Raw genomic sequence first — 113,289 nt, 5'->3', positions numbered from 1 at the left:
TAAGTCTCGAACAGCCACGATCATGCGTTCGGCAATCGCCGAACACTCTTCCAAGGATGCGCTTGGCAGAATTACCGCGAATTCCTCGCCACCGTAGCGCGCCACCAGATCAAGCCCAGCGCGACATGAAGCCTGAAGCACTGCCGAAATCCGTTGCAGCGCTTTGTCGCCTGCGGGATGCCCATAGGTGTCATTGAACGTCTTGAAATGATCGACGTCAATCATCATCAGCGACAAGTTTTCAGATGACTTTTTGGCTGTGTCGAAGACGGTCTCTAAGGTGCGATCGAACACCCGTCGATTGGCAAGGTCAGTTAGGCTATCGCGGGTGGCAAGCCTCTCCAGCAGCTGCGCTGCCGCCTTTTGCTCGGATATGTCCGAGTAAAGTGTGACCCATCCTCCAGTTTCGAGCATGCTGATCGACTTGCATACCCACCGGCCATCGCTCAATTGAAGTTCAGAATCTGTTGCCGTCTCGCTGCGGTGGACTTCCTCCTCGACCCAGGCCAAGGGCGCGGCATCATCCGGGATCTGTATGTCGCCACTGAGTACACCCGCGGTCAAAAGTTCTCCGAGCGTACGCCCTCGGCAAGTGCGCTCATTCACATATGGGAAGATCGAGAGATAGTGGCGGTTCCACATGACAAGTCGGCCGTCGCCATCAAACATTGCTAATCCGTCCGCCATCTCATTGGTTGCCGTTTGCAAAAGAACCCGGGTGGATTCAAGTTCTGCCTGAAGCAACTTCTGAGCACTTACGTCTGCCGTATGACTGACAATCCCACGGAGCTGCCCATTATCATCGAAGTATGGAGCCTTGATGGTGTGAAGCCACACCGTTTGCCCGGCGCGCTCAAACTGTTGCTCCAGAGAAGTGGGCCTCGGATTGGCGATAAACTGCTGCTCGTCAGACAAAAATACAGTCGCATCTTCCCGACTGTAATAATCGAAATCTGTTTTACCGATCATTTCGGAGGTTGATCGGGCACCCATCAATTGCGCGGTCGCATTGTTGGCGATCAAGAACCGACCGCTGAGATCTTTTACGTTCAGAGCATCAGGTAGGGCGCTGACAATCTGCCTGTGGAGTTCGTTAAGGCGAGCGTTCTCCCTGCGTATGGTGTCTACCCGGACGTAGAAAGTGGATATCGCAGTGCCAAGGAAATTCAGCCCAAGCAAGAGATAATGAGCACCCTGGTCTACGAGGTGTGCACGTATGCTAGGGGGTAGAAGCGCCAAAACGATAAGGGCGACCGCTGCATTTAACAGACTGAACACGAGCACGCTCAACACGCTGCGATGCCCTCTCGTCACAAGCATTGCACCGAGCGCAGCAACGAGCGATGCGAGGATAATTCCGGTCACGCCGATAAACACGCCGGCACCTCCCAGCCAGATGCGAACGGCGCTGGTTACCAAGGCTGCGGTCAAAGCGCCGACCGGTCCAGAGATCAAGCCGACCACGGCGAGGGGTACGATGCGCAAATCAAATCGGAAGCCTTCCAGCAGTTCACCCGGCATGAACATCAAAAGTGAAGCGGTACTCCCGAATAAAATCCCATTGGCCACTCGACGAAGCAATGTGAGATCACTCGTCAGTCGATCCCTGATCAGAGAGCAAATTGTCAATGCAAGGCTGATCACTCCGAGCTGGGCGAGAAACGAAATTGCCAGACTTTGATTTTCCATGGAGCTACTCGGCGCAACGGGTTCAGGTATGTCCTGCGGCGTCGCTCAGAGCCTTGAAGGCACCGTGTATTACCACTGCCGGCGTCAAGGCGTTGCTCACGACAGCAGACACTTCGCTCATATCAGCAAAGACTCACTAAGATCGGGTTAGCGCTGTCGGGATAAAAAGATCCCGCCCAGGCCAAATAGCCGGGCGGGCGCATACTAGTCTAAAAGTTTTGCCGCCATTCTGAGCGTTAGGCTGCGTCCGCCTGATCGGAGTGTTGTTGTGGCAGCCGTGGCTCTCCATCTCTTACCTTAGACCGACGGTTCAGCACAAAGCGACCCACCAAGGCGGCAAGATGCGTCGATGCTGAAGATAGATTGTGACTGAGAGCCGTCGTCTCCTCCACCATCGCCGCGTTTTGCTGGGTCATTTGGTCAAGTTCGTTTACGGCGATGCTGATTTGCTTCAAGCCCGCCGACTGCTCGATCGCTCCTGTCGAAATCGCATCGACGTTCCGATCAATCGACACAACAAATTCGTTGATGCGCGAGAGGGCGTGGCCCGTCTCATCAACAAGCTTCACGCCCGTATTAACCTGCTGACCCGAATTGGACACCAAGGTTTTGATCTCTTTCGCGGCGACTGCCGATCGCTGGGCGAGCTCTCGTACCTCCTGAGCAACGACGGCGAAGCCTTTACCCGCCTCCCCTGCCCGCGCGGCCTCCACACCAGCATTGAGAGCAAGCAAGTTGGTCTGGAATGCAATCTCATCGATAACACCAATGATTTGTCCGATCTCAGCTGCAGACTGCTCAATGGACTTCATGGCGCTAATGGCCTTGAGCACGACCCGTCCTGACTCGTCGGTACAGATTTTAGCGTCGGCAACCAGCTTCCGCGTTTCCTGACTGCGCTCCGAGGCTTGCGCAACGGTGGTAGATACCTGCTCGAGCGCTGCTGCGGTCTCTTCCAATGCGGCTGCCTGCTGTTCGGTCCGTTTGGCGAGATTGTCGGAGGCCGAGCGCATTTCAAGGCCGTTCTCGTGAATGGCCTGGGTTGTCTCCTGCACTTGAACAAGTGTAGCCTGGAACGCTGATAGCGCCTCATTGAAGTCACGACGCAACGGTTCGAAGTCCTTGGTGAATGGATCATCAATCGTATAGCGAATGTTACATTCGGCGAGCCGGGCAAGGCCAGCGCCCAAGGTTTCGACGACATGAGCCAAGGCGTCGGCCTGTTCAGCCATAGCGGCCGCATGCCGTTTCTGCGCCTCATTCGTGCGCGCCGAGCTTTCCTCTGCTTCCAGGCGGAGACGTTGCCGCTCAAGCGCAGCCTGCCTGAAGACCTCGACCGATGTCGCCATCTCGCCGATTTCATCCGTTCTGTCGCTGAATGGCACGGTCTTCGTTAGATCACCCTGAGCCAAATGGGTCATGTAGCCAGAGATGGTACCAAGAGGGGTGATAGCGCGACGACGGAAATATAAAATTCCACCGATAAACAGAAACACGCTAATCCCACTGCCGATGATGGCCCAACGCTCAAGCTTAGCAGTGGTCGACCGCGCCATCGCCTCTTCGGACACGAGGTGAGTGTTTGCCATCTCGACAAGTTCTCGAACCGCCGCGTCATGGATCCAGAACTTGTCACCAAGCTCCGCAATAGCGGCTTTACTCTCGGCGTCGGATAGATTTGAGCCTGAGCCGAAGCTATCACCATAACTTGCCCAAAATGCGTCTCCCTTGACGAGGACGTCATTCACCAGCTTGTCTTTCAAGACATCGGGCAGTTGCGACTGCTGCCAGTATGCCCGACGATTATGATATTCGGCTTTGAGCCGATCTATCTTCTGCGCATCCATGCCCGCTTTGCTGGGGTTGAGCACCGCTTCGCTCGCAAGCATATAAGCTTCGACCACGTAAAGCGGGGGCGGCAGGATGTCTGCGATCAAGTCCTTGCCATCGATGATCCCGTTATAGACCGGGCCGCTCACCTTGAGCTGAGACAGAGTGTAGCTTTGAAGGCCGATCGCAGTCGCAAGGCCGATGATGACAACGGCGGCAAAACTGAGGAGCAAGCGGGCGATTGTTAGTTTTGGCATGGCATTTTCCTCGGGCGAGACAAACACCGACCATTACAATCAGAATTTCCTAAATTCCCGTTATCTTGAACAGCACTGTCTCTCGAAACATGTTAGCCATTCGTCGTACCTCCCTCGCTCCACTCACTTAGCGACCCTATCATTGTGGCGCCAGTTCATGTTACGTGGCAGCAGCGAAGCAAGTTCCGTCACAGTGACTTCGTTTCAGGGGAGTACAGAAGTTTGACTGCAGACAGCAGCAGCGGCAAAGCTCTACTTGCCCTCATTGATCGCACAGAAATCCAGTCCAAGCAGATCCTGGCGTTGATCAATCTCAACGCTATTCTGCTGCGAGAGATTTCGTTGGTTCAGAAAGAGCCGTTCGAGCACTTTGCCAAGCTCGAGGCGAAAATCGGTGGCCTCGGCGAAGCGATAGCTATGGGAACACGCAAGTACACAGACGTCCCATTTTCGTCGCGGGAAATTACTGAGGTCTTCGAGCAGGTACTGAGGCAAGCGCGGGCGCTCATCGAAAGCACCCACTCAGAGACTTAGACTTGATTGGTTATCCTTCACCCTGATGCCATAGCTATCAAGCTTGCCTCTTGATACGCTCGTCGGCAATCATCTGTAAACCAACACGGTCGCGTCCGGCATCTTTCGCCTGGTAATGTCGCTTTGCACTTAATCACGAGAATCGACCTCATTACAGATTGGCCTGTCGCCCCAACATAGCCTTCGAGCCGCCGTTCATCGCATGTATGCTTTAAGACATCTCTATTCATCCGTCCGATGGCACAAGTTATCGACGGGATACAGTCTCCGAGCTCTGTCACTATCATCTTTGGGGGCGCCCCCGTCGGGAGACGGAGGCGCTGATTGCCACCAGGTCAAGCCGCGCGACGGTGCGAGTGACTTGTTCTCGACTCAACCTTGAACTGCAACATCAGGTGATCCAGGGTGGTAGCTTCCTGCACCAGTTGCTGGATGGCTGCACTCGACTCCTCGACCATGGCTGCATTCTGCTGGGTATTCCTGTCGATCTGTCCGAGCGCGGCGTCGATTTCGGAAAGGCCCTCAGCCTGCGTCTTGGCTCCGTCGATGATCTTGCAGATCTCTCGGCTGATAGCCTGAACCTCAGTCGAAATCGTGCTCAGCGCTTCGCCCGCCTGATCGACCAGCGACACACCATGGCGGACTTCCTCGCCGGACGCATTGATCAGAGCCTTGATTTCCTTGGCAGCATTGGCTGAGCGCTGGGCAAGCTCGCGCACTTCCTGACGACGCCGCCGCCCGGATCTTCTTGACAACCCGGCGACACCTTTTGGGGGCGCGGGTGGAGAGCCTGATCCCACCGAGGTTGCGAGATGCGCATGCGAACTCACTTTGGAAATTTCACCAGTCATGCGAAGTCTCGCGCCCTATGACTTCGCGTGGTGGTGTTATTAAAGGCCTGCGAGCGGATGGCTCACTGGTATCCCTCAGCATTTCGGTTGCAAAGGTCCAGGATAAATCGCAAACCTTCTTCGTGGCAGTCATCCGCGATGCGACCGCTTCAGTTCAGCAGCAGGAGGAGCTGAGGCGGCTTGCGAACAATGATCACCTGACGGGGCTCCTGAACAGAAGGGCGTTCATTGACCGAGTTGCCGAGGTTGATGCGCAAGGAGGAACAGGTGGCACACTAGCGATTTTCGATATCGATCACTTCAAGCGCATCAACGATCACTACGGCCATCCGATTGGGGACCAGGTGCTCGCGGCGTTTGCTAGGCGCTTGGATGAACGAGTGGGCCAGGAAGCGTTGACCGCGCGCTGGGGAGGAGAAGAATTCATCAGCTTTCATCGCGACGCAACCGAATGGACGGTGACACGGGCCATCAAGGAATTTTCCGCCGAGTTGCAGTTCGCGCCAATAGAAGCGGGGGAGGTTACCATCCAGGTATCCATTTCTGCGGGCATTACCTATCGGCCACCGCAAGAACCTCTTGCTGCAGCTTTGGAGCGCGTCGATAAGTTGCTTTATCTGGCGAAGCATGATGGGCGTGGTCGGCTGGTGATGTCCGACCAGGTAGTGATGAGACTCGGCAAGAATGGACCGTAAAGTTCAAAACCTATCCAACAGATATCGGCCAACAGGGCGATGTTCTGCCGTAAGGTACTAAGCAGCTCGCGATCCGCTCTTGCGTCTTGGGCCAAGTCGTAGTTCGTTTCAGAATTGGTAGCCGGGTCAGAGGCCCCGCCCTCGGGTCTGTAGTGACACATCGTATTCTGCTGATGCCTGAATCGGATCAATGATAGTAGATGACGCTTCAAACGCAGACGTTGCGCGATGCAACCGGCCTTTTACCGTGCCGATCGGGCACCCGCCCGCAAAGCGCTGCTTGCCAATATCGCAGGCCAGAGCTTCACAACGATTAGGACATCATGACGAGACAGTCGCCTAAGAGCAACCATCGTTTGATTGACGTCATCAACCTCGTCCATCATGTCACAGTGAATTGTCCCGCATATAAACGCAGCTAGGACTGCTAGGTGGAGACGAACACATCGCCTGCTGCAATCCTTGGCAGACCTTGTGCCACTTCCCGTGCCAGGACTGCCGCGATTAACTCCTCGCCCTCGCTCGGGTTTGCAGACACTGCCCTGGCAATCCGAGACTTTAGATGGGTATCTCCTCTAGCCGTCGGACAAATGCGCAATAGGCGACATAATTCCGATGCTCGCCAAAGCATGTAGCGCCCGATGTCAGGTCGACTCTGCACGTCAAGCCCCATCTGCAACCGCAGCATCCAGCACGTTATAAGCGGCCTGCATAATATCGATATCGTTCGCATGGCTGATGCGAGCGAGCTCAAACATGAGAAGGCCAACCTCACTCCCGACCTGATGTTCGCGAGACGGGATACTCTGAGCTAAAGCCACTGCATCCTCATGCGAGCCACCCAGGCTGCTAAAAAGCTGGAGCGCCGCTTTCAACATCTGGCGCTTCATTTCAAGCGCTTCTAATGGAAACAACTCTTTCTGTATTCGGACAGCGCGATTCTGATACTCGCTCATGAATTTACCTTATAACATACCTGAACTGACGAACCCCGCCAGACCGGAATCGGCCCTCCAATGACGCGATTCCGTTTCACTTGTTACTGTGAGTTTCACTGGTGACGCAGCACATCAGCTCACCCAATTTCACTTCTGATAGATGAGCCAGTCCCGCCTCATCTCGTCAGACACTCTGTCGTCAAACATGACCACTTTGTTACGCCCCTCGTTCTTCGCCCGATACAACGCATTATCAGCGGCACGATAAAGCTCGTCGGCACTGGATGCCTGAGATCCCATAGCCACACCGATCGACATGGTGATACCATTCAGATCGATCCCTAGGCGCTCGACCACAAATCGCTGGCGGGCGATCGCCGATCTGAGATGTTGTGCGAAACCATGAACCTCATCACGAAGGCGCTCTCGGATTATGAGAGCAAACTCCTCACCCCCTACACGGGCAATCGATGCTGTCGAGGGAGCCGCTTTGCGAAGACTGGCCGCCAGACTCACCAGAAGCCTATCACCAACAGGATGACCAAATCGGTCATTGACCCGCTTGAAATAATCGACATCTGCAAGCACTAACGCCGTAACGCGCAGCAACTCTGGTGCTTCTGCGTAGATTGCAGCCAGTTCTTCATCGAAGGCCCGCCTGTTGCAGAGGCCGGTCAGAGAGTCGGTATTCGCGGCCGCCTTGTACCGCTCAAGCTGTTCGTAGACCTCATCAAATTCCGCCTGCGATCGTGAGTACGAACGGCGGGTTTTTTCGTTATGCGACAAAGTCGCTCCAGTCGCCGAGGAAAGTGTGCGCACCAGAGATTTCAATACGCCGACCGTCTGCTGATTGACGGAGCTCAGCTGCCCAACCGTATCGGTTAGCAGCTGGTTGTAATCGTGTAAGACATGTTGCTCGCGTTCAAGCAGTTGAGCAGCCTCGGACAAATGCTCGGTCACCTGCTCGTGGATCGCTTCATAAATTGCTGCATTGCCAGCGCCGAGGTAGACGGCCGCCAAGCTATCCAGCTCAGATTGTGTTGGGCGTGAGCCTAGCCGCGTAAGGTCCTCTGAGAGAGCCTTGTTAGTCGCAATGAATGCCTCGTAGTAAAGCTGATAGTTCCGCGGGATCGGGGCAACTCCCGAAACATACATCGCTTTGAGTACAGCCGAAGCAATCTCGAAACTGCTTTGTCGTCCGTCAATGCCTTGCTTCACGTCTCTAGCATTCCGTTATACCTTGAGAATATAAACACAAATACACGCTGCAGGTTAATCTTTGCTGAAATGCAAACTTAACGATTATCAAATGCGTGTCAAAACACCCGGCCTCACTTCGGCCTGCGGTGCCCGGCGGCTTTGCACTCGGCTTAAACTTCCCGTACCTCGAAATGCCCTGATTCTAGAATTTTTCGGGGCATAGCCGAACTATGCTTTCCGCCGTCATCGCTTTCAGCTCCTCCCTGGTGCGAAAACCAGCTTCAAAAAGAGCAACGAGTTCCTTGGCTAATGCGAGTTCGTCAGCCGCGCTAGAACGGCGATACCGGTCTCGAAGCATATCCGCTAATAACTCGCGCAACAACTTCAGCTCCAGCGGCCCGATTTCCTGCTGATCATCGAAATAGGTGTTGCTCATCAGCGCCCCCTGGCCGCCCCTTTCGCCTTGATCAGTTTCTGATGTTCCATTTGGTGAACTCTGCAATGAGCCTGAAACGTTCGAACCCTATCTGGCCCGCCTTGCCCAAGACTGTCGCCTCGGCGCGCTCACTTGCGTCTAAGAAGACTATACCTGCTGAGACAGTCTCCGTGAGACACAGACTGGTGTATCATTTGGGTTGATTTTGCAGCTATGAGACGTTACCCATTGAAGGTCTAGAACCTAATGAGACGTTTCATGGCAATTTACGGGTATGCGCGGGTCAGCACCATCGATCAGGATCTGGCGATTCAAGAGGCGGCTTTGAAGGCGGCCGGATGCACGGTCATCCGGGCGGAAAAGAAATCCGGATCGACCAAGCAGGATCGGAAGGAGCTTAACACGCTTCTGGAATTCATGCGCGACGGCGACAGCCTGGTCGTGACGCGGGTCGATCGGCTGGCGCGGTCAGTCGGGGATCTGCAGGACATCGTACGGCTGCTTAAGGAAAAAGGGGTGACGCTGAAGGCGACGGAACAGCCGATAGACACCAGTTCAGCGGCCGGCAAAGCTTTCCTTGATATGCTCGGCGTGTTTGCTGAGTTCGAGACGAACCTTCGTAAAGAACGACAGATGGAAGGCATCGCCGCAGCAAAAAGCAGAGGGGTCTACAAAGGCAGGAAGCCCCATGTTGATGTTGCTGAGATCCGCCGACTTAAATCCGACGGGATGGGACCAACAGAGATTGCCAAGACGCTGAACATAGGTCGGGCGAGCGTGTATCGCGCCCTAAAAGAAGCCGCATCATCGTAGGGCGGGATGGCGGCTTTGCGCCAACAGCGGACATTGCAGTCCAGCGCATACGGCTGCGTTGCGGCAATTTCTAAAGCGAGCCGAACGCGGCGATTCCTGCCCCAGGATCACAGGTTGACCCGCTGGTGATGTGACACGCGGGTCAACCTGAAGTTCATCCCACAAGCAGATGGCTCATCGCCGGGTCGGGAATGACGACGATGCGGCTGCCATCTCTTGCCTCGTCGTGAAGATGGATCACATCCTGATTGATGAGCCGAATGCAACCTGAGGAAACGGCCTTCCCGATGCTGAACGCCTCAGGCGTGCCGTGTATCCGATACAGCGTGTCCTTCCCGTTTTCATGGATATAGAGGGCGCGAGCACCGAGTGGATTTTTGAGTCCGGGATCCATGCCTCCATTTGCAATGCTGTAGGGCTCCAGCCCTGGCTGCCGCGCAACCATTGAATCAGGCGGTGTCCAGCGCGGCCATTCCCGCCTGTAAGCCATTATGGCCTCCCCAGCCCAGGCGAACCCCTCCCGTCCTACTCCGATTCCATAGCGGGTCGCGCGGCCACCTGCCTTAACGTGGTAGAGATATTTGGCTGGCGTATCGACGACGAGGGTGCCTGGCTTCTCGTTCGTCGGATAGTCCACCTCGGTTCGCCAGAACTGCGGCGGTAGCTGGCTGATGTCGACCTCCGGGATCGGAAACCTCTCATTGGGCATTGCATAGTACATCGGCGGCACCACCGGCGCAGGCGCTGGCGGAGGTTCGGCGATCGTCACGACGGGCGGCGGTTGGGTCGATACACAGCCAGAGACGGCGATCGCCCCTACACCAAGGATGAAGGAGCGCCTTGGCAAGCCTGCACCCACCCACCGTCCATTTGAGCTGCTCGTTCTCTCTTCAGTCTGACTATCATAGGCCATGTCGGTACTCTCTGTTAATCTCGCGGGCTGCTTCCAAGCCTGCCCGCCTTAGGGCAACCTTAAGTGACGAATGGCGGAGGCCAGTGCGCCGTGGAGCCACCCGCTCAGGCCGCGCGGGCCTCTGCGATCGCCTTCTTCAGCCCCTTCTCATCCAGCACACCTGCGAACGTGGTCCGGCCGATGACGAAGGAAGGCGTACCTGCGAAGTTGAAGGCGAGCGCCTGGCTGTAGTTGCGGTCGAGCAGCCCCGAGATCTTGGTGCTGTGCTTGTTCACGGCGGCAGCAATTTCCTTCATCGTGAGGCCGGTGCTCGTGAGCGCCTTCTCCACGGCTTCTTCAGTCAGTTTGCCCGTCGTCTTCATCAGCGCCTCCATTGCAGGCTCGTACTTGCCGATCTGGGCGGCTCCGAGAACTGCCTGGGCAGCAAAGATCGAGGCACCGCCGAAGACGGGCCAGTCCTTCAGCACCAGCCGGACATTGCCGTCCTCGCGAACGACCTTCTCGAGCATGGGATGGATCTTCTTGCAGTAGGGGCACTGGTAATCGAAGAATTCGACGACCGTGACGTCCCCTTTGGGATTGCCGAGAACTGGTGCGTCCGGATCATGGAAGACGGTCTTTTCGGTGATCTCCTGGCCGAACGCCAGGCGCGGGAGGACGGCAGCCACTGCGGCAGTGCCCGCGGTGACGGCGAGCAGGTTTCTGCGGGTAATCATTCATACTTCTCCTTTTCGCGATTCTTCAGGTCCGAGCACGACGACCTTGGAGCCCTTCGGCACGCGGCGATGCAGGTCGATGATGTCGTGGTTCAGCAGCCGGATGCAGCCGGACGAGACCGACTTGCCGATGCTCCAGGGTTCATTGGTCCCGTGGATTCGATAGAGCGTGTCCTTGCCGCCCTGGTAGAGGTACAGGGCACGTGCTCCCAGAGGGTTCTTGATGCCACCCTCCAGGCCCGATGCTAAAGGGCCGTAGCGCTCCGGATTGCGCTTGATCATGTTCTGGGTGGGCACCCAGCCCGGCCACTGCGCCTTACGGGCGATATCGGCCTCGCCCTCGAATTCCATGCCGGCCTTGGCGACGCCGACGCCGTAGCGCATCGCCTTGCCACCCTCCATGACGAGGTAAAGAAAACGGGAGTGGGGATCGACCACGATAGTGCCTGCCGGATAGCCGGTCTTGTAGTCCACAACCTGGCGGACATTCTTCGGATCCATCTTGGAGACGTCGACGCCGGGGATGGTTTCGTCTCCATCCTTGATCGGCGCATACATACTGGCCAACGACGGGTCCGCTTTCGGGGCTTCGACCTTTGCGGGCTCCGCGGCGGTCTGCGCGCAGGCCGACAACCCCATGACGAAAAGCGAGGCGGTCAACGGTCGCCACAGATCGGCCGCTCGGGCAGGGATCATTCGGATATTCCTTCTTCAGATTTGAGTTCCTGGATCTTCTGCGCGAGAACCTCGCGGGAAATCTCGCCGAGGTGAGAGCCGGCCAGCGTGCCGTCGGCTGCTAAGAAGAGTGTTGCGGGCAGACCGACCGCCGAATAGTGGCGGCTGAGCAGAAGCTGCGGATCGAGCACCGCCTGCGGCAGATCGAGGTTCGCACTCCGGAGGTAGTCAGCGATCTTGGCCGCCTGCTCGCCCTGGTTTGCAAAGACGAAGTCGACATCGGCCATGTTGGCAGCGAGTTCCGCCATCATCGGCAGTTCGCGGCGGCAAGGCGGGCACCACGTCGCCCACAGGTTCAGAACCGTAGGACGACCGTTGGCACCGATCCCTCTTTCGGCACCATCAAGTGTCCGGAAGCTGGAGGTGACGGGCGCTAGCTGCGGGTCAGAATAGGTCAACGCCAGCGTCGCCGCTGTCGCAACCATGCCAGCGGCAAGGCTAGCCACGGCCCATCCGACAAGCTTTCGGCTCTTCAGGAACAGCAGGACCAGCACCACGGCGACGCCTGCGGCCCCTCCGCTCCAGGAGAACCCGCCTTGCCACACCGCAAGGATCCGCCAAGGCTCCGAAGCGAAGCTCCCGGCATGCTGCAGAACATGCCCCAGGCGCGCCGCCGCCAGTCCGACCAGAGCCGTCCAAGACGACCAGCGTCCGAGCCTGTCGTCGACCCGGTGGGCAAGAACGGACGCTGCAGCGAGAAACACGACCATGCCCACGATGGCAGCGAAGCGCTCGGCGTCGAACGCGAAGGGACCGAAGGAGACGGCGTTCATCGAAGGGCGCTCTTGGCTGCTGATGCAGACGTCGTAACGGTGTCTGCACTGATCTCTCCCACCAGCCTGCTGTCGGCAATCTCATCGTTGTTGCCGTCGAGGAACAGCATTGTCGGGGGCCCGACGACCTGAAGGTCCTTCATCAGCGACTGGTTGGCCTCGGTGATCTCACTGAGATCCACCGAGATCAGGCGGATGCCGTCCAGCGCGTCAGCCACGGTCGGGTCGGGAAAAACGGACCGCTCAATCACTCGGCAGGTGACGCACCAGTCGGCCGTGAAGTAGACAAGCGAGGGAGCACCGGCCCCATCGGCGTCAAGGATTGAAGACAGATCGGCTGCAGAGCTAGCGGACTGGAAGGAGTCCTTGCGGATCGTTTTCGCGGGCATAGCGTCTCCAGAGCGCGCGACAGCGATCGTCGCAAGAGGCTTCAGAGGATCCGTTGCGCCCGAGAGGCCACCAATTCCCAACATGACGCCGTAGAGACCCGCCAACATGCCCGCGGATCTGGCGAGCCGCTGAGCTCCGCCGGCCTCGGGTCCCGTCTGATCGAAGGCTCCGATGAAGACGGCAAAGGTGATCGCCAAAACCGACCACAGCAGAAGACCAGTTCCGGCAGGCAGCAGACGATCCACGAGCCATACGGCGGTCGCGAGAAAAAGGAAGCCGAACACCTGCCGGACGCGCTCCATCCATTGGCCCGCGCGCGGAAGCAGGCCCGACCCGAAGGTCCCCATCAGGATCAAGGGGATGCCCTTGCCGATGCCGAGCGCGAACAAGGCCGTCGCGCCGAGGACGACGTCTCCGGTCTGCGCAATGTAGAGAAGCGCGCCGGCGAGCGGAGCCGTAACGCAAGGTCCGATCACCAGAGCGGATGAGAATCCGAGCGCTGCCGAAGACGCCAGTGAACCTCCTGAATCGCGGCGTGGGGCGAGCCGGTTCCTGAGAAAGGAGGGAAGCTGGAGTTCGAATATCCCGAAGCTTGAAAGTGCCAGAGCCACGAAGATGGCTGCAACGACGAGTGTGGCAGCGGAAGACTGGAGCGCGATCTGGAAGCTCTGACCCCACCATGCAGCGACCACGCCGAAGAGACTGAAGGCAGCCGCCAAAGAAAGGACGTAGGTTGACGACAATACAAATCCACGTCCAGCCGACAGGCTCTCGCCCTCCCTCGAAAGGGTCGCGGCGAGGATAGGGTACATGGGAAACACGCATGGCGTGAAGGCCAGCAGGACGCCGAGCCCCATGAAGCCGGCGACCAGCAACAGCACTCCACCGCGATCGAGCAGAGATCCCACGAGTCCGTTGGAGGACTGGTCAGAGATACGGATTGCAGCCGTGTCGGCGGGTTCCGGCGCGGCTTTGGACACCAGAGGAAAGGCTGCCTGTGACTGAAGCGCAGTCTGAAGACCAGCCGGTTTTTTGCTGGCTACAGGCGTCAACGCAGCAGGGTCGAGATCGACCGTGGTCGGAGGATAGCAGAGACCGCCATCCTGGCAGCCCTGGTAGGTGACCTTGACGAAACCAGTGACCGGTCCGGCGATCGTTGCCGTAGCCGTCCCATAATAAACCTCGGTGCTTCCGTATCCGGGATCCTCCTTGATGACGCCCGGCGGGGTTGTCATTTCGAGAGGTCTGCCGTCGGCGTCTTTCACACTCAGGTATTCTCGGTAGAGATAGTAGCCGTCTTCAAGCTGCCATCTTAATGCGATGTCAGGACCGTCGCGTCCTGCCTCCATGCGAAAGGCCTGATCCATTGGAAGCGGCGGTTCGATAGCTGACGCCACCGCCGAGACGGCTAAGGCCACGATGAAAGATGAAACCGACAGGAAGAAACGCAAGGTCCGCTCCGTTGCTTGGGTTGGAGCGGCGGTCTCTCCTCCCAACCTTAAGGCAGCCTTAAGGTAGCCGGCGCAGGGAGGACGCGAAGTCAGATGAGGATGTGATGCGCCTGCTGGTCGTGGAAGATGACGAGATCCTGTTGGACGGCCTGAAGGTCGGGCTGCAGATGTGCGGCTTCACGGTCGACGCCGTGACATCGGTTGCCGATGCCGACGCTGCGATCGAGGCCGACAGATTTGATGCCGTCATCCTGGACCTGATGCTCCCGGACGGAACTGGCCTCGATGTACTGGCAAGGATGCGACGGTCCGGCGACCGCACCCCTGTTCTCCTGCTGACTGCGAAGGACGAAGTTGCCGATCGAATAGCAGGGCTGGACTCGGGAGCCGACGACTATCTCGGAAAACCTTTCGATCTCGACGAGGTCGCTGCCCGGCTCCGTGCCATCGTCCGTCGTGGACACGGCAGGGCCACAGGGCTTCTCGAATGGAAGGACGTGAGCCTCGACCCGGCGCGCATGTCCGCATCGCGTGACGGCATGGCGATCTCCCTCTCGCGGCGGGAGTTCGTCATCCTGCAGGCGCTGATGGAGACGCCCGGCGTCATCCTGTCCCGGTCTAATCTCGAGGAGAAGCTTTATGGATGGCAGGAGGAGATCGAGAGCAATACGGTGGAAGTTCACGTCCACAAGCTCCGATCCAAGCTGGGCGCGAGCTTCATCGAGACCGTTCGGGGCGCAGGCTATCGATTGAGGGCGGCACAATGAACTCCATACGGATCCGGCTGTTTGCAATCCTGCTTGCAACCACCGGCGCCGTGTGGCTCTTCGCCGCTGCCTGGATCTACGCCAGCACCCAGGCCGAGGTCGAGCGCGTCCTCGACGCCCGCCTGATGGAAGCGGCACGCATGGTAAGTTCGCTGATCACCGATCACCGGATCGATCCTGCTGCTGCAGCGAGCGCGGCAACCGCGAGCGCCCCACCTGCACCATTTGAGCAAGCCGGCGGCAGCTACAGCCGCCAACTCTCCTGCCAAATCTGGTCGCTGCAGGGTAGCCTTGTCAGCCGTTCGGAGAGTGCGCCTGCAACTTCCCTCGCCAGTCACACGAATGGCTTCGAAGAGACCGAGATCGACGGCGAGCGGTGGCGTGTCTATGCAGTCGTCAATCCCTCCCTTGGCGTCCGCGTGCTGGTTGGCGACAGTCTCGAAATCCGAGAGCGGCTGATCGGCGATGTCATCAAGGGGCTCCTCCTGCCAGGCATCGCCATTCTCCCCGTGCTGGCGGCACTGATCTGGCTGAGCGTTGGTCGCGGCCTTGCTCCGCTCACCCGCATTGCCGAAGGGCTGGCTGGCCGTTCGGCATCCGAACTTCATCCGGTGGATGCCGGCTCCGCCCCGCGCGAAGTGCGTCCCGTCATTCGCGCATTGAACAGCCTTTTCGGTCGCGTGGCCGAAGCGCGGGACCGAGAGCGGAGCTTCACTGCCTATGCCGCGCATGAACTGAAGACACCACTTGCGGGGCTGAAGACACAGGCGCAGGTCGCTCTTCGAACCGACAACCCCACCATCCAGCGCGACGCACTGGCCCGCATTTCCACAAGCGTCGACCGAACCAGCCGAATGGTGCGGCAACTCATCGATCTTGCCGCCCTGGATGCGATCCAAGGAAACGCGAACGATGAGGAGGTGGATATCGCGGTCCTTGTCGGGGAAGTCGCCTCAGAGTTGGAGACGCAGCTCTCAGTAAATGAGGTTCACGTGGCGATGGAACTTGCAGATCAGGCTCAGCCGCCCACCCACATCCGAGGTCGCAAGATCCTTGTTCGTCTGGCGATCCGCAATCTGCTTGAAAATGCCATCCAGCATTCTCCGAAGGGCGGGGAAGTCAGGTGCCGCGTTACGGCAAGGTATGACGAAGTCTGCGTTGAAATCCTGGACCAGGGACCGGGAATTAAGCAGGAGGACGAAAAGCGCGTCACGGAACGCTTCTTCCGGGGATCAAAGGCGCACGGACATGGAAGTGGCCTCGGATTGTCCATCGTCCAGATGGCGCTCGCCCGTCTAGGCGGAAGCCTGACCTTCGAGAGAGGTGCTCGCTGGTTTGTTGCGAGGGCGTCGTTTCCGATCTGAGCCCTTGGCGGCTGGCCCTGTCCTGTTGCGCTTATGGACCCCGTCTGACCCCGACGGCTCGTAGCGCAGCATCGAGCCTGTTGCCGCCCTTGGCGTCGAAGTCACCTCTGAGCGCTTTCAACGCATATCGCTCCTGGTTGATTTCCTCCGCCGTCCGAAACCCCATGCGGCGCAATACCGGCAGGGGCGGACACCAGCCTTGGATGGCGTGCTGGAACAGGAAGCCGGTTACGATTGCCGGCAATGCAGCCATCGTTTGTCTACTGTCGCCGCCAAAATGGTCCCTGTGAATGCCAAAGAGGAGGCATTTGCTTCGAGCGTCCGCTCGATGTCCCACTCCCGATCAAGTTCCGCGAGCCTCGCTGCGATCTGGTCGGGGTGGGCTTCGTAGTAGGCGAGCCTCTCTTCCATCTGCCAGCGAAGGCGGTTGTTGATCTCGTCGGATGTCTGGGCGCTGACCCGGTTCGCTGTCGTGGCCATGGTTTTGATCTCCTTTGCGCGGGAACCCCAGGGGAAGCACAAAGTTCCGTGACCGGCCTTGAAGGTAACTCACTATATAATATATTAGAACGTATAACGATATTTACGCGGAGCTAGTTATGCCTGTCACCAGTGTATCCGAGAAGCTTTCGGTCTCGTCTCAGCCAAGCGTCGAAGACATCCGTTCGCTGCGCGCGAACGGGTTCAAGACACTTATCAATAATCGCCCGGATGGCGAGGAGCCCGGACAGCCGGGAACCGAAGCCGAAGCGCAGGAAGCAAAGCACTGCAACCTGTCCTATGCGTTCATTCCAGTCACCGGAGCCACCATCACCGAGGCGGACGTGCGCGCCTTCCAGCGCGCGATCGATGAATCTGAGGGCCCCGTCTTCGCCCATTGCAAGACCGGCACCCGGTCGCTGAACCTCTATGTGATCGGAGAGGTCCTCGACGGCCGCCTGCGTGCCGACCAGGTCATGGACTTCGGACGTGAACGCGGCTTCGACACAAGGGGCGCTGCAGCCTGGCTGGAGAAGCAGGCCCCCCGCCGACCGCAGGTCAAGGGCTTCTTCGACAAGCGCACCTGGAGCGTCCAGTATGTCGTCTCCGATCCGGAGACGGGCAAGTGCGCCATTGTCGACCCGGTTCTCGACTTCGATGAGAAGGCAGGTGCGACGGCGACGCTCAATGCCGACGCCATCCTCGACTACGTCCGCGCCCAAGGACTGACGGTCGAGTGGATCCTGGACACCCATCCGCATGCCGACCACTTCTCGGCCGCCCAGTACCTGAAGGAGAAGACCGGCGCGCGCACCGCCATCGGCGAGCGCGTCGTGGACGTGCAGAAGCTGTGGAAGGGTATCTACAACTGGCCCGAGCTTGCCACCGACGGATCGCAATGGGACCAACTGTTCGCCCACGGCGATACGTTCAAGGTCGGGTCTATCGATGCGAAGGTGATGTTCTCGCCCGGACATACGCTCGCCTCCATCACCTATGTGATCGGCGACGCAGCCTTCGTCCACGACACGCTGTTCATGCCCGACAGCGGCACGGCGCGTGCCGACTTCCCCGGTGGTGATGCACGGGTGCTGTGGAGGTCGATACAGGACATCCTCGCGCTCCCGGACGAGACGCGGATCTTCACGGGCCACGACTATCAGCCGGATGATCGGGCGCCTCGGTGGGAAAGCACCGTGGCCGAGCAGAAGAAATCCAACCCGCATCTTGCCGGCGTGAGCGAGGAGGAGTTCGTCGCTCTCAGAACCAAGCGTGACAAGACGCTGCCTATGCCAAAGCTCATCCTGCATGCCCTGCAGGTGAACATCCGCGGCGGGCGTCTGCCGGAGCCGGAAGCCAACGGCAAGCGCTACCTCAAGTTCCCGCTCGATGCATTGCAGGGGGCGGCATGGGAATGAGCACCGACCTGAAGGCAATGTTGAAGGCAGGGCTTTCCCCGGTCGAAATGGCGAGCCGCGCCGAAGAGGTGGCAAACCTCCTCAAGACGCTGTCCCATCCGGCGCGGCTGATGATCGTCTGCACGCTGGTGGAGGGAGAATACTCGGTCGGCGAGCTTGAAGAGAAGCTCGATCTGCATCAGCCACATTTGTCGCAGCACCTCACGGTGCTGCGTGGCTCCGGCATCGTCGAGACACGGCGGGACGGCAAGCAGATCTTCTATTCCCTGACCGAGGAGAAGGCGGCCCAGCTGGTCGCCGCCCTCTATGACATCTTCTGCGTGAAGGACCACACATGAGCCAGTATCTCCCATCATTGACCGGCGGCATGCTGATCGGCCTGTCAGCGGTCATGCTGCTGCTCCTCAACGGCCGGATCGCCGGGATCAGCGGCATCGTCGGCCGTCTTGCCCAGGGTGTCGGCCTGACCACCAACCTGGCCTTCGTGCTCGGCCTGCTGCTCGGGCCATTGGCCTACCTCGTCATGTTCGATGGTTGGCCAGAGGTCGAGATCACTGCAGGCTGGCCGCTGATCATCGTCGCCGGGTTGCTGGTAGGATTCGGCTCGCGGATGGGATCCGGCTGCACCAGCGGGCATGGCGTCCTCGGGCTGGCCCGCCTGTCGCCGCGCTCGATGGTGGCTGTCGCCACCTTCCTGACAGCCGGCGTGGTTGCCGTTACCCTTCTGCGAGGTCTTGGATCATGAACCGGAATATCTACCAGTTCGCTGCCGCGCTCGCATCAGGCATCGTCTTCGGTTTCGGCCTGTCCCTCTCCGGGATGCTGAACCCGGCACGCGTCCAAGGCTTCCTCGACATCTTCGGCACGTGGGATCCAAGTCTTGCCTTTGTTCTCGGCGGTGCCGTCGTCGTCGCCTTCATCGGTGTTCAGGTGATGAAGCGGATGCGACACCCGGCCTTCGGCGACAGCTTCCATGTCCCGACCAATCGGCAGATCGACCCGCCGCTCATCATCGGATCCGCCCTGTTCGGCCTCGGCTGGGGGATCGGTGGCTTTTGTCCCGGCCCGGCGGTCGCGTCGCTGCCCATCGGCATCCCCCAGACGGTACTGTTCGTCATCGCCATGCTGGTGGGCATGACCTTGCACGACCGAGTATGGAGCAGACGGACGTGACCACCTCAATTCTTGCGGCAGTCGGCTCCGGCGGGATCGTCGGCTTCATGCTCGGCCTGCTCGGCGGCGGTGGGTCGATCCTGGCGACGCCGCTCCTCCTCTACGTCGTCGGCGTCACGCAGCCGCATGTTGCCATTGGAACGGGCGCGCTTGCGGTTGCCGTGAACGCCTTTGCCAACTTTGTGAGCCACGCGATCAAGGGGCATGTCTGGTGGCGGTGCGCGGCCGTCTTCTCCGCGCTTGGCGTGGTTGGCGCGCTTGCCGGCTCAAGCCTCGGCAAGGCGATGGACGGAGACCGACTGATCTTCCTGTTCGGCATCCTGATGGTGGTTGTGGGCGCTCTGATGCTCAAGCCCAGGAAGGCAGTTGCGGTCGAATGCCGTCCTGTCGACCTCCGGATGTGCCTCGCCACCGCGGCCGTCGCATTGGCCGCGGGCGCGGCATCCGGCTTCTTCGGCATCGGCGGAGGCTTCCTGATCGTTCCCGGCCTGATGCTGGCGACCGGCATGCCGATGATCAACGCGATCGGTACCTCGCTCCTCTCCGTCGGCGTGTTCGGGCTGGCGACCGCCTTGAACTACGCCAGCTCCGGTCTGGTGGATTGGTGGCTTGCCGCCGAGTTCATTGGTGGTGGCATCATCGGCGGCGTGCTCGGAATGCTCCTCGCCACACGCCTCAGCGCCTACAAGAACATCCTCAACCGCCTGTTTGCCGCGCTGATCTTCGTGGTCGCAGCCTACATCCTCTATCGCAACTGGGGGACGTCGATGATTGGCTGAGGGCGGCCAATCTCAATGTGGCGACCTCCTGGCGCCTCATAGCGGTGCCGGCGCCGAGTGAACGTCTATTCAGGACGCCGTTAACAAAGCGACACTTACTCGGACAGAAGCAAGGACCGGCGCTGCCACATGCACAGGGGCCGCTCCTTAAGGCTGCCTTAAGGTGAGCAGGTCAAGCGACAGCTTTTGAAGGAACTCCAATGCGCCTCTTCATTGTCACCAATCTCAGACCCACCCTGATGCTGTTCACAGCGCTGCTGTTCGGTTCTGCACCACAGATCGCCGCAGCCGAGGATGTCCCGCAGCCCCAAGAGTATCCCCGGATCCTGAAGGCGATCGAGCAGCAGGGACTGACAATCCTTGGAGAGATGAAGGTGCCAGGCGGTCTGAGAGCATTCGCCGCAAAAGCTGGCGCTCAACCTCTGGCACTTTACCTCACCCCGGATGGCGAACATGTGGTCGTTGGCACACTTGTCAACGCAGCAGGACAGGACATGGCGGAGACCCAACTCAAGGAGATGGTAGAAGCGCCGATCTCGGAAGAGGGCTGGCAAAAGCTTGAGCGATCCACATGGGTGAAGGACGGAAGCCCAAACGCGCCAAGGATCGTCTACGTGTTTACCGATCCAAACTGTCCCTACTGCCACCAATTCTGGAAGTCTGCCAGACCATGGGTCGAAGCGGGCAAGGTGCAGTTGCGGCATGTCATGGTCGGCGTGATCAGACAGGATTCGCCTGCCAAGGCGGCTGCCATTCTTGAGGCTAAGTCTCCTGAGGAGGCATTGGCCGAAAACGAACACAAGTACGAGGACGGCGGCATCGCCCCTTTGGAAACGGTCAGCCCCGCAATGGCGGAAAAGCTTGAGCACAATGCCACCCTGATGACCGAGCTTGGCTTTTCCGGCACCCCTGCGATTGTCTTCAGGAAGGCAGATGGCAGCATCGGACAGATGGCTGGTCTGCCTCAGGATGCCGCGCTCGAGATGATCTTGGGTTCGAGATAGCTTAACCCGCTCCGCTCTTCTATGTCTGCAATGGGCCGACGGGCGTCATGGCGCAGAAGCGCCAATAGGAGACGTGAATTTCGGTTTGGAGGCTGGAATGGGCCATAAGCCGAAGATGAAGCAGCCGCACCAGAGAACAGACAGGGATTCTTCTCCGGCTTTACCGCTGGTACTAGACATAGCCCCAAAGCTATGGCAGGCCAAACGCAGATGGTGGAATAATGCCAAAGTTCGAAAGCGTGCTAGGGACAAGATGGGCCAGAGTAACAACAACGGCGTCAGCGCCCCTTCTTCCGAGGGAAAGAATGAGTCAGAAGGCCTGAGAAAGGCAGTCGAAGGCCTTCGTGAACTGCGGCAGATTGCTGGTAAAGGCCAGGCAGACATCGCCTCCGCACTCAACATCAAGCAGCCGTCCGTCTCAAAGATCGAGAAGCAATCAGATATGTATTTGTCGACGCTTCGCAGCTATGTCGAAGCGGTCGGGGGAAAACTTGAGCTGACCGTGAAGCTACCGAAGCTCCCCGCGCTTCGGATTCACCATCTGGGCGACCATACCGCCGCGAAGACGCGAGTCGGAGGAAGAGGCGCTGCGTCGACGGCAAGGCGACGCCATGGATGAATTGCAGCGGTCAATCTATGTGGACCGTTTTCGCCTCGCGTTCCACACTCAAAAGGGCACGGCCTTCCAGGACTGGTTTGTTCGGCTCGCCGGCTACGCATTCGGCGCGGATTTCGAGGAAGTTCGCCCTTACGGCCCCTATGGCGACCTGAAGTGCGACGGCCGCCGCGTCAGCAGTGGCTCCGTCTTCCAGTGCTATGCACCGGAGGCGATGAAGGAAGCTGACCTCATTGCCAAGATCGATGAGGATTTCCATGGTGCGCGCACCAATTGGGGCAGCGGCATGAAGGAATGGGTCTTCGTTCACAACGATGGCCGCGGTCTGCCGCCAAACGCCGTCCAGCATCTGGACGGCCTGCGCAACGCGCATTCCACAATCCAGATATCGACGTGGTCCGAACCCGAGCTTCATGCCCTCGCGATGGGCCTTGATATCTCCGCACTGCAGGCTCTGTTCGGCCTCGCGGCTTCCATCGCCATTGTCGATCGACTGGTCCTGTCCGACCTCATGCCGATCATCGACGCGTTGCAACGCCAGGATAGTCCGCCAAATCCGCCCCTGACTCCCCCGTCACCCAAAAAGCTCGAAAAGAACGCGCTCTCTGAAGAGACCGGCCTGTTCCTGCGGATCGGGCGGCGGAAGTCCAGCCTCGTCGACACCTTCTTTCGGAAGAGCCCGCGCCCTGACCTCGGCGAACGCATCGCCGAGGCGTTCCGCACGCGCTATGCAGAGTTGAAAGCGCTCGACCTGCCCGCCGACACGATTTTCAAGCACCTCCAAGACTATGCCGGTTTCAACGGCGAGCCGAAGCGCCAAGGCGCGGCGCTCGCCGTCCTCGCCTATTTCTTTGACAGCTGCGACATCTTCGAAGATCCGGTCGCCTCGGTGGGGGCGCTATGATCCTTCCGACCAAACATGTTCGACCGGATCGCGCGCTGATCGGCGTGGGCGCGGAAGTGCTCGATATCCTGAAAAGGCCTATGACCATGTCAAGGCTGTGGGACGAGGTGCGCGGTCGGCGAACCCTTCACGCCCCGAACGCTCCGATCGACTATCAGTGGTTCGTCCTCTCGCTGGACCTGCTCTACGCGATCGGCGCACTCGAATTCGAGCGCGGCTTGGTGCGGAGGGTTCAGCCATGATCCGCCGCTTCGGTAGTGACCTGGCGCCCTTTAAGACACTGACCTTCGGCCCGGGCCTCAACATCCTCCTGGCCGACAAGAGCGAAGGTTCAAACGATCGACAGTCGCGTAATGGTGCCGGGAAGACCAGCTTCATAGAGCTGGTCCATTTCCTGTTCGGCGCCGACGCGCGCAAGGAGAGCATCTTCCGTTCCGAAGCGCTGTCTCCGTCGACGTTCGATGTTGCCGTCGACGTCGCTGGCGAAACCATTTCGGCGGCTCGCAGTGGCGCGAAACCGAGCAAAATCTTCGTCAACGGCCCGGTCGAGAACTGGCCTGTCCCGCCGCAGTTCGACCAGCGTGCAGGGCTGTTCGAACTGTCGAATGAGAATTGGAAGGCCAATCTCGGTCATCTCTGGTTCGGCCTGCCGATATCGGCGGGGGATGAAGCCGAACGCTTCCAGCCCTCATTCCGGTCACTTTTCTCCTACTTCGCGCGGCGCCAACTTAGCGGCGGGTTTCATCAGCCAATGCAGCATTCGACCATGCAGCAGGCGTGGGACCAGCAGGTTTCCATCTGCTATTTGCTCGGCCTCGATTGGACGATTCCGGGCCGTTTTCAGGAACTTCGCGGCCAAGAAAAGGTCGCTCAGGAGCTTCGCAAGGCCGCGCGCAGTGGCGACCTCGGTCGTTTCTTCGGTAAGGCCGCCGATCTACGGACACGTCTGACCATCGCAGAAGCGCGCACCGAGCGGTTGCGGGCTCATCTCGAGAATTTCGAGGTCGTGCCGGAATACAAGGCTCTCGAGCGTGAAGCGAACGAGATCACGCGCGAGATTGACGCTCTCAACGTAGAAAACGTGGTCGATGGTGACCTGCTCCAGCAACTTCGCGCATCGCTTGGCGAAGAGGATGCGCCCGATCTCGACGACGTCACCAAACTGTACGCCGAGGCTGGTGTGGTGCTGCCGGACATGGTTCGCCGGCGCTTTGATGAAGTCGAACGCTTCCATCGAACCATCATAGAGAACCGCCGGGCGCATCTTAATGCCGAAATTGCCTCGGCCGAGACACGGATGAGCGAGCGAGACCAGCGCATCGCGGACCGGGACCGGCGCCGCCGGCAAATTATGGGTGTGCTGCGCTCGGGCGGCGCACTCGAACATTACACCACCTTGCGGGAAGAGGCTGGCAGGGCCGAAGCCGAAGTCGAGGGCCTGCGTCAGCGGCTTGAAACCGCCGAGCGCATCGAGAGCACGAAGGCCGAGCTCGATATCGAGCGGGCCAATCTGACCAAAGCGCTGCGGGACGACATCCATGAGCGCGCTGACGTGATCCGCGAGGCCATCCTCGCCTTCGAAGCCCTCTCGGAGTCGCTTTACGAAAAGGCTGGTAGCCTCACCATTTCCGAAACCGCCGGCGGCCCACAATTTGAGGTCCATATCGACGGACAGAGGAGCAAAGGGATCACCAACATGCAGATCTTCTGTTTCGATCTCATGTTGACGGAAATTAGCATCAGGAATGGGCGCGGACCACGCTTCCTCATCCACGACAGCCATCTCTTCGATGGTGTGGACGAGCGACAGGTGGCCAAGGCCCTTCAGCTTGGCGCGGAGCGCGCCCAGGCCGCCGGCTTTCAATACATCGTTACCATGAACTCGGACGCGCTGCCGCGGGAGGGATTCCAGCGGGGCTTTGACGTCCAAGCGCATGTCATCGACACCAAGCTGACCGATGCGACAGATACAGGTGGCCTGTTCGGCCTACGCTTCGAGTAGGCTTCCCATGCGATCTGCGCCGTTCACGCGACCGACCCTCCTTGCTGCAGTCGAATTGCTCGAATTGCACAGCCAAGCCAAGTTCAATCAGATGGTGCTGCGGCTCGGGCTTGAGGATGAGATTTCCTCAAGCACCGCCCTCAGTGTCGCAAAGAAATGCGATCTCCTCGCGCGCGCTGTCCTGCAGCGCGCGGACGTGATCCTCGACACGCTCGACGGCCGCATGACCTTGGGCGAAGCGGTGGTCCGGCAGGCAGCACAGCTGGCTCAGCAGGATTCTGCGCAGCCTCTCCAGACGGGGTTCGCGCGCGGACTTGCGCGCGACGGCTACGTTTTGGTGTGGGACGCTTACGGCCGGAACGCTTCAATCCGGGCTGCCCTTCCCGGCGAGATTCAGCTCCCGGAGACCGACGACGAAGTTCATCAGCTCCTCAAACACTTCAGCTTCGTCACCCCTCTAGGGCACCTCGACCAGGCAATCGAAGCGCACACGCGCGGCGATTGGGCCGCCTGCAACGGGCAGCTTCGAACGTTCATCGAGAGCCTGTTCGACGACATTGCGCGGAATGTGCGGCCCGCGGAATCGGCGACACGTCCCAGTTCAGAAAACCGACGCGCGCTCCTCGCTGAGATCGGCTTTCTTGCAACGGATCGGAACGAATGGACCCAGGACGGAAAGAACTACATCAACGGCCTCTTCAAAATGCTGCACACCGAAGGGTCGCACCCGGGCCTATCCGATGAAGACCACAGCACCTTCCGGCTCCACGTCGTCTTGGTGACCGCCAGGACGTTCTTGCGGCGCCTCGCGAACGGCCAGTGAGAAGCCGATGGCATTCTTTTCCCAAGATCAACTGGAGGCGATTGCAGGTGCGCTGGGAGCCACCAATAACGGTCTGACCGGCCCGGAGATCGAGCACCTTCTCGCCTCTTCCAAGATTGATGATCCCGGACCCGCGACGAAGCGCATTCGCATCTACAACGCCTTTGCCGCGTGCCAGAACACAAAGCGAAATCGCACCAACATCCTCGAGTTCATTCGACTGGCGATGAAGCCGGCGCGCTACAGCCGGGAGCCTCACCGCTACGAGCCAATGCGGGCTCGGCTTAACCAGGCGTTGGCGTTCGCGGGCCTTTTCGTCGATCAGTCTGGGGAGCTGAAGATGGCTGACGCCGCCCAGACCTTACCCGAAGCACAGCGGCGTGCTCGCGATTTGCGCGCGGATCTCGAAGGACGTGGCGTGCACGCAGATGTTCTGAAATTCTGTCGCGCCGAACTTCTTGCCGATAACTATTTTCATGCGGTGCAAGAGGCCGTCAAAAGCGTTGCCGACAAGATGCGGACGCGGACCGGACTGACCGACGACGGCGCTGGGCTTGTTGACCGTGTTCTCGCAGGTAGTCCGCCCCTTCTGGCGATCAACCCACTTTCCACGGCCAGCGAGCGCAGTGAGCAGAGTGGGTTTGCCAACCTTGTCCGCGGTACGTTTGGCATGTTCCGCAATCCGACGGCGCACGAAGCCCGCATTCACTGGTCAATGTCCAAGGAGGATGCCGAAGATCTGCTGTCGATCGTATCGCTGATTCATCGGCGCCTCGACGCAGCCCATATGCCGGCACGCTTATAGCTGACCAATCCATGCTGGAGGGCAATCTTTGCTATTGGCCAAACAAGCAATATCTCTGCTCCGTGAAAGACTGTTTTCATTGCTGATATGAAAGCACAAAGCGGCATCATCACATCTGGCTGCCAATTACGGGTTTGGCGCCAAAGACGACTTGAATCAACGCACTGAGAAGGGAGAAAGGCGCTCTGCCCTCTCTCCCCCACAAGCACTAAACCGGTCTCCCCATGCTTCGGCCTGCGGCCTGCAGCACCGGCCGCATTTCCATGAAATCCGTCTCGGCCCTCCCGGTGGGTGATCCCCCTCCGGTTTAGCGGGCCTGTCGCAAACATTTTCGGAGCGCGCGATTATCCCCTGAGCGTCCTCATTTTCATGCTTTGTTAATCTTTTGCAGTCCGAAGAGGCGCGCAAGAAAATCGTTCTGATCGTTGACAGTCCAACCGCCGGAAAAGCTGAAGCCTTTCCTCAACCACAGCATTGCCTCGAAACCCGCGATGGTTCGCCGCGCCGTGTTGAAGGATTGGAAGCCACCGATCTTTGGCATGTTCTTCTTTACCCGGAAATGGTCACTTTCGATGCCTTGCTGGAGGTGCTTGGTGACATAGTGGACGGGATCGGGATGGAGGAGCCCATCATCAACCGACATTTTGATCGTTGACGGGAAGGTGTTGGCCCCGTCGGTCCCGATCCTGGTCGGCGACAACAAGGGTTCGTCTTTGAGCATCTTGCGGAAAAACCGCTTGGCGGCGGCGAGATCGCGCTTAGCGGTCAACAGGAAATCTACCGGATTGCCATGCTTGTCGATGGCTCGGTACAGATAGCGCCATTTGCCGCGGATCTTGACGTACGTCTCATCGATTCTGACCGAGCCGCAATGGGGGCGCCTAAACTGCCGAAGCCGTTTTTCGATCATCGGCGCATAGGCCAATACCCAGCGGTTGATCGTGCTATGATCGACCTCAAAGCCCCGCTCGCGAAACATCTCTTCCAAGTCACGATAGCTGAGCGGGTAGCGCAAGTACCAGGCAACCGCCTGTACAATCAACCAGGCCTCGAAATGCCTGCCTTTGAAGTCATCCTTTGATTGGCGCTTCAGCTTCTCGGCAATAGCATTCAGAATCATGGGCTCGCTCCGCAACTTTCGGAGCGGCAAATTCCATGCCTATGGTCAACATACGGTTAAGCCCGAAAGTTTGCGACAAGCCCCCCAAAAGCGGGGCGCACGGAAGAGCGCTGCGTATGCGCGAAACTGCTGCGCTATGGACCCAGATCGGGTTCTGTTCGTCTCACCGAGTTGGAACCAGCACACGGTCAACATTGTGGTGCCCGCAAGGGCGAGGCCCCAGAAGATAGCCCGCCACCCCAAGGCCTCATCCACCAAACCGCCAAGCGCCGGGCCAATCATCGGAGCCAGCGCCCAGATCATCGCTGCATAGCCGATGCGGCTTGCTGTCTGCTCCTTGCCAGCGGTGTCTCTGATAATCGCCATCAAAACCGGATAGCAGGAGGTGATCGCCGCCTGGAGCGAACGGAACGCTAGGAAGGCCCAGATATTGGATGCAAGAGCGCAACCGATGGACCCGACCGTGAAGAATGCCAGGCTGATGACGACGATCGGCCGACGCCCGTACCGATCGGACATCGGCCCCATGATCAGTTCCAGTATGACGGAGACGGCTGCGTAGCCCGCCAGAGACAGGCTCACGAGAGCATAATCGGTTTGGAAATCTCTTGCGATGTGCGCCAACGACGGCAGGAAGATGTTCAATGGCAGCACCGAAAGGGCGCATAGAAGGGTCAACGTCACAAGCTTAGGCGCACGTTGTGCGCACAGTCGTGCAAGTTGGCTATATGATGTCATTGCGGCCCCTTTTACGAGGCCGGCAAAAGAGATAGGCATCTCACCCGTCCCTTCGCCGGCCTGATCCGGATCAGGTTCAAAGGGTCACTGCGCTGCTTTCGCCCAACAGTATCTCAGCCCTTTGACAGGGCACCCCTCGGTATTGGGGAGACTAACGGAAACTTTGAAAGATGCCCATGGGGTTTGGGTTTGAAATCTGTCGCAGCGAACCTGATCGCGGCGAGGTCCGATTGCTTAGGCATCCGTGACCGCTTCCGGCGCAAATCGGAAGACAACACCAAAGACTGACCAAAGCCTAAGACTCTTACCATCCGCAGTCGGAATTTAGCCTTCAAAACCCGTAAAACCCTGTATTGCAACAGGAAATCGCGGAAAAAAACGGCTGACAAGTCGCATGCCCCGAGAGAGCCCGTGCGCCGATTTCCTTCGCCCGTCTCGCCTCACTGACGTCAAGCAGTCCTTCGATTTCCCGGGTCATTCACTTTCATGAGAGCCATAAGCATCGGCCCGAGTGAAAACTCCCCACGTTCCGAGCGCCTGGTGAGATCCCGAAGATAGCCACCGGCAGATGTTATAAAGTTCGACCGTTCAAGAATGCAGGCCATAGCCACCGCGGCATTTTCCGGCCCCATCGCGCTGCACGCCTCCTCGTAGGCTGACGGACTGACGCCGAGCATGGAGCGCACCACGACGGCGGCTTTCATGAGCTCGCGCCAGTTTTCTATACGTCCGCCGGGACCATAGTCGGCAATCTGCGGGCAGGCCCGAAGTACCATCCCGAGTGGGAAGGCCTTTATTGGCTCTGGCTTGGCCTTCGCTCCCCCGTTCGCCTCGCTCTTGGCCTGACGTTCATCCTCCGGGTTTCCGCCCTGCTCTTTTCCAGAGCTAGGTTCAAGTTCATAGATAGATTCGGTATTTGAATTCTGTATGTGCCGGTCATCCTGGACGGCATTGCCATGCATATTCTCAGGTTTCAGCTGCATTTCCAGAATGTTGAGGATTTCTGCCCGGAGCAGCTGCATTTCATCGAGTGCGAGTTCGAGCTGGCTCCTCTCCGGATAGCGTGGAAGGCGCGCAAGAATGTCGACGTAGACCGCTTCTACCTGCCCCCAGTTGCCGGGCGCGCCCTCCTCCACCGCAGCTGAGATGAGCTTGCGCACGTCTCGCCGGCAGATCGTAAGAGCTTCTTTTGTCCGACGGAACCGTGTTCGCTCCGCAACGACATCCTGTGCGATTTGCGCGAGTTCATGGGCGCGAGCCAGAAGAGGGGTCAGATCGAAGCCGTAGGCCTGCTCCACTTCACCGTCACGACTGCGATGTGCGTACCGCTTCCCGTTGGGGCTATCGCGGCGCAAGATGAGCCCGGCCTCGACAAGTGCCGCGAGTTGCCGCCTGAGTGTGCTTTCCGTGATCCCATGAGCGCGAACCGATAGCTGCGCATTGGATGGGAAAACGACAAGCCCGCTGCTCGAATCGAGCTCCCCGTGGGGGTAAAACGTCAGGAGAGCATCGAGAACGGCCAAGGCCCGATCCTGAACTCCAAGGCGTTCTCGCGCCTCGCAGACATCGCGAAACACTTTCCACTTTTCAATCCGCGTGTTGTGATCCGGATCCTTGATCGCCATCTGTCTTTTGACCAGGGCAAGCGACATCGACCGCCGCCCAAAGGGCGTCGTCACATCTCCCGTTTGCATTTTTCTCTCACCTTTCTTCAGGCAAAGGAAATCCGCTCACCAAAATGGCGCCAAGACTCTTGACTGTGATTCCGGGAAATGCGATTCTCGATCCTGCTAGAGATGACGAGAGAGGCTTCCACGGTTCGCCGTTTGGGGGCCTTTTTCTTTTGCGGTTTAGTCTCCGTTGGTTTCGTTTTGCGACCCCTTGTACTCCTCGTACAAGCGATCCATGCGAGAAGACAGCCATTCGCTGAAAGGCTTGGCTTCTACATTCGTGAGCTCGATGGCAACCTTCTTCGCTTTGGCGGTCATCGCGAAATTCAGCGAGCGATCAGACGAGATCCAGTCTTTTGCTGCGGTATCGGCTTTGGGCATTTTTGCAGCCGATTTGGCCTTGTATCGCTTCACGTAGTCATGAAGTTCATCAAACCGCTCGGCTTCAGGAAGCCTTTGAAAGTCGGCCGAAGCTGCGTGCTCAACAGCGACCTTGGAGAGGGCAGGGGCGAGTAGCAACTGCCGGAGGCTGAGCCAACGGTCGCGCCCAATTTTCTTCGATGCACCCAAGGCCTGAATGACTGGCGCTGGCACCGCCTCGACGACAGCAAGCATCTTCGACAGCATCGCCTCATCGATGGCGAGCGACGAACGAACCGTTTCCTTGTTCATTCCAGACGCGATCAGGTTCTGAGCGAAGTAGGCGCGTTCAATGAAAGACAGGTTTGAACGGGCTGCGTTTTCCTGTCCCTGTACGATCGCCGCGGTGATATCGTCGAGCTTCTTTACGATCGCCTTTACCGGAACTCCGAGTTCGCGAGCCACCCTGAGACGACGGTGACCGAACACGACCATGTATCGCTTGGCATCCGTGGAACTGGGGCGGACAAGGATAGGTGTCGCCTGACCTGATTCCTTGATTGCCTTGAGCAGGTCCTGAAACTCTTCTCCGTCGTCTGAAAGGCGGTCGGCCACGAAGGACACGTCAATCAATCGCGGATCAAGATCCACGATCACCTCACCTTCCATGAGCTTCTTGGTGTTCTCGGCCATATCTTCAATGGAGCGAACAACCGTCTTGGCGGCTCCTGTCATGCCGTAACCGGGTTTTGTAGGCGTCTGGTTTGCCGAGATCGACGCCATATCCAGTTTGGCGAAAGGATTTTCACGGGACATAGGTGCTCTCCCAACCTGTTTTCAGAACCGGTAACTCGTTGACATCTATTTGCAAAACGCGGAAAAAAACGGCTGACAAGTGCCTCATTTTCTCCCCCAGACACCGTGGATGAGCTCAACGATTTCCGCGTTAGCGGCATTCAAGCTCTCCATTGCCCTGTCGTAGGTTGCCCGAACAAACTCACCGCGCTCGACCTCATACAATGTCTGCTTCTTTATCGAAGCATCGGAAATCGCAGTGGACTTCAGAACGTGGTTTCTCAGCATTTGCTGTGCGAACATCGACTGCATGAACCCGACCATCTGTGCCTGCGGAATATCCGTGGGCTCAAAGCGGGTGATAAGATACCGGAACCACTGAACACGCATTTCGGCCCCGGCCTCCGCTACCGGCCCCATGATCCCCCCGAGCATCATGAGAAACTGGCTCATCGACATGATGTCCAGCATCTGAGGATGAATGGTGATAAGGATCCCGGTAGAAGCCATGAGGGCGGTAATCGTCAAATAGCCCAACTGAGGAGGGCAATCGATGACGACTACATCGTACTTGTCATCCACCTGCTTCAGAGCGCTGGCGATCCGCATATAGAAAAGTCGGCCATCCTCCCCCTTCTTAGAGGAAATCGCCAGTGGCACGTCATATTCGTATTCCTGCAGAACCAGGTTAGCGGGCACGACATCCAGTCCAGGAATGTTGGTCGGCTGGATGACGTCAGCGATTGACTTCCGCTCGTCGTCAAATCGAAGAGCCTCATAAAGAGAGGCAGTATCATCAAGCTCCGGCTGGATCCCGAAAAGCGAAGTCAGTGATGCCTGCGGGTCAAGGTCGATCGCCAGCACACGATGGCCGGTGAGGGCGAGATATTGCGCAAGGTGCGCGGCAGTGGTCGTCTTGCCGCTTCCGCCCTTGAAGTTGACGACCGATACAACCTGCATCGGCTCTCCTTCCTTCCGCCTAGGCACGTAGTATCTCTTGTCGGACTTCTTGTTGGCCTCGAGATAATCCCGAAGCTCGAGCATCTGGTCAGCCGTATAATATCGGCGTCCACCGATGGACTCGATTTCCGGTCCTTTCCCGTCAGAATGGAGTTGCCTCAGGTGCGTCTGGGTGACACCCATGAAGTCCGCAACTTCAGCAAGCTGAAACTTGCGCAGTCCCTTGCGAGCATCAGGCGGGTACTGCTGGCTGCGCAACATATGCAACGCGCTTGAGATCTTCGCCCCTTGCTCGGCAATCTCAATATCAAATCTGTTGGGCAGCATATTGCTCATTTTGCGAACTATTTCCCGGAGGTCGTCAGTTTCGAAAAAATGGCTCGAACGCCATCATTTGCGAAACTATCCTGCGATTCCGGCATCGTCGCAAGAGATTTAAAGTTAACAAGTAGTTAACGGAACTGCAGGAGTGGCTGACAGAATATCGATTCATCCAAAGACTTCCGCATGTTAGCCCAGCTTTGTCCGCCGGCGCCACTGACAGCGAAATGCAGATCTGCACCTCTTATCAACATCCTAGAACCCGGTTCCCAACCGGCGTTTGAGACGTATAGCGCCGATTCGGTAGAATCACCGGATGCAAATCTGCACATAGTCACACGCAGCACGAGATGATTTTCCTTCGCCTGACCAGTTCATGCGGAGATCACAATGCAGATTCTGAGCGTCTCGGCCGACCACTACGCAAGCAACCACAACTACCTGAACCAGATGCACCGTCTTCGGGCCGCCGTGTTTGGCGACCGCCTGGAATGGGATGTCACGATTACGGACCAGGGAGAGCGGGATCAGTACGATGATCTCCACCCAACCTACATTCTGGCGATCTCAACCGACCAGAAAGTCGTCGGCTGCGCGCGCCTGCTGCCTGCATCTGGCCCGACGATGCTGGAGCAGACATTCGCGCAACTGCTGGAGCGCGGTTCGCTCGACCCCCATGCCGCAATGGTCGAGAGCTCACGCTTCTGCGTCGACACGTCGCTTCAAGCGGGGAGGAGAGGTAGCCTCCATCACGTCACGCTCACCATGTTCGCCGGCATCATCGAATGGTCGATGGCGAACGGTTACAGCGAGATCGTCACCGCGACCGATCTTCGTTTTGAACGGATCCTGAAGCGTGCGGGCTGGCCAATGCACCGCCTCGGCAATCCGGTTGCGATCGGGAACACCGTCGCCGTCGCGGGCAGTCTGCCGGCTGATCGCGCCAGCTTCGAACAGGTCTGCCCGCCAGGATACCGCTCGGCAATCGTGCGCAACGGTTCCGGCCTCTTCAGGAGCGCCGCGTGACCCAACTCCGCTCCCATCCCCGCCTCGTGCGCAAACTCCAGGACGCCCTCGGCGACCAGCTCTGCATCGCACTCGACGACGCGACGGTCGTCGAGATCATGCTCAATCCCGACGGAAAGCTATTCATCGAACGGTTGGGGCACGGCGTCGCCCCGGCCGGCGCCATGAGCGCTGCCACGGCCGAAATCGTCATCGGCAGCGTCGCCCATGCGCTGCAATCGGAAGCAGACGATGAACGGCCGATCATTTCAGGCGAACTACCGATCGGTGGTCACAGGTTCGAGGGGTTGCTGCCGCCCGTGGTATCGGCGCCAGCGTTTACCATCCGGCGGCGAGCATCGCGGCTCATTCCGCTGGACGACTACGTGACATCGAAGGTGATGACCGAAGCGCAGGCCTCGGTTTTGCGAAGCGCGATCGCCTCGCGCATGAACATCGTCATCTCAGGCGGAACCGGGTCGGGAAAGACGACGCTTGCCAATGCCGTTATCGCCGAGATTGTCGCAACAGCCCCCGACGATCGCATGGTCATCCTGGAAGACACCGCCGAGATCCGGTGCTCGGCAGAAAATGCCGTGTCGCTTCACACCACCGACACGGTCGATATGGCCCGGCTGCTGAAAAGCACAATGCGTCTCAGACCCGACCGCATCATCGTCGGCGAGGTCCGGGACGGCGCGGCACTGACGCTGCTCAAGGCCTGGAACACCGGCCATCCCGGAGGCGTCACCACGATCCATTCCAATACGGCGATGTCAGCACTCCGCCGGCTGGAGCAGCTGACGGCGGAAGCGAGCCAGCAGCCGATGCAGGAGGTGATCGGCGAGGCCGTCGATCTGGTCGTTTCCATCGAGCGCACGGGCAAGGGCAGACGGGTACGGGACGTGATCCATGTCGAGGGGTTCAGCAATGCCCGCTACCGGACCGAACACTACGCCCAGATTGATGAGGACAGCCATGCCGCATGAGACAAGGATAAATCTCGCCACCCTAGGCCTCGCCACCATCGCTTTAACCCTCGCAGAACCGGCACTGGCCTCCTCGGGCGGCGGCGGCCTGCCATGGGAGTCGCCGCTGCAGCAGATCCAGCAATCGATCACCGGACCCGTCGCCGGCTTTATTGCCCTGGCAGCCGTTGCCATCGCCGGCGGCATGCTGATCTTCGGTGGCGAACTGAATGATTTCGCGCGGCGGCTTTGCTTCATCGCCCTTGTCGGCGGGGTCCTGCTTGGCTCAACACAGATCGTCGCCTTGTTCGGCGCGACCGGTGCGTCGATCGGGGCGGCCGACACACCGTCAGCGACCGACATCGCTACGCGGCCGCGCGAACCTTCAAGAGAAGGGGAGGGAGCGCATGGCTGAGCCCGGCTCCAACCTTTCCCGCTCGCCTGTACACAGGGCGCTATCGCGTCCGAACCTGCTGATGGGCGCCGACCGCGAGCTGGTGCTGCTGACGGCACTTGCCGCCATCATCCTGATCTTCGTTGTGCTGACCTGGTACGCAGCGCTCTTCGGCCTCGCGATCTGGCTGATCGCTCTCGCGGCACTGCGCATGATGGCAAAGGCCGATCCTTTGATGCGGCGGGTCTATGTCCGCCATATCTCCTACAAGGCGTTCTATCGAGCAACGTCCTCGCCCTGGCGCAAGTTCTGAGGGTTCTCGATGGTTGCCGTCAAGTCATTCCGTCATTCTGGTCCGTCCTTTGCCGATCTGGTGCCCTATGCCGGCCTGGTCGACAATGGCGTGATCCTGCTCAAGGACGGCTCGCTGATGGCCGGCTGGTATTTCGCGGGGCCGGACAGCGAGAGTTCGACCGACGCCGAGCGAAACGAAGTCTCGCGGCAGATCAACGCGATCCTGTCACGGCTCGGCTCCGGCTGGATGATCCAGGTTGAGGCCATCAGGGTTCCGACCGGAGACTATCCGGCCGAGGACGATTGCCACTTCCCCGATCCGGTCACGCGGGCGATCGACGCCGAACGGCGAGCCCATTTCCAGAAGGAGAGGGGGCATTTCGAGAGCCGGCACGCAATGATCCTGACCTGGCGGCCGCCGGAGCCGCGGCGCTCGGGGCTGACGCGCTATGTCTATTCCGATGCGACCAGCCGTTCCGCGACCTATGCCGATAAGGCGCTCGATAGCTTCCTGGCCTCAATCCGCGAGGTCGAACAATATCTCGCCAATGTCGTGTCGGTCCGCCGGATGATGACGCGCGAGACCGAAGAACGCGGCGGCTTCCGGGTCGCTCGCTATGACGAGCTCTTCCAGTTCATCCGCTTTTGCATTACCGGCGAGAACCACCCGGTCCGTCTTCCGGACATCCCGATGTATCTCGACTGGCTGGTGACGGCCGAGTTGCAGCACGGGCTGACACCGCTCGTCGAGAACCGTTTTCTCGGCGTCGTGGCGATCGATGGCCTGCCGGCCGAGAGCTGGCCGGGGATCCTCAACAGCCTCGACCTGATGCCGCTCACCTATCGCTGGTCGTCGCGTTTCGTCTTCCTCGATGCCGAGGAGGCGAGGGCGAAGCTGGAACGCACCCGCAAGAAATGGCAGCAGAAAGTCAGGCCCTTCTTCGATCAGCTCTTCCAGACCCAATCCCGCTCCGTCGATCAGGACGCCATGCAGATGGTGGCGGAGACCGAGGACGCGATCGCCGAAGCGTCATCACAACTCGTTGCCTATGGCTACTACACCCCGGTCATCGTCCTCTTCGACGAGGACCAGTCTCGTTGCCAAGAGAAGTGCGAGGCGATCCGCCGGCTGATCCAGGCGGAAGGTTTCGGCGCACGGATCGAAACGCTGAATGCAACCGACGCCTTTCTCGGCAGCCTGCCGGGTGTTTCCTATGCCAACATCCGCGAGCCGCTGATTAATACCCGCAATCTCGCCGATCTCATCCCTCTCAATAGCGTCTGGTCGGGAAGCCCAACGGCGCCTTGCCCCTTCTATCCGGCTCGCTCGCCGCCGCTGATGCAGGTGGCCAGTGGCTCGACGCCGTTCCGGCTGAACCTGCATGTCGATGATGTCGGGCACACGCTGATCTTCGGGCCGACCGGTTCAGGCAAATCCACCTTGCTGGCACTGATCGCCGCGCAGTTTCGGCGCTACGCCGGCGCGCAGGTCTTTGCCTTCGACAAGGGCAGCTCGATGCTTCCGCTGACGCTGGGGCTCGATGGCGATCACTACCAGATCGGCGGCGATATCGGTCCTTCGGCAGAAGGCGAAGTGAGGGCGCTTGCCTTCTGCCCGCTCGCCGAACTTTCGACTGATGGCGACCGCGCCTGGGCGTCGGAATGGATCGAGACCCTGGTGGCGCTGCAGGGTGTGACCATCACACCAGACTATCGCAACGCCATCTCCCGGCAGATCGGGCTGATGGCGGAATCGCGCGGCCGGTCGCTCTCCGATTTTGTATCCGGCGTCCAGATGCGCGAGATCAAGGACGCGCTGCATCACTGCACCGTCGACGGCCCCATGGGTCAGCTTCTCGATGCCGAAGAGGATGGTCTGGCGCTCGGCGCGTTCCAGTGCTTCGAGATCGAGGAACTGATGAACATGGGCGAGCGCAATCTCGTGCCGGTGCTGACCTACCTGTTCCGTCGCATCGAGAAACGCCTGACCGGCGCACCCAGCCTGATCATCCTCGATGAGGCCTGGCTCATGCTCGGCCATCCCGTCTTCCGCGACAAGATCCGCGAATGGCTGAAGGTTCTGCGCAAGGCCAATTGCGCCGTGGTTCTGGCCACCCAGTCGATCTCGGATGCGGAGCGCTCCGGCCTCATCGATGTGCTGAAGGAGAGTTGCCCGACCAAGATTTGCCTGCCGAATGGAGCTGCCCGCGAGCCCGGCACGCGCGAGTTCTATGAGCGCATCGGCTTCAACGAACGGCAGATCGAGATCGTCGCGAAGGCGCTTCCAAAGCGCGAATACTACGTCGTCTCGCCCGAGGGCCGCAGGCTCTTCGACATGGCGCTCGGTCCCGTCGCGCTCTCGTTTGTCGGCGCGTCCGGCAAAGAAGATCTGAAGCGCATTCGCGCCCTGCATTCCGAATACGGGGCCGGTTGGCCTCTCCACTGGCTCCAGCAAAGGGGGATCGCCCATGCCGAAACACTCTTCCCGACCTCTTGAGACAGCCCGCACCGTGTTCGTCGCGGCGATCGCCCTCTCTGCCACATTGCCACTCCCCGTTCAGGCCGGTGGCGTGACAGGCCAAGCGACCGAATGGACGCAGCTCGCCAACAATGCCGAGCTCGTCTCGCTGGTCGGCAAGTCCGCGGAGCAGGTGAACAATCAGATCACCCAGATCTCCCAGCTTGCAGAGCAGATCCAGAACCAGCTCAACATCTACAACAATCTCCTGCAGAACACCGCCCAGCTCCCGCACCACATCTGGGGGCAGGTCGAAAGCGACCTGAAGAGCCTGCAGAACGTCGTCGCGCAAGGACAGGGCGTCGCCTTCTCGATGGGCAATATCGATGACGTGCTGAAGCAGCGCTTCCAGAGTTTTGCCGGGATGAAGAGCAATCTGCCAGATGGCGCGAGCTTTTCCACGACCTACCAGACCTGGTCCGACACGAACCGCGACACGATCGCCGGAACGCTGAAGGCAGCGAACCTGACCGCCGACCAGTTCTCGAGCGAGGAGAGCACGATGTCGTCGCTGCGCTCGATGTCGGAGTCGTCAGACGGCCAGATGAAGGCGCTGCAGGTCGGACACCAGATCGCCGCCCAACAGGTTGCGCAGATGCAGAAGTTGCGGGGCCTCGTCTCACAGCAGATGACCATGATGGGAACGTGGTTTCAGTCCGAGCAGGCACAGAAGGACTTGGCCCAGGCGCGTCGCGAGCAGTTCTTCAACGGGACCGAGCGTGACATCCGCGGGGGCCAGACCATGGAGCCACGCTGGTGAGCCCGCGTCTGATTATCATCCTCGTCTTGGCGGGGCTGGCCGCACTCGGCGCCGGCACCGTCACCTGGAACATGGTCCAACTCCGCCCGGCCCCCGTGTCCGGATCCGGCGCAGCCGCTACGCGAACCACCTCCGATGTGGAACGCCGTGAACATCGGGAAAAATTCTTCAGCAGTGATCCGGATCGCAACGTCCGTGGCGGGCAGGAGATGAAACCGCGATGGTAATCGTTCGTCCTTCCCGGAAGCTGGAGCTTTCGTTCATTTCGATCTGCATCATCCTGCTGGCGACGACACCGGCCCTTGCCCAACAGGGTTCGGTTCTGACCACACTGGAAAATTCCGTCGTCACGGCCGCGAAAGGCTGGGAGACGACTGTGATGAACGCGGCGCGTTCGCTGTTCTGGATCCTCGCCGGCATCGAGATCGGGATTGCCGCGGTATGGCTGGCGATCAACGCCGCCTCGCTCGACAGCTGGTTTACCGAGCTCGTGCGGCGGATCATGTTCATCGGACTCTTCGCCTTCATTCTCGACCAGGGACCGTCCTTCGCGAAGGCCGTTGTCGACAGCCTCTACCAGATCGGCGCCGGAGGTGGCTCGGCATCGCCCGCAAACATCTTCGACGCGGGCCTCCGGGTCGCGACCAAGATGTCCGAACAGGCGAAGTTCGGTTTGTGGGAAGATAATGCGCTGGCGATCGCCGCAGTCTTCGCGATGGTCGTGGTCGTCGTCTCCTTTTCGCTCGTCGCGGCGATCTTCGTCGCCGTGATGGTCGAGATGTATGTCGGCCTGCTCGCAGGCATGATCATGCTCGGTCTTGGCGGCTCGTCCTTCACCAAGGATTTCGCGGTCAAGTATCTGGTCTACGCCTTCTCCGTCGGCATGAAGCTGATGGCTCTGGTGATGATCGCCAAGATCGGATCCGACATCCTGCTCGGACTCGCCGAAGCGCCGACCGCAACATCCGAACAATTCATCACCACACTTGCCATCGCCGGCATCTCGGTCGTGGTCTTCGTGATCGCCATGTATGTCCCGCCGATCCTGCAGGGCGTGGTCCAAGGCGCCTCCATCGCCGGCGGCATGGAAGCAATCCGCCACGGCGGCCAGGCCGCGACCTTTGCAGCCGGCGGGGCGTTCCTCGGCGCAAGTGCTGCAACGAAAGGGGCGCAGACGGCAAGCTCGGCGCGGGCAGGGGGCTCTTCGATGGCGGGAGCGGCACTTCGCGGCATGGCGTCCGGTATTGGAAGTGCTGGATGGGCTGCCGGATCGGCAGCAAAGGAGAAGGCGATCGCCTCACCCGGCGCCTATGCCGGATCGCTGCTCGGGCTTGCCAACGCCAAGCTCGACCAGACGCGGCAATCAGGCCGACCAACGCCGCCGCCACCACCCATCAACGAGAACAAGTAGCTGGAGGATGATCACCCATGGCCGGACGCAATCCGCCAGAGAATTCCCCTATCGCCAATCCCTATCTCGCGGCGCGCAACGAGTGGAACGAGCGCTATGGCTCCTATGTGAAGGCGGTCGCGGCCTGGCGCATCGTCGGCGTCACCGGCATAGTGATGGCAGTGATCGGTTTCACTTACGCGCTCTACCAAAGCACGCAGGTGAAACTCGTTCCCTATATCGTCGAGGTCGACAAGCTCGGAACGGCCTCCAATGCCGGCTTCCCGCAGCAGATCGAATATGCCGATCCGCGCGTGGTGCGCGCCACGCTCGGCAGCTTCGTCTCGAATTTCCGGAGCGTGACGCCGGATGCGGTCGTGCAAAAGCAATATATCGACCGGACCTACGGCCTGCTCCGGACCTCGGATCCGGCGACAGAGAAGGTCAATGCCTGGTTCCGTTCCAATTCGCCCTTCGAGAAAGCGAAGACTGCGACGGTGGCGGTCGAGGTCAACAACATCGTCGCTCTGTCGAACCAGTCCTATCAGCTCGACTGGACCGAGTTCGAGCGCGACCGCCGCGGCAAGGAGACGGCCACACGCCGCTTCCGCGGCATCGCAACTGTGACCCTCACACCGCCGCAGGACGAAGGCGTCATCCGTCTCAACCCCATCGGTCTCTATGTCAGAGACTTCGACTGGACTGCACAGCTTTGAAAGGCATGGCCCGAACATGAACATCCGTCTTGAGAACTATTCGGCCATGCTGACTGCCGGCGCCATCATATCAGCGGCGCTGGCGTTCTCCGCCCTTGCACCTCTCGATGCCCTTGCGGCCGATGGCGTCACAGCCAATGAGGCGAAGGGCGTGAGCATCTCCGGCCAGTGGCGCGGATCGCGTGGTCTCGTGACCAAGGGCGCCGACGGCAAGGTGATCTTTCTTTACGGCGAGGTTCAGCCGTCGGTCGTCTGCTCACCTCTGCAAGTCTGCGACATCGAGCTTCAGGGAGGCGAGGTCGTTCGCGACGTACTCGTTGGCGACACTGTGCGCTGGAAGGTCGAACCTGCGACATCAGGTGCGGCGGGTGGCCAGGCGATCCACCTGATCGTCAAACCGTCTGAGCCCGGTCTCGTCACCTCGATGGTGGTGACGACGTCGCGGCGGACCTATCATATCCAGCTCAAGTCGCATTCGAGCCAATATATGGCCCGCGTCGGCTTCGAATATCCGGAAGACGTCTCGGCGAAACTCGATGACATCAATGCCCGTCTCGAGGCGAGTACGATCCCAGGAGCCGGCGTGCCGGCCGAGCAGTTGAACTTCTCCTATTCGGTGTCAGGCAGGGCCGGCTGGCGGCCGACACGGGTCTATTCGGACGGGCAAAAGACCTACATCCAGTTCCCGCGCTCGATCTCCGGCCAGGATGCGCCGGTGCTGTTCGTGACGTCCGGCGGACAGAACCGAATCGTCAACTACCGAATGAAGAACGACATGATGGTGGTCGATTATCACATCGATCGCGCGGTGCTGGTCTCGGGCGTCGGATGGAAACAGGAAAAGGTGACGATCAGAAGGGGAGGGCGATGATGCGACCCTTTGCCGACAATCTCCTCTTGCGCCCCATCCGCGCTATTGCCACAGCCTTCGCCCTCACCATCCTCCTTTCCGGATGCCAGTCGTTGGGGACTGACGGTCTCGTCGCCAGCAACGCGCCGGCGGAAATCTCCGGCCCGGCGGCAAGCGCCATTGCCGGCGATATGGTCAGCCGTCTTGCCGAGCAGATCGGACCCGGCAAGGCAACAGTTGCGCTGAAGGCGGACGCCTCACCCTTCGGGCAGGCGCTCGAAGCAGCACTCAAGGGATGGGGTTACGCCGTCGTCACCGACCAGAAGACGGACGACGGAATGAAGATCATCCCACTCGCCTATGTGATCGTACCCTTCGACGGACAAGTGCTGGCGCGTCTTTCGACTGACAGCGTCGAGCTCGGCCGGGCCTACACCGTAACATCAAGCGGTGCTGCGCCGGCAAGTGCACTCTCGCTGATGCGACGTGGCTGAAGGGAAGCATCATGGTCCAATCCTTGCAACTTGGCGGCGCAGCAAATGCCGAAGCGGAATCTCGCATCAAGCGGATCAACCGCCTGCCGATCATCGTGGTGATCGTTCTGGTCATCGCTTTCCTTGGCGCGATTTTCTATGGGCTCACTTCCCGCGGACTCTACTTTGGCAATGACACCGGCCCAGAGACGAGTTCTGGCAATCCGGCATCGACCTTCGCCGACCAGATCAAGCGTGGTGTGACGGATGGCATCATCGGTGAGCCACAGCAGCAAACCACGTTTCAGCCGACATCTGTCGAGACGAAGCAGGCCGAGGAAAAGTCAAGCAATCCCTTCACGCCGCAACCGGGACAAAACGAGGAACAGCAGCGCGGGCAGGATTTGGAAAACGAGGAGGTCTGGCGTGCACGGCTTGAACGCGAGCAGAGGGAGCAATATCTGCGTGAGCGGCATCGACAACGCATGGCCCGGCTGCAGGCGAATGATGCGGCCTACGACGCACCGCTCGCGATAGATCGCAGCACGCTGGCGGCGCGGACGGACGAGACCACCAGAACAACGACAAACACTTCGCCGTCGACAACCGCCGGCGCCAACTCAGATCTTTACGCCGCCGCGTTGCGGGCTGGTCTCGGGGGGCAGAATGTCGATCCGAACGGGCAGAACTCCAAAGAGGACTTTTTCAACGCCGATCTCAAAGAACTCGGATATCTCCCCAATCGGGTCGTGCCTCAGCAATCACCGTATGAACTCAAGCGCGGTTCGGTCATTCCGGCGACGCTCATATCAGGCATCAATTCGGACCTTCCCGGTCGCATCACAGCCCAGGTAAGTCAGAATGTCTACGATAGCGCTACAGGGCATCGCCTGCTGATCCCGCAAGGAGCGAAGCTCTTCGGGCGCTACGACAGCAAGGTGTCGTTCGGGCAAAGTCGCGTTCTCGTCGTCTGGACCGATATCATCTTCCCTGATGGATCCACGCTACAGATTGGCGGGATGGCGGGCACGGACACGCAAGGGTACGGTGGCTTCCACGACAAGGTGAACAACCATTATTGGAGGACGTTCGGCTCAGCGGCGCTGATCGCGCTGATTGGAACCGGGATCGATGCGTCAATACCCGAAAGTTCGACGCTTGCCACGCAGGATACGGCATCAGATGCGGCAAGGCGGAATTTCGCGGAGAGCTTCGGTCGCCTCGCGGAGCAAACAATCAGTCGCAATTTCAATGTCCAGCCAACACTGAAGATTCGGCCCGGCTACAGGTTCAACGTTCTTGTAGATCAGGACATCATATTCCCAGGGACATACCGAACCTAGACTTCGACGGTCGGCAAGCCGTGCGTGGTCCATGGCCGGAAGTGGAAGGACCGTTCCCTTATGCGAGTTCAGACATTCACGGCGACTATCAAAATGCGCCGCGCCTCGGCAAGCGGCTGGACGCTTTAGCCGACCCGCTCCACGGCCAGCGTCGCCGCTGAAAACGACCTGATTAGCGTCTTCACAAAACCGTTGGGTCGAGCAAAACGTCCCAAACGCTGCGCTCAAGGATCACCTATCGACAATCAGTAAATCAAGAGCCGAAGCGTTCGCTGATTTTAGGGGCGGGCGAACGGGTCGGTGGTTCGAATCCTGTCAAGGCGATCGATGATTTTAGAGTTCCTTACTCATCGACCAAGAGGTGCGCTCGGCGATGAATTCCGCGAACGGTTTGACGTTCATATGGACGCTCGCCTGTTCGAGGCCGGCCAAATAAGTTGACCGATCCTCAACCCTAACCACTGCCCATGGAAAACCACCCGAGGCGAACATGGCATTCATCAGGAAGCGCGCCATCCGTCCGTTGCCGTCAGGATAGGGATGAACATAGCCTATCAACCAATGGCCAAGGACTGCCCTAACCGCCGGCTCGCTTTCCTTCTCCAGTAGATCGAACAGGGTCTCCATTCCATCCGGAACTGCTTCGGAACGCGGTGGTACATGCCATGATCCGCGGAGATATACAGGGTGGTTTCGATAGCCCGCGAGGGCGCTGGGTTTCAGGATACCTGCGGCTACGGAGGGACCGAACAGTTCGCGGTACCAATCCCTATGTTGCTTACGGATAACGGCTCCAGCCGGTGCACCGCGGAGAATCTCCGCAACAGATTCTTTCACGCTCTGAAATGCCTGCCAATAACCGCGTGCTGCCAGGGCGTCCCGGTTTTGCCTATCCTGCTGATCCACATCCGGATCCCACGTACCAGCGCGCACGCGATCAATGAGTTCCGGAGTAACGCTGTACCCTTCGATCGAAAGTGAATGGTATGCGTCGTTCTTGTATATGTCCTCGACCGATTTCATGAAAGCGACGGTGTCCGAGGGAAGTCCGGGTGCAGCAGGAAAAACATCGAGGACCGCCTGACGCTGGCTTTCCCATATAGCATTGAGACGCGCCACAATGGGAGATCCACCGACAGCTAAGGTGGATACTCGCTGGTTTTGATCGAACGGGTCGGTCTCTCTAACGTCGTACATCGCGCCTTTCATCGTTTTCAAGATATCGTCGGCGAACTCGCCTTTTCCTATGCGCCGAAACGCCCCGGCCAGACGGCCTGCCACGGCCGAATGCCCTCCGTCGAGTAATCGACCGAGGACACCCGACACATCGCGCATGGAGTTCAGCACGATCTGGGCTTCGATAGGTGATCTTTTGAAAAACGCTTCAGCAACTTTTACCAGGGCGGCGTCCGCAGTATAGAACCTCAATCCGTTTTTCTCGACAAGATCCTCGCGCGGTGGCATTTGCTTGGTCTTGAGATCGTAGATGGATGTGCCAAAAAGCAGTGATAAATTGTTGCCCATTGCCTTTGGGCTGTTGACAATCACCTGGGGCGGAATCGCAGTTGCTTCTGCGTGGAGTAGCATCGATTGTTCCGGTGACAGATGCCATTCCCGTCCAAAGCGGTCGTTGCAGTAGAGGGAGCAGAACTCCCAGAATGAAGCGTACCAAAGGGTTGTGTCGCCGTCTTGGGACTGGGGTCCCGTTGACATTTGCCATCCGCGGATGACTTCTTGGAGAAATCCGCTCCGTGTAAGGCGCTCTCGGTGTAGTCGGCTGAACTCGTCGGACTTGAATATTCGACGCCCGCCATCCTGCAATGTTTTGAGGGCTTGCAGGGCGTCAGCCAACTTTTCATTTGGTGTAGCCATTTTGGTTCTCACGACCTCGGTGTTCTTGCGCGAACTCACAATGCCGCGTCTCATAAGGCAATGCCTGCATCATTGCACGTTTTTGATGTCGTTTATATGCGCGTTTTGAACGTCGATTCAATACACGTTCAAGGTGATGATTTAATAAACGTTTTTGATGATGAGTCATAACACGTCTTTGGTGTCGTGACTCATCACAGCATTTCGTGTCGAGCTAAGCAGCCTGCATCAAGATGCAAAGGTGAGTTGGTGGTGATTGGATTCTTACGGCAGGATCGAACATCGGCGAGCTATCCGCCGCCGTTGGCGGGCAGATGCTAGGCGGCTTGCCGCAACGGACCCGGTTGGTGCCTATTACGAGGCGCAGCGAAGAGCCGCCCGCAGCCGAGCGCAAGGTAATGTCGGTGAATACTGGCATTGGGCCAAGGTTGCCAGCGAAGTCGCCCGCATCGAACCGCATGCCGAGATGGACTTCGAGGTCGTCAAGGCGATTGCCGATCAGGAAAGCGCCGGTCGCCGCTAAACACCTGCACTGTGCGTGGCGGAAATAATGTCGAGTTGACGCTGTACCTGTGGTGCAGGTGAACGACCCGTGCCGGAAAACCGCCTGGCCCTCCGAAGCAAACCAATCCCGCTCTTCATCGATGGCGTCCTGGACCAGGTCCGGATCTCCGTCGATCAACCCGTTGAGGGTCCGCTAGCAAGCTGCGGCCGCTTGGCTTCGCCTTCGCGGTGATCGCGACCGTCCCCGGTCCTTCGAGGAGCCATCGAGCGGGATCGGCCCGCTCCGGACGGAGGTTTCTCACATGGCACGGGATCTTGCACTCGCTCAACGCCACGCATTCGCACTTGCCCGCACCCTCATGGTGCCGGTCACGCTCTTCAGGTCCGGAAACGAGTTCGGCGTTCTTCCGAGCGACGAACTCGATGACGGCGAGGTCGAGACCATCGCCGAATTCGATCCCTTCGAATACGGGCCGGCTCATTGAGCCGGCCTTCCCCTTTTCAGGTGCCGCTTGCGAGCGGCAGGCGGCAAGGGAAGCTTCGCCGCAGCTGGCACGGCCGCAGGTGCCGAGGTGTAGATCTGCTGGTTGCCAGCCGCGCCCTTGCCTCCTTTGCTCTTCGCGGACCGCCGGAAACGATCCCGCAAACTGCGGGAAATGAAGAATCCGGAAAGAAAGGCGGACGCGAGGGCGCCGGCAGGATAATGGAGAAAAACGAACTTGAAGAAATGCGGGACCGTGTTCCTTGCACAGTCGTGCTTGAGCAGGCCGGCTTTGCGGTCGACGTGAAAGAAAGCACGCGCAAAGCGGTCAAGTATCGACGCGGGGCCGAGATCGTCATCGTCATCCACGAGGGGCGGGGATGGTTCGATCCCCTGTCCGACGCGAAGGGCGACGTCTTCAGCCTTGTCGAGTGCCTCGACCACGTACCCTTCGTCGAGGCTCTGCACCGCATCGCATCATTGGTCGGCTTTGTCTCGAAAGAGCCGGTCTGGACCCCTCCCACTCGCGATTCCACACCGCACGGTTCCATTCCGGAACGATGGGAACAGCGCCGCAAACCGTGGCGGGGATCGATGACGTGGCGCTATCTGCGCGAGGAAAGATATCTGTCGGAGGCCATCATCCGCGGTGCCATCCGTCACAACGTCCTGCGGGAAGGTCCCTACGGCAGCATGTGGGCCGCCCATGTCGATGCCGATGGCGGTGTCACCGGCTGGGAGGAGCGCGGCCCCGAATGGCGTGGATTCTCGACCGGAGGGTCGAAGGTGCTCTTCCGTCTCGGTTCTCTCGATGCTCCGCGTCTGTGCGTCACCGAGGCGGCGATCGACGCCATGAGCCTGGCCGCGTTCGAAGGAATGCGAGAGGGAAGCCTCTATCTCAGCACAGGCGGGGGATGGTCGCCGACGACAGAAGCCGCGGTTCGCGTGCTCGCCGCGCGCCCCGGCGCGCAGCTCGTCGCCGCCACGGATGCCAACAGTCAGGGCGAGGCCTTTGCCGGCCGCCTGCGCGATATCGCAGAAGATGCCGGCTGCGACTGGTTCCGCCTGACGCCGCCGGCTGAGGACTGGAACGACGCATTGCAGGAGAGAAAAGGAGAAGAAAAGGAAAGAAGGGTGGGTAGGGGAGGCCTGCCGCATGCCCGCCGGCCGCGTCAAGGGTGAAGCTTCGCCCGGCTGAAGCCGGCCCTTGACCCGACCGGACGGAGAGGCGGCCGCGGGGGAGGGGTCAGGAAGGGCTGAAGAGAAGATGGAGTCATCGCAACGATGAGCCGCGCTTCAGCCCGACGAGGCTGAAAGGAGCCCGCTCATGAACCTCTCTCCCATCCGTAAAGTCTATCAGGGCATCGCCGATCGCCGCCAGATGTTCCGCATGTTCGACCGTCATGCGCAGCGCCCGAACCGATGGGAGTGCGACGACAGTGCGCTTTATCGCGGCGAATGGTTCGAGATCGGGGAGGCTTGCCACGATTACATGTTCGAGATCCTGCCGCCCCTCTGGATGCGGGGTGAGATGTTCGCCATGCGCGAATTCCTCACCGGCTCGATCACCAGCATCTTTTTCACGCTGTCGATCGACGGGCGAATCCGGCACTTCCACGGTTATTGCGACCTCGCCGACAAGGGCTCGCCCCAGCGCATGCGCACGGCGATCATCGAGCGTGAATCCCGTCCTGTCCGGGCGATGACGCGCGAGGAGCGTCTGGAGCACATCTGGAGCAGCACGGCTGACGACTATCGCGGCTATGCCGGCGAGCGTTGGCCAGAGGATGATCGTGGCAAGCGCACGGTGATGTTCTTCGCCAGACCAGGCGGCACCACGCTCAAGGTGCTGGAGGATCTGACCGACGCGGAGGTCGCGGCGAAGCTGCCAGTCCATCTGCGTTACCTGCCCGACGCGATCGCAGCGTGAGGGAGAGCGGCATGTTCACCTTCTCCCTCACCGACATCGGCGCTGTGCTCGCCCGCGGTCGGGCCGACGCGGCCGCAAACGGCGGATTTCGCCTTCCGTATCAGGGAATATCCCCTGAAGCCGAGGCCAGAGCCGGCCTGTGGCTGGTCGGTGACGAGAGCGTATATGTTCTCTCGAACGGGCAACTCGCCGAGGGACAGCGTCCGCTCGTCATCTATGCCGAGGAGTGCGATCCGAAGACCAATCCGGATTACTGGCATTACAAGCGACGATATTTCGGGGGCGATGACGGGGTCGAATTCATCGACGCCGTCGAACTCGAAAAGCTCGTCCCGGCTCAGCCCGACGCGACGCATCTGCGGATCGTGATGGACGACACGTCCATATCCATCAGCCTGATCCGCCGCTGACGCGGCGCTTGCCGCACCCTTCCAACAACTTTGCGACCGCCCCGCCCAGAGGCTCATCTCCAGCGGAACGATGGCGCTCGCCCCTTTTCCAAGGAGAGCATTTTCATGCCCAACGATCCTTTTTCACTTGATCCTTCTGGCACCCTCGACATGTTCGGGAACACAGCCCTGTCGTCGGGGGTCGGCCTTGGCGTCACGGCCTTCGGTGATTTTGCGCCCGAGACGGCCCCCGAACCTGCGAATGACGACGATCCCGATCCGACGCCGCCGGCGCCCGCACCGGCGCTGCCGATCGCGCTGCCCCAGAGGTCAGCACCACGCCGGCAGGGCGATCGTGCGAACTTCTACCTCGATGACGGCGAGGATCGCGGCCTTGCTGCGTCGTGGAAAGAGCGCGCGAGATTGAGTGTGGCGGCCATTTTGACCGCGAACGAGATCGAGCGGCACAACATTCCGGTCACGCGCGAGCATCAGCAGCGGTTGATCCGCTTCACCGGCTTCGGCGCCTCCGAACTGGCGAACGGCATGTTCCGCCGTCCGGGCGAGGTGGATTTTCGGGAGGGCTGGGACGATCTCGGCTCGTCGCTCGAAAGTGCGGTCTCGGAGAGCGACTATTCCAGCCTGTCGCGTTGCACGCAGTATGCGCATTTCACGCCGGAGTTCATCATCCGGGCGATCTGGTCAGGATTGCAGCGCATGGGCTGGCGCGGTGGTCGCGTGCTGGAACCCGGCATCGGCACGGGCCTGTTTCCAGCGCTGATGCCGAAGGCGTATCGCGACAGCAGCTATGTCACCGGCGTCGAGCTCGATCCGGTGACAGTGCGGATCGTCAAGCTCCTGCAGCCGAAGGCCCGGATCATCGAAGGGGATTTCGCGCGCACCGATCTCTCGCCGATCTACGATCTCGCCATTGGCAATCCACCGTTTTCCGATCGTACCGTGCGTTCGGACCGGCAATATCGGTCACTTGGTCTCAGACTGCACGACTACTTCATCGCGAGGTCCATTGATCTGCTGAAGCCCGGCGCCTTCGCGGCCTTCGTCACCAGTTCCGGCACGATGGACAAGGCGGATGCGACAGCCCGCGAGCATATCGCCAGATCGGCCGACCTGATCGCGGCCATTCGTCTGCCCGAAGGCAGCTTCCGCCGCGATGCCGGCACGGACGCCGTCGTTGACATCCTGTTCTTCCGCAAGCGCAAGGCTGGAGAAGCTGAGGGCGACCAGACCTGGCTCGACGTGGATGAAGTCCGCCCTGCAACAGAAGACGAAGGCGCTATCCGCGTCAATCGCTGGTTTGCGAAGCATCCGGATTTCGTGCTCGGTGACCACGCGCTGACGGCCGGTCCGTTCGGCGAGACCTATACGTGCCGTGGTCGCGCTGGCGTCGATCTCGAAGCGGCGCTGAATGCCGCCATTTCTCTCCTCCCGGAAGATCGTTACGACGGCGAGTCGACCGAAATCGACATCGACCTGGAGGACGAGCTTGGCGAGATCGTCGATCTCCGCCCCAGGGACGAGAAGGTCCGCGAGGGCAGCTTCTTCATCGACGCCAGGCACGGCCTGATGCAGATGGTCGACGGCTCTCCGGTCGAGATCAAGGTCCGCAAGGGCCGCTCCGCGGAAGGCATTCCGGAAAAGCATGTCCGTATCATCCGAAAGCTGATCCCGGTCCGGGATGCCGTGCGGGAGGTGCTGAAGGCCCAGGAACAGGACCACCCGTGGAAGGATCTTCAGGTGCGCCTGCGTATCGCCTGGTCCTCGTTCGTCCGTGATTTCGGCCCGATCAATCACACCACGGTTTCGATCTCGGAGGATACCGAGACTGGCGAGGTGCGGGAGACCCATCGGCAGCCGAACCTTCAGCCCTTCCGTGACGATCCCGATTGCTGGTTGGTCGCCTCCATCGAGGATTATGATCTCGAAACCGATACCGCCCGTCCCGGTCCGATCTTCTCCGAAAGGGTGATCTCACCTCCCGCGGCCCCGGTGATCACGTCCGCGGCGGATGCGCTCGCCGTGGTGCTCAACGAGTGCGGCCGCGTCGATATCGACCATATCGCCGAACTCCTGCACCGCGACTCCGAGGCGGTGATTGCCGAACTCGGTGATGCCATCTTCCGCGATCCGACCGACAGTTCGTGGCAGACCTCGGACGCCTATCTCTCCGGTCCGGTCCGCACCAAGCTTGCGGCGGCGGAGGCTGCCGCTGCGCTTGATCCCGTCTTCCAGCGTAATGTCGTGGCACTCAGGCAAGTCCAGCCCGCCGATCTGCGTCCGTCGGATATTACCGCTCGGCTCGGGGCGCCCTGGATTCCGGCCTCCGACGTTGTGACCTTCGTCAAGGAAACGATGGGTGCCGAGATCAGGATCCACCATATGCCCGAGCTTGGTTCATGGACGGTCGAGGCTCGTCAGCTTGGTTACAGCGCCGCCGGCACATCGGAATGGGGGACCAGCCGCCGCCATGCCGGCGAACTATTGGCGGATGCGCTGAACAGCCGCGTGCCGCAGATATTCGACACCTTGAAGGACGCCGATGGAGAGCGGCGGGTGCTGAATGTCGTCGACACGGAAGCCGCCCGTGACAAACTTCAGCGGATGAAGGAGGCGTTCCAGAATTGGGTCTGGTCAGACCCGGATCGCACCGACCGGTTGGCGCGGGTCTATAATGACCGCTTCAACAACATCGCGCCGCGCAAATTCGACGGCTCCCATCTGAATTTACCCGGCGCCTCTGGCGCCTTCGTTCTTTATGGGCATCAGAAACGCGGCATCTGGCGGATCATCTCCTCCGGCTCCACCTATCTCGCCCATGCCGTGGGTGCCGGCAAGACGATGACCATGGCAGCCGCCATCATGGAGCAGCGGAGGTTGGGCCTGATCGCCAAGGCGATGCTGGTCGTTCCCGGCCACTGCCTCGCACAGGCGGCACGCGAGTTCCTGGCGCTCTATCCCTCGGCGAACATCCTCGTCGCCGATGAGACCAACTTCACCAAAGACAAGCGTCAACGTTTCCTGTCGCGGGCTGCGACGGCTGTCTGGGATGCGATCATCATCACGCACTCCGCGTTCAGGTTCATCGGCGTGCCATCCGCCTTCGAACAACAGATGATCCACGACGAGCTGCAGCTCTACGAGGACCTGCTGACCAAAGTTGATGACGAGGACCGGGTCTCCCGCAAGCGGCTCGAGCGGCTGAAAGAGGCCTTGCAGGAGCGGCTGGAATCTCTCTCCACCCGCAAGGACGATCTTCTGACCATCTCTGAAATCGGCGTCGACCAGATCGTCGTCGACGAGGCGCAGGAGTTCCGAAAACTCAGCTTCGCAACCAATATGTCGACGCTGAAGGGCATCGATCCAAACGGTTCGCAGAAGGCCTGGGACCTCTATGTGAAATCCCGTTACATCGAGACGAAGAATCCGGGCCGGCCGCTCGTGCTTGCCTCCGGCACCCCGATCACCAACACGCTCGGCGAGATGTTTTCGATCCAGCGCCTGCTCGGCTACGAGGCCTTGCGTGAGCGCGGGCTTCACGAGTTCGACGCCTGGGCGAGCAATTTCGGGGATGAACGCACCGAACTGGAGCTTCAGCCATCCGGCAAATACAAGCCGGTCAGCCGCTTCGCCAGTTTCGTCAACGTCCCCGAACTGATTGCTATGTTTCGGGCCTTCGCCGACGTGGTGATGCCGGAGGATCTTAAAGCGCACGTCAGGGTGCCGGAGATCGCGACGGGCAAGCGGCAAATCCTGACCGCCGCGCCAACGCCTGCCTTCAAAGCCTACCAGCAGATCCTCGAAACCCGCATCAAGGCGATCGAGATGCGCGAGGGGCCGGCGCAACCCGGTGACGACATCCTGCTGTCCGTTATCACTGATGGCCGCCATGCCGCGATCGATCTGCGCCTGGTCATGCCGGCAATAGATGACGAGCCGGAGAACAAGCTCAATCTGCTGGTCCGTAACGCTTTCCGTATCTGGAGGGAAACTTCGGAGAACAGCTATCGCCGCCCGGACGGCAAAGTCTACGAGCTGCCCGGTGCGGCGCAGATGATCTTCTCCGATCTCGGGACGATCAATGTCGAGAAGAGCCGCGGCTTCTCAGCCTACCGCTGGATCCGCGACGAGCTCATCCGCATGGGCGTGCCGCCGTCAGAAATCGCCTTCATGCAGGATTACAAGAAGACCGAAGCGAAGCAGCGCCTGTTCGGCGACGTCCGCGCCGGCAAGGTCCGCTTCCTGATCGGCAGTTCCGAAACGATGGGCACCGGCGTCAACGCCCAGCTTCGCCTGAAGGCCCTGCACCATCTCGACGTGCCGTGGCTTCCGTCACAGATCGAGCAGCGGGAGGGCCGCATCGTGCGTCAGGGCAACCAGCACGACGAGGTCGATATCTATGCTTACGCCACGCAGGGAAGCCTCGACGCGACGATGTGGCAGCAGAACGAGCGCAAAGCGCGCTTCATAGCAGCGGCACTCTCCGGCGATACCTCGATTCGCAGGCTGGAGGACCTGAACGAAGGCCAGGCCAACCAGTTCGCCATGGCCAAGGCTATTGCCAGTGGCGATGAGCGCCTGATGCAGAAAGCGGGCCTGGAAGCCGATATTGCCCGACTTGAGCGCCTGCGCGCCGCTCATGACGACGATCTCTTTGCTGTTCGCCGGCAGCTCCGCGATGCCGAGCGCGAGATCGAGACGGCAACCCGCCGTATCGGCGAAATCGGCCAGGACATCGAACGGCTGGTTCCGACCTCCGGCGACACCTTCACCATGACCGTGATGGGCAAGCCATACACGGAGCGGAAGGATGCCGGTCGGGCGTTGATGAAGGAGATCCTCACCGTCGTCCAGTTCCAGCAGGAGGGTGAAGTCCGTCTCGCCCGCATCGGCGGCTTCGATCTCGTCTATGAAGGCGAGCGCTTCGGCCGGGGTGACAACTACCACTATCAGACCCTGCTCCAGCGCACCGGCGGGACCCAAGAGATCGATCTGCCGGTGACCGTCACGCCGCTTGGTGCCATCTCCCGCCTCGAGCATGCACTCAGCGGGTTCGAAGAGGAGCGGGAACGTTATCGCCTGAGGTTGGCTGAGTACCAGCGGCGGCTTTCCTCCTACCAGTCGCGTCAGGGTGGCACCTTTGCCTTTGCCGACGAACTGGCTGAGAAGCGCCAGAAGCTGCGTGAGGTCGAGGAGGTGCTCGCCAAATCCGCTTGCGATGATGACGAAAAGCAAGGTATCGCGGCTTAATCCGCTCACTGGCGTCCTCGACCAGGTCGCCTATGTGTCGTTTTCGAGATACAGCCGGTAGCGCGTCGCCTTGCGCTCGCCGGTGCGCAGCAATGCGCCCTTGTCGACCAAGTCGGCAAGGTCGCGGGTTACGGTCGAAGGCGGAGCGCCGGTGATCGTGGCGTAGTTGCCGGCGCTCAAGCCTCCAGCGAAACCTTCGGGACCTTCGGCCAGCATGCGAAGAAGGACTTTCTCCTGTCGTTCATTCAGTGCACCACGCAGCCTGTCCATGAACCGCGTCTTTTCGATCAGGAAGCGGACCAGTTCGTCCGCGGATTTCTGGGCTTCGAGCGCCCGGTCCGCGAACCACGAGAGCCAGTCATCGATAACAAGTGTGGAACTAGCCGCCTCCAGCATCGCGTAATAGTCCTTGCGGTGTCGCAGCAGCGATTTCGACAAGGCACTGAAGGTTGGCGTCGAAATTGCCCGTGCAAGCGCGCTTTCGGCGATCGCTCGGCCGATACGGCCATTCCCGTCCTCGAAAGGATGGATGCTCTCGAACCACAGATGGGCGATGCCGGCACGGGTGAGAGCGGCAAGCGGGTCGGGTCCTTCGGGAGAGGTCTGTTCAAGCCATTCCAGAAGCCTGCCCATCTCGGCCGCCAGGCGATTGGATGGAGGTGCTTCGAAGTGCACGCGCTGGCGGCCGAATGCGCCTGAGACGATCTGCATCGGTTCGTCATGGCCGCGATAGCTGCCGATATCGGCGATGTCGCGGCGGCCGTTCATGACCATTCGGTGCCATTCGAACAGCCGCTCCTCGGTGATGGGGTCAAGCGGGTGTCGATAGAGGTCCGCCATCATCTCGGCAATGCCAGCTTCGGCCGGCCTGCTGCGGAAAGCTGCAGCGGACATTCCGAGTTGCCGCCGAAGGGACGTTTGCACACTGTCGCGATCAAGGACTTCACCCTCGATTGCCGATGTGCTCAAAGCATCGGAGCTGAGCAGCTCGATCACGACCTCCTCACGGTCGTCTTTCCCCAGATGGCGTATGGTGCCGACGGCGATAGCCGCATTCTCGACGAATGCCTGCTCCCTGACCCGCAGCAGCTCCGGGTTCCATTCGAAATCCGGCCACTCCGCCAGTTCCCAATTCCATGCCATAAGCGATAAATCCCATATTTATCGCCCATAATGCCGCATTAAAGTGGGCGATAAAAGCGATTTGTTTAACTCATCGCCATAGGGCGGTTAAACGGGGCAGGGGCAAAGGAAAGAAGAAAAGGGAAAACCGGTCGCAGACCGGTCGACCCGTCGCCGCTTGCGCTCAACCGCCCCCTCCTCACCCCTGCCGGTCGTTCTCGCAAGGCTTTGCCCCGCTCGCCCATACCGGCAGGGCCGCTCGGGCGCAGTTGCGCCAGTCTGCCCGCCCTGCGGTCCGGGAGATGTCTTCGGAAAGAACTGAAGGCGGACAAGAGCGGGCAGCACCGCTCCGAAACCCCGGAAGGAGCAAATCCCATGCAGATCCTCAAACTCGATCCCCGTGCGCTGAAGGACAATCCCGACGATGCGCGCCGGTCCAAATCGTCGCCGCAGGCTGACGCACTGCTTCTGGCGACGGTGAAGGCGGTCGGCATCATCCAGCCCCCGGTCGTGTCACCGCAGACGGATGGCGGGAACGGCTATATCATTCAGGCCGGCCACCGCCGCGTCCGGCAGGCAATCGCCGCCGGCCTCGAGGAAATCGAGGTGATCGTCCGCGAGGCGGCCAACGATAACGGCGCCATGCGCTCGATGGTCGAGAACATCGCGAGAGAACCTCTCAACGGGGTGGACCAGTGGCGCGGCATAGAACGGCTCGTTGCGCTGGGCTGGACGGAGGAAGGGATCGGCGTTGCGCTCGCCCTGCCGGTTCGCCAGATCAGGAAACTCAGGCTACTCGCCAACGTGCTGCCGGCCATGCTCGACCACATGGCGCTCGGCGACATGCCCAACGAGCAGCAGCTCCGCACCGTCGCCGCGGCGTCGCTCGACGAACAGAAAGAGGTGTGGAAGGCGCACAAGCCGAAGAAGAACGAGCGGGCGGACTGGTACAATATCTCCCGTGCGCTCTCGAAAACCCGCATGTATGCGAAGGATGCGAGCTTCGGTGACGACCTCGCCGCGGCTTACGGCATCGGGTGGGTCGAGGACCTGTTTTCGCCGGCTGACGAAGACACGCGCTATACCACCAACGTCGAGGCTTTTCTTGGCGCCCAACAGGAATGGATGACCAGCAACCTTCCGAAGAAGGGTGCGATCGTCGAGGTCAACAACTGGGGTCAGCCGGAACTGCCGAAGAAGGCGGAACGCGTCTACGGCAAGCCGTCGAAGTCCGATCATGTAGCCATGTATCTCGACCGTGACGGCAAGGTGCAGTCGGTTGCTTTCCGGATGCCGGAGGACAGACAAGCGAAAGGCAAATCCGGCGTCTCCACGACAGGCGGGCAGGGCGATGTCCATGACGGCAGGATCATCGACACGCCGAAGCCGCGCCCCGACGTCACGCAGAAGGGCCATGACATGATCGGCGATTTCCGCACCGACGCGCTTCACGAGGCGCTCGGCCGCGCGCCGATCGAGGACGACATGCTGATGGCGTTGCTGGTTCTCTCACTTGCCGGCCAGAACGTCCGCGTCGACTCCGGCGCCAACGACACCGTGTTCGGACCGAAGCGTTTCCGGCGCCATGCCGCACGTCTGTTTTCCCAGGACGGAAAGCTCGCCTTCGATACGGAGACGGTGCGCGTCGCCGCCCGCTCCATGTTGATCGACGTCCTGTCGTGCAGGCGCGGCATGTCGAACAGCGGTGTCGTTTCCCGCATCGCCGGTGAAGCCATCGGCGCCGACGGGTATCTCACGAACATGGGCTCGGAAGATTTCCTGTTGTGCCTGTCGCGGCAGGCACTGGAAGCGGCGGCGAAGGAGGCCAATGTGCTCCCCCGCCAGAAGGTGCGGGAAACCCGTGCGGCCCTGGTCGACCACTTCAAGGAAGGTCATTTCGTTCATTCGTCGGCGCTTTTCGCGCCCGATCCGAATGATGTCGCCGATCTGATCAAGCATGCCGACACCCTCGACGACGAGGAAGCCCAGGTTGACGCCGCAGAGGATGGCCTCGACGCGCCCGTTGAGGGCGCCGCGGTCGATACGGAGACGGGTGGAGATACTGGTGAAGGCGCTCCGGGCGGTGGCCGCCCCGCCGCTGAAGGTGACGGTCTCGGTCCGTTCGAAGGCGGGGACGATCTGCCCGACACCTTCGACGATGCTCCGGCGACAACCGATCCCGACGATGAGCAGGCCGCCTATCGCGTCGCGGCGGAATAGCCGCACGCCCCACTTTCCTTCCGAATGATGTTCCGCCGCCGGTGATCTCCAGCGGCGGCGGTTTCGTTTTCGCAACCCCTCGAAACTCAGGGAGAACTTGCATGTCAGCGCATATCGCATTTATGGCACCCATCGGCTCCTTCATCGCCTGGTCGGATGGCACGCCGCAGCCACCCGAACGCCATCGCAGGAAGCTGTCTGCATGGCAGAGCAATAACAGCAGCGGCCGGTTGATCCGCAAGCAGGACGAACGAGCCGCCGGCAACATCATCCTGCCAGCTAATTTTACGCTTCATGAGGCCGACCACGGCGCTGGTGGCGTCATCGCCATCCGCGTCCACCGCAGCTTTTCGCTGGAAACAAGTCTGACGTTCACGATCGTCGAACGGCCTGCCATCGGCAGTTGCCGGGTCTTCGACCGCGCCGGCGACAATGCCGAGCTCGTCCATCTCGCAGCGAACCGCCAAGTCGCAGAGGAATGGCTGTCCCGACATGGTTATCCTCATGCCGTGCTGGAGGTCGTCACTGCGGATGAGGTCGCAGCCGCCGTCGTGGAAGGGAGGGCGGCAGCATGAACACCAGCCCTGTCATGACCGAAGCCAATGATACCTCCCGATATCCGGAGGTCTCTTTTGGGCGATCCGCCGACGGGTTTCCGGTCGCCCGCTTGCACGACACGGCGTTCGCGATGTTGCCTAGCCGTGAAGGCCGGCACTATCTTGCCACTGGCTGGAAGATCGCCCGGCCGTTCGCCGAGTGGCGGCGATCCGACTTCTACGGTCATTCCGGCGAACTCGCCGACGAGGCGGCGTTTCGTGCACGCGTGATCGAGAACGCCGAACATCAACGCGAACGGCAGGCACTTGGCCGCTGCGAGATCTTCACCCGTGTCCATACGCCCTGGGGAATGTCGCAGCGCACGATCGTCTATGCGGAGGGCGTCGAGTGCCATTCCACCGCCGGGCACGGCGGCTTCAAGCTCTCGGCTGAGCGCAACCGAAAGGTTCACCCGCTGCTGCGGTCGAAAGACGGCTTCTATGAGGAGGACTCCGCTTGGGCGATCGTCGCGATCACCTTCCCCTTCCTGTTCACCGCGTTCGAACGCCGCTGCGCGGAACGGTCGATCAAGGATTGGTGGCCCGACGCCTGGGAAACCATCTTCGGCACGACCCTGGCGCCCGGTGAATCTCATGTGAAGGACCGTCGCGCTTTCGAGGCGGCCCATGCCGGTGACTGGATCGTCATCTCCGCCCTTCGCTCTGATCATCATCCCGGCATGACCGAAGTGATCGCCACGCGCGGCGGGAAGCGGGAGCACAATACCGGGGAACGACGTTTTCTCGTGCCGTCTGCCGAATACGAACCGGGCCGTTTCGGCTTCGTCATCGATGTCGATCGTCATCGGTCCTATGACGGGCCGTCGAGCTTTGTCGTCTGGCAGGGGAGGGAGACATCATGACCCGGTCCCCGGAACGTCAGGCGTTGCTTTTCCGGATGGAAGAGGCCCGCCGCCAGACTCAACGCCAGCTCGACATGATCGACCGGCAGATTACCGCCAAGATGACGGCTCTCGTCCCGTCGCTCGGGCGGCGCCGAAGCGGATACCGGCGGGGTAAACCGCCCGCGCCGGAAGCCTTCCTCGCCCGCTATCGCTCCAGTCTGGCGGCGATCACCGCGGAACGGCAGCCGGAGATCGATGCTCTTGCCCGCAAGCTCGCGCGCCAGGAGGCGGCCATCGCCGCTTTCCAGGCGCGACCGGAATTCAATGCTTCCGCCCGGGGCCCGGAACGAGAATGTCGTCATCACCGTCGTGAGAGGAGCGCGCCATGAGGCGCGTTGACGCCGAGCCGCTTCCACCTCTGACCGAGGAAGAGGTGAATGCCCTTCAGGATTATGCCGCCAGACACGGCCGCTCGTGGAAGCGCATCCTGAACCACGCCTGGATGGGCGAAGCGCCCCATGACGATGTCGGGATATTACGCCGACTTCGCAACACGCACGGCCCCACCTGGCTTGATCGTTACCGCTTGCCCAAACGGTAGCGCACCCCGTCAACGCTTGCGCACGAATTCCGTGCGCAGGACCAGCCCCTTGATCGCGTCGTGGCGGCAATCGATCTCTTCCGGATTATCGGTGAGCCGGATCGACCTGATGACGGTGCCCTGCTTCAGCGTCTGGCCGGCGCCCTTGACCTTCAGGTCCTTGATCAGCACGACGGAGTCGCCGTCGGCGAGAACATTGCCGGAGGCATCGCGGACTTCGGCTGCCTTCGCCTTCTCCGCGGCAAGTTCGGAGGCCGGCCGCCATTCCCCGGTTGCTTCGTCATAGACGTAATCGTCGTTGCTCTGGTCGCTCATCTGTTGTGCCCCTTCCGTAGGAGACCTTGCAACGGCCCCGCATGTCAGGAGCGCATCTATCGCGGAAAGCCGCCGAGAGCAAACCGCCGCCGCTTTCCCATCGAGAGCGCCTCGCAGACCAGCGGACATCAGGAGGGCGGCAAAGCATTCCGAACCTGGTGATCGAAGCTCTTCCGGCAGATGGGAACTGGTTTGGCGCGCGCCTTGCCTGATTTCCTCTTCGGCTCTGGCATCCGATGTCTATCCCTTTGCCGATCTGCCCTTCGCTTTCGTTGCGGTCTGAACCGGCTGCCGGTCGTTTCAAGGCCGCTGTCGCGCCGCGGGGCGGCCGGTCATGCCGCTTGTCGCAGAGCAGGAACGCGGGCCTCGCAGGTCTCAAAGACCCGCTTGCCCGCGCACCGGCTCCGCTCGATCTGGCCTGACCGGACCCTGAAACGCCCGGCTTGCGCCGGCTCCTCTTGACCGCACCGAAGGGCAGATCGGCCAAGGGGGCCGAACCGCTTCGGGGAAACCGGAAGGAAACCACCATGACAAAGTCCGCAACCCAGTCCCGCCAATCCGCCCGAGTCGTCCAGCTCCGCAAGGGCGCCACCATCGAAATGGTCCGCCTCACATGCCCCGATGAAGCGCAGGCGCTCCGGATCGCCGAGAGCTTCGGGACCGCCATTCTCGACAGCGACGGCATCCGCGACATGCACGAGCGCCTGATCATCGAAACCGCCACAGGACTCTCCGAGGGCTTAAGCGAACGGGCGATGCAGATCCATCTGCAGCGCATCGTTGGAGCGTATGTCGGATCCGCTCATGGCGCGGGCCAGTTCTACTCCCGCGCCGTCAGCGAGGCGCGTGACGCCACCGCCAAGGGAGCCGCCGACGCCCGCGACGAGGATCTTGACGGTCCAGTCGGCTATGACAGCGCCGCCCAGCGCAAGCGCGAGTTCGCCGCCGACATGGGGATCCAGGCCCACGCGCTCAGGACGGCCGCCGAAGGTGCCGTCTCCGCTTACGAGCAGATCGTTGGCGAAGCATGGAAGCCCTTCGACCGGCCGGTTGATAATCCGGGCCAGTCCCTCGACCGCAAGGCGGCTGCCGCGCAGATGTCGGCCTTCGATTGAGGCCGACCTGGTGGAGCTTCGGCTCCGCCTTCATCGTATCCAGGAAGAAGCCGTCTCCTCACGGGGGGCGGCTTTTCGTGTTTCGACGTCGCGGCGAAGTCGCATCAGGAGAGGTGAGAGAGAAAGAAATCGGGGCGAGAGACAGGCGCCATCGCGGCCCGTCCCTTCTGTCGGTCCTGCAGGAGCCGACGGCAGGCGCAACGGCTACGCCGTCCTTCTCTTCGTTCCGGCCGGTCCGGTGCGCATGCCGCCTCACCGCTCCTGCCATCGGCCCTCCGCGACGGGGCCGCGATGGGCGCGGCCTCACACGGAGGTCAGAAGAATGAGCAGGAAATCAGAAAGTCCGAGGATTGACATCTATGCGCGGATCACGGAGCGCATTGTCGCCGATCTGGAGAAGGGCGTGCGCCCGTGGGTGCAGCCCTGGAGTGCCGGCAACATGTCCGGCCGGATCACCCGGCCGCTGCGCCATAACGGCCAGCCATATACGGGGCTGAATGTCCTCCTGCTCTGGTCCGAGAGTATCGCCAGCGGGTTCATGTCGGCGACTTGGATGACGCTGCGCCAGGCGAACGAACTTGGCGCCCATGTTCGCAAGGGCGAGAGCGGCGCGACCGTCGTCTACGCCAGCCGCTTCACGAAGACCGAGAAGGATGCCGACGGCGGTGAAGTCGAGCGCGACATACCGTTCCTCAAGGCGTACACGGTGTTCAATTGTGATCAAATCGAGGGGCTTCCGGATCACTACTATCACCGCCCGGAACCGGGCGCAGAGCCGCTCGGGCGCATCGAGTACGCGGACCGCTTCTTCGCCAACACGGGCGCGGTGATCCGGCATGGTGGGTCACAGGCCTTCTATCAGCCATCCAGCGATAGCATTCAGATGCCGGGTTTCGAGACGTTCCGGGATGCCGAGAGTTATTACGCCGTCCTCGGACATGAGGTCACCCACTGGGTCGGCGCAAGCCACCGGCTGAATCGGGATTTGAGCCGCTACCATAAGGATCGCACGGATCGCGCGCGCGAAGAGCTTTGTGCCGACATAGGGGCATGTTTCCTCTGCGCCGATCTCGGGATCGTCCCGGAACTGGAGCCGCGGCCGGATCACGCGAGCTATGTGGCCTCGTGGTTGAAGCTGCTCGACGGTGACCGCCGGGCAATCTTCCAGGCGGCCGCACATGCGCAACGCGCTGTCGCCTATCTTCATGACCTCCAGCCGAATGCGGAGACCGGGCGGCAGGCCGCCTGATGCTTTCCGCCTCGGAGATCGACGGGGAGGGCGAGACGCCTTCCCCGTCGGCCGCGCGACCTTCGTGTCACCCGTTGGAGAAACCTTGCAGATATGGGCGAGGCGATCTACATTACTTCCTGAATTTATCTACATGGAGTGACCCATGCCGATCAACGTCAACAATCCTGAAGCGGACGCGCTCACGCGCAAGTTCGCGCATATGGCTGGCGTCAGCATTACTGATGCGATCGTGATTGCCATGAAAGAGGCGATCGAACGCCGCCGTCACGAGGAGACGCCGCTGCAAACCGCTGCCCGGCTCCGCGAACAACATGGCGTCAAACTCGATGCCGCTGCGAGACAGCCGCTTCCGCACGAAGCCTACGACGAACTGTGGGAAAGCTGATGTTCGTCGATGCCTGCGCCATCATAGCGCTCCTCTCCGACGAGCCGGAAGCGGAGCGTGTCTCCAATGCGATCGCGTCCGCGAAGGTCGCCTTCACATCCCCGGTTGCCGTGCTTGAAGCGGTGCTCGGCCTTGCCCGCTCCGACAAGTTCGGCCTCGCCGTGGCGGAGGTAGAACCGATCGTCATCGAGTTCCTCGATGAGCGCGGAATCGAAATCCGCGATCTCCCGCCTGCGGACGCGACGACCCGGATCGCTCTTTCCGCCGCGCATCGCTATCGCGCGGGCCGCCGGGGCCTCAATCTCGGTGACTGCCTGCATTATGCATGCGCCAAATATTATAACGTACCCATTCTGGCGACGGCAGATGAGTTCAGACAGACAGACGTCGACACCGTACCCTGACGCGGCCGGCCATGATGGCTGGTTTCGGGCGAAGGTGCAGGAGGCCTTGGAAGATTCCCGGGCCGACACTCCCGACGAGAGGGCCGAAGCTCATTTCGCCGAGCGACGTCTAACGGCGCGGTGCAGTGTCGGCGATCGTCACGTGTAGGCCCTTCTGATCGGGCGGGCGAAGTCGGCAGGCACGCGGAACGAGCCCCGCCGCGCGACGGCGGATCTGGTGTGGTCGATATAGGCATGCCGCGAGCCTGTTGGTTTCGAAGCGCTCCCATTCCTTCCTCTCGACCGCCCTCCAGGGAGGTGCCGTGAAACCCGGGTTGCCCGCTTGTCCGAGGATACGCGCGCGATGGAAGAGCCGCCATAAGATCGGCGCCGACCAGCGCATTCGTCATGGACATGATGCGGATGGGGCGTCGGTGAGGGATCGACGGACACGGCGAGCCGTGCGGACGGGAGCCATCGTGAGAGAGCGGTGCCATCACCGCGGTCGCCGTCGGGGATCGCCGATGAACTCCGGGCCATGATCGGTGTTCCTTGCTCGATTGAAGCGGGCCACACCCACGCAGACCTCGATGGATCTGGTGTGACCGAAGGACGACTTCGTCTCGATCGCCATCCCGCAACGGCCGTCCGCAACTTTCTTCCCCTGCGAACTGCGTTCGCATTCCTCGCGGTAACCAAGAAAGCCGCTCCCGGCCGTCCTCCACTCACGTTCCGGCCCCCCGGGGTGCGGCGTCGATCGCCATCGGTCCTTACACCGCCATCGAGGCCGCGGTGGGCGCGGCTCGAGCAAACCGGAAAGGATCACGACAATGGCAGTCATCGGCGAATTCACCACCAACGGCAACAACTCGATTATCGGCAACGTCCGCACGCTCACGGTCAGCATGAAGGCCCGCCTGAACCCCATCGAGCGCGTCTCGCGCGACGCCCCGGACTTCCGCATCACCGCCGGCAACGGCGTCGAGGTCGGCGCGGGCTGGAAGGCGGTCTCCAACGACGGCGAGGAATATATCTCGGTCAAGCTGGACGACCCGAGCTTCAACGCCCCGATCACCGCGGCGCTTTGGCCGAGCGAGAAGGAAGGGGAATACGCCCTCATCTGGAACCGCCCGAAGCGGGAAGCCTGATCCGAACCCGAGGAGCTCCGCCGGCAGGCGGGGCTCTCCCTCTCCCGGATGAGGAAGCCGGTCGCGGGCCTCGAACCCGCTTCCGGCTTTTCGGTGCCATACGGAGAGCTGGGGGTCTGCTCAGTTCGTCCGAGAATGCCATGGCGGACCGACGGCGTCCAGCACGAGCGGTACCCCCAAAATGCTGGCGCATTTCGGCTCCCCCGCTCGCCGCCTCCGGCGGTCGCGTTCCGCGCTCCTGGACTCCTCCGCTCCGCCATGACGCGCGACGTCGTCTTTCACAAACGTCAAGGAGACGACGATGACGATTTCTCTCGAAATGCAAATCGAGGAACTGAAAGCTGAACTCAGGGCCGTTCTGGACGCGAGCGAGCGCCGCCAGATCGCGGTGGAGCTGGAACAGGCCCAGGCCGAGCTTGCCGCCGTTGAGGCCGAACAGGACGGCCGCATCAGCGGGGAGCCTCCTTTCTAGGAGCCTTCCATAGGGGTGCCGATCTCAGCAGCCCACTCGCCTCACCCGTTCAGTGCGTCCTTGACCGCCTTGCCCGGCGTGAACGTCAGCTTCTTCGAAGCGGCGATCTTGATCGTTGCACCGGTTGCGGGATTGCGGCCCTCGCGTTCCGGCGTGTCTTTGATCTTGAACTTGCCGAAGGATGGGATGGATGTTTCCGCGCCGCTCTTTGCTGCCTCGGCGATCTGGCTAAACACGCTTTCGACGATGGCCTTGGCCTGTGCCTTGGTCAGGTTCTGCTCGGATGCAATCTTGTCGGCGATTTCATTGGTGGTGGTCATGAAGGACAGTCTCCTCTGCTTGTGGATGTCCTTCAGCTATGACGATGAAGGTGTGGCGCCGATAGAGGTCCGAATGCTGGAAGTGTTGCCAGATGCGAGAAAACCACAGGAAACAGCAGGCTCGGGATGTTGAAGGTGTGTCATTCGGCGCAGCGAACGTTGCGATAACCCCGCTTTCGTTTCGTACGTTCGAGGCGCGACAGCGCTGTATCCGCATCTTCTTGAGAGTCGAAGGTTTCCATCATCGTCTGACCGTTAGATCCGATCCGGCCCCAGTTGCGGATGACGGAGGCGCCACCAAACAGGGTCGGCTGGATCGCGAGCATATAGAAGCGCCGCATATTCTGTGTAGCGTCGATACGGTGAAGATGAACCAGGCGTGTTTCCTCGTTTTGCATGCCCGGATTCTCGCGTCTTTGCGAGCCCGCGTCCAACGACTTCCATGAATCGGTGCGGTGTGATCGATTCATCTCGCTGATGGTTTTCCCTTCCGGAGGAAGAGGGGCGTGGGCGAGGCGGCTTTGCCGCACGGCTCTATGCGCTGGAGCGCACCGAACCCGCCAAGCGGTTTCGTCCCATGCGGGTTGCGATCCTCTCGCGGACCGGCTTTCCGCCGGCATCAGACAAAGCTCGTTCGAGCGCGGCTCTCATCCACCTCTCTCTTCTTCGCGATGGAACCTGTTCTGCCCGACACAGGCCTTCATGTCGTCGCGCCGGAACCAGATGGCGCGACCGCATCTGAGCGGCGGATTGCCTGATGTGAAGACGATCTGTTCGTCGCTGCGCATGCGCAGGACCTCGTGCGGCATAATCAGTGGCCGGCGGCTGAGCTGCTTCGATCGCGAGCGCGACGATCCCTTCATCCCCATCGAGCGATTTGTCTGGTCGACCTCGACCGTGGTGTCGCCGCAGCGCTTCGAAATATAATCCGCCGTGTCCGGATCGTTGATCGCCGCGAACGAGATCCACGACGCGGACTCGAACCATTTGCTGGTCGCGTCACGGCCGCCGTAGGCTTCGCGCATCTGGCCGATCGACTGGAAAATCATGGTGAGCGTGATGCCATATTTCCGGCCGGCGTCGCGCGCGGTTTCGAGGATGCGCAGATAGCCGAGGCGGGCGACCTCGTCGAGCAGGAAGAGCGTGCGTCCCTTGACCTTGCCATTGCTATTGTAGATCGCGTTCAGCAGCGAGCCGATGACGACGCGCGCCAGACCAGGATGTGCCTCCAGCACCTTGAGATCGAGCGCGATGAACAGGTCCGCTTCGCCTCCGGCGAGATCATCGGTCGAGAAACTGTCGCCCGACACGAGCGCCGCATAGTTCGGATAGGAGAGCCAGTGTGTTTCCTTCACCGCATTGGCGTAGACGCCGGAAAATGTCTCCGGTGTCATGTTGACGAACACGGCAACGTTCTCCTTCACGAACTCGGATTCCGACTGCTCGTAGATCCGCGTCAGGCGCTCGCGCAGCTTCGGCTCCGGCTCGGAAAGATTGGCCCTGACTCGGCGCAGCGTCTGGTCCTTCTCGTCCGTGTGGCCGGAAAGGCAGACGTCGGCGATCAGCGCCGTCAAGAGCTGCATGGCGGATGCCCGGAAGAAGTCGTCGCGGGCCGACGCGGTGCGCGCATTGTCGGTCATGATCCAGGTCGCGACCGCGACAATATCCTCTTCCTTCGTGTTGCCGTGACGGCCGATCCAGTCGAGCGCGTTGAAACCGATCGCGGGCGTGGCGGGATCGAGCACGATCACGTTGCGTCCAGCCTTGCGCCGGTGATCGACAACCATCGGCGCAACCTCGCTCGACGGGTCGAGCACGACGAGGCCGCCGCCCCATTTGAGCGCGGTCGGGATCGTCACGGATGTCGTCTTGAAGCCGCCCGAGCCGGCGAAGACGATACCGTGCGACGAACCGAACGAGCCGTCGAAGCACAAAAGTGGAGACTTGCCGCCGGCGCCCCAGCTCCGCGCCTCATCGGCCCGGAACGGCATGGCCGCTACGCTGTCCTTGTCGACACGGTAGCGTTCACCGATCACGATGCCGCCGGCATCGGGAAACAGCCTGGCGGCGTCAGCCATCTTCATCCAGTCGGCCTCGCCGTGCACGGCCCGCTTCCCCGCGATCCGCCGCGGCGTTGCTTTCGCGAAGGCGCCGTTCCCCCTGATCGCGACGCGCAGTGCGAAAATCCCTGTGAAGACGGCCGCGCATGCGCCAAGCATCGCCGATGGATCAGTGTAGGCGAACACCGACTGGCCGTGAGGCACCCGATCGACGAGAGCGTGCAGCCGCCACCCCTCGCGTGCGATCGCTGCGATGCAGACGACGGAAGCACCAGCCAATACGTTCAAACCGGCAGTCTTGATGTTGGCCGCGCCCGCCGTCGCGAACAGGGCAATCACGCCGATCGCGGCCGCGGCCGCGTAGGGCAGGGCGAGACCGATCCGCCCGAGCATCAGTTTCGCCTGAGGCGATGCTCCGAACTCCGAGAGCCAGGTCTCAATGCCCAGCATTGCCAACATGGTGGTGATCATCAATGCCGCGGGCAGGGTCGCAAGAAGGAGCCTATTCACCGTCATGACCAAACGACTCCGCACCGATTGCGGTCAGGCGCGAGCGCTCCGTTTCGTCACCGCGGATACGCCCGGCAGCATCGATCAGCAGCCCCAGCAGCAGCGCCCGTTTTTCGTAGCGCAGGCCGGCCTTCACAATCAGGCCGCCCAGCTCGATTTTTTCGCGCGTGTCCTTCTTACGGGCATCGGTCGATGTCGTTCGCCGCATCCGCTCAAGCCTCGCCAGAGCCGCCCGCATCCGCGCCAGACGCGACCGCCGTGGACGTGTCGCCGCCGGTCCTGCCGTCGCCGGCATTCTTCTTTCCGGTCGTCTGTCCCTTGCCTCCGCGAAACCGTCCGGCGATGTCCTCGAACGCCGCCTGAAGTGCGGCTTCCTCGATCTCGATCTCGCCGAGACCGGCCTTCAGCGCGATTCTGCCGATGCGCTCGGCCTCGCGTGTTTCTGCTGCTTTGAGCTGCTCCTGGAGCCTGGCGATTTCTTCCCTGATCTTCGATGACGGTTTCTTCATGCCGGTGGCACTCCCTGGCTGTCTTGGCGTTGCATGCGCGACGCCAAAACTCCTCCGGATGCCCTTGGAAGGAAATGTGCAGATTTGCACGTCGGCAAGGCCTACACTTTGGAGGATGATCCCGGCCGTTCCGAAGGAGCGGTTCCAAGGGCGCAATTATACGTCGCTGACGCGACGCCTTGCGTTGGGCTCTGAATGGCCTGGCCAGCTCCGACGAACGAGGTTCGAACCAGGAGCTTTTGTCGCCGTGGCCATTGCCCACTTCTCCGTCAGCATCGTCAGCCGCGGCGACGGCCGCAGCGCCGTGCTGTCGGCGGCCTACCGGCACTGCGCCAGGATGGAATACGAGCGCGAGGCCCGCACGATCGACTACACCCGCAAACAGGGGCTCCTGCACGAGGAGTTTGTCTTGCCCGTCGACGCCCCGAAATGGGCGCGGATGCTGTTAGCCGATCGCTCGATTCCGGGAGCCTCCGAAGCCTTCTGGAACAAGGTCGAGGCCTTCGAGAAGCGCTCCGATGCGCAACTCGCCAAGGACCTGACCATCGCGCTGCCACTGGAACTGACGCCCGAGCAGAACATCGCGCTCATACGGGATTTCGTGGAGAAACATATCCTCGCCAAGGGCATGGTCGCGGACTGGGTCTATCATGACAACCCCGGTAATCCGCATATCCACCTGATGACGACATTGCGGCCGCTCACCGAGGACGGATTTGGCGCGAAGAAGATGCCGGTTCTCGGCGAAGACGGGCAACCGTTGCGCAACAAGGCGGGAAAGATCGTCTACGAGCTCTGGGCCGGCGGGACGGATGACTTCAGTGCTTTTCGTGACGCCTGGTTCGAGCGTCTCAACCATCACCTGGCGCTGAACGGGATCTCGCTGCGCGTCGACGGCCGCTCCTACGAGAAGCAGGGCATCGATCTTGAGCCGACCATCCATCTCGGCGTCGGGGCAAAGGCCATCGAGCGCAAGGCGGAGAGGCAAGGCGTCCGGGCGGAGCTGGCACGGATCGAGCTGAACGAGAAACGCCGCAGCGAAAATACCCGCCGTATTCTGCGCAATCCCGCGATCGTGCTCGACCTGATCACGCGGGAGAAAAGCGTCTTCGACAGCCGGGATGTCGCGAAGGTTTTGAACCGGTATGTCGACGATCCGGCCGTGTTCCAGCAGCTTCTGGCTCGGATCATACAGAGCCCGGAGGTGCTGCGTCTCCAGCGCGACACAATCGACTTCGCGACCGGCGAAAGAGTGCCGGCCCGTTACACGACGCGCGAGCTGATTCGGCTCGAGGCGGAGATGGCGCGTCGATCGAGCTGGCTCGCGGCAAGCGCGTCGCATGGCGTCTCTGACAAGGTGCTGGAGGCCACCTTCGCCCGTCATTCGCGTCTGTCGGAAGAACAGCGGACTGCCATCGAGCATGTTGCGGGTTCCGCGCGCATCGCGGCCGTGGTCGGCCGCGCAGGTGCTGGCAAGACCACCATGATGAAGGCGGCCCGTGAGGCGTGGGAACTCGCCGGATATCGCGTGGTCGGTGGTGCCCTTGCCGGCAAGGCGGCCGAGGGACTGGAGAAGGAGGCGGGCATCGTCTCCCGCACACTCGCCTCCTGGGAGCTGCGGTGGCAACAGGGGCGTGACACGCTCGATGCCAGGACCGTTTTCGTCATGGACGAGGCCGGCATGGTCGCCTCGAAACAGATGGCGGGATTCGTCGAAGCCGTCGTCAGGGCGGGGGCGAAGATCGTGCTCGTCGGCGATCCCGAGCAACTGCAGCCGATCGAGGCGGGTGCTGCCTTCCGCGCCATCGTCGATCGCATCGGTTACGCCGAGCTCGAGACGATCTACCGCCAGCGCGAGGAGTGGATGCGGCATGCCTCGCTCGATCTCGCGCGCGGCAACATCGAACAGGGGTTGCTGGCCTATCGCACTCGCGGTCATGTCGTTGGAGAAAACCTGAAATCGGAAGCCGTCGAGAGCCTCATCTCGGCCTGGAACCACGACTACGATCCCGCCAGGTCGATGCTGATGCTGGCGCATCTGCGCCGCGACGTCCGCATGCTGAACATGATGGCGCGCGCAAAGCTGGTCGAGCGCGGTATCGTCGGAGAGGGACACGTCTTCAGGACCGCCGACGGCACCCGCCAGTTCGACGCCGGCGACCAGATCGTTTTCCTGAAGAACGAGGGTTCGCTCGACGTCAAGAACGGGATGATCGGCCGTGTGATCGAGGCCGCGCCCAACCGCATCGTCGCGGTGGTGGGCGAGGGCGATCAGCGCCGGCAGGTGAGGGTCGAGCAGCGGTTCTACAACAATCTCGACCACGGTTATGCCACCACGATCCACAAGAGCCAGGGCGCCACCGTCGATAGGGTGAAGGTACTGGCTTCCCTTTCTCTGGATCGCCACCTGACCTATGTCGCGATGACGCGCCATCGAGAGGACCTTCAGGTCTATTTCGGTCGCCGCTCCTTCGAGATGAACGGCGGGCTGGCCAAGATCCTATCGCGGCGAAACGCCAAGGAGACGACGCTCGACTACGAGCGCGGTACGCTCTACCGCGAGGCGCTCGCCTTCGCCGAAAACCGAGGGCTGCGCATCTTGCAGGTGGCGCGAACATTGCTGCGCGACCGGCTCGACTGGACGCTGCGCCAGAAAAGCAAGCTCACCGATCTCGCGAGCCGCCTTCGCGCTCTCGGCGAACGGCTCGGCTTGCGGCAATCCCCGCCAACCCAATCAGCTAAGGAGTCGAAACCCATGGTCGCCGGCATAACTCGGTTCGAGAATTCCGTTGCGGACGCGGTCGGGCAAAAGCTCGACGTTGATCCCGCATTGAAGAGGCACTGGGAGGAGGTTTCGATCCGGTTCCGCTATGTGTTCGCCGATCCCGAAACTGCCTTCCGGGCGATGAACTTTGACGCCGTGCTGGCGGATAAGGACATGGCGCGACAGGCGCTTCAGAAGCTTGAGGCCGAGCCGGCGTCGATCGGTCCTCTCAGGGGCAAGACCGGCATTCTCGCCAGCAAGGCGGAGCGCGAGGCGCGCCGTATCGCCGAGATCAATGTGCCGGCGCTCAGGCGTGACCTCGAACGCTATCTGCAGATGCGCGAGAGCGCGGTGCAACGGCATGAAGCCGAAGAGAACACGCTGCGCCAGCGTGTCTCGATCGACATACCGGCGCTGTCTCCGGCCGCGCGCGCCGTGCTGGAGCGCGTACGCGACGCGATCGACAGGAACGATCTGCCGGCCGCACTTGCATATGCGCTGAGCAATCGCGAGACGAAGCTGGAGATTGACGAGTTCAACAAGGCTGTGGCCCAACGGTTTGGCGAACGCACCCTGCTGACCAATGCCGCACGTGAGCCATCGGGCAAACTCTTCGACAAGCTCTCCGAGGGAATGCAGCCACAGGAGAAGGAACGCCTGAAGGAAGCTTGGCCAGTCATGCGCACGGCCCAGCAGCTCGCCGCCCATGAGCGTACGACCGAGACCCTGCGGCAGGTCGAGGAATTGCGTCTCGCGCAACGCCAGAGCCCGGTTGTGAAGCAATGAGGCGACGCGGTGCGATCATGCTGTTGAGCACGTCGCTGGTTGCTATCGCGGGCCTCGTCACGGCTGCGGTCGTCGGTGGCTATCGACTGAACCTGACGCCGAGCGAGCCGCTCGGGCTCTGGCGCATCGAGAAACTCAATCGTCCGCTCGAGGCCGGAGATCTCGTCTTCATCTGCCCGCCCCCGACCGCAATATTCGAGGAGGCACGACGGCGAGGGTATCTCCGACGAGGCTTGTGCGCCGGTGGGTTCGCGCCGCTGATCAAGATGATCGCAGCACTTCCCGGACAGCATGTCGAAATCACGGATCACGTCGTGATCGACGGCGGTTCCCTTGCCGCATCTGTCGTCCGGAAGACGGACGGGGAGGACAGGACGATCACGCCATATCCTGGTGGCATCGTGCCATCAGGACATCTCTATCTCTACTCTTCTTTTGCGAGCTCCTATGACTCCCGATACTTCGGGTCGGTCCCCGACAGCGGCCTTCTCGGCCTTGCCCGGCCGGTCATCACCTTCGATCCGTGATCATATTTCGGATCGTTGGCGATCCGCCTTGCTCATCGTCGCATCCGTCGCTTGCAGCTCACTCGGCTGGAGCGGCAATGTGCTCGCCCTTCCGGTTGCGATGCTCTTCCCGGCGCTGTGGGCGATGTCGCCATCGCGCAGGGTCGCGGCGCTCGTGTCAGCCTGCTATTTTCTGGCCGCCTCGCGCGGTTTGCCTCAGGGAGTTGCAAACTTCTATTCATCCGATCTTTGGCCGGGCCTTCTGCTGTGGATGGCGGCCTCGGCCTCCTTCGTCGCCGTGCATGCGGCGGCGTGGACAAGGCGACCGGGAAAGGGAAGGGCGGTGCGTTATCTGGCGGCAGCGGTGCTGACGGGGCTACCGCCCTTCGGCATCACCGGATGGGCGCATCCGCTGACCGCAGCCGGCGTACTGTTTCCCGGATGGGGATGGTGGGGCCTAGCTGCGGCTGCGGCCGGCTTGCTCGTCATGGTGACGAGATTTTGGTCGGCTGCCGCCATTGGCCTCGCAGGCTTCTGGCTCTGGTCCACTGCCACGTGGACAGGGCCGAATCTACCGGAAGGATGGATGGGCGTAGACCTTGAATTGGGACGAAGCCTTGGCCGGGACGGGTCGCTCGAGCATCACCGTGGCCTGATCGCCACAGCGCGCATATCCGCAAGTAAGGGCGCGCAAGTTGTCGTTTTTCCGGAGAGCGCGCTCGGCTTCTGGACGCCGACGGTCGCTCGCCTTTGGCGGGAGGGGTTGAACGGGCTCGACCTCACGGTCGTCGCCGGCGCAGCCGTCATCGATGCGCAAGGCTACGACAACGTCATAGTGGCGGTTGGTTCCGGCGCCGCTGGCATCCTCTACAAGGAGCGCATGCCGGTTCCGGTTTCCATGTGGCAGCCATGGTTGCGATGGACAGGGCAGGGCGGCGGCGCCAAGGCGCACCTGTTCGCGAACCCGGTCGTGGAGGTTGGGACAACGAGGATTGCGCCGCTCATCTGCTACGAGCAACTCATCCTCTGGCCGGTCCTGCAGTCGATGCTGCATTCCCCTGGCGTCATCGTCGCAACGGGTAACGGCTGGTGGACCGAAGGCACCTCGATCGTTGCTATCCAGAAGGCGAGCGTGACCGCCTGGGCTAAGCTCTTCGACCTGCCCGTCGTCATGGCCTTCAACACATAATGGAGATCGCCAGATGGTCGATGCTGCCCTCATCAAGCAATGCGCCGATCCGGGCTTAAAGCCCGCGATTGTCGAACAGTTCATCGAGCGGGCGGGGTCGCAGGAACCACTCGCGATCACGGTTCGATCCGGGAACCGCATTGTTCTGGTGCCGAAGCCCGCCACGTCCGGCGAGGCGATGGAACTGATCCGCCAGCATGTCGGCCGCAACATCGTGCGTGTCGGCGTCACCCAATATCCGGCGGGTCTTGGCATCATGGAGGCCGGAGCGCTGAAACCGGACCTGGTCGATCCTTGTGAAAATCTCCGCATGGGCTCGGCGCTCTTCGCCAAGGTCTACCGGATCGTCATGAAATGGTATGGCGACCCGACGGCGAAGGAAGTGCTGCCACAGGTATTCGATGATGCGATCATCGCCTGGCAGACGGGGTATTTCGAGGGAATGGCCGTATTCCGCGCGCCGGACCCTGGTGAGGTGAAGGCCCCTGAACCTGGTGGGGACGAGTCCACGATCGACGCGTCCGCAGATTCTGCCGGGGAGGAAGTGAGCGATCCTGTCACGAACGGAGCCCGGAGCGACGATCCCAACAAGGCGGGTATTCGTGTAGATCTCTCGGGGATCGGTGCCAAATGACATTGATGCTCGCGAAGGTCACTATGCCACTTACGTGATCATGTGCATGTTTGCACTGGCGAATTCAGCGTCCGCCCTCTATAAGGGCGGGCAGGGCAGTACGCGCTGCCTCGGGGTGTGGAAACCTCTACTCGGTGGTTGGTGTCGGCCGTTTCGACATCAGAATCCTCTGGCCATTTGGCCGGGGGCCTGTGACGTATGTCCAGGTGCCTCGGTACTAAAGGTCGCAGGACTGTCCGAGTACAGTTTCCAACCCCCGGCTTGGGATCAGGGATTAACGTTTGCGGGGGCGCACCGCGGACAAGCCGGAGATTGGATCGAATGACACCGGACGCGCCGACATCGGAAGACAAACTGGAAATGCGTCCCGTGTACGGGCTGACGCAGGGTCTGCCCAAGTCTGACCTGGAGAGCTTGACGGTCGATGCTATCAGGACCCATCGGCGTCTGGTCGATACTGCAGATCGGCTGTTCCAGGCACTGCCCGACACCTACAAATCCGGTAAGGAGGCGGGCGGCGCGCAGCACCTCACTTACATCCAGTCCTGCATGGAGATGCATGCGCAGATGTATGTGGTGAACACGCTGGTCACCATTCTTGGTCATATTCCGAAAGTGTCGGTGAACTGAGGCTCAGATCAGTTTTCGGCGGATAGCGACGGCGGTCAGGTGGGTCAGGGTGTGCACGTCGAAACGTTTCTTTGTTTCGGCGATCTTGACGCGCACGCTGTTGTACTTGACGCCCTCGAGGTCCGCCGCTTCCTCCATCGTTTTGCCGACAGCGATCCAGCTGAGATAGGCGGCCCCTTTGGGATCGAGACCAATCGGCTCTTCGACACTTGGGGTCGGATCAGCGAGATTGATGCGGGCATGAAGTTGCGCGACCGCGGATGCAGCTTCGACAGGGTCCATCTCGCGGTCCATGTCGATTGCCGGCTTCTCCGAGGCAAGCGTGAACATCGCCATGGAACCGTGTGCGGCCTTGATGGGCACCGTGATGCCGGAGCGAATTCCGAAATCGGCTGCATGCGCAAAGAACAAGCGTTCCGCTTTGGTTAGCCGTGGACTCTCCTGTTTACCGCTCCAGGTGAAGGCTCGTTTCAGGGACTTGGCGCGTCGAATGACTGGGTCGACCGCAAGATAGCCTCGCGCGAAGTAGTCGGATTGAAACTCACGACGATAGTTCGAGATTGCGAGTGAGCGTCCTGGCTTGATGTTCAGATAGGCATAGCCTATAAAACCGATCTGTTCGGTAAAGTTTGCTAGCGCGTCCTTCAATATGCTTTCATCGCCAGGAATGGCGGCGAGGTCGGTCAGCTTGTCCAGCCAGTGTCGCATTTAAAATTCCTTGTGGATCATCAGTTAGAACAGATCATGTGATCCCTTTATATGTAGGCATTCTTTAATGCAACCTTTGATTGCATAAGCAGAATTATGGAACTTAAACTCTTACCGGTTGCCTCATGCGATAGATGCTAAGCTTTTAGGCCAGTTGTAGAGAGTGATGCGGACAGGCGCTGGTGCATGAATGCAGCTGGAATTGTCAACGAACGCAATTGGTTCTTTGATGTTTGTTGGCGATTAGGCCTGTTTTTCTTGGCAGCGGGCAGAGTTCGGACGTGCACATGCCAGCATGCGGTTGAGCACGATGCAGCCAGTGGCAACCTCGGTCTGCTGAGCCGGAAACGAACGAGCCCGCAAGCGTCGACTGATCAGGTTCTTGTATCGACCGATCGCGGTCTCGACCAATGAGCGCTTGCCATAGCCGGTGGTTGCCTGCCATTTCAGCCGACCGTCTTTTGCGATCGCCGCGATGTGCTTGTGCCATTGCTCTCCACCGCCGTCGAACGAGGTGGAATGACGATGTTGGCGGCATCGCTGTGTTCAAGAACGGCCCGGTAAGTGGGCCTGCCGTCATAGGCACCGTCGGCTGTGAATTGACCAATCTCACCGTCTATCTGATTGAGCAATGGCTCCACCTGCGCCCGATCATCGGTGTTCCGGTCGGTCAATTTTTCTGCTACTATGTCGCCGTTACCGGCGTTCACCGCGAGGTGGAGTTTGCGCCAGTTGCGCCGCGATCTGGTGCCGTGCCTGTCTTCCAGCCATTGGCCAGCGCCGTATATTTTCAACCCAGTGCTGTCGATCAGTATATGGACTGGCCCGTCCGGCATCGACGGCAGTTTTCCGGCTCGTCGTTCCCACCGCTGTGCCCGGCGGCTCAAGGTTGTATGATCAGGGACAGGCAGTTGCACTCCCAAAAGATCAAGTATCGACCCTATGAATCCCTCGGTCTGGCGAAGGGGCAGGCTGAATACGCAAGCCAGTGTCAGGGCTGTTTCAATCGCAAGATCGGAATACCGGCGCTGGCCGCCACGGATTCTCTCCCGGGGCGCATGCCATCCGGCCAATGCTTCCGGCGATACCCATAATGTCAGGCTACCACGCCCGCGAAGACCTGCCTCGTATTCCCGCCAGTTTGTCACCTTGAACTTCATCTTGCCAATGCGATGGCGGCGGGCGGCATTATGTTTGAACGGCATGGCTCCGATCAGACTGATTGGGATCTAACAGGCCTACTTCCAAACCATTGAAAAAGGATCGATGCACCAAAGCCCACTGGACGCGCATTCCGCCGCCTCTCTGCCGGATGCGCTTGCGGCGGCAGCGGCCACAGCGGAAGAGGCGCTTGAAGCGACGAAGGCGATGAAGGCCCAGCACGGCAAGGCGGCGGCGTTTCAGGAAAAGACGGTCGGCCTGCAGGATGCCGGCGCGACCGTGGCCTATCTTCTCATCCGCTCAAAGGCCGAGTTCGTCGGGCGGGCGTAGTCCCGGCCCACAATTGCTCGCTCAACCCGCGTGCCGCTCGATCTCCTTGCGGAGATCGTCCATGCTTGGATCACGTCCAAGGAGGAGCGACAGCAGGATGCGTGCCTTCTGCGAACTGAGATCGCCGGCGAAGATCACGCCGCCTTCGGCAAGCGTCTTGCCGCCGCCATTCCCGTAGATCGGCTTGACGCGTCCGCGCTGGCACCGGCTGGTCATGATGACTGGAATGCCATTCTTGACGAGATCGAGCGCGGCGGCCGTCACTGCGGGTGGGGCGTTTCCTCGCCCGAAGCCCTCGATCACCAGCGCCCGCACGCCTTGTGCGCCGGCATAGCGCACGAAGCGGTCGCTCACGCCCATCCCCAGCTTGACGATTTCGATATCGGTCTCGACGCGTTCGGCCGGGATCGCGCCGCGGATCAGCGGGCGTCGGTGGACGACGACCGTGTCGCCGTCGATCTCGCCCAGCTTTCCATGTTCGGCGGAGATGAACGTATCCGTTCGGGACGTGTGCGATTTCGTGACGTCGCGTGCGGCGTGAAATTCCTGCTCGAAGCAGAGCAGCACGCCCAGACCACGTGCGACGGCAGAGGCAGCGATCTTGACCGCATCGGCGATGTTGCCGGGTCCATCCGCGTCCGGCTCGTCGGCCGCGCGCTGCGCGCCGGTGAAGACGACCGGCTTGTCGCTGTCGATCAGGAGATCGGCCATGTAGGCGCTCTCCTCCATCGTGTCGGTGCCATGGGTAACCACGACGCCGTCGATCCCGGGCTTTGCCAGATGCTCGCGGATCCGGCCCGCCAGCGCGAAGGCATCCTCGAGCGTCAGCGCGAAGCTCCCGATCGTCATGAACTCGTCGACGACGATGTCCACGCCATCGACGCGGCTGGCAAGCATGTCCCGCAGGTGGTTGCCGCCGACTTGGGCCGTGACGTGGCCCGTGCTGGAGTTCATCTGCGATGCGATCGTGCCGCCTGTCGTGACGAGGCAAATGGTCTTTGTCATGGTCTGCCCTTCTACATAGACCACCACCTAACTTGGTCTGACCAAAATTGTCAAATGCACAAGAAATGGGCGGCATATGCCTACTCTTTGACGTTGACGGCCTGACCAAAATCCGTTCTTCTGAGCGGATTGTTTATTTTGGTCAGGCCAAGCTAGGCGAGCAAGATCGATGGCAGCGAGAGCGGCGAAACGCAATGGAGGGGACGTTGCCAGCGAGAGCGCCGTCGCGGCTACCGTCAAGGCGCTTGTCGCGATGATCGGGGAGGGGCGCTGGCCGCGGGGGACGGTCCTGCCGCCCCAGCGCGAGCTTGCGAAGTTGCTCGACATCAGCCGCGCGACGCTGCGCGAGGCGATTTCCGTTCTTTTGACGACAGGCGAGATCAGGGCGCGGGACAATGGCCGTGGCTTCACGATTGCCGATGCGGCGGACCGGGCGGAGGGTGCGGTCTGGCCCCATGCCGCGCGCTACTCGCTGCGGGAAGTCTACCAGTTGCGCCACGTCGTCGAGAGCTATGCCGCACAGCTCGCGGGCATGTCCCGGACCGATGCTGACCTCGCGAACCTGCGTCAGGCGCTGGAGGCGTTCCGAAGTGCGGCGCGATCCGCGGACCTGACGGCCTATGCCGAGGCCGATTTCGAGTTTCACCGCTCGATCCTGGCCATTTCCGGAAACCGGCTTCTGATCGACATGCATCACACCTTTGCCGGCGTGATGCTGGAAAGTCAGCGCATGCCGGCGCTGCGGCCGGGCGATCTGTGGCCGGCGGTAAAGGAGCACGAACTGATCCTGGAGGCGATCGAGCGGGGCGATCCGGACGGCGCCAACTATTACATGCGCAGGCATATCAGCATGGGGGGCAGCCGGTCCGGCCTGGCGCCCGCTGAATTGCCGTAGGTCCCTCACATGAACGTCAACCGGGCCGAACCGGCCTCGAGAGAAGGAAGAGATCATGGCAAAGGAAATACTGGTATCCTACGGCATCGACGTCGATGCGGTTGCGGGGTGGCTCGGTTCCTATGGCGGGGAAGACAGCCCGTGCGATATCTCGCGCGGGGTTTTCGCCGGCAAGGTCGGCTCCGTCCGCCTGCTGCGGATGTTCGAAAAATGGGGCATCAAGACCACCTGGTTCATACCCGGGCACTCGATTGAGACGTTCTGGGACGAGATGAAGCAGGTGGCCGATGCCGGTCACGAGATCGGCATGCATGGCTACAGCCATGAAAACCCGATCGCGATGACGCCGGAACAGGAAGAGGCGATCTTCGACAAATGCGTTGATCTAATCACCAAGCTCTCCGGCAAGCCGCCCCGCGGTTACGTCGCGCCGTGGTGGGAGTTCGGCTCCAAGACCAACGAGCTCCTGAAGCAGAAAGGCATTCTCTATGACCATTCCCTGATGCACAACGACCATCATCCCTATTACGTGACGGTCGGCGACGAATGGACGAAGATCGACTATTCGAAACATCCCTCGCACTGGATGAAGCCCTTCACGCAGGGTCCCGAAACCGACCTGATCGAAATCCCGGCCTCCTGGTATCTCGACGACCTGCCGCCGATGATGTTCATCAAGGCCGCGCCCAACAGCCACGGCTTCGTCAATCCCCGTGACATTGAGCAGATGTGGATCGACCAGTTCGAATGGGTCTACGAGAACTACGACTATGCCGTCTATCCGCTGACGATCCATCCGGACGTGTCCGGCAAGCCGCATGTCCTCAAGATGCACGAGCGCATCTTTGAGCATATCCGCCAGTTCGACGGCGTGAAGTTCGTCACGATGGAAGAGATCGCCGCCGATTTCGCCAAGCGCTATCCGCGAAGCGGGACGGCGCGGCCGCAGTCGTAAGGGAGACGTCGGATGTGCGGGCTGTGCGGAGCGCTTGGGGCGGCGGACCACTGGAGCTGCGGCGGCAGGGCCGTCGCACCCGCGACGCCCGCCGTCGAGCGCTATCGGCAGGCTGACGCCGTCAATGCCGTCGTCAGCCACTACGGCCTGAGGCTGAAGGTCTGGAACGACCGTTATGTGCTTTACGGCCGCACCGGAAAGAGTGCGGTCGTGGATCACCTCGGGCAACTCTGGCCGCTGGTGGAGGCTTTTGCGGGCACCGAGATCGATCCGCTCGATCCGGCGCTTGTTTGCAGGATGAGGGCGGTGTGATGGCAGCGGACAGAGAGCCGATCGCGGTCAACGTGCTCACCGGGTTTCTCGGTGCGGGCAAGACGACGCTGCTCAACGGCCTGCTGTCGCAGCCCGATCTCTCCGATGTCGCCGTCATCATCAACGAGTTCGGCAGCATCGGCGTCGATCACCTGCTGGTCGAGACGATCGAGGACGATACGGTGCTGCTGCAGAGCGGCTGCATCTGCTGCACCATCCGGGGTGACCTGAAACAGGCGATCCTGTCGCTCTTCGAGAAGCGCAAGTCCGGGCGCATCGCACCCTTTACCCGGCTGATCATCGAGACGACGGGCCTTGCCGACCCCGCGCCCATCGTCGCGACGCTGACGGCCGATCTCATGCTGAAATACCACTTCAGGATGGGCAACATCATCACCGTCGTCGATGTGCCGAACGGGCGGCACAATATCGAGACCTATGCCGAAAGCGCGCGGCAGGTCGCCGTCGCCGATCGCCTCGTCGTGACGAAGGCCGACATTGCCGGGCCCGAAGCGACCGGCGCCTTGATCGCGCCACTGTCGGCCATGAACCCGGCCGCGACCGTCGAGATATCAGACCCGAAGAACGCGGCGGCAAGCCTCGTCGTGACGGAGGATATCCACGATCTGGCGGCCCGTCCCGCCGATGTCCGGCGGTGGGTCTCGGCAGAACGCTACCATGACCACGCCCATGGCGAGGTTGAGGACGTCAACATGCACGGCGCAATCCGGGCCGTTTCGGTCACGACGCCCAACGCCGTCTCGTGGCCGCGCTTCACAACCTGGCTGTCCCTGCTGATCAACCGCCACGGCAACCGGTTGCTGCGCGTGAAGGGTATCGTCGCGGTCGAGGGACAGGAGACGCCGGTCGTCATCCACGGCGTCCAGCACCTCATTCACCCGCCGGTGCATCTCGCGGAATGGCCGGGCGATGACAGAGGCTGCGTTCTCGTTTTCATCACCGATGGCGATATCGGCGACATCGCCCAATCGTTCTCGGCGTTTGTCGATTCGCCGGGCGACGTCCAGCCGGTGCTTCGGCAGCAGGCACGCGGATGACCGGTCTTCGCGCGATCCTAGGCGCTGATCGCGCCGCGCAGCCACATGAAGGCGTTGCGAAGGTTCGGCTCCGGCTCGTCGCGATCCAGATTGAGCTCTTCGGTGATGTGTTTCAGGTGATGCAGCATCTCGTCATGCGCCGCATCGCCATCGCCGCGCGCGATCGCTTCCACGATCGTCGAGTGCTCGTCGCGCGGACAGCAGGTTTCAGCCTCCGCATGGACGAGGATCGCAAGGCAGGTGAGGACCTGAAGCTCCGTCATCAGGCGGATGAGATAGGGATTGGCCGACATTTCCGCGAGCTTCAGGTGAAACTCGCCGGTCAGACGGACGAGAGTCGACCTGTCCTGCCGCGAGCGGGCATCGTTTTCGAGCGCGATATGGTCGCGCAGCAGACCGACATCCGCAGCGGAGCGCGTCGCAGCAATGCCGCGCACCATCGCCGGCTCCACCATGATGCGCAACTGCAGCATCTTGCGCGCCTCGTCGCGCGAGGGCGAAGCTATCGTGCATCCCTGGTTCGGCGTCTTGGTGAAAACACCGATTTCGGAAAGCTTGCTGATCGACTGGCGCACCACCGTGCGGCTGACATTGAACGCTTCGGACAGCTGTGCCTCGGTGATGCGCTGGCCGGGCGGCAGGCGTTGTTCGAAGATCGCCAGAATGAGCTTCCGGGTCACCTCGATCTCCGTGTAGCCGTGCAGCCTTTTCACCGTGTCCGCGTCTCCGCCGCCACCGGCCCCGTCCGCCGCCATGCGATTTTCAGTCATCGAATCCTCCCCGGTCTGCGCCCGTCGTTCTTGTGAGATAGCTCAAAAACGGCGCTTGATCCACTTTTCTCATGTCTCCTGCCACAATTCAATTGACAGGCACCACCATTAGACACTTAATTGTATCCAATCAAAAAAACAATGACGGGAGGATCACAGGGGAGGGCCGCGAGATCATTCCTTCACGTTGGCGTCTGCCATCAAGCGAAGCAAAAAAAGGGGAACTGAAAGTGAAACACCTGCTTCCATCGTCCAAGACCAACGCCGTGCTAACACGGCGCCTACTACTCGGCGCAACCGCCGCCTTCGCCCTTCTAGGCGCTCTGGCTTCTACCGATCTGGCAGTGGCACAGGCCGCCAAGGAAACGCTGATCGTCGCCGGGCCGCGCACGCCCGAATCGCTCGATCAGGAATATCCGCCGACCGAGGCCGTCCACGAGATGCGCCGCAACGTCTATGAGCGCCTTCTCGCCTATGAGATGAAGCCGGGCGAAGACGGCATTCTCTACGAGGATTTCTCGAAGATCACCGGCGCGCTCGCCGAAAAATGGGAAGTCGCCCCCGATTTCAAATCGATCACCTTCCACCTTCGACCGGGCGTCGTCAGCGGTGCGGGCAATCCGCTAACCGCCGATGACGTGATGTGGTCCTTCGAGCGCGGATGGAACCTCAAGTCCAACTTCCACTGGTACATGACGCAGATCCTCAAGATCGAGGATTTCGCCGCCGCCTTCCAGAAGGTGGACGACATGACGGTGAAGGTCACCATCCCCAATCCGTCGCCGCTCCTCGAAAAGCTCTGGATCAACAGCGACATCGGCATGCTCGATTCCAAGGCGATGAAGGAAAAGATCACCGCCGACGATCCGTGGGGCTCGCGCTTCCTGGCCAGCAACTCGGCTTCCTTCGGGCCGTATGTCGTCACGAAATATGCACCGGGCCAGGAAGTCGTCTATCAGGCCAACGAGAAATATTATCGCGGTGCGCCGAAGCTGAAGCGGATCATCTTCCGCGAAATGCCGACCGCGGCAAACCGGGTCGCGGCGCTCCAGGGCGGCGCGGTCGATGTCGCCGAATATCTCTCGCCGCGCGAGCTTGCACAGCTCGAGAAGGTGCCGGGCATCCAGGTCAAGAAGGTCTTCGGCAACTATATCCACCGTGTCGAAATGCAGAACCAGATGAAGCCGTTCGACGATCCGCGCGTCCGTCAGGCGATGAACTATCTCGTTCCGCGCGACGACATCTCCAAGGCGGTTTATTTCGGGACTGCGCGTCCGACGAAGAGCCCGATCTCGGAAATCTATCCGGCCTTCACGGACGAGTATTTCACCTACACGACGGATATCGAGAAGGCCAAGGCGCTGCTGGCCGAAGCCGGCATGCCGGAAGGCTTCGAGACCGAACTCGGCTATCGCACGGGCGATCAGCTGGAAGAGGAAATTGCCGTCATCCTGCAGTCGGCCTTCGCCAAGGCGGGCGTCAAGGTGAAGCTGTCCAAGCTGCCGGCCTCGACGCTGGTGGAGCGCTATACCAAGGGCGAAATACCGATGTATTTCTTCCGCGACATGGCGATTGTCCCCGATGCGGCCTATGTGGCGAACCTCTGGTTGAACAGCAACTCGCTGATCGACTATTCGCGTTTCAAGAGCGAGGAGGTCGACGGCCTGATCAACTCAGCGCTGACCGGCACCGACGAGGCCAAGCGGATCGCCGACATGAAGCGCGTCCAGCAGATCACCGTCGAGAACGCGCCCTGGGTCTTCCTCTTCAACCCCGGCTATCAGCTGGCCATGCGCGAGAACGTGAAGGGCTACTCCTGGTACACGCCGAACGGCAACGCCTGGTACGACTTCTCCAAGGAATAGTGCCCGCGATGATCGCCCGCGGACGGCTTCGCCGTCCGCGGTCTCCCTCCCTCTTACAGGAGAGATCGGAATGTATCGTTTCGGTTCCTGGGACCGGTTGCCACGACCGCTCCGGATCATTCTCGCGCGTCTGCCGATGATCGTGCCGCAGATGCTGGGTGTGATCTTCGTCACCTTCATCCTCGTCCGCCTGTTGCCCGGCGATCCGACGCTTCTGATGCTCGGCAACATGGCAACACCCGAGAGTATCGCCAATCTGCGCGAACAACTCGGCCTTAACGGCACGCTTCTGGAGCAGTTTTGGAACTACATGGCCAATGTGCTGCAGGGCGATCTCGGAACGTCGCTCTTCACGTCGAACCCAGTCGTGACCGACCTGATCGAGCGCGCACCGGCAACGCTGGAGCTCATCACCTATTCGATGATCCTGACCGTCCTCCTCGCCGTCAGCATCGCCGTGATCGCGGTCGTCCGGCCACGCGGCATCTTCGATTACGGAAGCCGCATCTACGGGCTTGCCGCCGGCGCGATCCCGGACTTCTGGGTCGGACTGCTCCTGATCTTCTTCCTCTTCTCGCTCGCAGGTATTGCGCCCGCGCCGTTCGGACGCATCGACCCGATGCTCGATACGCCGGCGGCCGTTACCGGGTTCTACACGATCGACAGCCTGATCGCAGGTGATCTCACGGCCTTCGTCTCTTCGCTCGGCCGGCTGATGCTGCCGGTCCTGACATTGACGATCGTGAACGCCGGTGCCCTCATGAAGATGACGAAGACCACCTTTGCCGACATCTGGCGCAGCGACTTCATCCGCCACCAGCGCGCAAGCGGCCTGCCGGAGCGAATCATCATCCGCAATGCGCTGCGCAACAGCCTGCCACCGATCATCACCATGGTGGGGTTTCTCGTCGGGTTCCTGCTCGGCGCTGCCGTGCTCGTCGAGACGATCTTCTCCTGGGGCGGGCTCGGCCAGTATGCCGTACAGTCGGTGATCAATTCGGATTACCCGGCTTTGCAGGGCTTCGTGCTGGTCGCCTCCGCCTTCATCCTCGTCGTCTACCTGATCGTGGATATCCTCTACGAACTCGCCGACCCGCGGATCCGGGTCTGAGGGCGCCATGGCAAAACTTCTCGATTTCCTCTCCTTCACCGCGCGCCGTCCTGCGGCACTCCTCGGCTTCGCCCTTCTCATCCTGCAGATCGTGGCGATCGTCTTTGCGCCCGCGCTCGCGACGCATTCGCCCACCACCGCCGATCCGATCGTCTCGCTGCAGCCACCCTCGGCGGATCACTGGTTAGGCACGGATGTCTCGGGCATGGACATCTATTCCCGCATCATCTTCGCGACGCGCATCAACCTCCTGATCTCCGTCACGGCCGTGCTGGCCGCCTTCCTCATCGGCGTGCCGATCGGTCTTCTCGTCGGCTACTACCGCAACTGGGTCTGCGGACTGACCATGCGCGTCTTCGACTTCATCCAGTCCTTCCCGGTCTTCGTGCTCGGCATGGCGCTCGTCTCCGTCATGGGGCAGGAGATCTGGAATGTCGCGATCGTGCTCGCGGTGCTGTTCATCCCCGTCTTCGCCCGGCTGATTCGCGCCGAAGTGCTGTCCTTGCGCGAACGGCCGTTCATTGCGGCCGCGCGCTGCAGCGGCGCGACGGACAGCGGGATCATGTTCCGCCACATCCTGCCCAATGCGCTGACGCCCTCGATCGTGCAGGTTTCGATCAGCGTCGGCATGGCGATCCTGCTGACGGCGGGCCTCTCCTTCATCGGGGCGGGTGTGCGCATGCCGGTTCCCGAATGGGGTCTGATGGTGTCGGTCGGATCGCAGCAGATGATCCTCGGCGTCTGGTGGGTCTCACTCTTCCCGGGCCTTGCGATCGTCTTCTCGGTCTTGAGTTTTGCCCTGCTCGGCGATGCCGTGCGCGAATATTTCGACCCCCGCAGGGAGAGAAACTGATGTCGGATACCGCAAAGACCCCGCTCGTCGAGGTGAAGGGCCTGACCGTCGCCTTCGACGGCAGGAGAGCCCTCGACGGCATCGACATCACGCTGGGCAGTGACGAGGTCCTCGGCATTGTCGGCGAGACCGGCGCGGGCAAGTCGGTCCTCGCCCGCGCGCTGATCAGACTGTTGCCGGAAATGGCCGAGATCGTCTCTGGCGAAATCAAGGTCGCCGGACGGTCGTTGACCGACATTGGTGACAGGGATCTTCGCGCTTTGCGGGGCGGTGAAGTGGCACTGATCGGAACGGACGCCAAGTCGCTGCTCGATCCGGTGCGGACCGTTGGCGATCAGGTTGCCGACGTGCTCCAGGCGCATCGGCGCCTGGGCCGCAAGGACGCGATGGCCGCGGCCATCGACCTTTTTACCAAGGTCGGGATCGTCGATCCGGGGCAGCGCGCGACCGCCTATCCGCATCAGCTCTCCGGCGGCATGGCGCAACGCATCGTCATTGCGATGGCCTTGATCGCCGGGCCGAAGGTCATTCTGGCCGACGATGCGACGCTCGGCCTCGATGCGACGATCCAGGTTCAGGTGCTCGACCTCCTGGTCTCCCGCTGCCGCGAACTCGGGCTCGGCGCCCTCATCATCACGCACGATCTCGGCATCGTCGCCCGCTATTGCGACCGCGTCGCCATCATGCGCGAGGGCAGGATCGTGGAGGCAACGACCACCTCGGCGTTTCTCGATGGACCGTCCACGCCCTATGGCGTCGAGCTTCTGGCCGCCGCCAAGGCCCGGCCGGTACCCATGGTGAAGGCGGAGGCGGTGGCGACAGCGCCCGGAACGCTCCAGTCGGCTTCTGCCGTCGAGGTCGTCGGGCTCAGGAAGTATTTCAACACACCGTCCGGCCATATCGTGCGGGCCGTCGATGATGTGAGCTTCCGCATCCCGCGGGGCGAGACGCTGGCACTGGTCGGCGAAAGCGGGTCGGGCAAGACGACGGTCGGGCAATGCCTGGTCCGGCTGCTGGCTTCCGATGCCGGCAGTGTCGTCTTCGGCGGGCAGGACATTCTCGGTCTGTCCGACAAGGCCTTCCGGCCGGTGCGCAGGAACATCCAGATGGTGTTTCAGGAGCCCTATGTGGCGCTCAATCCGCGCTGGCAGGTCGAGGACCTGATTGCCGAGCCGCTGGGGCTCGATCCGACGATCACGAGCGTGGCCGACAGGCGCAAACGCGTGCTTGACATGCTGGAGCTCGTGCGCCTGCCCGCGAAACTGGCCACGTCCTTCCCGCACCAGCTGACGGCCGGGGAACAGAAGCGGGTCGGGATGGCCCGGGCGCTGGCGACACGTCCGGATTTCGTCGTTTTCGACGAGCCGACGACGGCGCTCGACATCCGGGTGCGGGCGCAGATCATCGATCTCGTCCGCGATCTGCAGCGCGACATGGCGCTCGCAACGCTCTTCATCACGCATGACCTGAACTCCGTCCGGTCTCTGGCGCACAACGTCGCCGTGATGCGCCATGGAAAGATCGTCGAGACGGGTGCCACGGAGCGCATCTTCGCAGCGCCGGAGCACGACTACACGAAGATGCTGCTCGGCGCGGAACTGCCCATCGAGCACTTTGTCGAATGAGCCGGACAGAGGAGAGACAATCATGAGCGAATACGTCCTGGTCACCGGTGCCATCGGCCTTATCGGCCACGCCGTGCGGACGCGGCTGGAAGACAGGGGCGACAAGGTGATCGCCATCGACCGCATCGCCACGTCGATCGACGGCCGCGACGTGCTGGAATGCGACGTCACGGATGCGCACGGTCTGCACGCGATCGCCCGCCGGTTTCCGCTGCGCGCCATCGTGCATTGCGGCGCGTTCTCCGGACCGATGGTCTCGCCGGATCACCCGATGCAGATGATCCGCGTCAATGTCGGTGGCACGGCCAATGTCGGCGAGCTTGCGCGCGTCATCGGCGGCATCCGCCTCGTCTTCGCGTCGACGGCGACGGCCTATGGTGCCACGCCGAAAGGGCCGGTGCCGGAGAACACCGTCATGGAACCGGACTCCATGTACGGCGCTTCTAAGGCCGCGAGCGAGCAGATCCTCAATGCCTACAAGCGCCAGTTCGGCGTCGATACGGTGAGCATCCGCCTGACCTGGGTCTACGGCCCGCGGCGCACGACCGCCTGCCTGATCCGCAAGATGCTGACCGACGCCATGGCCGGTCGCCCGACGCAGATCCCCTATGGCCGCGACTTTCCGCGCCAGTATATCCACATCAACGACGCGGCCGACGCCATGGTGGCGGCCCTTGATCGGCCGAACCTTCCGCAGCAGGCCTACAACATTTCCGGCGGCAGCTGGCTGACGCTGTCCGAGGTAGCGGAAGCCGTCATGGGCGTCATTCCCGGCGCTCGCGTCGAGGTGCTGCCCGGCGACGATCCGGGCGACATGCACCAGGAACGGTTCGACATTTCCGCCGCTGAACGCGATCTCGGCTACCGGCCAAAGATGTCGCTCGAGCGCGGCGTCACATCCTATTTCGATTGGCTCAAGGCAAATGGAGTAACGGCATGACCGGCGTAAATCCTCTTTCCCTCGCAGGCCGGCGCGCCGTCATCACCGGCGGCAGCCGCGGCATCGGTGCGGCGATCGCGACGCTTTTCGCCGAGGCCGGCGCCGAGATCGCGATCTGCCATTTGAACGATGCGAGCGGCGCGGAAGCCCTGTCGGCGACCTTCTCCGCCATGGGGAAGAGCCTGCCCGTCATGGAATGCGACGTGGCGGACGAAACAGCTGTCGAAGCCCTTGCGCGCTGGACCGACGAGGTACTCGGCCCGGTCGACATCCTCGTCAACTGCGCCGGCATCGGCGGTGCCGAAAAGCCGTTCGGCGAAGTGTCCGTCGGCGACTGGGACCGGATGCTTGGCGTCAACCTGCGCGGCGTCTTCCTCGTCACGAAGCGATATTTTCCCGGTATGGTCGAACGCGAATACGGCCGTATCGTCAACATCGCCTCGCAGCTCGCCTACAAGGGCGCGCCGGGACTGGCACCCTATGTCGCCGCAAAGGCGGGGGTCGTGGGCTTCACCCGGGCGCTGTCCTACGAGGGCGCACCGCACAATGTGATGATCAACGGCATCGCGCCGGGGCCGGTGGAAACGCCGATGCTGGCCGGGCACAGCGACGCCTGGCTTGCGATGAAGAAGGGCCAGCTTCCCGTGGGCCGCTTCGGCAAGCCGGACGAGATTGCGCCGACAGCGCTGCTTCTCGCTTCCGAAGCGGGCGGCGCTTTCTATTGCGGACAAACGCTGTCGCCGAATGGCGGCGACGTCATGCTTTGAGACGGGGAGATACCAAGATGCAGACTTTCGACATGGTCATTCGCGGCGGTACCGTCGTCACCGCTGCCGATACGGTCGTCGCCGACGTCGGCATTGCCGATGGCAAGGTCGTCGCCGTCGCGCTCGACCTGCCGGCCGGACGGGAAGAGATCAACGCCAAAGGTTTGCTGGTCATGCCGGGCGGTATCGACAGCCACGTCCATCTGGCACAGCCGGCCTTCGGCGGACCGGCCATGGCGGACGGATTCGAGACGGGCACGCGCTCGGCGATTGCCGGCGGCAACACCACCGTCATCCCCTTCGCGCTGCAGTCGCGTGGGACGTCCCTGCGGCAGGCGGTCACGGACTACCACAAGGAGGCGGACGGCAATGCGCTTTGCGACTATGGCTTCCACCTCATCCTGACCGATCCGACGCCCGCGGCCCTCGGGCAGGAGCTGCCGGCGCTCGTTGCCGATGGATACACCTCCCTCAAAGTCTTCATGACCTATGACGACATGGTGCTGAACGACCGCGAACTGCTCGAAGTCTTCGACGCGGCCGGCGCGCTCGGCGCGCTCGTGATGGTCCATTGCGAAGGCTATGACGCGATCCGTTTCATGACCGAAAAGCTGGAAAAGGCCGGCAAGATCGCACCCTACTATCATGCAGTTTCGCGGCCGCAGAGCGTCGAGCGGGAGGCGGCACACCGGGCGATCAGCCATTCCGAGCTGACTGGCGTGCCCATCATGATCGTGCATGTCTCCGGTGGCGAGGCCGTCGAGCAAATCCGCTGGGCGCGCAACAAGGGCCTCTCGATCTTCGCCGAAACCTGCACCCAGTACATCTCGCTCACGGCCGACGATCTCAAGGGCCTCAACATGGACGAGAGTGGTTCCAAATATGTCTGCTCCCCGCCGCCGCGTGACCATGCGAGCTGGGAGGCGATCTGGAGCGGGATCAAGACGGGCGTCTTTCAGACATTTTCTTCCGATCACTGCCCGTTCTTCTTCGAAGGCCCGCTCGGAAAGAAGCATGCAAAGGCACGCACCTCCTTTCGCTGGGTGCCGAACGGCATTCCCGGGGTCGAGGTCCGCATGCCGATCCTCTACTCCGAAGGCGTGGTGAAGGGCCGGATCAGCGTCAACGAGTTCGTCGCGCTTACCTCCACCAACCATGCGAAGATGTACGGACTCTACCCGAAAAAGGGCTCGATTGCGCCGGGCTTCGACGCAGACATCGTTCTTTGGGATCCGGAAAAAAAGGTTACGATCAGCCAGACCCTCATGCACCACGGCGCCGACTATACGCCCTGGGAAGGGTTCGACGTGACGGGATGGCCAGTCATGACGCTGCTTCGCGGGAAGATTGCCGCGCGGGATGGCGAGGTGATTGCGCAACCCGGGCAGGGGCAATTCCTACCGCGCGCGATGTCCTACTTTGCGAAGGCGCAAATAGCCTCATAACGCAAACGCCGACGGGATAAATGAGACCCTGCTTGGACGACTGTGTTGCACGGATCAGATCGTAATTAGCATTTGGCCTTTCAGCAAATGATCAGCTGACACGCTCGTATTTTGCCCGTCCGAAGGCGGACATGCGGTTCAGGGCGCTGGCGCCGATGTTCGTTTCGGTGATCTGATTTTCGAGGTTCCTGGCGTGTAGCCGGTCGCCGATGACCGCTTTCCAGCGCCCTATCTGAGCTTCGATCCGTGATCTCTGATTATAGCCGGTCGCAGCCTGCCAAGCCATCCGGCCATGTTTGGCGATATGCTCGATATGCTGGTTCCGCTGACAATTGTCGCCGGAAACAGCGTTCTTCGGAGGCGGGACGACGACATCGACCTCGCTTCCGAAAGCGCCTGCCAGGCAATCCGAAACGCCAGAGCCATCATAGGCGCCGTCTGCCAGAAACCGACCGACTTGTGCGTCGACACGATCGAGGAGACTTGGCAGCGCGGTCTCGTCGCCAACGTGTTCGGTCGTTAGTTCGGATGCAAGAATGTCTCCGCTGTCAGGATCGAGGGCAAGGTGCAGCTTTCACCAGCTCTTGCGAGCGCCTTTGGCACCGTGCTTGTGACCGTTCCAGCCAACCTCGCTGTGAACCTTCAGTCCTGTGCTGTCCACAATCAGAGTGATCGGCTTGTCGGACGCACGGCTCTTTTGTGCCACCTTCAAGCTCTTGCCACGCCGTGAAAGGGTCGAGAAATCCGGCACTGGCAGGGCTAACCTCATCAGCTTCGCACTTGACTGCGTATTCCGCTGAAGCCGGCCATTGATTCCGAAACGAAGCCGGCCACCTGTTCCGATTTCATTCCGGCCAGCATTCCGAATTGAAGCCGGCCAGTCGATGCTCCCCTGGGTCGTTGTTTTGAATGTCCACTTCGCATCGTGTCGGGGCGATTTGCGACATGCCATTTGGCCAACCATTGGTCAGGCTCAAGAGATCGATCCCGGACCGGGCAGGAGCCAAAAATAAGCCTGGCAAGTGGTCGGACTTGGATCCACCGAACCAGTCTCGCGATGCCGCTTCAGCCTTTCAACTGGTCTGCGCCAAACCATCAGGCCTCGATCGGGAACGCAAAGCCTGCCTTCACCCTGTCCATGACCACCATGGTCTTGAAGCCCTTGATATCGTGGTTTTCGTAGAAGAACCGGCGTGTGAACGCTTCGTAGTCCTCCATGTCCTTGGCCGTGATCACGAGGATGAAGTCGGCGTCGCCGGTAACGTAAAAACCGATCATTACCTCCTTTGTCGCCCGGATTGCTGCCTTGAACCGATCCACTATGTCTGCACGTTCTCGCTCCAGAGAGACCAGAACAATCATAGTGATTCCACGCCCGACAGCCTTCGGAGACACGATCGCTACATCTGCTTCAATCACACCCTCTTGCCGCAACCGCTTCAGGCGCCGTTGGCAAGCCGTGGGTGAGAGGTTGACGATGCCCGCCAGCTCTTCCGAGGTTAAACGATTGTTCTTTTGAACGGCATCCAAGAGCGCTCTGTCGGCTCGATCCAGCGTGGTCATGCATAAATCCTGCGTAGGATACAAAAACTAAGTCGCTATCCTGCGTAGAGCTGACCGACTACGCAGTCAAGCGATCAAGGGGCGAGGTTAGGCTACAGCACTTCGGTAAAGGAGAGGCACATGAAAGGCATTGCCAGCACGGCATTGAAATCATTGCGACAGCCCGAGTTGCTCGAGCGCCGCGCGTTTCTGGATGGCGCCTGGGTCGAGCGGACCAGAACATTGCCTGTCAGAGATCCGGCCACCGAAGAACATCTCGGTGATGTCGCGGCCTGTTCATGGGAGGATGTCGATCATGCCGTTCAGGCGGCTAGCCGGGCGTTTTTGGTCTGGCGTGACATGTTGCCGGTTGAACGCGGCGGCATTCTGCGCGCTTGGGCAAAGTTGATGCGTGACAACGCGCAAGACCTCTCAGTCATCATGACTGCGGAACAGGGCAAACCTCTCGCCGAGTCGCAGGGCGAGATTTCCTATGCCGCAAACTTTCTCGACTGGTTCGCCGCCGAAGGCGAACGCGCCTATGGTGAAACTCTCCCCAGTCATCTTCCTGGCGGCCGGATTTCGGTGCATATGCAGCCGGTAGGGGTGACCGTTGCCATCACGCCATGGAATTTTCCTGCCGCCATGATCACCCGCAAGGCCGGTGCAGCACTCGCCGCCGGTTGCACAATGATCGTCAAACCCGCGCCTGAGACACCGCTTTCGGCACTGGCGCTCGCAAAACTAGCCCAGCAGGCCGGTATTCCTGCCGGGGTCTTCCAGGTCCTAACGGGCGAAGCCGCCCCTCTCTCAAGCCGATTGCTCGAACACACCGAGGTCAGGGCTTTCTCGTTTACCGGCTCGACGGAGGTCGGACGCATCCTGCTCACCCAGTCGGCCGCAACGATCAAGAAGGCTTCGCTCGAACTCGGTGGCCATGCCCCCTTCATCCTCTTTGACGACACGGATCTCAGCGAGGCGGTGAAGGGGTGCATCGGAGCCAAGTTCGCGACGTCGGGACAGGATTGCCTGGCGGCAAACCGGATCTATGTCCAACGTGGCATCTACAGTCGTTTCGTGGATGCCTTTGCCAAGGCAACCTCTGAACTCAAGGTCGGCCACGGCCTTGAGACCGGCGTCGACATCGGGCCGATGACACGTGCCTCTGTCGCGGAGAAATGCCGCAAGCATGTCTCTCAGGCCTTGTCTGCCGGCGCGCGTCTTGTCTGTGGAGGTCAGGACAGCCCGTTGGGTGGCAGCTTCGTCATGCCGACTGTATTGGCCGACGTCACCGACGACATGCTGATCGCAAGAGAGGAGACCTTCGGCCCGATCGCCGCGATCATGCCTTTCGACGACGAAAACGAAGTGCTCCGCCGGGCCAATGACACTGAAATGGGTCTGGCCGCCTATGTCTACACCCGCGATCTTGCCCGCGCGATGCGACTGACGGAAAGGCTCGAATACGGAATGGTCGCCGTCAACACACCGAAGTTTACAGGCGCGCCCATCCCCTTTGGCGGCTGGAAACAATCCGGCCTTGGCCGCGAAGGCTCGCGTCATGGTCTGCTCGAATATCTCGAGGCGAAATATGTCTGCTTTGGAAAGCTCGCTGCTTGAAAGGATCTGAACCATGAATGCCAATCTCAATCAAATCGCCGAGATGGACCGCAATTCTGTCCTCCACCCCTTCACCCAGTTGCATGATTTTGCCAGCGGCAAGCTGGGCGATCCGACGATCGTCGAGACCGGCAAGGGCATCCGCATTCAGGATGCGCATGGCAAACAACTGATCGACGGCTTTGCAGGGCTTTATTGCGTCAATGTTGGGTATGGCCGGACCGAGGTTGCGGAAGCCATATCCCGCCAGGCCTATCGCCTCGCCTATTACCACTCCTATGCCGCGCATACGACAGATGAACTTGCGATCCTGTCCGATCGCCTGGTCAAAATGGCGCCCGGCAAGATGAGCAAGGTCTTCTACGGCATGTCGGGTTCCGACGCCAATGAGACGCAGGCCAAGCTCGTCTGGTACTACAGCAACCTTCGCGGCAAGCCGAAGAAGAAGAAGATCATCTCCAGAGAGCGTGGCTATCATGGCTGCAGCGTGGTGTCCGGCTCCATGACCGGGATGAGCTTCTATCACGACCATATGGACTTGCCACGAGCAGGCATCCTCCATACGGGCGCGCCCCACCACTACTGGGGCGCCGAAGCCGGAGAAACAGAGCTTGAATTCTCCGAGCGTCGGGCGGCCGAACTGGAGGCGCTCATTCTGCGCGAAGATCCCGACACGATCGGCGCCTTTATCGCCGAGCCTGTGCTGGGAACCGGGGGCATCACGCCGCCGCCTCAGGGCTATTGGGAGGAAATCCAGAAGGTACTCAGGAAATACGACGTCCTCCTGATTGCGGACGAGGTCATCACCGGCTTTGGCCGAACGGGTTCAATGTTCGGATCGGAGCACTATGGCATCGAGCCGGACCTCATCACCGTCGCCAAGGGCCTGACATCGGCCTACTTCCCCCTCTCCGGCGCAATCGTCGGCGAGAAGGTCTACAAGGTCATGGAAGAAGGCGCCGATCGCGTCGGTGCCTTCTCGCATGGCTATACCTATTCAGGCCATCCGATCGGTGCGGCAGCGGCAAACGCGGTCCTCGACATCGTCGAGAAGGAAGACCTCCCGGGCAATGCACGCAAGGTCGGCGCCTATTTCCAGGCGCAACTGAAGGAAAAATTCGCGCAACTCCCCATCGTCGGCGAGGTTCGCGGCGTCGGGCTGATGGGCGCGATCGAGTTCGTCGCCGACCGTGAAAACAAGACGCGGTTTGCCCCGTCGCTGTCCGTAGGCGCACGAGTTTCGAAGGCAGCCAGAAGCCGTGGATTGATTGCAAGGGCCATGCCGCATGGCGACATCCTGGGCTTCGCTCCTCCTCTTGTGACGACGAAGGAAGAGATCGACGAAATCGTCGCCATCGCCGAATCTGCCATACGCTCCGTCATGGATGAGCTGGTGCAGGCCGGCGAAAAGATCTGACAACCAGCGGCAGAAGCCGTCGTCCCTGCGGCGCGAGAGACCGTTGCGGCTCAAAGTTCGAAATAATCCGAGGCGATTGCGCCTCGGATTGCTTATCGCTTCATTTTTTGAGGTGTTCCGTGCATAATGTCATGAAATTTACGCCGCACTAGCGAGACAATTTCATGCGCCATCAATCCAATCCTTTTGTCCGTGAACTCCTTCCCGTTGCCAAACCAGTGGCTTGGCGCCCCCAACTCGCCAAGCAAAAGGGTGAGACGAAGCACGCGGCGCTGACCGAAAGGATCATTGCCGATATCGACTCGGGCATCCTCAAGCCCATGGACCGGATGCCGACGCATCGGGACCTGGCACGCGATCTTGGCCTCTCGGTCCAGACCGTCAGCCTGTCATACAAAGAGGCAGAACGCCTCGGATATCTCAGCGGCGAAATCGGGCGCGGCACATTCGTCAAGGCGCGCGTGACAGATCGAGCTGGCCGCATGATGCTCGATCACAGCACCAATGAGGTGCTTGACCTTTCCATCATACGAGGCGTCTATCTCGACATACACGAGCGCGCATCCCGCGATATCCTTCGCGAGCTCTCTGAGGATAACAATTCGAGCTTTATGCGGCCTTGCCGCCCGATTGCCGGCCTCGATCGCCACCGGGAAACGGCGCGTGACTGGTTGCGAACCCTGAACGTTGACGCCTCCGCGGAGCGAATTCTCATTACGAACGGGGCTGCCCATGGCATCTTTCTTGCGCTCAGCTGCATCGTTCGGTCTGGTGATGTTATCCTGTGCGAGAATTTGACCGATCATGGCATCATCGGCCTCTCGAACGTGCTCGGCTTTACCCTGAAGGGCTTGCCGACGGACGAAGAAGGGATCCTGCCTGACGCCCTGGCCGCTGCATGTGCCGGCGGTGGCGTACGTGCGCTGGTCCTCATCCCGACACTGAATAATCCGACAGGTCACGTGGCGGGTGCCCAAAGGCGACGCGAGATCGCGGCAATCGCCGAGCAATACGGAGTCTTTGTCGTGGAAGACGAAGTGTACCGGCCAATGATCGCGGACGACTTGCCGTCGATCTGCGATATGCTTCCCGATCTGGGTTTTTATGTCACAAGCTTTACAAAGGCTGTGCTGACCGGGCTTCGCGTCGGCTACCTGGTCGTGCCGCGTTCCTATTCCATCAGGGCCGCCTCCATCCTGCGCGTAACGAGTTGGAGCGGCACCTATCTCGCAGGTGAGATTGCCACGCGCTGGGTCGAGAACGGGATGGCGCGCAAGTTGGTGGCCATCCAGCGTGAGGAAGCACGGAAGCGCCAGCAATTGGCGGTGGACGTTCTCGAAGATCATATTTCCTCGAGCCACCCGCTTTCTCTGTGTGCATGGCTGAGGGTTCCTCCTCACTGGACCGAAGAGAGCCTCGTCCGCGCGCTCGCCAATCAGAAAGTCGCCGTCACTCCATCCGAGCCATTCATAGCGGGCCCAGGCCATGGGGGCGGAATTCGCATCTGTCTGGGCGGACGCCTGGACGAATTCGCACTTGTCCAAGCCCTGACCACAGTGCGCCAGACGTTCGAGCAATTGCCGCCGGTCTACGATATCGGATCGATAGGCTGAGACGACTTGCAGCAATCATTGAATCATTACAATATAATAATTGACATGATTTTCTTTCGCTCTCAACATGACAATCATGAAGAGCGCGAACCTCCACCCACGGACTGAGACGGAGCCCCAGGCAGTGACCCTGCCAGTCACCCTGGGAGACGTCAGACGGGCGTCGGAGCGGATAAAGGGTCGCGTCATCCGCACGCCTCTTGTTCGCTCCCGATCCCTGTCCGACCTTACCGGCCAACCGGTGCATCTGAAGCTCGAAACCCGTCAACCTATCGGCGCTTTCAAGCTGCGCGGCGCCATGAACGCCATCCTCTCGCTCGACGACGCGTCCCGCCGGGGGCTCGTGACGGCGTCCACCGGCAATCACGGGCGTGCGGTCGCCTATGCGGCAAGCGAGCTTGGCGTGCCAGCAATCATCTGCATGTCTTCGCTCGTGCCCGCCAACAAGGTCGATGCCATCCGCGCCCTCGGCGCGGAGGTCCGGATCGTCGGCGTCTCACAGGACGAGGCTCAGGAAGAGGTCGAACGCCTGGTCGAGGAAAGAGGCCTGACCTCCATCCCACCTTTCGACGCTATTGACGTGGTTGCGGGCCAAGGCACGGTCGGCCTCGAACTCCTGGAACAAGTCCCGGATCTGGCCACCGTGCTGGTTCCCCTGTCGGGTGGCGGACTGGCCGGCGGCATCGCCGTCGTGATCAAGGCCATGGCTCCCAAGGCACGCGTCATCGGCATTTCCATGGAGCGCGGCGCCGCCATGAAGGCCTCGATCGCAGCCGGGCGGCCAGTGGCTGTTGATGAACAGCACACGCTCGCCGACTCCCTGGGCGGTGGGATTGGCCTCAAGAATCGTGTCACCTTTGCCCTTTGCAGCCATCTGCTCGATGACATCGTTCTTCTGACTGAAAGCGAAATTGCGGAAGGCATCCGCCATGCCTGGCACCAGGAAGACCTGACCGCCGAAGGCGCTGGAGCGGTCGGCATCGCAGCCATTCTGGCAAAAAAGGTCGAAGTATTAGGTCCCGCCGCGATCATCGTGTCGGGCGCGAACATCGATCCGAAACTTCACCAAAGAATTTTGGAGGGAGCCGAGGCATGAGCCGCATCAGCATCCTGACGGAGCGCGATCTCCGCTCCATCGTCCAACTGGACATTTCCGCTGTTGATTGTGTCGAACGTGCATTTGCAGCACTGGCCACCAAAGACGTCGCCATGCCGCCGATTCTGCGGCTCGACATCCCCGAATTCCGCGGCGAAGTCGACGTCAAGACGGCCTATGTGCCAGGCTTTGATGGTTTCGCGATCAAAGTCAGCCCCGGTTTCTTCGACAATCCGAAACTCGGGCTTCCGAGCCTGAATGGGCTGATGATCCTCTTCAGTGCCAAGACGGGATTGGTGGAAGCGCTTCTGCTCGATAACGGCTATCTCACCGATGTCCGAACGGCGGCGGCAGGCGCGGTTGCCGCGCGCCACCTGACGCGCAGCGGCTCTTCAGTCGCCGCAATTTTCGGTGCCGGCATGCAGGCACGCCTGCAGCTTCGGGCCCTGATGCTGGTTCGCCCGGTGCAATCAGCACGCATCTGGGCACGGGACCACGCTAAGGCACACAAACTGGCAGCTGAACTGACCGGGGAATATGGCATCGAGGTCTCGGCCGTGGCCGAGCCGCGAGAAGCCATGAGAAACGCGGATATCGTGGTCACGACCACACCGGCAGAAAAACCGGTTCTGATGGCCGACTGGTTGCAACCCGGTCAACATCTGACGGCGATGGGATCCGATGCGGAACACAAGAACGAAATCGATTCGGCCGTCTTCGCCAAGGCACGCTACGTCGCTGACCGCATCTCCCAGACGCGAGTTCTCGGCGAGTTGCACCACGCTATCGAGGCCGGTCTGGTCGGCGCAGACCAGCACTTCGATGAACTCGGTGCGGTCATCGCTGGACAGGTGCAAGGCAGAACAAGCATCGATGAGATCACCTTCGCGGACCTGACCGGTACGGGTGTCCAGGACACTGCCATTGCCAATCTGGCAGTCAGCCGGGCGAGGGCTGCCGGATGCGGACAGACAATCGACAACAAGATTACCAAGGGAGATGCCGCGTGAGCGTGACACTTAACTTTACGCGCGAGGAGTATGCCGAGCGCCTGTCGAAAACCCGCCATGCCATGGAGGCCCAAGGCATAGAGCTGCTGATCGTCACCGATCCTTCGAACATGCACTGGCTGACAGGATATGACGGCTGGTCCTTTTACGTTCACCAGTGCGTGCTCGTTCCGCCGAGCGGCGAGCCGATCTGGTACGGCCGCAAACAGGACGCGAATGGCGCCAAGAGGACCGCCTATCTCGATCACGCAAACATCATCGGCTATCCGGATCACTACGTGCAGTCGACAGAGCGTCATCCGATGGATTTGCTTTCGCAGATCATCGAGGAGCGCAACTGGTCAAGCCTTAACGTCGGCGTCGAGATGGACAACTACTATTTCTCGGCTGCAGCCTTCGCGTCATTGCAAAAACACCTGCCGAATGCGCGCTTCAAGGATGCCGCCGGCCTCGTCAACTGGCAGCGCTCCATCAAGAGCCCAACTGAGCTCGAATACATGCGCAGGGCCGGCAAGATCGTCGAGCTGATGCATAAGAGGATCGTGGACGTCATCGAGCCCGGCATGCGCAAATGCGACCTGGTTGCCGAGATCTACGATGCCGGCATCCGCGGAACCTCCGAATTCGGCGGCGATTACCCTGCCATCGTTCCGCTCCTTCCGTCCGGGGCCGACGCATCAGCCCCCCATCTGACGTGGGACGACAAACCCATGCGCCTGGGCGAAGGGACCTTCTTCGAAATCGCCGGCGCCTACAAACGCTACCATTGCCCACTGTCCCGTACAGTCTTCCTGGGCAAGCCGACACAGGCGTTTCTCGATGCCGAGAAAGCGACGCTGGAAGGCATGGAGGCGGGGCTTGCAGCCGCCAGACCCGGCAATACCTGCGAAGACATCGCCAACGCCTTCTTCGCGGTGCTGAAAAAATACGGGATCATCAAGGACAACCGCACCGGCTATCCCATCGGCCTTTCCTATCCGCCGGATTGGGGCGAGCGCACGATGAGCCTGCGCCCCGGCGATCGCACAGAACTCAAGCCTGGCATGACCTTCCATTTCATGACCGGCCTGTGGCTGGAGGATATGGGGCTGGAGATCACGGAAAGCATCGCGATTACCCAGAGCGGTGTCGAATGCCTTTCGAATGTTCCGCGACGGTTGTTTGTGAAGGGCTGATACCATGTTGACGGCCCTACCTCGACCTTCGCCCATTGCGCCGTCCGTGGACTTCAATGCTAAGGGCGTACAGCACGGTCATCTGCGCCTGCCCTACAGCCGCGACGATAGCGCCTGGGGTTCGGTGATGATCCCGGTCTGTGTCATCGCCAATGGAGAAGGGCCGACCGCCCTTCTCACCGGAGCTAATCATGGCGACGAATACGAGGGACCAGCCGCCCTCTTCGAACTGGCGCAAACGCTTGATGTGGCCGAGGTAAACGGCCGTATCATCATTGTTCCGGCGCTCAACTACCCCGCTTTCCGTGCGGGCACACGCACCTCGCCGATCGATCGCGGAAATCTCAACCGGAGCTTTCCGGGTCGTCCCGACGGATCCGTGACGGAGAAGATCGCCGACTACGTGACCCGCTATCTGGTACCCCTTGCGGATTTCGTGCTGGATTTCCATTCTGGCGGCAAGACGCTTGACTTCCTGCCCTATGCCGCAGCGCACGACCTGTCCGACAAGACCCAGGAAGCGCGTTGCTTCGACGCCGTTGCAGCCTTCGCCGCACCTTACTCGATGAAGATGCTTGAGATCGATGCCGTCGGGATGCTCGACACCACCGTCGAAGACATGGGCAAGGTCTTTGTGACTACCGAGCTGGGTGGCGCCGGCACGGCAAGTGCAGCATCCATCCAGATCGCCCGCAAGGGCAGTCTCAACCTGCTGCGCCATGCGGGAATACTGCCCGGCGCTCCAGACCTTCAGCCGACCCAGTGGTTGGACATGCCGTCGAGCGACTGCTTCACCTTTGCCGAGGATGACGGTCTCGTCGCCTTTGTGCGTGACCTCGGAGAAGAGGTCATAGCTGGCGAAACCATTGCCCGCGTATACCCCGTGGGCAAGACCGGCCTTCAACCGATCGACTATCGAGCCGCCATGGATGGCGTGCTTGCGGCACGTCACGTGCCCGGCCTGATCAAGGCCGGCGACTGCCTTTCCGTAATCGCTACGATTACGGGAGAACCTGTCCGGTAATCCGGCACAAGATCCGGAACGGACAAGCAAAAACAATGAACCAGAGGAGAATTCAAATGTATGTCACCAAGATCACCGGGCTTTCCGCCATCGCCCTGATAACTTCGATCACAACCGCCGGAGCGCTGACCCTCGAAGAGGTCAAGGAACAGGGCTACATCCGTGCGGCGACTGCCAACGAAGTGCCCTACTCCTACATGCAGCCCGACGGCACGTCTGCCGGTATTGGACCCGATGTCGCCAACGCCGTCTTGAAGAACATCGGGATTGAAGAGGTCAACTGGACGGTCACCCCCTTCGGCACGCTCATCCCGGGCTTGAAGGCCGGCCGTTTTGACTTTGCTGCCGCCGAACAGAACATCTCGCCGGAGCGCTGCAAGCAGGTTTCCTTCACCGAACCGAACTCCTCCTATGGCGAGGGCCTTCTGGTGAAGAAGGGCAACCCCAAGGGCCTGAGGACCTATGCCGACATCGCCAAAGATCCGTCGCTGAAGGTGGCCGTCGTATCGGGCGCCAACAATGTCGACTTCCTTCGCGCCGTCGGGGTCAAGGATGATCAGATCGTCTTCATCCCCGCCAATGCCGATGCGATCCCCACAGTGGAGAGCCGCGTGGATGCCTATGCAGCCACAGAACTGACGGTATCGGAACTGGCCAAGGATCAGGCCAATGTCGAGCAGGTCGCGCCCTTCGAGGACCCGATCGTCAATGATGCGCCAGTCCGCAACTATGGTGGCTTCGCATTCCGGCCGGAAGACAAGGAACTGCGCGACGCCTTCAACGCCGCTCTTGTCGAGTTCCGCAAGACGGACGAATACAAGGCCATCCTCGCAAAGTATGGTGTCTCCGAAGCGAGCATCGCCGCGGCCGCGGAAAAGAACGTGGCTGATCTGTGCGCCGGCAAGTAACGGTTCAAAGGCGCCCGGTTCCCACCGGGCGCCATTCATCTCGAAACCGGGAGAGATCCGGATGGACTGGACAGCCTATCTGCCTATGCTCTGGAAAGGCGCGGTCGTCACAATGACGATCACGCTGGCGGCGATCGCCGTTGGAGCCGCGCTCGCCTTCTTCTTCGGCATCCTGCGGGCCGAGGGGGGCGCCATCCTGTCGACGATCGCGCTCTGTTACACGGAAGTGTTTCGTGGCACCTCGCTCTTTGTGCAGCTCTTCTGGTTCTATTATGCCTTGCCCTTGGTGGGCATCAGTTTCGACCCGATTACGACAGGGATCCTGGTGCTCGCGGCCCATGTTGGCGGCTATGGCGCGGAGATCGTCCGTGGCGCTCTCTCTTCGGTGTCTCCCCAGCAACTTGAAGCCGCTCGCGCGCTGAATTTCAGCCGGCTGCAGACACTGTTCCGGATATCGCTGCCCCAGGCAGTCGTCGAGATGATGCCCGCCTTCGGCAATCTGGCGATTGAAACGCTCAAACTCTCTTCACTGGTCTCGCTGATCTCGATCGCGGACCTGACCTTCTCGGCACAGTCGATCCGCAATCTCACCCTCGACAGCACCAGCATCTATTCGGTGACACTGGTCTGCTATTTCGCGATGTCATTGATGTTGATGGTGGCGATGAAGATCATCGAACGCTTGGTGCGACGCGGCGACGCCTTGCCGCGTCCAGGCCAATCGTGAGGAGCGAATATCCATGATGTATGGTTACGAATGGGACACCACGACCTGGCTCACCTATACGATCTCGATCCTCCCAATCATTCTGATCGGTCTGACCGTGACGTTGAAGGCGGCCGCGGCTGGCTTCGCGATAGCGCTGACTCTCGGGCTGGTTTTCGCCCTGATGCGCCGTAGCCAGGTCAAGGCGATCTCCTGGACGACGGCCGTTGTCGTCGAGTTCCTGCGAGACACACCTCTGCTGGTGCAACTCTTCTTCCTCTATTACGTGCTGCCCGAGTTCGGCATCGTGCTCCCAGCCTTCCTCACGGGCGCATTGGCGCTTGGACTGCAATATGCGGCCTACACCTCGGAAGTCTATCGCGGCGGCATAGAGGCGGTACAACGTGGCCAGTGGGAAGCTGCGACAGCATTGAACCTCACAGGTATGCAAACATACCGCGACATCATCATTCCCCAGGCGATCCCGCGTATCGTCCCGGCAATGGGCAACTACCTGGTTGCGATGATCAAGGAGACACCCGTGCTTTCCGTCGTCACCGTTCTCGAGATGATGGGCCTTGCCAACATGATCGGCGAACGCACGTTTGAATATCTGGTGCCGCTGACGCTGGTCGGCGTGATCTTCCTTCTTCTCACACTGATTAGTTCTGCGGGCCTCCATCGCCTGCAAAAAGCTCTCCCAAAATCAGGGATCCCCATGCGATGACCAATGCCATCAACAAACCCCTTATAGAGTTTTCCGATGTCACGAAGCGCTTCGGTGTTTTGACCGTTCTCGATCAGTTCAATTTTAGCGTGGCGCAGGGTGAGAAGGTCACGCTGATTGGGCCCTCGGGTTCCGGGAAATCAACGGTCTTGCGCATCCTGATGACGCTGGAGCCCTTTCAGGAGGGCAAGCTGACACTTGCGGACATGTCATACCATGAAGACGGCGGCAAAGGCCGTTTTCAGGCCTCCGAAAAGCATCTGCGCGAAATCCGAAAACATGTCGGCATGGTCTTCCAGAGCTTCAACCTCTTCCCCCACATGACGGTCCTGCGCAACGTTGTCGAAGCGCCAGTCCGTGTACTCGGCATGTCGCGCGCGGAAGCGGAGGCACGTGCAATCGAGCTTCTCGACATGGTTGGGTTGGCGGACAAGAAAGACCACTACCCGGTACAGCTTTCGGGCGGACAGCAACAGCGCGTTGCAATCGCTCGCGCGCTCGCCATGCGGCCGCGGGTCCTGCTCTTCGATGAACCGACCTCTGCGCTCGATCCGCAACTTGTCGGCGAGGTGCTTTCGGTCATTCGCAGCCTGGCACACGAGCACGATCTGACAATGCTTCTCGTCACCCATGAGATGCGATTTGCCCGCGAGGTATCTGATCGCGTCTGCTTTTTCGACAAGGGGCGTATCTGCGAACATGGGGCACCCGAAGAGATCTTCGGAGCCCCCAAGCAGGAGCGAACACGTGAGTTTCTGTCCTCTGTCCTCGGTTAGTCAAAGCTACCGGAAGTTGTCCGCTGAAGGCAAGCCGCATTCGCTTTTTCCATCATTCAAGACTGATGATCGCGTGGCAAAAAATGGTTCTTCTGAGCGCCGGCTGGTCATAAGCCCCATTCGTGACGGTCGAACTGTCATCATGGGTTCAAGCAGTCTGTCTGTGCAATGGCGCAGAACAAGGCGACCTTGTTTGCATGCGTCAGAAGTCAGGAGACGGCGCGAGTTGATGATGTCTCATTCGCAGCTCCACAGTGGCTCGCTTCCGGCTGTCTCGAAAGTGGCCGGGTCAATGCCTTGATTGCGTAGCAGTGGCGCGGGTTGTTCTAGGACAAGATGACTCAAATTGAGCCTGAGAAGGGGTGTTATGGCTGGTGTGGGCAAACAACAAGGGGGGCCTATCCTCCTGTCAGGTTACGGGAGTTCGGGGATCGACCTGAGAAGTACACGCCGGACATTTGACGCCGAGGAATGTCTGAAGCGGTTGGAAGGTGTGCTGGGTGTCGGCTACTGGACCTTTGAAACCGGGTCTGGTGCACTCCACTGGTCGCCGGGCTTTTATGCATTGCTTGGGCTCAAATCAGAGAACCTGAAGCCTGATACTTCGGTCTATAACGGCATGTTGTCAATCGGCACGCAAACTTGACCCTATATCGGCGTGCAAATTTTGCACGCCGAAACACAGGCTGTTCGATAGCAGCTCTATGCGCGCAGGTTTCGCTATCGGATCCATCACAAGATCCCGGGCTTGAAGCGGACCTCATGTGACTTCGCCTTTCCGGGCTTGAAAATCGCGATCTTCCTCGATGGTTGCTTCTGGCATGGGTGCGAACTTCACCCGCCATCTGTAAAAAAGAATACAGACTTCTGGCTATCGAAGATCGCTCGCAACCGGGCAAGGGATGCGCGTGCGACGGCGCATCTGACGGAAATTGGTTGGACGGTGCTCAGATTCTGGGAGCACGAGCACGTGGCGACGATCGTTGAGAGCATCGCCGCCACGGTCGAAGCCAAGAAGGCGTCCGCGCGTTACCTCACAGCGGCGCGAGCACGCTGCAAGACGTGCAGCGGTCGCCGGGCAAGTTCGAAGCTGTCGATCGCGATGTGTGAGCGATCCAGTCCGATCCGGTCGAAGAGCTTCCTTGCATCCCACAGCGGATGGACCACGACACCCCAACGGCTACCGCTGTCGTCCAGAGAGAACGTGGGGATATCCGGTCTGTCCTTGGCATGGGCGACCGTGTTGCCGGGGATGAACGTCTTCGTCTGCTCCGCAAGATCGGCCGCCGATGCCTTCCAGTCCGAAACCTCGAAACAACCGAAGTCGCCATCGACCCCAGCTTGATAGGAAGGATCTGCAATCGCCCTGAGATAGGCTAGCCCCAGCCGCCAATCGAGCAACCCGTGGAAGTTTCGATTGTTGTACCGCTGGAGGCAGCGGTAGCAAGAGGATCCGCAGCTCTTCCTGTGAGCCTCCACGGCAACGTCCTGCCGTGGCCATTCTTCGGTATCGTCAAGAATGCTCTTGATGAGACCGGAAACAGGAATAGTGCTGTCGCCGAGAAGGTGACGGCAGAACCCGGAGCCGTTCGGCAACGCGTCTGATATCTGGAGATATGGAAGCCGCTCGCCCGTAGCTGTCACCATGATGTTCGGCGCCAGGGCGTCGAACTCTTCCGGTGCGATGTCGAGATCCAAAGCAGCGCGCTGCACGAGGATCTCGGTTGCCGAAATCGCCGCTGCGCGGACACTGGTTCTTGTAGGCTCGCGACGTCCCATCGACAGCCCGACGTCCATGTCGAGCAGTCGCAGGTTCGGGTTCATCCGGATCGGGCTGATCTGCAGCGAATTCGTGATCTTTGTCGACGCCAGCCACGCGTTGATCACTGTCTCGTCCGCGCGATACCGGACACCTTGGTCCTCGGCCACCGCGTCGGCGCTAATGGCTTGCTTCGCAAGCTTCACGACGGGCTTCGTGCTCGCCCACCACGAGATCCGCTTCGCATCCTGATCAACCGCTTCCTGCAACTGGAAACCAGTGAAGTCCGTGTCGTCCCTCTGACCGGGGTTGACAAGAAAAATTTCTGACTGCTCGGCGAAGTTCACCTGCAGGTTCGCATCCGTCTTTACCTTGTCTACCTGCCCGATGCTCGCAAGCGTCATCCTCTGGCCAACCTTCGAAGACAGATTCTCGTCGGTCGGTCGGAACTCCGTGCGATAACCCGCGGGCGTTATACAACGAATGCCCGGATCCGTGGTCGCGGCACCGCAGGCGGGGCATTGAGACGTTTCGTTGCCACCTCTGCTCCACGCGCCGCAGGCTCCGCAGAAGCGAAGCTGAAAGTCGTCCTTCCACCACTCCCCGAACGGCTGGATGGGGGCGCCGAAGTCCGTGACATGCTCATCAGGTTTGGGAAGGGTTCCCGTGAAGCCGATGCAACGGTGGCGGAGCTTCTCCCGCGTGCGGACGCTGCCAGGCGCAAAATCGAAGATCGCCATGTCCTGATCACGGTCGATGGTATCCCAATCGGCTTCGAAGTCGTCCTTAGCCTTACCCTTGGCCAAATCGACGTAAAGGTTTCGGGTACGTGTCGGCATCCCGTATAGTGGAAGCAGGCCGCGTTCCGCCAGCGCGGATGCAATGCCGACGGGTTGCTGTCCAAGTTCGTTAAAGAGCCCATCGATGGCTTGAAGTACCTTTTCGGCAGTTACCGCGGAGAGGATCCGGTCGACTTCGCACTTCGAAACGTCGGCAAGAATCTGAGCGAGCTTCCTACGATGACCGTTCGTCTCGTCCAGAGCTTCGGCTAGTTTTTCGGGCCAGTTCCGGTCGGTGCGGAAGTATTCGCTGCAATAGAGGAACTCGCCGTGGATGTCTCCCGGCACCATGTCGTCGCCGGGCCAATCCTGATCGGCCTTCTCCTTCATCAACCCGAATGCCTTCACCAGCCAGAACTTGCGAAGCAGGCGGGACGGAATATCTGTCAGCCCCGTCGTGATGAAGGGCGGAGGCGGTGCCGATCCAGTAATTTCGATCGGATTATGGAAGTAGTGGATGTCGTGGCTCTTGCTGCGGCAGACGGTGAGGACGGTCGAGAACGCCTGTCCTCGCCGACCTGCACGACCCACGCGCTGCTGATAGTTGAACCGCTGCGGCGGCATGTTGGCCTGGTAGACGGCCTGAAGGGAGCCGATGTCGACACCGACTTCCATCGTGGTCGTGACCGAAAGCAGGTCCACGGTGTCGAAAAGCTTGCGCCACGCAAAGTCGGCGTCGTTCTCTTTCGCGCCCTTAACAAAGACGCCTTTGAACTGCTGGAGCCGTTCCGCCGGATCGCTCGTCTGACCCGTCAGCTCCTCGCACTTCAAGCGGAAGAGCGGCTCGTCAGCCTCGATCGTGCGCTTGACGCGGCGCCCGAGGAAGTTGCCCTTGGCAATGACCTCGGCCGTCAGATCGTCCGGGCGCTTCAGCTCCTCGCCGCAGCGCGTGCACTTCCCGAAGCCCTCGTGCAGGTGAACTCGTCCACAGCGGTCGCATCGCCACGCCGCCCCGGTCGGCTTCGCGGCCCTGAAGAAGAGAAGACTGATGTCGATCGATCCGGCCAGACGAGTCTGCCGGAGCTTAGTCCTGAGCTTTTCAAGGAAGAGATTGCACTCTACCTCGGTCTGCAGAGGAAACAGCTTCGACATCAGGCGACGCATGCGGTTGTCACCGCGGCCGAGCATCTCGTGGGCGGTCGACCAGACCGTTTTGACCTCGTCCATGTAAGGATTGGGCGTGATGCGATATGCGTCCGCGAAAATGCGGAGCATCGCGTCGTCCTTCGACTTCTCGGGAGTGTACTCCTCGGATCCGTAGAAACTCGGCCATCCAAGCCCCGTCTCTTCGAGGGCGAAGTACGTCTTGCTGAACAGGAGGTCAGTCGCGTCCGGCGGCTGCTCGTCCTGAACTTTCTTTCTCGCCCTCGCGAGCAGATCGACCTTCTCGTTGAGCTCTTCCCGCTTCCATGTGATGTCGCCGTCCGCTCCACGATCGAAGAACTCGTACCACGCCTTGTTGGAAACGCGGTTCTTGTAGGTGTCCGCTCCCTCGACGGGGGTCGAGCCAAGCTTCATGAGTTCGTTGAGGATCGGGCGCGTATCGTACCGGACGTTCTCGCGGGCGAACTCAAAGAGGTCGCTCAATGGTACGCTCGGCTCCTTACCGTCGGCGTTCCGCTTCCTGTTGAGCACTCTTTGGCGCGGCATAAGATGGTCGAACTCATGCCCTTCCCCCATAAGCGCAGCGATTTCGGCGTTGAGGCTGGCAAGCTCCGCCTTATCCTCGTCCGTATAGCGTAGATCGGCTGCCAAACGCGTGGCGGCCGCGATCAGGATCTCGCGCCTGAGGTCACGCTGGTGCTGAACCTCGACATCGAGCACTAGAGTTGCCGCGTCTTCGCGACTGTCGGAGAAGGCTACAAGCTTTCCATCCCCTCCCTGTGACTTCAGAGCCGCAACGAGTTCGGTGGCCAACAACTGCGAGGTCTTTCCGAAACCGGTGCGGAAACTTCGGATCGGCGAGAGGCGCCCCTCCCTCCTCTTCGAATTCGCCTGCCGATATCGGCCGGAATAGTCGGTGCCGCACTTCGCGCAGCAATAGGGTACGGCGGTACCGTCATCCTCGATCGTTCGCTTGTGGAACTTGTCGTCACCACGCCACCGCAGGAGATACCCTTTGACGCTCTCTTCGCTCTCCTGCTCTCCGACGACGCCTGTCCGCGGGTTCAGGTACCCGACGATCCATTCATACGGAGTGTTGTCGACGCGGATTTCACGTTCGGGCGCGCGCCCTTGCGGCCAGAACAGAGCGAACTCGCGGAAGCTTGCATCCTCGAAGCGGAGGGACGAGGCACTTTCCGGAAGCTTCTCGAGTTCCTGCGGCGCTGGCAACAGCGATACCCTACGTGACGAGCCCGGATCCGTCTCCCCGCGCTTTCCGCCGAGATAGAGGTCACCGCATGCTTCACAATAAAGCATCTCGAACATGCGTCTGCGGCCTTCGGCACCCGACTTCTCTTCGTAGTCCTGACCGCGCTCGATACTCGGGCAACCCCAAGCCACAGAACCGCTGTCGTCACGCCCGACCGAAGCGAACAAGCCTTCGATATTACGAACGAAGCTATGCATCCTGAAGCCTGGCAGGCTTGCGATGTCGCCGCGGGAGGGCCGGAGATCACCGGGCAGGACGTGGTCGGGAAGATCAGGAATGGCGCGCAATGCCAGTAATCCCCGGACCGCTTCTCTGTCGGCTTCGCCGAAAAGCACCTCACCGATCTGGGCGACCGACCGCGGCGTTTTTGCTCCCGGCTTGCGTTCGTCTTGCATGGCGAAATCGAGCAGGGCTGCTGCAGCGGCTGTCGCTTCCAGCATCGCCGACCTCGAAGCCTGAGCAGCGGCTCCTGGCAGGCTCAGGGCGGCGTCTACGAACCGCTGACGCAATTCTTCCGGCTGCTTCCGGTAGTCCAGATCGTTCAGAGCCTTCGCAAGCGCGACCAGGCTATCGCGAGAGGGCGTGCGCTCGGGCCGTCCGACGACGATCGGCTTGCCCGTGACCACACTCGCCTTCCATGCCGCGTCGACGTCGACCGCCCCTGCGGTTCCGGCATTGCCGAACATGTTTCGGAGGTATTCGATACTCGCCGCCCCGTTCTTCTCGTCCATCGGAAGCGATGCCGACGACGAAAGAATTCGGAGCTTATGGGCATGGGCGGGGTCGGCAAGGCCGATCCGCTCGAGGAAGACCTTCAGAAGTCCCGCCATTTCGGCGCCGGACGAACCACGGACGAGATGGAGTTCGTCCAGCACGAGATAGAACCTGGCGTCGTCGTTCTCGGTCAGCCATTCGCGGGTTTTCTTCAGGATGGTGTCTTCGACCTCGCGGACCAGCATCGCGTTTAGGATCGACTGGTTGGTGACAAGGATGTCCGGAGGCGTGTTCTGCATGTCCCAACGGGAGATCAGCTCACTGCCGTCCGTCGTCGGGAAGATATAGTGGAGGTCGGGATCGGCATCTTTATCGAGGCGCGAATGGATCGACTGGTACCGCTGCAGTTCCACCTTCAGATCACGACGCGCTCGGCTGTTACGCTTCTTCCAGGTCTTGTCCTTGCTCCTGCGCGGATGATCGAGGAAGCCCGTCACCGGAGATTTACCCGTATAGCGGCCAAAGAAAATGCGGTTCCCCTTGAAGTGCTTCTGCATCACCTCCTCGGCTGCCGGGGACGCCAGCGCCTTTCGCAGACGAACCATCTGGTCCTCGACGAGTGCGTTCAACGGATAAAGGATGAGAGCCCGGATAGCCTTGGGACGATCAGGATGCTCGTTGCGGCGATGGAACTGGAAGCTCTTACCGTCTTCCAGCCAATCGTCGTCGACGGGCCGCAGCGGCGCAGGCCAGTTCGTTGCCTCCTTCGCCAGCTGGGCAAGGATAGGAAGCATGAACGATTCCGTCTTGCCCGAACCCGTACCGGAAGTAACGATGCCCGGCGTTCCGTCCTGCACGCCTTTTGACAACATCTGGACCTGATGGAGGTAAGGCTGGTAGGCGCCCTTGATCTCGGCACTCTTCTTATCGCGGTCGAACAAGCCTGACAGAGCAAGCTCCACAAAGGCTTGCCGCTCCGGTCTCGAAAAGCCCGGCAACTTGCCGTCCTTGTCCTCTATCAAGGCCTCCAGACCGTATCCCGCCGTCTCGTAACGAGGAACGGCCTCGAAAATCGGATCGAGGGCGAGTTCGCCGGGCGTCGAGAGAAGCTCCCTGCGCATCGCAGAAACCTTATGGTCATCGATGCGATATGCCGTATCGAGATACGACAGGAACTGCTCGATCATTCTATTGAAGCCGCCAATCGGATCGAACATGTTCAGCCCTCGATATTCTTGAAGTGATTTTTGAAGTCGTACCGCCCGTCGGTCGAGATGCTAGCGAGCCACTTGGCTTGCCGAACCAGCGGCTTAGCGACATCGGCCATGGCTGTGCCTTGTGGCACCCGCGACAACGTCTTCGCTGCACGCTGGAGCGCTCCGTTCTCGAACGCTTCGGACTGCGTCAGCAGGTCGATGGCATCGGCGAGGTTCGCGCGATTGGCGTCGAACTCCGCGGGCCATGGTCCGGCAAACAACCTGCGAACGGGTTTGGCGCTTTCCGGCACTTCGACAGGCATCAGAAAGCGAAGGACAGAATCCGGTACCGAAACTCTCGACCCGTCGACGCCCGCACTGGCGACTATCGCGAGGTTTCGCGGAAGCCGACCGATGCGCCTCGACTCCACGAACTGGGGAAGCCAATACTCGCACGGGCCATTGGTGATGCCGCAGATCGCAATGGGGACGAGGATGTCAGGGTTCGCCTTGGCTTTTGCAACGGCGGCTGCGAGGCCAGAAGTCTCGTCGCGCATGAGATCCTGCCACGAGATACGCGAAGGATCGCAGAAAGCGACTGCGCTATCCTCTCCACCAATTGCAGCCACGATATCTGCCGCCACGCCGGAGGCCCGTTCGCCGACAAGTACGGGAACTTCGTCCGTCGATTTGAGTAATAGCGCGATTACATCGGCCCGGGTCAGCCCGGTTGCCGTCGCCAGTCCCGCGACAATACTCTTGCGCGCGTCTTCACTAGCCTTCGACTCAACGATCTCAGCATCATTCTTCGGCCGTTCCGGCCCCGGCAGTTCCTCAGGCGGCGGCACAACGACGGTGGGGGGATGACTAGGCATCTGCAGGACCAGATTCCGCAGCTCATCGAGTTCCCGACGGAAATGACTACTCTGGTCTACGGCGCCGTCCCGCAGCAGTCTCGCCGCTTCCGCGATGCGCGCCTTCATGACCTCGTCGTGCTTTTCGGCTTCGTTCCGGAGAAGCAGTTCCCGCTGACCCGCAATGGCGAGACGTGTTTCCGCTTCGGCGATTCGGGCGCCGATTTCGTCGAGACGGGCTTTTTCGGCCTCGATTTCTAGCTCTACTCTGGACCGAAGCCCTTCCTTGAGGCGCTCTTGTTCCTGAAGCTCGAATTCCTGAATACGTTTCTGGAAGGCAGGATCCGTCGCGAGGATCTGCGGCATGATGTCGAGTATAGGTTGACGCGCTGCAAGGAGTCGGGCAGCAGCGGATAAATCCGCCTTCTCGTCTTCGCTAACCGTCGTCGCCACGTAGTGCCTAAGCAAGTCGGTGACATCACCGCCGTCTGGCGCCTTGTTCGCTGCGAGCCTAGAGCGACTGAGCCAGCGCTCGGCGGACTCGAGCACCTCGCTTTCGGGGCGGATATCCTTCTCAGATGCGATGCTCCATCGAGGTTCGGACAGAAAGATCAATAGCCCTGACGACAATCTCATTGTGTCAGGCCTGTTCTCGATGGTTTTAACGGTAAGTGCTCGCGGATCCGACCCCGCCGAGAGCCCGTATGCACCGGAGGAAAGACGGACAAAATGGCTGGTGAGCCACGCCCCGGGAGCGACCTCTATTGCGATGATCTCGTTCGACGGTATGTTGAGCCTGCCCTGACGGAGCCGAAGGACGACGTCATCGAAAGTAATGTCGCGTGCGCTGTAGGCGGCAAGGATGCGCGTTACCGTGACAAAGGTGGTGGTTTTGCGCTGTCCGGCGGTGCTGAAAGCTTCGACAGTGGCCGGAAGTTCGAATTCAGAGCTCGCACGGATCGCCGAAGGAGGAAAGGAGACCATCGGCAAGCTGATATTGGGCAGCTCCTCCACGTCTTCCAAGACCAGTTTAGGCTCGTCCTTCTCCCCAGTGACAAGCCAGAAAGACCCCACCCCGCCGAACACCATCCTCGGCTCCTTGGTTTCGCGGATCTTTCCGATGCCTTGGTCGCCTCCCCTCATTTCGGCGACCAAAGCAACGCCGTGGCTCAATATCTCAACGACTTGGAAAACTGTCTTCCCCGAACTCGACATCAATTACTTCTTTCCGTGTATGCGTGCCGCCGAACGAACCAGCCGCGAGCGGTTGTCATATATTTTTCGTTCACGGTTGGACGCCGACCTGACGAAATCGTCCCGCCAGCTCGCGGATCCAGTGTCCTTCGCGACTGGTACCAGCTTAGATATTGCGGCTACTGCTGCGTTTCCGGCCGGATACTCGTATCGCCAGAAACCCGAGGTGTTCGAAGGACCCGGATTGCACAGAGACAGAGTAGAAACCCATCTCGACCAGCTCGACGGCAACTTCACCCTTGCCGCGCGAGCATAGAGAACGCCGCTTTTGAACGCCAAGACTTCGCCGCCCAGTCGAAGATGGTGAGAGAGCAGGGCCACGGATGGCGAAAGGTAATTCTGATCCAGCTTTCCCGGGACGACTGATCGATAATAGAAGTGCATGCGGCCCTCAGGCCGCTCGATCCGGTAGAGGCCGTCAGTCATTTCCTTGTCGAACGCCGCCGCAAAGAACCCTTTCTCGCTGACAAGCTTGCCAACGACCCGGAAGCCATGCGGATCGCCGTGGTCTGCGCGATCAGGCCGTGCCGGAGACCATTTAGGCACCTCACCTAGCTCTGCCCGCCGCAGAAACTCCCTGCGAATAGCGTCACTGGGCGCGCGGAAGACATGCCGCGGAAGCGACCATGGTGACGCGCCATTCCACGTCTCGATCTCGCCGCCGGCGGCTCGTGCCGCCACCGAGAGCCTGTCGGCAACTGCCAGTGGCGTCGGACCGCAGATAACGACAGTTGTTTCGTTGACCGACTGCGCTGAAAGTTCTCGCTGGAGAAGACGTCGTGCAGGGAAATGCCGAAGAAAGGTAGGCTCGAGCCACCCGGCGTCTGCGAACGACCTCAAAATGTCCCACTCCGACGGGCGGTCATCGAGAAGGCTGACCCCGCGTCGGACAATGTCTACCGCTTCTGACAGTGGCAGACCCCGCGCTGTCCGCTCGGATCGTGTCCCGGGATGTTCTCTAATCGCGGTTGTCAAGCTGGTCGGAGCGGGCATCGCAGGTCAGGCTCATGGTTCTCTTCGAGGTCGGCACTTTGACCGCCTCATCATG

The 113,289-nt window shown here is 60.7% G+C and carries 107 protein-coding genes, 3 pseudogenes and 1 riboswitch (1 of these 111 only partly in view); of the genes and pseudogenes, 76 read left to right on the top strand and 34 right to left on the bottom strand.

What is annotated here, in order from left to right; all coding sequences use genetic code 11:
* Both ACQKP1_RS24020 and ACQKP1_RS24015 read right to left on the bottom strand, forming a co-directional pair.
* A protein-coding gene (locus ACQKP1_RS24020) for a diguanylate cyclase (RefSeq protein ID WP_427277306.1) crosses the window boundary here: on the bottom strand, nt 1–1,689 show its 5' portion. The gene continues 207 nt to the left of window position 1, outside the view; the window shows 1,689 of its 1,896 coding nt (coding positions 1–1,689); its start codon is at nt 1,687–1,689; its stop codon lies off the left edge, out of view.
* A 236-nt stretch (nt 1,690–1,925) separates the two neighbouring features.
* Nucleotides 1,926–3,776, bottom strand: a complete 1,851-nt coding sequence (locus ACQKP1_RS24015; RefSeq protein ID WP_427277305.1) for a methyl-accepting chemotaxis protein — start codon at nt 3,774–3,776, stop codon at nt 1,926–1,928.
* Between the two features lie 222 nt (nt 3,777–3,998).
* On the opposite strand from ACQKP1_RS24015, the gene ACQKP1_RS24010 reads away from it, so the two are divergent.
* Nucleotides 3,999–4,310, top strand: coding sequence for a hypothetical protein (locus ACQKP1_RS24010; protein WP_427277304.1), 312 nt, complete (start codon nt 3,999–4,001; stop codon nt 4,308–4,310).
* A gap of 335 nt (nt 4,311–4,645) precedes the next feature.
* Here ACQKP1_RS24010 and ACQKP1_RS24005 read toward each other — a convergent pair whose 3' ends face one another.
* The gene (locus ACQKP1_RS24005) at nt 4,646–5,065 is read right to left on the bottom strand and encodes a methyl-accepting chemotaxis protein (RefSeq protein ID WP_427277303.1); all 420 of its coding nucleotides are present in this window, start codon (nt 5,063–5,065) and stop codon (nt 4,646–4,648) included.
* A gap of 26 nt (nt 5,066–5,091) precedes the next feature.
* Here ACQKP1_RS24005 and ACQKP1_RS24000 point away from each other — a divergent pair, with 26 nt between their 5' ends.
* The gene (locus tag ACQKP1_RS24000; protein WP_427277302.1) at nt 5,092–5,856 is read left to right on the top strand and encodes a GGDEF domain-containing protein; all 765 of its coding nucleotides are present in this window, start codon (nt 5,092–5,094) and stop codon (nt 5,854–5,856) included.
* A gap of 662 nt (nt 5,857–6,518) precedes the next feature.
* Here ACQKP1_RS24000 and ACQKP1_RS23995 read toward each other — a convergent pair.
* The 3 genes from ACQKP1_RS23995 to ACQKP1_RS23985 all read right to left on the bottom strand — a co-directional run bounded on the left by ACQKP1_RS23995 (nt 6,519) and on the right by ACQKP1_RS23985 (nt 8,430).
* Nucleotides 6,519–6,812 (bottom strand): hypothetical protein, encoded by a 294-nt coding sequence (locus tag ACQKP1_RS23995; RefSeq protein ID WP_427277301.1) that lies wholly within the window; start codon nt 6,810–6,812, stop codon nt 6,519–6,521.
* Nucleotides 6,813–6,941: 129 nt separating this feature from the next.
* Complete coding sequence (locus ACQKP1_RS23990; protein WP_427277300.1) at nt 6,942–8,012, bottom strand: GGDEF domain-containing protein; 1,071 nt, start codon at nt 8,010–8,012, stop codon at nt 6,942–6,944.
* A 184-nt stretch (nt 8,013–8,196) separates the two neighbouring features.
* On the bottom strand, nt 8,197–8,430 hold the full coding sequence (locus ACQKP1_RS23985) for a hypothetical protein (RefSeq protein ID WP_427277299.1): 234 nt from the start codon (nt 8,428–8,430) through the stop codon (nt 8,197–8,199).
* 258 nt (nt 8,431–8,688) lie between these two features.
* On the opposite strand from ACQKP1_RS23985, the gene ACQKP1_RS23980 reads away from it, so the two are divergent.
* Nucleotides 8,689–9,243, top strand: coding sequence for a recombinase family protein (locus ACQKP1_RS23980; RefSeq protein WP_077549227.1), 555 nt, complete (start codon nt 8,689–8,691; stop codon nt 9,241–9,243).
* Between the two features lie 154 nt (nt 9,244–9,397).
* Here ACQKP1_RS23980 and ACQKP1_RS23975 read toward each other — a convergent pair whose 3' ends face one another.
* The 5 genes from ACQKP1_RS23975 to dsbD all read right to left on the bottom strand — a co-directional run bounded on the left by ACQKP1_RS23975 (nt 9,398) and on the right by dsbD (nt 14,221).
* Nucleotides 9,398–10,156 (bottom strand): L,D-transpeptidase, encoded by a 759-nt coding sequence (locus ACQKP1_RS23975; protein WP_077549660.1) that lies wholly within the window; start codon nt 10,154–10,156, stop codon nt 9,398–9,400.
* A gap of 104 nt (nt 10,157–10,260) precedes the next feature.
* Nucleotides 10,261–10,872, bottom strand: a complete 612-nt coding sequence (locus tag ACQKP1_RS23970) for a DsbA family protein (protein WP_077549659.1) — start codon at nt 10,870–10,872, stop codon at nt 10,261–10,263.
* Nucleotides 10,873–11,568 carry a L,D-transpeptidase gene (locus tag ACQKP1_RS23965; RefSeq protein ID WP_097142929.1) on the bottom strand — a complete coding sequence of 232 codons (696 nt, stop codon included), beginning with the start codon at nt 11,566–11,568 and terminating at the stop codon, nt 10,873–10,875.
* Nucleotides 11,565–12,380 (bottom strand): TlpA disulfide reductase family protein, encoded by an 816-nt coding sequence (locus ACQKP1_RS23960; RefSeq protein WP_077549658.1) that lies wholly within the window; start codon nt 12,378–12,380, stop codon nt 11,565–11,567. The genes ACQKP1_RS23965 and ACQKP1_RS23960 overlap by 4 nt, the downstream gene beginning before the upstream one ends.
* A complete protein-coding gene (gene dsbD, locus ACQKP1_RS23955) occupies nt 12,377–14,221 on the bottom strand; it encodes a protein-disulfide reductase DsbD (protein ID WP_427277298.1) in 1,845 nt (614 codons plus the stop codon). Before dsbD ends, ACQKP1_RS23960 begins: the two co-directional genes overlap by 4 nt.
* Nucleotides 14,222–14,325: 104 nt before the next feature.
* Here dsbD and ACQKP1_RS23950 point away from each other — a divergent pair, with 104 nt between their 5' ends.
* Both ACQKP1_RS23950 and ACQKP1_RS23945 read left to right on the top strand, forming a co-directional pair.
* The gene (locus ACQKP1_RS23950; RefSeq protein ID WP_077549657.1) at nt 14,326–14,988 is read left to right on the top strand and encodes a response regulator; all 663 of its coding nucleotides are present in this window, start codon (nt 14,326–14,328) and stop codon (nt 14,986–14,988) included.
* Nucleotides 14,985–16,352 carry an ATP-binding protein gene (locus tag ACQKP1_RS23945; RefSeq protein WP_427277297.1) on the top strand — a complete coding sequence of 456 codons (1,368 nt, stop codon included), beginning with the start codon at nt 14,985–14,987 and terminating at the stop codon, nt 16,350–16,352. The genes ACQKP1_RS23950 and ACQKP1_RS23945 overlap by 4 nt, the downstream gene beginning before the upstream one ends.
* 31 nt (nt 16,353–16,383) lie before the next feature.
* On the opposite strand, the pseudogene ACQKP1_RS23940 reads toward ACQKP1_RS23945, so the two are convergent.
* Nucleotides 16,384–16,832: pseudogene (locus ACQKP1_RS23940) on the bottom strand (hypothetical protein).
* A 119-nt stretch (nt 16,833–16,951) separates the two neighbouring features.
* On the opposite strand from ACQKP1_RS23940, the gene blh reads away from it, so the two are divergent.
* From blh to ACQKP1_RS23880, 12 genes are all read left to right on the top strand, one after another.
* Nucleotides 16,952–18,250 (top strand): bifunctional sulfur transferase/dioxygenase Blh, encoded by a 1,299-nt coding sequence (gene blh / locus ACQKP1_RS23935; RefSeq protein WP_109707831.1) that lies wholly within the window; start codon nt 16,952–16,954, stop codon nt 18,248–18,250.
* Nucleotides 18,241–18,588, top strand: a complete 348-nt coding sequence (gene bigR, locus ACQKP1_RS23930) for a sulfite-sensing transcriptional repressor BigR (RefSeq protein ID WP_097142925.1) — start codon at nt 18,241–18,243, stop codon at nt 18,586–18,588. The genes blh and bigR overlap by 10 nt, the downstream gene beginning before the upstream one ends.
* Complete coding sequence (locus ACQKP1_RS23925; RefSeq protein WP_077549654.1) at nt 18,585–18,995, top strand: YeeE/YedE family protein; 411 nt, start codon at nt 18,585–18,587, stop codon at nt 18,993–18,995. The genes bigR and ACQKP1_RS23925 overlap by 4 nt, the downstream gene beginning before the upstream one ends.
* Nucleotides 18,992–19,423, top strand: a complete 432-nt coding sequence (locus ACQKP1_RS23920) for a YeeE/YedE family protein (RefSeq protein ID WP_077549653.1) — start codon at nt 18,992–18,994, stop codon at nt 19,421–19,423. The genes ACQKP1_RS23925 and ACQKP1_RS23920 overlap by 4 nt, the downstream gene beginning before the upstream one ends.
* Complete coding sequence (locus tag ACQKP1_RS23915) at nt 19,405–20,202, top strand: sulfite exporter TauE/SafE family protein (protein ID WP_077549652.1); 798 nt, start codon at nt 19,405–19,407, stop codon at nt 20,200–20,202. Before ACQKP1_RS23920 ends, ACQKP1_RS23915 begins: the two co-directional genes overlap by 19 nt.
* A gap of 200 nt (nt 20,203–20,402) precedes the next feature.
* On the top strand, nt 20,403–21,206 hold the full coding sequence (gene dsbG / locus ACQKP1_RS23910) for a thiol:disulfide interchange protein DsbG (protein ID WP_427277296.1): 804 nt from the start codon (nt 20,403–20,405) through the stop codon (nt 21,204–21,206).
* Between the two features lie 97 nt (nt 21,207–21,303).
* Nucleotides 21,304–21,825 (top strand): XRE family transcriptional regulator, encoded by a 522-nt coding sequence (locus tag ACQKP1_RS23905; RefSeq protein WP_425349416.1) that lies wholly within the window; start codon nt 21,304–21,306, stop codon nt 21,823–21,825.
* Entirely contained in the window at nt 21,818–22,726 is a 909-nt protein-coding gene (locus tag ACQKP1_RS23900) for an ABC-three component system protein (protein ID WP_109707832.1), read from the top strand. The genes ACQKP1_RS23905 and ACQKP1_RS23900 overlap by 8 nt, the downstream gene beginning before the upstream one ends.
* Nucleotides 22,723–22,968, top strand: coding sequence for an ABC-three component system middle component 6 (locus tag ACQKP1_RS23895; RefSeq protein ID WP_109707833.1), 246 nt, complete (start codon nt 22,723–22,725; stop codon nt 22,966–22,968). Before ACQKP1_RS23900 ends, ACQKP1_RS23895 begins: the two co-directional genes overlap by 4 nt.
* Complete coding sequence (locus ACQKP1_RS23890) at nt 22,965–24,728, top strand: ABC-three component system protein (RefSeq protein WP_109707834.1); 1,764 nt, start codon at nt 22,965–22,967, stop codon at nt 24,726–24,728. Before ACQKP1_RS23895 ends, ACQKP1_RS23890 begins: the two co-directional genes overlap by 4 nt.
* A gap of 7 nt (nt 24,729–24,735) precedes the next feature.
* The gene (locus ACQKP1_RS23885; protein ID WP_427277295.1) at nt 24,736–25,551 is read left to right on the top strand and encodes a hypothetical protein; all 816 of its coding nucleotides are present in this window, start codon (nt 24,736–24,738) and stop codon (nt 25,549–25,551) included.
* Nucleotides 25,552–25,558: 7 nt separating this feature from the next.
* Nucleotides 25,559–26,356, top strand: a complete 798-nt coding sequence (locus ACQKP1_RS23880; protein ID WP_109707836.1) for a TIGR02391 family protein — start codon at nt 25,559–25,561, stop codon at nt 26,354–26,356.
* 367 nt (nt 26,357–26,723) lie between these two features.
* Here ACQKP1_RS23880 and ACQKP1_RS23875 read toward each other — a convergent pair whose 3' ends face one another.
* The 5 genes from ACQKP1_RS23875 to repA all read right to left on the bottom strand — a co-directional run bounded on the left by ACQKP1_RS23875 (nt 26,724) and on the right by repA (nt 32,335).
* Complete coding sequence (locus ACQKP1_RS23875) at nt 26,724–27,476, bottom strand: IS6 family transposase (protein WP_024899183.1); 753 nt, start codon at nt 27,474–27,476, stop codon at nt 26,724–26,726.
* 45 nt (nt 27,477–27,521) lie between these two features.
* Nucleotides 27,522–28,214: an MFS transporter gene (locus tag ACQKP1_RS23870; protein WP_427277311.1), complete on the bottom strand. Its 693-nt coding sequence runs from the start codon at nt 28,212–28,214 to the stop codon at nt 27,522–27,524.
* A 29-nt stretch (nt 28,215–28,243) separates the two neighbouring features.
* A riboswitch (TPP riboswitch) is annotated at nt 28,244–28,361 on the bottom strand.
* Between the two features lie 302 nt (nt 28,362–28,663).
* The gene (gene repC, locus ACQKP1_RS23865; protein ID WP_310243860.1) at nt 28,664–29,908 is read right to left on the bottom strand and encodes a plasmid replication protein RepC; all 1,245 of its coding nucleotides are present in this window, start codon (nt 29,906–29,908) and stop codon (nt 28,664–28,666) included.
* A gap of 156 nt (nt 29,909–30,064) precedes the next feature.
* Nucleotides 30,065–31,060: a plasmid partitioning protein RepB gene (repB, locus tag ACQKP1_RS23860; protein ID WP_427277294.1), complete on the bottom strand. Its 996-nt coding sequence runs from the start codon at nt 31,058–31,060 to the stop codon at nt 30,065–30,067.
* A gap of 84 nt (nt 31,061–31,144) precedes the next feature.
* On the bottom strand, nt 31,145–32,335 hold the full coding sequence (repA, locus tag ACQKP1_RS23855; protein ID WP_064334921.1) for a plasmid partitioning protein RepA: 1,191 nt from the start codon (nt 32,333–32,335) through the stop codon (nt 31,145–31,147).
* A gap of 375 nt (nt 32,336–32,710) precedes the next feature.
* On the opposite strand from repA, the gene traI reads away from it, so the two are divergent.
* The 12 genes from traI to trbI are packed head-to-tail and all read left to right on the top strand — an operon-like array spanning nt 32,711 to nt 43,031.
* The gene (traI, locus tag ACQKP1_RS23850; protein WP_064334922.1) at nt 32,711–33,346 is read left to right on the top strand and encodes an acyl-homoserine-lactone synthase TraI; all 636 of its coding nucleotides are present in this window, start codon (nt 32,711–32,713) and stop codon (nt 33,344–33,346) included.
* Nucleotides 33,343–34,314 carry a P-type conjugative transfer ATPase TrbB gene (gene trbB, locus ACQKP1_RS23845; protein ID WP_064334923.1) on the top strand — a complete coding sequence of 324 codons (972 nt, stop codon included), beginning with the start codon at nt 33,343–33,345 and terminating at the stop codon, nt 34,312–34,314. The genes traI and trbB overlap by 4 nt, the downstream gene beginning before the upstream one ends.
* On the top strand, nt 34,304–34,708 hold the full coding sequence (gene trbC / locus ACQKP1_RS23840; RefSeq protein ID WP_064334924.1) for a conjugal transfer pilin TrbC: 405 nt from the start codon (nt 34,304–34,306) through the stop codon (nt 34,706–34,708). The genes trbB and trbC overlap by 11 nt, the downstream gene beginning before the upstream one ends.
* Entirely contained in the window at nt 34,701–35,000 is a 300-nt protein-coding gene (locus ACQKP1_RS23835; protein ID WP_064334925.1) for a conjugal transfer protein TrbD, read from the top strand. Before trbC ends, ACQKP1_RS23835 begins: the two co-directional genes overlap by 8 nt.
* 9 nt (nt 35,001–35,009) lie before the next feature.
* The gene (locus ACQKP1_RS23830) at nt 35,010–37,478 is read left to right on the top strand and encodes a conjugal transfer protein TrbE (RefSeq protein WP_064334926.1); all 2,469 of its coding nucleotides are present in this window, start codon (nt 35,010–35,012) and stop codon (nt 37,476–37,478) included.
* Entirely contained in the window at nt 37,450–38,259 is an 810-nt protein-coding gene (gene trbJ / locus ACQKP1_RS23825) for a P-type conjugative transfer protein TrbJ (protein ID WP_064334927.1), read from the top strand. Before ACQKP1_RS23830 ends, trbJ begins: the two co-directional genes overlap by 29 nt.
* The gene (gene trbK / locus ACQKP1_RS23820) at nt 38,256–38,486 is read left to right on the top strand and encodes an entry exclusion protein TrbK (RefSeq protein ID WP_084438769.1); all 231 of its coding nucleotides are present in this window, start codon (nt 38,256–38,258) and stop codon (nt 38,484–38,486) included. Before trbJ ends, trbK begins: the two co-directional genes overlap by 4 nt.
* Entirely contained in the window at nt 38,480–39,670 is a 1,191-nt protein-coding gene (trbL, locus tag ACQKP1_RS23815) for a P-type conjugative transfer protein TrbL (RefSeq protein ID WP_277920792.1), read from the top strand. The genes trbK and trbL overlap by 7 nt, the downstream gene beginning before the upstream one ends.
* Nucleotides 39,671–39,687: 17 nt before the next feature.
* A complete protein-coding gene (locus ACQKP1_RS23810) occupies nt 39,688–40,365 on the top strand; it encodes a conjugal transfer protein TrbF (protein ID WP_064334930.1) in 678 nt (225 codons plus the stop codon).
* Between the two features lie 16 nt (nt 40,366–40,381).
* A complete protein-coding gene (gene trbG / locus ACQKP1_RS23805; protein ID WP_064334931.1) occupies nt 40,382–41,236 on the top strand; it encodes a P-type conjugative transfer protein TrbG in 855 nt (284 codons plus the stop codon).
* Nucleotides 41,233–41,709, top strand: coding sequence for a conjugal transfer protein TrbH (gene trbH, locus ACQKP1_RS23800; RefSeq protein ID WP_374725557.1), 477 nt, complete (start codon nt 41,233–41,235; stop codon nt 41,707–41,709). Before trbG ends, trbH begins: the two co-directional genes overlap by 4 nt.
* Before the next feature lie 11 nt (nt 41,710–41,720).
* The gene (gene trbI, locus ACQKP1_RS23795; protein ID WP_427277293.1) at nt 41,721–43,031 is read left to right on the top strand and encodes an IncP-type conjugal transfer protein TrbI; all 1,311 of its coding nucleotides are present in this window, start codon (nt 41,721–41,723) and stop codon (nt 43,029–43,031) included.
* Between the two features lie 333 nt (nt 43,032–43,364).
* Here the strand turns inward: trbI and ACQKP1_RS23790 are convergent, their stop codons facing one another.
* A complete protein-coding gene (locus ACQKP1_RS23790) occupies nt 43,365–44,903 on the bottom strand; it encodes a Fic family protein (RefSeq protein ID WP_064334933.1) in 1,539 nt (512 codons plus the stop codon).
* Nucleotides 44,904–45,159: 256 nt separating this feature from the next.
* On the opposite strand from ACQKP1_RS23790, the gene ACQKP1_RS23785 reads away from it, so the two are divergent.
* From ACQKP1_RS23785 to ACQKP1_RS23760, 6 genes are all read left to right on the top strand, one after another.
* Nucleotides 45,160–45,426: a hypothetical protein gene (locus ACQKP1_RS23785; RefSeq protein ID WP_245337580.1), complete on the top strand. Its 267-nt coding sequence runs from the start codon at nt 45,160–45,162 to the stop codon at nt 45,424–45,426.
* A gap of 283 nt (nt 45,427–45,709) precedes the next feature.
* Complete coding sequence (locus ACQKP1_RS23780; RefSeq protein ID WP_064334934.1) at nt 45,710–45,892, top strand: hypothetical protein; 183 nt, start codon at nt 45,710–45,712, stop codon at nt 45,890–45,892.
* Complete coding sequence (locus ACQKP1_RS23775) at nt 45,889–47,070, top strand: DUF3991 and toprim domain-containing protein (protein ID WP_427277292.1); 1,182 nt, start codon at nt 45,889–45,891, stop codon at nt 47,068–47,070. Before ACQKP1_RS23780 ends, ACQKP1_RS23775 begins: the two co-directional genes overlap by 4 nt.
* Before the next feature lie 145 nt (nt 47,071–47,215).
* Nucleotides 47,216–47,818: a DUF1419 domain-containing protein gene (locus ACQKP1_RS23770; RefSeq protein ID WP_064334936.1), complete on the top strand. Its 603-nt coding sequence runs from the start codon at nt 47,216–47,218 to the stop codon at nt 47,816–47,818.
* 11 nt (nt 47,819–47,829) lie between these two features.
* Nucleotides 47,830–48,228: a DUF3085 domain-containing protein gene (locus tag ACQKP1_RS23765; protein WP_064334937.1), complete on the top strand. Its 399-nt coding sequence runs from the start codon at nt 47,830–47,832 to the stop codon at nt 48,226–48,228.
* A gap of 105 nt (nt 48,229–48,333) precedes the next feature.
* A complete protein-coding gene (locus tag ACQKP1_RS23760) occupies nt 48,334–53,475 on the top strand; it encodes a DEAD/DEAH box helicase family protein (protein ID WP_064334938.1) in 5,142 nt (1,713 codons plus the stop codon).
* Between the two features lie 30 nt (nt 53,476–53,505).
* Here ACQKP1_RS23760 and ACQKP1_RS23755 read toward each other — a convergent pair whose 3' ends face one another.
* Nucleotides 53,506–54,618 (bottom strand): Fic family protein, encoded by a 1,113-nt coding sequence (locus ACQKP1_RS23755; RefSeq protein ID WP_064334939.1) that lies wholly within the window; start codon nt 54,616–54,618, stop codon nt 53,506–53,508.
* A gap of 354 nt (nt 54,619–54,972) precedes the next feature.
* On the opposite strand from ACQKP1_RS23755, the gene ACQKP1_RS23750 reads away from it, so the two are divergent.
* From ACQKP1_RS23750 to ACQKP1_RS23730, 5 genes are all read left to right on the top strand, one after another.
* Nucleotides 54,973–56,817, top strand: a complete 1,845-nt coding sequence (locus ACQKP1_RS23750; RefSeq protein ID WP_064334940.1) for a ParB N-terminal domain-containing protein — start codon at nt 54,973–54,975, stop codon at nt 56,815–56,817.
* A gap of 101 nt (nt 56,818–56,918) precedes the next feature.
* Nucleotides 56,919–57,392, top strand: a complete 474-nt coding sequence (locus tag ACQKP1_RS23745; protein ID WP_064334941.1) for a hypothetical protein — start codon at nt 56,919–56,921, stop codon at nt 57,390–57,392.
* The gene (locus ACQKP1_RS23740) at nt 57,389–58,276 is read left to right on the top strand and encodes a DUF7007 domain-containing protein (RefSeq protein ID WP_064334942.1); all 888 of its coding nucleotides are present in this window, start codon (nt 57,389–57,391) and stop codon (nt 58,274–58,276) included. The genes ACQKP1_RS23745 and ACQKP1_RS23740 overlap by 4 nt, the downstream gene beginning before the upstream one ends.
* Nucleotides 58,273–58,647, top strand: coding sequence for a hypothetical protein (locus ACQKP1_RS23735; RefSeq protein ID WP_064334943.1), 375 nt, complete (start codon nt 58,273–58,275; stop codon nt 58,645–58,647). The genes ACQKP1_RS23740 and ACQKP1_RS23735 overlap by 4 nt, the downstream gene beginning before the upstream one ends.
* Complete coding sequence (locus tag ACQKP1_RS23730; protein WP_084438770.1) at nt 58,644–58,859, top strand: hypothetical protein; 216 nt, start codon at nt 58,644–58,646, stop codon at nt 58,857–58,859. Before ACQKP1_RS23735 ends, ACQKP1_RS23730 begins: the two co-directional genes overlap by 4 nt.
* A 9-nt stretch (nt 58,860–58,868) precedes the next feature.
* Here ACQKP1_RS23730 and ACQKP1_RS23725 read toward each other — a convergent pair whose 3' ends face one another.
* A complete protein-coding gene (locus ACQKP1_RS23725; RefSeq protein WP_064334944.1) occupies nt 58,869–59,174 on the bottom strand; it encodes an alkylphosphonate utilization protein in 306 nt (101 codons plus the stop codon).
* A 527-nt stretch (nt 59,175–59,701) separates the two neighbouring features.
* Here ACQKP1_RS23725 and ACQKP1_RS23720 point away from each other — a divergent pair.
* The 6 genes from ACQKP1_RS23720 to ACQKP1_RS23695 all read left to right on the top strand — a co-directional run bounded on the left by ACQKP1_RS23720 (nt 59,702) and on the right by ACQKP1_RS23695 (nt 63,929).
* Nucleotides 59,702–60,289 carry a hypothetical protein gene (locus ACQKP1_RS23720; protein ID WP_064334945.1) on the top strand — a complete coding sequence of 196 codons (588 nt, stop codon included), beginning with the start codon at nt 59,702–59,704 and terminating at the stop codon, nt 60,287–60,289.
* A gap of 322 nt (nt 60,290–60,611) precedes the next feature.
* On the top strand, nt 60,612–61,538 hold the full coding sequence (locus ACQKP1_RS23715; RefSeq protein WP_277920794.1) for an ArdC family protein: 927 nt from the start codon (nt 60,612–60,614) through the stop codon (nt 61,536–61,538).
* A 145-nt stretch (nt 61,539–61,683) separates the two neighbouring features.
* Complete coding sequence (locus tag ACQKP1_RS23710; RefSeq protein ID WP_064334947.1) at nt 61,684–61,926, top strand: type II toxin-antitoxin system VapB family antitoxin; 243 nt, start codon at nt 61,684–61,686, stop codon at nt 61,924–61,926.
* Nucleotides 61,926–62,330, top strand: coding sequence for a type II toxin-antitoxin system VapC family toxin (locus ACQKP1_RS23705; protein ID WP_064334948.1), 405 nt, complete (start codon nt 61,926–61,928; stop codon nt 62,328–62,330). Before ACQKP1_RS23710 ends, ACQKP1_RS23705 begins: the two co-directional genes overlap by 1 nt.
* A gap of 809 nt (nt 62,331–63,139) precedes the next feature.
* Nucleotides 63,140–63,457: a DUF736 domain-containing protein gene (locus ACQKP1_RS23700; protein ID WP_064334949.1), complete on the top strand. Its 318-nt coding sequence runs from the start codon at nt 63,140–63,142 to the stop codon at nt 63,455–63,457.
* A gap of 301 nt (nt 63,458–63,758) precedes the next feature.
* The gene (locus ACQKP1_RS23695; RefSeq protein WP_168169028.1) at nt 63,759–63,929 is read left to right on the top strand and encodes a hypothetical protein; all 171 of its coding nucleotides are present in this window, start codon (nt 63,759–63,761) and stop codon (nt 63,927–63,929) included.
* A 41-nt stretch (nt 63,930–63,970) separates the two neighbouring features.
* Here the strand turns inward: ACQKP1_RS23695 and ACQKP1_RS23690 are convergent, their stop codons facing one another.
* The 5 genes from ACQKP1_RS23690 to traC form a co-directional block, all read right to left on the bottom strand.
* Nucleotides 63,971–64,249, bottom strand: a complete 279-nt coding sequence (locus ACQKP1_RS23690; RefSeq protein ID WP_064334950.1) for an HU family DNA-binding protein — start codon at nt 64,247–64,249, stop codon at nt 63,971–63,973.
* Between the two features lie 140 nt (nt 64,250–64,389).
* On the bottom strand, nt 64,390–64,647 hold the full coding sequence (locus tag ACQKP1_RS23685) for a WGR domain-containing protein (RefSeq protein ID WP_064334951.1): 258 nt from the start codon (nt 64,645–64,647) through the stop codon (nt 64,390–64,392).
* A gap of 249 nt (nt 64,648–64,896) precedes the next feature.
* Nucleotides 64,897–66,825, bottom strand: a complete 1,929-nt coding sequence (gene traG, locus ACQKP1_RS23680) for a Ti-type conjugative transfer system protein TraG (protein ID WP_064334952.1) — start codon at nt 66,823–66,825, stop codon at nt 64,897–64,899.
* Complete coding sequence (gene traD, locus ACQKP1_RS23675; RefSeq protein ID WP_064334953.1) at nt 66,812–67,027, bottom strand: type IV conjugative transfer system coupling protein TraD; 216 nt, start codon at nt 67,025–67,027, stop codon at nt 66,812–66,814. Before traD ends, traG begins: the two co-directional genes overlap by 14 nt.
* Before the next feature lie 4 nt (nt 67,028–67,031).
* The gene (gene traC / locus ACQKP1_RS23670; RefSeq protein ID WP_064334954.1) at nt 67,032–67,328 is read right to left on the bottom strand and encodes a conjugal transfer protein TraC; all 297 of its coding nucleotides are present in this window, start codon (nt 67,326–67,328) and stop codon (nt 67,032–67,034) included.
* A gap of 247 nt (nt 67,329–67,575) precedes the next feature.
* On the opposite strand from traC, the gene traA reads away from it, so the two are divergent.
* From traA to ACQKP1_RS23645, 5 genes are all read left to right on the top strand, one after another.
* Nucleotides 67,576–70,878, top strand: a complete 3,303-nt coding sequence (traA, locus tag ACQKP1_RS23665; RefSeq protein WP_277920795.1) for a Ti-type conjugative transfer relaxase TraA — start codon at nt 67,576–67,578, stop codon at nt 70,876–70,878.
* Nucleotides 70,879–70,895: 17 nt separating this feature from the next.
* The gene (gene traF / locus ACQKP1_RS23660; protein ID WP_277920796.1) at nt 70,896–71,405 is read left to right on the top strand and encodes a conjugative transfer signal peptidase TraF; all 510 of its coding nucleotides are present in this window, start codon (nt 70,896–70,898) and stop codon (nt 71,403–71,405) included.
* On the top strand, nt 71,326–72,573 hold the full coding sequence (locus ACQKP1_RS23655; protein ID WP_084438771.1) for a conjugal transfer protein TraB: 1,248 nt from the start codon (nt 71,326–71,328) through the stop codon (nt 72,571–72,573). The genes traF and ACQKP1_RS23655 overlap by 80 nt, the downstream gene beginning before the upstream one ends.
* A gap of 13 nt (nt 72,574–72,586) precedes the next feature.
* Entirely contained in the window at nt 72,587–73,207 is a 621-nt protein-coding gene (locus ACQKP1_RS23650) for a TraH family protein (RefSeq protein WP_064334956.1), read from the top strand.
* A gap of 321 nt (nt 73,208–73,528) precedes the next feature.
* Entirely contained in the window at nt 73,529–73,837 is a 309-nt protein-coding gene (locus ACQKP1_RS23645; protein WP_064334958.1) for a transcriptional repressor TraM, read from the top strand.
* A gap of 3 nt (nt 73,838–73,840) precedes the next feature.
* Here ACQKP1_RS23645 and traR read toward each other — a convergent pair whose 3' ends face one another.
* Nucleotides 73,841–74,545, bottom strand: a complete 705-nt coding sequence (gene traR / locus ACQKP1_RS23640) for an autoinducer-binding transcriptional regulator TraR (protein ID WP_277920797.1) — start codon at nt 74,543–74,545, stop codon at nt 73,841–73,843.
* Nucleotides 74,546–74,788: 243 nt separating this feature from the next.
* Nucleotides 74,789–75,750, bottom strand: a pseudogene (locus ACQKP1_RS23635) (IS5 family transposase).
* A 61-nt stretch (nt 75,751–75,811) separates the two neighbouring features.
* On the opposite strand from ACQKP1_RS23635, the gene ACQKP1_RS23630 reads away from it, so the two are divergent.
* The gene (locus ACQKP1_RS23630; RefSeq protein WP_427277291.1) at nt 75,812–76,036 is read left to right on the top strand and encodes a DAK2 domain-containing protein; all 225 of its coding nucleotides are present in this window, start codon (nt 75,812–75,814) and stop codon (nt 76,034–76,036) included.
* A 21-nt stretch (nt 76,037–76,057) separates the two neighbouring features.
* On the opposite strand, the gene ACQKP1_RS23625 is transcribed toward ACQKP1_RS23630, so the two are convergent.
* A complete protein-coding gene (locus ACQKP1_RS23625; protein WP_427277290.1) occupies nt 76,058–77,041 on the bottom strand; it encodes an asparaginase in 984 nt (327 codons plus the stop codon).
* 169 nt (nt 77,042–77,210) lie between these two features.
* Here ACQKP1_RS23625 and ACQKP1_RS23620 point away from each other — a divergent pair, with 169 nt between their 5' ends.
* From ACQKP1_RS23620 to ACQKP1_RS23605, 4 genes are read left to right on the top strand one after another with little or no spacing between them, the layout of a single operon-like run.
* Nucleotides 77,211–77,936 carry a FadR/GntR family transcriptional regulator gene (locus ACQKP1_RS23620; RefSeq protein ID WP_427277289.1) on the top strand — a complete coding sequence of 242 codons (726 nt, stop codon included), beginning with the start codon at nt 77,211–77,213 and terminating at the stop codon, nt 77,934–77,936.
* Between the two features lie 55 nt (nt 77,937–77,991).
* Nucleotides 77,992–78,891 (top strand): polysaccharide deacetylase family protein, encoded by a 900-nt coding sequence (locus ACQKP1_RS23615; protein WP_427277288.1) that lies wholly within the window; start codon nt 77,992–77,994, stop codon nt 78,889–78,891.
* 12 nt (nt 78,892–78,903) lie between these two features.
* A complete protein-coding gene (locus tag ACQKP1_RS23610) occupies nt 78,904–79,203 on the top strand; it encodes a hypothetical protein (RefSeq protein ID WP_427277287.1) in 300 nt (99 codons plus the stop codon).
* Nucleotides 79,203–80,261 carry a CobW family GTP-binding protein gene (locus ACQKP1_RS23605; protein WP_427277286.1) on the top strand — a complete coding sequence of 353 codons (1,059 nt, stop codon included), beginning with the start codon at nt 79,203–79,205 and terminating at the stop codon, nt 80,259–80,261. Before ACQKP1_RS23610 ends, ACQKP1_RS23605 begins: the two co-directional genes overlap by 1 nt.
* A gap of 17 nt (nt 80,262–80,278) precedes the next feature.
* Here the strand turns inward: ACQKP1_RS23605 and ACQKP1_RS23600 are convergent, their stop codons facing one another.
* Nucleotides 80,279–81,031: a GntR family transcriptional regulator gene (locus tag ACQKP1_RS23600; RefSeq protein WP_427277285.1), complete on the bottom strand. Its 753-nt coding sequence runs from the start codon at nt 81,029–81,031 to the stop codon at nt 80,279–80,281.
* Between the two features lie 230 nt (nt 81,032–81,261).
* On the opposite strand from ACQKP1_RS23600, the gene ACQKP1_RS23595 reads away from it, so the two are divergent.
* From ACQKP1_RS23595 to hydA, 7 genes are all read left to right on the top strand, one after another.
* Nucleotides 81,262–82,896 (top strand): ABC transporter substrate-binding protein, encoded by a 1,635-nt coding sequence (locus ACQKP1_RS23595; protein WP_427277284.1) that lies wholly within the window; start codon nt 81,262–81,264, stop codon nt 82,894–82,896.
* A 70-nt stretch (nt 82,897–82,966) separates the two neighbouring features.
* Nucleotides 82,967–84,007, top strand: coding sequence for an ABC transporter permease (locus ACQKP1_RS23590; RefSeq protein ID WP_427277283.1), 1,041 nt, complete (start codon nt 82,967–82,969; stop codon nt 84,005–84,007).
* A 7-nt stretch (nt 84,008–84,014) separates the two neighbouring features.
* Entirely contained in the window at nt 84,015–84,860 is an 846-nt protein-coding gene (locus ACQKP1_RS23585; RefSeq protein WP_427277282.1) for an ABC transporter permease, read from the top strand.
* Nucleotides 84,860–86,485, top strand: coding sequence for an ATP-binding cassette domain-containing protein (locus tag ACQKP1_RS23580; protein ID WP_427277281.1), 1,626 nt, complete (start codon nt 84,860–84,862; stop codon nt 86,483–86,485). The genes ACQKP1_RS23585 and ACQKP1_RS23580 overlap by 1 nt, the downstream gene beginning before the upstream one ends.
* 22 nt (nt 86,486–86,507) lie before the next feature.
* On the top strand, nt 86,508–87,425 hold the full coding sequence (locus ACQKP1_RS23575) for an NAD-dependent epimerase/dehydratase family protein (RefSeq protein WP_427277280.1): 918 nt from the start codon (nt 86,508–86,510) through the stop codon (nt 87,423–87,425).
* The gene (locus tag ACQKP1_RS23570) at nt 87,422–88,192 is read left to right on the top strand and encodes an SDR family NAD(P)-dependent oxidoreductase (RefSeq protein WP_427277279.1); all 771 of its coding nucleotides are present in this window, start codon (nt 87,422–87,424) and stop codon (nt 88,190–88,192) included. The genes ACQKP1_RS23575 and ACQKP1_RS23570 overlap by 4 nt, the downstream gene beginning before the upstream one ends.
* 17 nt (nt 88,193–88,209) lie before the next feature.
* Nucleotides 88,210–89,637 carry a dihydropyrimidinase gene (gene hydA, locus ACQKP1_RS23565; protein WP_427277278.1) on the top strand — a complete coding sequence of 476 codons (1,428 nt, stop codon included), beginning with the start codon at nt 88,210–88,212 and terminating at the stop codon, nt 89,635–89,637.
* A gap of 91 nt (nt 89,638–89,728) precedes the next feature.
* Here the strand turns inward: hydA and ACQKP1_RS23560 are convergent, their stop codons facing one another.
* The 3 genes from ACQKP1_RS23560 to ACQKP1_RS23550 form a co-directional block, all read right to left on the bottom strand.
* Complete coding sequence (locus tag ACQKP1_RS23560) at nt 89,729–90,175, bottom strand: transposase (RefSeq protein WP_427277310.1); 447 nt, start codon at nt 90,173–90,175, stop codon at nt 89,729–89,731.
* Between the two features lie 36 nt (nt 90,176–90,211).
* On the bottom strand, nt 90,212–90,589 hold the full coding sequence (locus ACQKP1_RS23555; protein ID WP_427277277.1) for a transposase: 378 nt from the start codon (nt 90,587–90,589) through the stop codon (nt 90,212–90,214).
* A 143-nt stretch (nt 90,590–90,732) separates the two neighbouring features.
* Nucleotides 90,733–91,200, bottom strand: coding sequence for an Lrp/AsnC family transcriptional regulator (locus ACQKP1_RS23550; protein ID WP_427277276.1), 468 nt, complete (start codon nt 91,198–91,200; stop codon nt 90,733–90,735).
* A gap of 120 nt (nt 91,201–91,320) precedes the next feature.
* Here ACQKP1_RS23550 and ACQKP1_RS23545 point away from each other — a divergent pair, with 120 nt between their 5' ends.
* The 13 genes and pseudogenes from ACQKP1_RS23545 to ACQKP1_RS23485 form a co-directional block, all read left to right on the top strand.
* A complete protein-coding gene (locus ACQKP1_RS23545; RefSeq protein ID WP_427277275.1) occupies nt 91,321–92,799 on the top strand; it encodes an NAD-dependent succinate-semialdehyde dehydrogenase in 1,479 nt (492 codons plus the stop codon).
* Between the two features lie 13 nt (nt 92,800–92,812).
* Nucleotides 92,813–94,216: an aspartate aminotransferase family protein gene (locus tag ACQKP1_RS23540; protein WP_427277274.1), complete on the top strand. Its 1,404-nt coding sequence runs from the start codon at nt 92,813–92,815 to the stop codon at nt 94,214–94,216.
* Nucleotides 94,217–94,380: 164 nt separating this feature from the next.
* Nucleotides 94,381–95,829: a PLP-dependent aminotransferase family protein gene (locus ACQKP1_RS23535; protein WP_427277273.1), complete on the top strand. Its 1,449-nt coding sequence runs from the start codon at nt 94,381–94,383 to the stop codon at nt 95,827–95,829.
* A gap of 67 nt (nt 95,830–95,896) precedes the next feature.
* The gene (gene eutB / locus ACQKP1_RS23530; RefSeq protein WP_427277272.1) at nt 95,897–96,925 is read left to right on the top strand and encodes a hydroxyectoine utilization dehydratase EutB; all 1,029 of its coding nucleotides are present in this window, start codon (nt 95,897–95,899) and stop codon (nt 96,923–96,925) included.
* Nucleotides 96,922–97,935: an ectoine utilization protein EutC gene (gene eutC, locus ACQKP1_RS23525; RefSeq protein WP_427277271.1), complete on the top strand. Its 1,014-nt coding sequence runs from the start codon at nt 96,922–96,924 to the stop codon at nt 97,933–97,935. Before eutB ends, eutC begins: the two co-directional genes overlap by 4 nt.
* Nucleotides 97,932–99,110, top strand: a complete 1,179-nt coding sequence (doeA, locus tag ACQKP1_RS23520; RefSeq protein WP_427277270.1) for an ectoine hydrolase DoeA — start codon at nt 97,932–97,934, stop codon at nt 99,108–99,110. Before eutC ends, doeA begins: the two co-directional genes overlap by 4 nt.
* A gap of 4 nt (nt 99,111–99,114) precedes the next feature.
* Nucleotides 99,115–100,134 (top strand): N(2)-acetyl-L-2,4-diaminobutanoate deacetylase DoeB, encoded by a 1,020-nt coding sequence (gene doeB / locus ACQKP1_RS23515; RefSeq protein WP_427277269.1) that lies wholly within the window; start codon nt 99,115–99,117, stop codon nt 100,132–100,134.
* 56 nt (nt 100,135–100,190) lie between these two features.
* Nucleotides 100,191–101,042, top strand: a complete 852-nt coding sequence (ehuB, locus tag ACQKP1_RS23510) for an ectoine/hydroxyectoine ABC transporter substrate-binding protein EhuB (protein WP_427277268.1) — start codon at nt 100,191–100,193, stop codon at nt 101,040–101,042.
* 61 nt (nt 101,043–101,103) lie between these two features.
* Nucleotides 101,104–101,769 (top strand): ectoine/hydroxyectoine ABC transporter permease subunit EhuC, encoded by a 666-nt coding sequence (ehuC, locus tag ACQKP1_RS23505; RefSeq protein WP_427277267.1) that lies wholly within the window; start codon nt 101,104–101,106, stop codon nt 101,767–101,769.
* A 13-nt stretch (nt 101,770–101,782) separates the two neighbouring features.
* Entirely contained in the window at nt 101,783–102,475 is a 693-nt protein-coding gene (gene ehuD, locus ACQKP1_RS23500) for an ectoine/hydroxyectoine ABC transporter permease subunit EhuD (RefSeq protein ID WP_427277266.1), read from the top strand.
* Nucleotides 102,472–103,251 (top strand): ectoine/hydroxyectoine ABC transporter ATP-binding protein EhuA, encoded by a 780-nt coding sequence (gene ehuA, locus ACQKP1_RS23495; RefSeq protein ID WP_427277265.1) that lies wholly within the window; start codon nt 102,472–102,474, stop codon nt 103,249–103,251. The genes ehuD and ehuA overlap by 4 nt, the downstream gene beginning before the upstream one ends.
* A gap of 367 nt (nt 103,252–103,618) precedes the next feature.
* The gene (locus tag ACQKP1_RS23490; protein ID WP_427277264.1) at nt 103,619–103,897 is read left to right on the top strand and encodes a hypothetical protein; all 279 of its coding nucleotides are present in this window, start codon (nt 103,619–103,621) and stop codon (nt 103,895–103,897) included.
* Between the two features lie 66 nt (nt 103,898–103,963).
* Nucleotides 103,964–104,218 (top strand): annotated as a pseudogene (locus ACQKP1_RS23485) (very short patch repair endonuclease); the annotation flags it as partial.
* A 62-nt stretch (nt 104,219–104,280) separates the two neighbouring features.
* On the opposite strand, the gene ACQKP1_RS23480 reads toward ACQKP1_RS23485, so the two are convergent.
* On the bottom strand, nt 104,281–110,154 hold the full coding sequence (locus tag ACQKP1_RS23480) for a DEAD/DEAH box helicase (RefSeq protein ID WP_427277263.1): 5,874 nt from the start codon (nt 110,152–110,154) through the stop codon (nt 104,281–104,283).
* 2 nt (nt 110,155–110,156) lie between these two features.
* A complete protein-coding gene (locus tag ACQKP1_RS23475; protein WP_427277262.1) occupies nt 110,157–112,202 on the bottom strand; it encodes a hypothetical protein in 2,046 nt (681 codons plus the stop codon).
* Between the last annotated feature and the right edge of the window lie 1,087 nt (nt 112,203–113,289).

The organism is Allorhizobium sp. NPDC080224, assembly GCF_050281005.1.
Taxonomy (GTDB): domain Bacteria; phylum Pseudomonadota; class Alphaproteobacteria; order Rhizobiales; family Rhizobiaceae; genus Allorhizobium.
Note: the sequence above shows the minus strand (reverse complement) of the source record. Positions and strands in the feature narration are given on the sequence as shown.

Excerpts from the sequence above, each read along its gene's own strand:
- trbG (WP_064334931.1), top strand. The coding sequence starts at position 40,382 with ATGAACATCCGTCTTGAGAACTATTCGGCCATGCTGACTGCCGGCGCC.
- ACQKP1_RS23900 (WP_109707832.1), top strand. The coding sequence starts at position 21,818 with ATGGATGAATTGCAGCGGTCAATCTATGTGGACCGTTTTCGCCTCGCG.
- trbI (WP_427277293.1), top strand. The coding sequence starts at position 41,721 with ATGGTCCAATCCTTGCAACTTGGCGGCGCAGCAAATGCCGAAGCGGAA.
- bigR (WP_097142925.1), top strand. The coding sequence starts at position 18,241 with ATGGGAATGAGCACCGACCTGAAGGCAATGTTGAAGGCAGGGCTTTCC.
- ACQKP1_RS23970 (WP_077549659.1), bottom strand. The coding sequence starts at position 10,872 with ATGATTACCCGCAGAAACCTGCTCGCCGTCACCGCGGGCACTGCCGCA.
- ACQKP1_RS23810 (WP_064334930.1), top strand. The coding sequence starts at position 39,688 with ATGGCCGGACGCAATCCGCCAGAGAATTCCCCTATCGCCAATCCCTAT.
- ACQKP1_RS23620 (WP_427277289.1), top strand. The coding sequence starts at position 77,211 with ATGGCAGCGAGAGCGGCGAAACGCAATGGAGGGGACGTTGCCAGCGAG.
- ACQKP1_RS23555 (WP_427277277.1), bottom strand. The coding sequence starts at position 90,589 with ATGGCATGTCGCAAATCGCCCCGACACGATGCGAAGTGGACATTCAAA.
- ACQKP1_RS23765 (WP_064334937.1), top strand. The coding sequence starts at position 47,830 with ATGTTCACCTTCTCCCTCACCGACATCGGCGCTGTGCTCGCCCGCGGT.
- ACQKP1_RS23750 (WP_064334940.1), top strand. The coding sequence starts at position 54,973 with ATGCAGATCCTCAAACTCGATCCCCGTGCGCTGAAGGACAATCCCGAC.
- trbL (WP_277920792.1), top strand. The coding sequence starts at position 38,480 with ATGGTAATCGTTCGTCCTTCCCGGAAGCTGGAGCTTTCGTTCATTTCG.
- ehuC (WP_427277267.1), top strand. The coding sequence starts at position 101,104 with ATGGACTGGACAGCCTATCTGCCTATGCTCTGGAAAGGCGCGGTCGTC.
- repC (WP_310243860.1), bottom strand. The coding sequence starts at position 29,908 with ATGCAAACGGGAGATGTGACGACGCCCTTTGGGCGGCGGTCGATGTCG.
- trbC (WP_064334924.1), top strand. The coding sequence starts at position 34,304 with ATGCCGCATGAGACAAGGATAAATCTCGCCACCCTAGGCCTCGCCACC.
- traI (WP_064334922.1), top strand. The coding sequence starts at position 32,711 with ATGCAGATTCTGAGCGTCTCGGCCGACCACTACGCAAGCAACCACAAC.
- trbJ (WP_064334927.1), top strand. The coding sequence starts at position 37,450 with ATGCCGAAACACTCTTCCCGACCTCTTGAGACAGCCCGCACCGTGTTC.
- ACQKP1_RS23645 (WP_064334958.1), top strand. The coding sequence starts at position 73,529 with ATGACACCGGACGCGCCGACATCGGAAGACAAACTGGAAATGCGTCCC.
- ACQKP1_RS23790 (WP_064334933.1), bottom strand. The coding sequence starts at position 44,903 with ATGGCTACACCAAATGAAAAGTTGGCTGACGCCCTGCAAGCCCTCAAA.
- ACQKP1_RS23780 (WP_064334934.1), top strand. The coding sequence starts at position 45,710 with ATGGCACGGGATCTTGCACTCGCTCAACGCCACGCATTCGCACTTGCC.
- traR (WP_277920797.1), bottom strand. The coding sequence starts at position 74,545 with ATGCGACACTGGCTGGACAAGCTGACCGACCTCGCCGCCATTCCTGGC.
- ACQKP1_RS23985 (WP_427277299.1), bottom strand. The coding sequence starts at position 8,430 with ATGAGCAACACCTATTTCGATGATCAGCAGGAAATCGGGCCGCTGGAG.
- ehuD (WP_427277266.1), top strand. The coding sequence starts at position 101,783 with ATGATGTATGGTTACGAATGGGACACCACGACCTGGCTCACCTATACG.
- ACQKP1_RS23760 (WP_064334938.1), top strand. The coding sequence starts at position 48,334 with ATGCCCAACGATCCTTTTTCACTTGATCCTTCTGGCACCCTCGACATG.
- ACQKP1_RS23920 (WP_077549653.1), top strand. The coding sequence starts at position 18,992 with ATGAACCGGAATATCTACCAGTTCGCTGCCGCGCTCGCATCAGGCATC.
- eutB (WP_427277272.1), top strand. The coding sequence starts at position 95,897 with ATGACAATCATGAAGAGCGCGAACCTCCACCCACGGACTGAGACGGAG.
- ACQKP1_RS23890 (WP_109707834.1), top strand. The coding sequence starts at position 22,965 with ATGATCCGCCGCTTCGGTAGTGACCTGGCGCCCTTTAAGACACTGACC.
- ACQKP1_RS23490 (WP_427277264.1), top strand. The coding sequence starts at position 103,619 with ATGGCTGGTGTGGGCAAACAACAAGGGGGGCCTATCCTCCTGTCAGGT.
- doeB (WP_427277269.1), top strand. The coding sequence starts at position 99,115 with ATGTTGACGGCCCTACCTCGACCTTCGCCCATTGCGCCGTCCGTGGAC.
- ACQKP1_RS23950 (WP_077549657.1), top strand. The coding sequence starts at position 14,326 with ATGCGCCTGCTGGTCGTGGAAGATGACGAGATCCTGTTGGACGGCCTG.
- ACQKP1_RS23700 (WP_064334949.1), top strand. The coding sequence starts at position 63,140 with ATGGCAGTCATCGGCGAATTCACCACCAACGGCAACAACTCGATTATC.
- trbH (WP_374725557.1), top strand. The coding sequence starts at position 41,233 with ATGATGCGACCCTTTGCCGACAATCTCCTCTTGCGCCCCATCCGCGCT.
- traD (WP_064334953.1), bottom strand. The coding sequence starts at position 67,027 with ATGCGGCGAACGACATCGACCGATGCCCGTAAGAAGGACACGCGCGAA.
- ACQKP1_RS23915 (WP_077549652.1), top strand. The coding sequence starts at position 19,405 with ATGGAGCAGACGGACGTGACCACCTCAATTCTTGCGGCAGTCGGCTCC.
- ACQKP1_RS23975 (WP_077549660.1), bottom strand. The coding sequence starts at position 10,156 with ATGGCCTATGATAGTCAGACTGAAGAGAGAACGAGCAGCTCAAATGGA.
- traF (WP_277920796.1), top strand. The coding sequence starts at position 70,896 with ATGCTGTTGAGCACGTCGCTGGTTGCTATCGCGGGCCTCGTCACGGCT.
- ACQKP1_RS23580 (WP_427277281.1), top strand. The coding sequence starts at position 84,860 with ATGTCGGATACCGCAAAGACCCCGCTCGTCGAGGTGAAGGGCCTGACC.
- ehuB (WP_427277268.1), top strand. The coding sequence starts at position 100,191 with ATGTATGTCACCAAGATCACCGGGCTTTCCGCCATCGCCCTGATAACT.
- blh (WP_109707831.1), top strand. The coding sequence starts at position 16,952 with ATGCCTGTCACCAGTGTATCCGAGAAGCTTTCGGTCTCGTCTCAGCCA.
- ACQKP1_RS23980 (WP_077549227.1), top strand. The coding sequence starts at position 8,689 with ATGGCAATTTACGGGTATGCGCGGGTCAGCACCATCGATCAGGATCTG.
- ACQKP1_RS23755 (WP_064334939.1), bottom strand. The coding sequence starts at position 54,618 with ATGGCATGGAATTGGGAACTGGCGGAGTGGCCGGATTTCGAATGGAAC.
- ACQKP1_RS23550 (WP_427277276.1), bottom strand. The coding sequence starts at position 91,200 with ATGACCACGCTGGATCGAGCCGACAGAGCGCTCTTGGATGCCGTTCAA.
- ACQKP1_RS23715 (WP_277920794.1), top strand. The coding sequence starts at position 60,612 with ATGAGCAGGAAATCAGAAAGTCCGAGGATTGACATCTATGCGCGGATC.
- ACQKP1_RS23705 (WP_064334948.1), top strand. The coding sequence starts at position 61,926 with ATGTTCGTCGATGCCTGCGCCATCATAGCGCTCCTCTCCGACGAGCCG.
- ACQKP1_RS23690 (WP_064334950.1), bottom strand. The coding sequence starts at position 64,249 with ATGACCACCACCAATGAAATCGCCGACAAGATTGCATCCGAGCAGAAC.
- ACQKP1_RS23625 (WP_427277290.1), bottom strand. The coding sequence starts at position 77,041 with ATGACAAAGACCATTTGCCTCGTCACGACAGGCGGCACGATCGCATCG.
- ACQKP1_RS23600 (WP_427277285.1), bottom strand. The coding sequence starts at position 81,031 with ATGACTGAAAATCGCATGGCGGCGGACGGGGCCGGTGGCGGCGGAGAC.
- ACQKP1_RS23575 (WP_427277280.1), top strand. The coding sequence starts at position 86,508 with ATGAGCGAATACGTCCTGGTCACCGGTGCCATCGGCCTTATCGGCCAC.
- ACQKP1_RS23585 (WP_427277282.1), top strand. The coding sequence starts at position 84,015 with ATGGCAAAACTTCTCGATTTCCTCTCCTTCACCGCGCGCCGTCCTGCG.
- ACQKP1_RS23995 (WP_427277301.1), bottom strand. The coding sequence starts at position 6,812 with ATGAGCGAGTATCAGAATCGCGCTGTCCGAATACAGAAAGAGTTGTTT.
- repB (WP_427277294.1), bottom strand. The coding sequence starts at position 31,060 with ATGTCCCGTGAAAATCCTTTCGCCAAACTGGATATGGCGTCGATCTCG.
- ACQKP1_RS23960 (WP_077549658.1), bottom strand. The coding sequence starts at position 12,380 with ATGAACGCCGTCTCCTTCGGTCCCTTCGCGTTCGACGCCGAGCGCTTC.
- ACQKP1_RS23615 (WP_427277288.1), top strand. The coding sequence starts at position 77,992 with ATGGCAAAGGAAATACTGGTATCCTACGGCATCGACGTCGATGCGGTT.
- repA (WP_064334921.1), bottom strand. The coding sequence starts at position 32,335 with ATGAGCAATATGCTGCCCAACAGATTTGATATTGAGATTGCCGAGCAA.
- ACQKP1_RS23870 (WP_427277311.1), bottom strand. The coding sequence starts at position 28,214 with ATGACATCATATAGCCAACTTGCACGACTGTGCGCACAACGTGCGCCT.
- ACQKP1_RS23725 (WP_064334944.1), bottom strand. The coding sequence starts at position 59,174 with ATGAGCGACCAGAGCAACGACGATTACGTCTATGACGAAGCAACCGGG.
- dsbG (WP_427277296.1), top strand. The coding sequence starts at position 20,403 with ATGCGCCTCTTCATTGTCACCAATCTCAGACCCACCCTGATGCTGTTC.
- ACQKP1_RS23650 (WP_064334956.1), top strand. The coding sequence starts at position 72,587 with ATGGTCGATGCTGCCCTCATCAAGCAATGCGCCGATCCGGGCTTAAAG.
- ACQKP1_RS23545 (WP_427277275.1), top strand. The coding sequence starts at position 91,321 with ATGAAAGGCATTGCCAGCACGGCATTGAAATCATTGCGACAGCCCGAG.
- ACQKP1_RS23770 (WP_064334936.1), top strand. The coding sequence starts at position 47,216 with ATGAACCTCTCTCCCATCCGTAAAGTCTATCAGGGCATCGCCGATCGC.
- ACQKP1_RS23710 (WP_064334947.1), top strand. The coding sequence starts at position 61,684 with ATGCCGATCAACGTCAACAATCCTGAAGCGGACGCGCTCACGCGCAAG.
- ACQKP1_RS23885 (WP_427277295.1), top strand. The coding sequence starts at position 24,736 with ATGCGATCTGCGCCGTTCACGCGACCGACCCTCCTTGCTGCAGTCGAA.
- ACQKP1_RS23925 (WP_077549654.1), top strand. The coding sequence starts at position 18,585 with ATGAGCCAGTATCTCCCATCATTGACCGGCGGCATGCTGATCGGCCTG.
- ACQKP1_RS23880 (WP_109707836.1), top strand. The coding sequence starts at position 25,559 with ATGGCATTCTTTTCCCAAGATCAACTGGAGGCGATTGCAGGTGCGCTG.
- ACQKP1_RS23735 (WP_064334943.1), top strand. The coding sequence starts at position 58,273 with ATGACCCGGTCCCCGGAACGTCAGGCGTTGCTTTTCCGGATGGAAGAG.
- ACQKP1_RS23945 (WP_427277297.1), top strand. The coding sequence starts at position 14,985 with ATGAACTCCATACGGATCCGGCTGTTTGCAATCCTGCTTGCAACCACC.
- ACQKP1_RS23835 (WP_064334925.1), top strand. The coding sequence starts at position 34,701 with ATGGCTGAGCCCGGCTCCAACCTTTCCCGCTCGCCTGTACACAGGGCG.
- ACQKP1_RS23605 (WP_427277286.1), top strand. The coding sequence starts at position 79,203 with ATGGCAGCGGACAGAGAGCCGATCGCGGTCAACGTGCTCACCGGGTTT.
- ACQKP1_RS23745 (WP_064334941.1), top strand. The coding sequence starts at position 56,919 with ATGTCAGCGCATATCGCATTTATGGCACCCATCGGCTCCTTCATCGCC.
- ACQKP1_RS23630 (WP_427277291.1), top strand. The coding sequence starts at position 75,812 with ATGCACCAAAGCCCACTGGACGCGCATTCCGCCGCCTCTCTGCCGGAT.
- ACQKP1_RS23740 (WP_064334942.1), top strand. The coding sequence starts at position 57,389 with ATGAACACCAGCCCTGTCATGACCGAAGCCAATGATACCTCCCGATAT.
- ACQKP1_RS23895 (WP_109707833.1), top strand. The coding sequence starts at position 22,723 with ATGATCCTTCCGACCAAACATGTTCGACCGGATCGCGCGCTGATCGGC.
- ACQKP1_RS23655 (WP_084438771.1), top strand. The coding sequence starts at position 71,326 with ATGACTCCCGATACTTCGGGTCGGTCCCCGACAGCGGCCTTCTCGGCC.
- ACQKP1_RS23730 (WP_084438770.1), top strand. The coding sequence starts at position 58,644 with ATGAGGCGCGTTGACGCCGAGCCGCTTCCACCTCTGACCGAGGAAGAG.
- ACQKP1_RS24015 (WP_427277305.1), bottom strand. The coding sequence starts at position 3,776 with ATGCCAAAACTAACAATCGCCCGCTTGCTCCTCAGTTTTGCCGCCGTT.
- ACQKP1_RS23475 (WP_427277262.1), bottom strand. The coding sequence starts at position 112,202 with ATGTCGAGTTCGGGGAAGACAGTTTTCCAAGTCGTTGAGATATTGAGC.
- hydA (WP_427277278.1), top strand. The coding sequence starts at position 88,210 with ATGCAGACTTTCGACATGGTCATTCGCGGCGGTACCGTCGTCACCGCT.
- ACQKP1_RS23720 (WP_064334945.1), top strand. The coding sequence starts at position 59,702 with ATGACAAAGTCCGCAACCCAGTCCCGCCAATCCGCCCGAGTCGTCCAG.
- ACQKP1_RS23610 (WP_427277287.1), top strand. The coding sequence starts at position 78,904 with ATGTGCGGGCTGTGCGGAGCGCTTGGGGCGGCGGACCACTGGAGCTGC.
- ACQKP1_RS23540 (WP_427277274.1), top strand. The coding sequence starts at position 92,813 with ATGAATGCCAATCTCAATCAAATCGCCGAGATGGACCGCAATTCTGTC.
- eutC (WP_427277271.1), top strand. The coding sequence starts at position 96,922 with ATGAGCCGCATCAGCATCCTGACGGAGCGCGATCTCCGCTCCATCGTC.
- ACQKP1_RS23570 (WP_427277279.1), top strand. The coding sequence starts at position 87,422 with ATGACCGGCGTAAATCCTCTTTCCCTCGCAGGCCGGCGCGCCGTCATC.
- ehuA (WP_427277265.1), top strand. The coding sequence starts at position 102,472 with ATGACCAATGCCATCAACAAACCCCTTATAGAGTTTTCCGATGTCACG.
- ACQKP1_RS23695 (WP_168169028.1), top strand. The coding sequence starts at position 63,759 with ATGACGATTTCTCTCGAAATGCAAATCGAGGAACTGAAAGCTGAACTC.
- ACQKP1_RS23830 (WP_064334926.1), top strand. The coding sequence starts at position 35,010 with ATGGTTGCCGTCAAGTCATTCCGTCATTCTGGTCCGTCCTTTGCCGAT.
- ACQKP1_RS23535 (WP_427277273.1), top strand. The coding sequence starts at position 94,381 with ATGCGCCATCAATCCAATCCTTTTGTCCGTGAACTCCTTCCCGTTGCC.
- ACQKP1_RS23965 (WP_097142929.1), bottom strand. The coding sequence starts at position 11,568 with ATGATCCCTGCCCGAGCGGCCGATCTGTGGCGACCGTTGACCGCCTCG.
- ACQKP1_RS23875 (WP_024899183.1), bottom strand. The coding sequence starts at position 27,476 with ATGATTCTGAATGCTATTGCCGAGAAGCTGAAGCGCCAATCAAAGGAT.
- ACQKP1_RS23905 (WP_425349416.1), top strand. The coding sequence starts at position 21,304 with ATGGGCCATAAGCCGAAGATGAAGCAGCCGCACCAGAGAACAGACAGG.
- ACQKP1_RS23685 (WP_064334951.1), bottom strand. The coding sequence starts at position 64,647 with ATGCAAAACGAGGAAACACGCCTGGTTCATCTTCACCGTATCGACGCT.
- traG (WP_064334952.1), bottom strand. The coding sequence starts at position 66,825 with ATGACGGTGAATAGGCTCCTTCTTGCGACCCTGCCCGCGGCATTGATG.
- traC (WP_064334954.1), bottom strand. The coding sequence starts at position 67,328 with ATGAAGAAACCGTCATCGAAGATCAGGGAAGAAATCGCCAGGCTCCAG.
- ACQKP1_RS23480 (WP_427277263.1), bottom strand. The coding sequence starts at position 110,154 with ATGTTCGATCCGATTGGCGGCTTCAATAGAATGATCGAGCAGTTCCTG.
- ACQKP1_RS23590 (WP_427277283.1), top strand. The coding sequence starts at position 82,967 with ATGTATCGTTTCGGTTCCTGGGACCGGTTGCCACGACCGCTCCGGATC.